94 protein-coding genes, 2 tRNA genes and 6 rRNA genes (2 of these 102 running past the window's edge) are annotated in these 115343 nt (G+C 48.3%); 35 read left to right on the top strand and 67 right to left on the bottom strand.

The genetic code is table 11. The features are described from left to right. Positions 1 to 326: the end of an ion channel gene (locus ACZ5DR_RS07130; RefSeq protein ID WP_377366680.1), read on the top strand. Its footprint begins 775 nt before the window's first position; the window shows 326 of its 1101 coding nt (coding positions 776–1101); its start codon lies beyond the left edge, outside the window; its stop codon occupies positions 324 to 326. Between the two features lie 58 nt (positions 327 to 384). On the opposite strand, the gene ACZ5DR_RS07125 is transcribed toward ACZ5DR_RS07130, so the two are convergent. The 11 genes from ACZ5DR_RS07125 to ACZ5DR_RS07075 form a co-directional block, all read right to left on the bottom strand. Further along, positions 385 to 636 (bottom strand): YfhL family 4Fe-4S dicluster ferredoxin, encoded by a 252-nt coding sequence (locus ACZ5DR_RS07125; RefSeq protein ID WP_377366682.1) that lies wholly within the window; start codon positions 634 to 636, stop codon positions 385 to 387. A 45-nt stretch (positions 637 to 681) separates the two neighbouring features. Beyond that, on the bottom strand, positions 682 to 1185 hold the full coding sequence (coaD, locus tag ACZ5DR_RS07120; protein WP_377366684.1) for a pantetheine-phosphate adenylyltransferase: 504 nt from the start codon (positions 1183 to 1185) through the stop codon (positions 682 to 684). A 131-nt stretch (positions 1186 to 1316) separates the two neighbouring features. Then, entirely contained in the window at positions 1317 to 1856 is a 540-nt protein-coding gene (locus ACZ5DR_RS07115) for a YggT family protein (RefSeq protein ID WP_377366686.1), read from the bottom strand. A gap of 2 nt (positions 1857 to 1858) precedes the next feature. Then, positions 1859 to 2677 (bottom strand): pyrroline-5-carboxylate reductase, encoded by an 819-nt coding sequence (gene proC, locus ACZ5DR_RS07110; protein ID WP_377366688.1) that lies wholly within the window; start codon positions 2675 to 2677, stop codon positions 1859 to 1861. A 39-nt stretch (positions 2678 to 2716) separates the two neighbouring features. After that, on the bottom strand, positions 2717 to 3406 hold the full coding sequence (locus ACZ5DR_RS07105) for a YggS family pyridoxal phosphate-dependent enzyme (RefSeq protein ID WP_377366690.1): 690 nt from the start codon (positions 3404 to 3406) through the stop codon (positions 2717 to 2719). Positions 3407 to 3421: 15 nt separating this feature from the next. After that, complete coding sequence (locus ACZ5DR_RS07100) at positions 3422 to 4528, bottom strand: diguanylate cyclase domain-containing protein (protein ID WP_377366692.1); 1107 nt, start codon at positions 4526 to 4528, stop codon at positions 3422 to 3424. A gap of 121 nt (positions 4529 to 4649) precedes the next feature. Next, complete coding sequence (locus ACZ5DR_RS07095; RefSeq protein ID WP_377366694.1) at positions 4650 to 5927, bottom strand: dihydroorotase; 1278 nt, start codon at positions 5925 to 5927, stop codon at positions 4650 to 4652. Between the two features lies 1 nt (position 5928). Next, entirely contained in the window at positions 5929 to 6927 is a 999-nt protein-coding gene (locus tag ACZ5DR_RS07090) for an aspartate carbamoyltransferase catalytic subunit (protein ID WP_377366696.1), read from the bottom strand. Between the two features lie 191 nt (positions 6928 to 7118). Next, entirely contained in the window at positions 7119 to 7616 is a 498-nt protein-coding gene (pyrR, locus tag ACZ5DR_RS07085; protein WP_377366698.1) for a bifunctional pyr operon transcriptional regulator/uracil phosphoribosyltransferase PyrR, read from the bottom strand. A gap of 28 nt (positions 7617 to 7644) precedes the next feature. Continuing rightward, positions 7645 to 8109: a Holliday junction resolvase RuvX gene (ruvX, locus tag ACZ5DR_RS07080; protein ID WP_377366700.1), complete on the bottom strand. Its 465-nt coding sequence runs from the start codon at positions 8107 to 8109 to the stop codon at positions 7645 to 7647. A gap of 2 nt (positions 8110 to 8111) precedes the next feature. Then, positions 8112 to 8678, bottom strand: coding sequence for a YqgE/AlgH family protein (locus ACZ5DR_RS07075; RefSeq protein WP_377366702.1), 567 nt, complete (start codon positions 8676 to 8678; stop codon positions 8112 to 8114). Between the two features lie 461 nt (positions 8679 to 9139). On the opposite strand from ACZ5DR_RS07075, the gene ACZ5DR_RS07070 reads away from it, so the two are divergent. Beyond that, complete coding sequence (locus ACZ5DR_RS07070) at positions 9140 to 9979, top strand: 2OG-Fe(II) oxygenase family protein (RefSeq protein WP_377366703.1); 840 nt, start codon at positions 9140 to 9142, stop codon at positions 9977 to 9979. Positions 9980 to 10031: 52 nt separating this feature from the next. Here ACZ5DR_RS07070 and ACZ5DR_RS07065 read toward each other — a convergent pair whose 3' ends face one another. Further along, entirely contained in the window at positions 10032 to 10790 is a 759-nt protein-coding gene (locus ACZ5DR_RS07065) for a TSUP family transporter (RefSeq protein ID WP_377366705.1), read from the bottom strand. A 116-nt stretch (positions 10791 to 10906) separates the two neighbouring features. Here ACZ5DR_RS07065 and ACZ5DR_RS07060 point away from each other — a divergent pair, with 116 nt between their 5' ends. From ACZ5DR_RS07060 to ACZ5DR_RS07050, 3 genes are all read left to right on the top strand, one after another. Then, positions 10907 to 11554, top strand: coding sequence for a DsbA family oxidoreductase (locus tag ACZ5DR_RS07060; protein ID WP_377366707.1), 648 nt, complete (start codon positions 10907 to 10909; stop codon positions 11552 to 11554). Between the two features lie 179 nt (positions 11555 to 11733). After that, positions 11734 to 12489 carry a substrate-binding periplasmic protein gene (locus tag ACZ5DR_RS07055; protein ID WP_377366709.1) on the top strand — a complete coding sequence of 252 codons (756 nt, stop codon included), beginning with the start codon at positions 11734 to 11736 and terminating at the stop codon, positions 12487 to 12489. Between the two features lie 30 nt (positions 12490 to 12519). Next, positions 12520 to 14559, top strand: a complete 2040-nt coding sequence (locus ACZ5DR_RS07050) for a putative bifunctional diguanylate cyclase/phosphodiesterase (RefSeq protein ID WP_377366711.1) — start codon at positions 12520 to 12522, stop codon at positions 14557 to 14559. Between the two features lie 23 nt (positions 14560 to 14582). Here the strand turns inward: ACZ5DR_RS07050 and ACZ5DR_RS07045 are convergent, their stop codons facing one another. Both ACZ5DR_RS07045 and ACZ5DR_RS07040 read right to left on the bottom strand, forming a co-directional pair. Beyond that, on the bottom strand, positions 14583 to 15002 hold the full coding sequence (locus tag ACZ5DR_RS07045) for a GNAT family N-acetyltransferase (protein WP_377366713.1): 420 nt from the start codon (positions 15000 to 15002) through the stop codon (positions 14583 to 14585). 118 nt (positions 15003 to 15120) lie between these two features. Continuing rightward, on the bottom strand, positions 15121 to 15909 hold the full coding sequence (locus ACZ5DR_RS07040) for a DODA-type extradiol aromatic ring-opening family dioxygenase (protein WP_377366715.1): 789 nt from the start codon (positions 15907 to 15909) through the stop codon (positions 15121 to 15123). Between the two features lie 441 nt (positions 15910 to 16350). Between ACZ5DR_RS07040 and ACZ5DR_RS07035 the strand changes: the two genes are divergently transcribed. After that, the gene (locus ACZ5DR_RS07035) at positions 16351 to 17853 is read left to right on the top strand and encodes an alanine/glycine:cation symporter family protein (RefSeq protein ID WP_377366717.1); all 1503 of its coding nucleotides are present in this window, start codon (positions 16351 to 16353) and stop codon (positions 17851 to 17853) included. Positions 17854 to 17938: 85 nt separating this feature from the next. Here the strand turns inward: ACZ5DR_RS07035 and ACZ5DR_RS07030 are convergent, their stop codons facing one another. After that, positions 17939 to 18505, bottom strand: a complete 567-nt coding sequence (locus tag ACZ5DR_RS07030) for an MSMEG_1061 family FMN-dependent PPOX-type flavoprotein (protein WP_377366719.1) — start codon at positions 18503 to 18505, stop codon at positions 17939 to 17941. A 127-nt stretch (positions 18506 to 18632) separates the two neighbouring features. Further along, entirely contained in the window at positions 18633 to 19622 is a 990-nt protein-coding gene (locus tag ACZ5DR_RS07025) for a helix-turn-helix domain-containing protein (protein ID WP_377366720.1), read from the bottom strand. 218 nt (positions 19623 to 19840) lie between these two features. On the opposite strand from ACZ5DR_RS07025, the gene ACZ5DR_RS07020 reads away from it, so the two are divergent. From ACZ5DR_RS07020 to eat, 3 genes are read left to right on the top strand one after another with little or no spacing between them, the layout of a single operon-like run. Continuing rightward, positions 19841 to 21250 carry an ethanolamine ammonia-lyase subunit EutB gene (locus tag ACZ5DR_RS07020; protein ID WP_377366722.1) on the top strand — a complete coding sequence of 470 codons (1410 nt, stop codon included), beginning with the start codon at positions 19841 to 19843 and terminating at the stop codon, positions 21248 to 21250. Between the two features lies 1 nt (position 21251). Continuing rightward, positions 21252 to 22091, top strand: coding sequence for an ethanolamine ammonia-lyase subunit EutC (eutC, locus tag ACZ5DR_RS07015; protein ID WP_377366724.1), 840 nt, complete (start codon positions 21252 to 21254; stop codon positions 22089 to 22091). 30 nt (positions 22092 to 22121) lie between these two features. Then, the gene (gene eat / locus ACZ5DR_RS07010) at positions 22122 to 23516 is read left to right on the top strand and encodes an ethanolamine permease (RefSeq protein WP_377366726.1); all 1395 of its coding nucleotides are present in this window, start codon (positions 22122 to 22124) and stop codon (positions 23514 to 23516) included. Positions 23517 to 23562: 46 nt separating this feature from the next. On the opposite strand, the gene ACZ5DR_RS07005 is transcribed toward eat, so the two are convergent. Both ACZ5DR_RS07005 and ACZ5DR_RS07000 read right to left on the bottom strand, forming a co-directional pair. Then, positions 23563 to 24519, bottom strand: a complete 957-nt coding sequence (locus tag ACZ5DR_RS07005) for a sterol desaturase family protein (RefSeq protein ID WP_464543885.1) — start codon at positions 24517 to 24519, stop codon at positions 23563 to 23565. 50 nt (positions 24520 to 24569) lie between these two features. Then, positions 24570 to 25940: a DUF4856 domain-containing protein gene (locus ACZ5DR_RS07000; protein WP_377366730.1), complete on the bottom strand. Its 1371-nt coding sequence runs from the start codon at positions 25938 to 25940 to the stop codon at positions 24570 to 24572. A 269-nt stretch (positions 25941 to 26209) separates the two neighbouring features. Here ACZ5DR_RS07000 and ACZ5DR_RS06995 point away from each other — a divergent pair, with 269 nt between their 5' ends. The 3 genes from ACZ5DR_RS06995 to ACZ5DR_RS06985 all read left to right on the top strand — a co-directional run bounded on the left by ACZ5DR_RS06995 (position 26210) and on the right by ACZ5DR_RS06985 (position 29209). Next, on the top strand, positions 26210 to 27286 hold the full coding sequence (locus ACZ5DR_RS06995) for a hypothetical protein (RefSeq protein ID WP_377366732.1): 1077 nt from the start codon (positions 26210 to 26212) through the stop codon (positions 27284 to 27286). Between the two features lie 431 nt (positions 27287 to 27717). Next, on the top strand, positions 27718 to 28773 hold the full coding sequence (locus tag ACZ5DR_RS06990; protein ID WP_377366734.1) for an OmpA family protein: 1056 nt from the start codon (positions 27718 to 27720) through the stop codon (positions 28771 to 28773). Between the two features lie 202 nt (positions 28774 to 28975). Continuing rightward, positions 28976 to 29209, top strand: coding sequence for a hypothetical protein (locus tag ACZ5DR_RS06985; protein ID WP_377366735.1), 234 nt, complete (start codon positions 28976 to 28978; stop codon positions 29207 to 29209). Between the two features lie 69 nt (positions 29210 to 29278). Here ACZ5DR_RS06985 and ACZ5DR_RS06980 read toward each other — a convergent pair whose 3' ends face one another. The 3 genes from ACZ5DR_RS06980 to rpmE all read right to left on the bottom strand — a co-directional run bounded on the left by ACZ5DR_RS06980 (position 29279) and on the right by rpmE (position 31684). Beyond that, entirely contained in the window at positions 29279 to 30547 is a 1269-nt protein-coding gene (locus ACZ5DR_RS06980; protein WP_377366737.1) for a malic enzyme-like NAD(P)-binding protein, read from the bottom strand. Between the two features lie 122 nt (positions 30548 to 30669). Further along, positions 30670 to 31452, bottom strand: a complete 783-nt coding sequence (locus ACZ5DR_RS06975; RefSeq protein WP_377366739.1) for a thermonuclease family protein — start codon at positions 31450 to 31452, stop codon at positions 30670 to 30672. A 16-nt stretch (positions 31453 to 31468) separates the two neighbouring features. Continuing rightward, positions 31469 to 31684, bottom strand: a complete 216-nt coding sequence (gene rpmE / locus ACZ5DR_RS06970) for a 50S ribosomal protein L31 (RefSeq protein WP_377366741.1) — start codon at positions 31682 to 31684, stop codon at positions 31469 to 31471. Between the two features lie 265 nt (positions 31685 to 31949). On the opposite strand from rpmE, the gene ACZ5DR_RS06965 reads away from it, so the two are divergent. The 6 genes from ACZ5DR_RS06965 (at position 31950) to ACZ5DR_RS06940 (ending at position 37905) form a co-directional block, all read left to right on the top strand. Then, positions 31950 to 34190, top strand: a complete 2241-nt coding sequence (locus tag ACZ5DR_RS06965) for a primosomal protein N' (RefSeq protein ID WP_377366743.1) — start codon at positions 31950 to 31952, stop codon at positions 34188 to 34190. 44 nt (positions 34191 to 34234) lie between these two features. Next, positions 34235 to 34864 carry an SPOR domain-containing protein gene (locus tag ACZ5DR_RS06960; protein ID WP_377366745.1) on the top strand — a complete coding sequence of 210 codons (630 nt, stop codon included), beginning with the start codon at positions 34235 to 34237 and terminating at the stop codon, positions 34862 to 34864. A gap of 89 nt (positions 34865 to 34953) precedes the next feature. After that, positions 34954 to 35505, top strand: coding sequence for an ATP-dependent protease subunit HslV (gene hslV / locus ACZ5DR_RS06955; protein WP_377366747.1), 552 nt, complete (start codon positions 34954 to 34956; stop codon positions 35503 to 35505). Between the two features lie 34 nt (positions 35506 to 35539). Then, on the top strand, positions 35540 to 36862 hold the full coding sequence (gene hslU / locus ACZ5DR_RS06950; protein ID WP_452600452.1) for an ATP-dependent protease ATPase subunit HslU: 1323 nt from the start codon (positions 35540 to 35542) through the stop codon (positions 36860 to 36862). A 23-nt stretch (positions 36863 to 36885) separates the two neighbouring features. Further along, complete coding sequence (locus ACZ5DR_RS06945; RefSeq protein WP_377366749.1) at positions 36886 to 37263, top strand: gamma-butyrobetaine hydroxylase family protein; 378 nt, start codon at positions 36886 to 36888, stop codon at positions 37261 to 37263. Positions 37264 to 37281: 18 nt separating this feature from the next. Beyond that, positions 37282 to 37905, top strand: coding sequence for a ubiquinone biosynthesis accessory factor UbiJ (locus ACZ5DR_RS06940; protein WP_377366751.1), 624 nt, complete (start codon positions 37282 to 37284; stop codon positions 37903 to 37905). A gap of 250 nt (positions 37906 to 38155) precedes the next feature. Here ACZ5DR_RS06940 and ACZ5DR_RS06935 read toward each other — a convergent pair whose 3' ends face one another. From ACZ5DR_RS06935 to ACZ5DR_RS06920, 4 genes are all read right to left on the bottom strand, one after another. Next, the gene (locus tag ACZ5DR_RS06935) at positions 38156 to 38311 is read right to left on the bottom strand and encodes a hypothetical protein (protein WP_377366753.1); all 156 of its coding nucleotides are present in this window, start codon (positions 38309 to 38311) and stop codon (positions 38156 to 38158) included. Positions 38312 to 38406: 95 nt separating this feature from the next. After that, positions 38407 to 41109, bottom strand: a complete 2703-nt coding sequence (locus ACZ5DR_RS06930; RefSeq protein ID WP_377366755.1) for a M16 family metallopeptidase — start codon at positions 41107 to 41109, stop codon at positions 38407 to 38409. A 163-nt stretch (positions 41110 to 41272) separates the two neighbouring features. Further along, positions 41273 to 43987 carry a M16 family metallopeptidase gene (locus ACZ5DR_RS06925; protein ID WP_377366756.1) on the bottom strand — a complete coding sequence of 905 codons (2715 nt, stop codon included), beginning with the start codon at positions 43985 to 43987 and terminating at the stop codon, positions 41273 to 41275. A 331-nt stretch (positions 43988 to 44318) separates the two neighbouring features. Beyond that, on the bottom strand, positions 44319 to 46823 hold the full coding sequence (locus ACZ5DR_RS06920; RefSeq protein WP_377366758.1) for a putative bifunctional diguanylate cyclase/phosphodiesterase: 2505 nt from the start codon (positions 46821 to 46823) through the stop codon (positions 44319 to 44321). A gap of 141 nt (positions 46824 to 46964) precedes the next feature. Here ACZ5DR_RS06920 and ACZ5DR_RS06915 point away from each other — a divergent pair, with 141 nt between their 5' ends. Continuing rightward, positions 46965 to 47768, top strand: a complete 804-nt coding sequence (locus ACZ5DR_RS06915) for a substrate-binding periplasmic protein (protein WP_377366760.1) — start codon at positions 46965 to 46967, stop codon at positions 47766 to 47768. Positions 47769 to 47831: 63 nt separating this feature from the next. On the opposite strand, the gene argS is transcribed toward ACZ5DR_RS06915, so the two are convergent. Together argS and ilvA are read right to left on the bottom strand one after the other, a co-directional pair. After that, entirely contained in the window at positions 47832 to 49565 is a 1734-nt protein-coding gene (gene argS, locus ACZ5DR_RS06910; protein ID WP_377366762.1) for an arginine--tRNA ligase, read from the bottom strand. Positions 49566 to 49667: 102 nt separating this feature from the next. Then, positions 49668 to 51173, bottom strand: a complete 1506-nt coding sequence (gene ilvA, locus ACZ5DR_RS06905; RefSeq protein ID WP_377366764.1) for a threonine ammonia-lyase, biosynthetic — start codon at positions 51171 to 51173, stop codon at positions 49668 to 49670. A gap of 256 nt (positions 51174 to 51429) precedes the next feature. On the opposite strand from ilvA, the gene rpiA reads away from it, so the two are divergent. Then, entirely contained in the window at positions 51430 to 52101 is a 672-nt protein-coding gene (gene rpiA, locus ACZ5DR_RS06900; protein ID WP_377366766.1) for a ribose-5-phosphate isomerase RpiA, read from the top strand. 373 nt (positions 52102 to 52474) lie between these two features. On the opposite strand, the gene ACZ5DR_RS06895 is transcribed toward rpiA, so the two are convergent. Continuing rightward, positions 52475 to 53434, bottom strand: coding sequence for a zinc transporter ZntB (locus ACZ5DR_RS06895; protein WP_377366768.1), 960 nt, complete (start codon positions 53432 to 53434; stop codon positions 52475 to 52477). 134 nt (positions 53435 to 53568) lie between these two features. Here ACZ5DR_RS06895 and ACZ5DR_RS06890 point away from each other — a divergent pair, with 134 nt between their 5' ends. Continuing rightward, a complete protein-coding gene (locus ACZ5DR_RS06890; RefSeq protein ID WP_377366770.1) occupies positions 53569 to 54531 on the top strand; it encodes a class 1 fructose-bisphosphatase in 963 nt (320 codons plus the stop codon). Between the two features lie 108 nt (positions 54532 to 54639). Further along, on the top strand, positions 54640 to 54942 hold the full coding sequence (locus ACZ5DR_RS06885; protein ID WP_377366772.1) for a TIGR03643 family protein: 303 nt from the start codon (positions 54640 to 54642) through the stop codon (positions 54940 to 54942). On the opposite strand, the gene ACZ5DR_RS06880 is transcribed toward ACZ5DR_RS06885, so the two are convergent. From ACZ5DR_RS06880 to ACZ5DR_RS06870, 3 genes are all read right to left on the bottom strand, one after another. Beyond that, a complete protein-coding gene (locus ACZ5DR_RS06880; RefSeq protein WP_377366774.1) occupies positions 54939 to 55199 on the bottom strand; it encodes a hypothetical protein in 261 nt (86 codons plus the stop codon). The two genes, ACZ5DR_RS06885 and ACZ5DR_RS06880, sit on opposite strands and share 4 nt — an antisense overlap. Before the next feature lie 67 nt (positions 55200 to 55266). Then, positions 55267 to 57849, bottom strand: coding sequence for a TRAP transporter permease (locus ACZ5DR_RS06875; protein ID WP_377366776.1), 2583 nt, complete (start codon positions 57847 to 57849; stop codon positions 55267 to 55269). A gap of 90 nt (positions 57850 to 57939) precedes the next feature. Next, the gene (locus tag ACZ5DR_RS06870; protein WP_377366778.1) at positions 57940 to 58908 is read right to left on the bottom strand and encodes a TAXI family TRAP transporter solute-binding subunit; all 969 of its coding nucleotides are present in this window, start codon (positions 58906 to 58908) and stop codon (positions 57940 to 57942) included. A 366-nt stretch (positions 58909 to 59274) separates the two neighbouring features. Here ACZ5DR_RS06870 and ACZ5DR_RS06865 point away from each other — a divergent pair, with 366 nt between their 5' ends. From ACZ5DR_RS06865 to ACZ5DR_RS06855, 3 genes are all read left to right on the top strand, one after another. Then, positions 59275 to 60963, top strand: coding sequence for a transporter substrate-binding domain-containing protein (locus ACZ5DR_RS06865; protein ID WP_377366780.1), 1689 nt, complete (start codon positions 59275 to 59277; stop codon positions 60961 to 60963). Positions 60964 to 61006: 43 nt separating this feature from the next. Then, entirely contained in the window at positions 61007 to 62410 is a 1404-nt protein-coding gene (locus ACZ5DR_RS06860; RefSeq protein WP_377366782.1) for a sigma-54-dependent transcriptional regulator, read from the top strand. A 135-nt stretch (positions 62411 to 62545) separates the two neighbouring features. Continuing rightward, positions 62546 to 62704, top strand: a complete 159-nt coding sequence (locus ACZ5DR_RS06855; RefSeq protein WP_115468900.1) for a YqaE/Pmp3 family membrane protein — start codon at positions 62546 to 62548, stop codon at positions 62702 to 62704. Positions 62705 to 63390: 686 nt separating this feature from the next. On the opposite strand, the gene rrf (ACZ5DR_RS06850) is transcribed toward ACZ5DR_RS06855, so the two are convergent. From rrf (ACZ5DR_RS06850) to guaB, 7 genes are all read right to left on the bottom strand, one after another. Continuing rightward, positions 63391 to 63505: ribosomal RNA gene (gene rrf / locus ACZ5DR_RS06850) — 5S ribosomal RNA — on the bottom strand. Positions 63506 to 63664: 159 nt separating this feature from the next. Further along, positions 63665 to 66551: ribosomal RNA gene (locus ACZ5DR_RS06845) — 23S ribosomal RNA — on the bottom strand. A gap of 340 nt (positions 66552 to 66891) precedes the next feature. Beyond that, positions 66892 to 68430, bottom strand: a 16S ribosomal RNA gene (locus tag ACZ5DR_RS06840). The 16S, 23S and 5S rRNA genes sit together here, the layout of an rRNA operon. Before the next feature lie 395 nt (positions 68431 to 68825). Then, on the bottom strand, positions 68826 to 69524 hold the full coding sequence (gene sfsA / locus ACZ5DR_RS06835) for a DNA/RNA nuclease SfsA (protein WP_377367984.1): 699 nt from the start codon (positions 69522 to 69524) through the stop codon (positions 68826 to 68828). A gap of 58 nt (positions 69525 to 69582) precedes the next feature. After that, entirely contained in the window at positions 69583 to 70707 is a 1125-nt protein-coding gene (locus tag ACZ5DR_RS06830) for a Wzz/FepE/Etk N-terminal domain-containing protein (RefSeq protein WP_377367986.1), read from the bottom strand. 445 nt (positions 70708 to 71152) lie between these two features. Beyond that, complete coding sequence (gene guaA, locus ACZ5DR_RS06825; RefSeq protein WP_377367988.1) at positions 71153 to 72730, bottom strand: glutamine-hydrolyzing GMP synthase; 1578 nt, start codon at positions 72728 to 72730, stop codon at positions 71153 to 71155. A 98-nt stretch (positions 72731 to 72828) separates the two neighbouring features. Further along, entirely contained in the window at positions 72829 to 74295 is a 1467-nt protein-coding gene (gene guaB, locus ACZ5DR_RS06820) for an IMP dehydrogenase (RefSeq protein ID WP_377367990.1), read from the bottom strand. A gap of 92 nt (positions 74296 to 74387) precedes the next feature. Here guaB and xseA point away from each other — a divergent pair, with 92 nt between their 5' ends. Both xseA and ACZ5DR_RS06810 read left to right on the top strand, forming a co-directional pair. Further along, the gene (xseA, locus tag ACZ5DR_RS06815; RefSeq protein WP_377367992.1) at positions 74388 to 75740 is read left to right on the top strand and encodes an exodeoxyribonuclease VII large subunit; all 1353 of its coding nucleotides are present in this window, start codon (positions 74388 to 74390) and stop codon (positions 75738 to 75740) included. A gap of 80 nt (positions 75741 to 75820) precedes the next feature. Continuing rightward, positions 75821 to 76708: an EamA family transporter gene (locus tag ACZ5DR_RS06810; RefSeq protein WP_377367994.1), complete on the top strand. Its 888-nt coding sequence runs from the start codon at positions 75821 to 75823 to the stop codon at positions 76706 to 76708. A 26-nt stretch (positions 76709 to 76734) separates the two neighbouring features. Here the strand turns inward: ACZ5DR_RS06810 and ACZ5DR_RS06805 are convergent, their stop codons facing one another. The 11 genes from ACZ5DR_RS06805 to ACZ5DR_RS06755 form a co-directional block, all read right to left on the bottom strand. Beyond that, a complete protein-coding gene (locus ACZ5DR_RS06805; RefSeq protein ID WP_377367996.1) occupies positions 76735 to 77937 on the bottom strand; it encodes an MFS transporter in 1203 nt (400 codons plus the stop codon). A gap of 42 nt (positions 77938 to 77979) precedes the next feature. Continuing rightward, a complete protein-coding gene (locus ACZ5DR_RS06800; protein ID WP_377367998.1) occupies positions 77980 to 78795 on the bottom strand; it encodes an ion transporter in 816 nt (271 codons plus the stop codon). Between the two features lie 152 nt (positions 78796 to 78947). Then, entirely contained in the window at positions 78948 to 79223 is a 276-nt protein-coding gene (locus ACZ5DR_RS06795) for a hypothetical protein (RefSeq protein WP_377368000.1), read from the bottom strand. A gap of 89 nt (positions 79224 to 79312) precedes the next feature. Next, the gene (locus tag ACZ5DR_RS06790) at positions 79313 to 79867 is read right to left on the bottom strand and encodes a mechanosensitive ion channel domain-containing protein (RefSeq protein WP_377368002.1); all 555 of its coding nucleotides are present in this window, start codon (positions 79865 to 79867) and stop codon (positions 79313 to 79315) included. Positions 79868 to 79904: 37 nt separating this feature from the next. Further along, entirely contained in the window at positions 79905 to 80792 is an 888-nt protein-coding gene (locus ACZ5DR_RS06785) for an AEC family transporter (protein WP_377368004.1), read from the bottom strand. A gap of 70 nt (positions 80793 to 80862) precedes the next feature. After that, complete coding sequence (locus tag ACZ5DR_RS06780) at positions 80863 to 81837, bottom strand: substrate-binding domain-containing protein (RefSeq protein WP_377368006.1); 975 nt, start codon at positions 81835 to 81837, stop codon at positions 80863 to 80865. Between the two features lie 37 nt (positions 81838 to 81874). Next, a complete protein-coding gene (locus tag ACZ5DR_RS06775) occupies positions 81875 to 82669 on the bottom strand; it encodes an ATP-binding cassette domain-containing protein (RefSeq protein ID WP_377368008.1) in 795 nt (264 codons plus the stop codon). Beyond that, the gene (locus ACZ5DR_RS06770; RefSeq protein WP_377368010.1) at positions 82669 to 83757 is read right to left on the bottom strand and encodes an ABC transporter permease; all 1089 of its coding nucleotides are present in this window, start codon (positions 83755 to 83757) and stop codon (positions 82669 to 82671) included. The genes ACZ5DR_RS06775 and ACZ5DR_RS06770 overlap by 1 nt, the downstream gene beginning before the upstream one ends. A gap of 94 nt (positions 83758 to 83851) precedes the next feature. Next, positions 83852 to 84871 carry a sugar ABC transporter substrate-binding protein gene (locus ACZ5DR_RS06765; protein WP_377368012.1) on the bottom strand — a complete coding sequence of 340 codons (1020 nt, stop codon included), beginning with the start codon at positions 84869 to 84871 and terminating at the stop codon, positions 83852 to 83854. Between the two features lie 141 nt (positions 84872 to 85012). Continuing rightward, complete coding sequence (locus ACZ5DR_RS06760) at positions 85013 to 87523, bottom strand: PAS-domain containing protein (protein WP_377368014.1); 2511 nt, start codon at positions 87521 to 87523, stop codon at positions 85013 to 85015. Then, positions 87511 to 88263: a response regulator gene (locus ACZ5DR_RS06755; RefSeq protein ID WP_377368016.1), complete on the bottom strand. Its 753-nt coding sequence runs from the start codon at positions 88261 to 88263 to the stop codon at positions 87511 to 87513. Before ACZ5DR_RS06755 ends, ACZ5DR_RS06760 begins: the two co-directional genes overlap by 13 nt. Positions 88264 to 88415: 152 nt before the next feature. Between ACZ5DR_RS06755 and hrpB the strand changes: the two genes are divergently transcribed. Beyond that, positions 88416 to 90881 (top strand): ATP-dependent helicase HrpB, encoded by a 2466-nt coding sequence (hrpB, locus tag ACZ5DR_RS06750; RefSeq protein WP_377368018.1) that lies wholly within the window; start codon positions 88416 to 88418, stop codon positions 90879 to 90881. Between the two features lie 13 nt (positions 90882 to 90894). Here the strand turns inward: hrpB and ACZ5DR_RS06745 are convergent, their stop codons facing one another. Next, positions 90895 to 91890 carry a phosphotransferase gene (locus tag ACZ5DR_RS06745; protein ID WP_377368020.1) on the bottom strand — a complete coding sequence of 332 codons (996 nt, stop codon included), beginning with the start codon at positions 91888 to 91890 and terminating at the stop codon, positions 90895 to 90897. A 177-nt stretch (positions 91891 to 92067) separates the two neighbouring features. Here ACZ5DR_RS06745 and ACZ5DR_RS06740 point away from each other — a divergent pair, with 177 nt between their 5' ends. The 3 genes from ACZ5DR_RS06740 to ACZ5DR_RS06730 all read left to right on the top strand — a co-directional run bounded on the left by ACZ5DR_RS06740 (position 92068) and on the right by ACZ5DR_RS06730 (position 94589). After that, entirely contained in the window at positions 92068 to 92958 is an 891-nt protein-coding gene (locus ACZ5DR_RS06740; protein WP_377368022.1) for a S8/S53 family peptidase, read from the top strand. Positions 92959 to 93036: 78 nt separating this feature from the next. Beyond that, on the top strand, positions 93037 to 93666 hold the full coding sequence (locus ACZ5DR_RS06735) for a LysE family translocator (protein WP_377368024.1): 630 nt from the start codon (positions 93037 to 93039) through the stop codon (positions 93664 to 93666). Between the two features lie 116 nt (positions 93667 to 93782). After that, positions 93783 to 94589, top strand: coding sequence for a flagellin N-terminal helical domain-containing protein (locus ACZ5DR_RS06730; protein ID WP_377368026.1), 807 nt, complete (start codon positions 93783 to 93785; stop codon positions 94587 to 94589). Positions 94590 to 95020: 431 nt separating this feature from the next. Here the strand turns inward: ACZ5DR_RS06730 and rrf (ACZ5DR_RS06725) are convergent. From rrf (ACZ5DR_RS06725) to murJ, 11 genes are all read right to left on the bottom strand, one after another. After that, positions 95021 to 95135, bottom strand: a 5S ribosomal RNA gene (gene rrf, locus ACZ5DR_RS06725). Positions 95136 to 95294: 159 nt separating this feature from the next. Then, positions 95295 to 98181, bottom strand: a 23S ribosomal RNA gene (locus tag ACZ5DR_RS06720). 316 nt (positions 98182 to 98497) lie between these two features. Then, positions 98498 to 98573: transfer RNA gene (locus ACZ5DR_RS06715), tRNA-Ala, on the bottom strand. Between the two features lie 118 nt (positions 98574 to 98691). Next, positions 98692 to 98768, bottom strand: a tRNA-Ile gene (locus ACZ5DR_RS06710). A 105-nt stretch (positions 98769 to 98873) separates the two neighbouring features. After that, positions 98874 to 100412: ribosomal RNA gene (locus ACZ5DR_RS06705) — 16S ribosomal RNA — on the bottom strand. 330 nt (positions 100413 to 100742) lie between these two features. After that, a complete protein-coding gene (ispH, locus tag ACZ5DR_RS06700; protein ID WP_377365709.1) occupies positions 100743 to 101696 on the bottom strand; it encodes a 4-hydroxy-3-methylbut-2-enyl diphosphate reductase in 954 nt (317 codons plus the stop codon). Next, the gene (locus ACZ5DR_RS06695; RefSeq protein WP_377365711.1) at positions 101696 to 102121 is read right to left on the bottom strand and encodes an FKBP-type peptidyl-prolyl cis-trans isomerase; all 426 of its coding nucleotides are present in this window, start codon (positions 102119 to 102121) and stop codon (positions 101696 to 101698) included. Before ACZ5DR_RS06695 ends, ispH begins: the two co-directional genes overlap by 1 nt. After that, on the bottom strand, positions 102118 to 102618 hold the full coding sequence (lspA, locus tag ACZ5DR_RS06690) for a signal peptidase II (protein ID WP_377365713.1): 501 nt from the start codon (positions 102616 to 102618) through the stop codon (positions 102118 to 102120). Before lspA ends, ACZ5DR_RS06695 begins: the two co-directional genes overlap by 4 nt. Before the next feature lie 5 nt (positions 102619 to 102623). Then, the gene (ileS, locus tag ACZ5DR_RS06685; RefSeq protein ID WP_377365715.1) at positions 102624 to 105446 is read right to left on the bottom strand and encodes an isoleucine--tRNA ligase; all 2823 of its coding nucleotides are present in this window, start codon (positions 105444 to 105446) and stop codon (positions 102624 to 102626) included. 31 nt (positions 105447 to 105477) lie between these two features. Then, positions 105478 to 106407 (bottom strand): bifunctional riboflavin kinase/FAD synthetase, encoded by a 930-nt coding sequence (gene ribF / locus ACZ5DR_RS06680; protein WP_377365717.1) that lies wholly within the window; start codon positions 106405 to 106407, stop codon positions 105478 to 105480. Positions 106408 to 106506: 99 nt separating this feature from the next. Continuing rightward, positions 106507 to 108066: a murein biosynthesis integral membrane protein MurJ gene (gene murJ, locus ACZ5DR_RS06675; RefSeq protein WP_377365718.1), complete on the bottom strand. Its 1560-nt coding sequence runs from the start codon at positions 108064 to 108066 to the stop codon at positions 106507 to 106509. Positions 108067 to 108291: 225 nt separating this feature from the next. Here murJ and rpsT point away from each other — a divergent pair, with 225 nt between their 5' ends. Next, complete coding sequence (gene rpsT / locus ACZ5DR_RS06670) at positions 108292 to 108555, top strand: 30S ribosomal protein S20 (protein ID WP_055462845.1); 264 nt, start codon at positions 108292 to 108294, stop codon at positions 108553 to 108555. Between the two features lie 48 nt (positions 108556 to 108603). Here rpsT and ACZ5DR_RS06665 read toward each other — a convergent pair whose 3' ends face one another. From ACZ5DR_RS06665 to rplU, 5 genes are all read right to left on the bottom strand, one after another. Continuing rightward, the gene (locus ACZ5DR_RS06665) at positions 108604 to 108966 is read right to left on the bottom strand and encodes a diacylglycerol kinase (RefSeq protein ID WP_377365721.1); all 363 of its coding nucleotides are present in this window, start codon (positions 108964 to 108966) and stop codon (positions 108604 to 108606) included. A gap of 17 nt (positions 108967 to 108983) precedes the next feature. Then, positions 108984 to 110108: a glutamate 5-kinase gene (proB, locus tag ACZ5DR_RS06660; protein WP_377365722.1), complete on the bottom strand. Its 1125-nt coding sequence runs from the start codon at positions 110106 to 110108 to the stop codon at positions 108984 to 108986. A gap of 22 nt (positions 110109 to 110130) precedes the next feature. Next, a complete protein-coding gene (cgtA, locus tag ACZ5DR_RS06655; RefSeq protein ID WP_377365724.1) occupies positions 110131 to 111321 on the bottom strand; it encodes an Obg family GTPase CgtA in 1191 nt (396 codons plus the stop codon). Positions 111322 to 111429: 108 nt separating this feature from the next. Then, the gene (gene rpmA / locus ACZ5DR_RS06650) at positions 111430 to 111687 is read right to left on the bottom strand and encodes a 50S ribosomal protein L27 (RefSeq protein WP_377365726.1); all 258 of its coding nucleotides are present in this window, start codon (positions 111685 to 111687) and stop codon (positions 111430 to 111432) included. A 32-nt stretch (positions 111688 to 111719) separates the two neighbouring features. Further along, on the bottom strand, positions 111720 to 112028 hold the full coding sequence (rplU, locus tag ACZ5DR_RS06645; protein WP_377365728.1) for a 50S ribosomal protein L21: 309 nt from the start codon (positions 112026 to 112028) through the stop codon (positions 111720 to 111722). A 282-nt stretch (positions 112029 to 112310) separates the two neighbouring features. On the opposite strand from rplU, the gene ACZ5DR_RS06640 reads away from it, so the two are divergent. After that, on the top strand, positions 112311 to 113300 hold the full coding sequence (locus ACZ5DR_RS06640) for a polyprenyl synthetase family protein (protein WP_377365729.1): 990 nt from the start codon (positions 112311 to 112313) through the stop codon (positions 113298 to 113300). On the opposite strand, the gene ACZ5DR_RS06635 is transcribed toward ACZ5DR_RS06640, so the two are convergent. Beyond that, on the bottom strand, positions 113284 to 114225 hold the full coding sequence (locus ACZ5DR_RS06635; RefSeq protein WP_377365731.1) for an alpha/beta fold hydrolase: 942 nt from the start codon (positions 114223 to 114225) through the stop codon (positions 113284 to 113286). The two genes, ACZ5DR_RS06640 and ACZ5DR_RS06635, sit on opposite strands and share 17 nt — an antisense overlap. A gap of 279 nt (positions 114226 to 114504) precedes the next feature. Between ACZ5DR_RS06635 and fabA the strand changes: the two genes are divergently transcribed. Both fabA and fabB read left to right on the top strand, forming a co-directional pair. Beyond that, positions 114505 to 115020, top strand: a complete 516-nt coding sequence (gene fabA / locus ACZ5DR_RS06630) for a 3-hydroxyacyl-[acyl-carrier-protein] dehydratase FabA (protein WP_377365733.1) — start codon at positions 114505 to 114507, stop codon at positions 115018 to 115020. 29 nt (positions 115021 to 115049) lie between these two features. Then, on the top strand, positions 115050 to 115343 hold the beginning of the coding sequence (fabB, locus tag ACZ5DR_RS06625; RefSeq protein ID WP_377365735.1) for a beta-ketoacyl-ACP synthase I. 921 nt of this gene lie beyond the right edge of the window; the window shows 294 of its 1215 coding nt (coding positions 1–294); the start codon lies at positions 115050 to 115052; the stop codon falls past the right edge of the window.

The following is a 115343-nucleotide window of genomic DNA, read 5'->3' as shown; positions in this document are numbered from 1 at the left end:
TTCGTCCGGTACGGGTCTACCCTGAAATGCTCGTTCGCTCTTTGATCGCCCCCGGCACAGAGCAGGTGCTTGAAGACCTGTTCCGCTACCAAGGGGATCACACGGTACGCATCAATGTCTCTTTGAGCAGCATTCGCTGGGCAGACGTGGTCACAACCCTGATCCAAAAAGACATTGGCACGGCCATTGGCTATGAGGACACTCAAGGTAAGATAGTGACACACCCAAGTTCTTTTGAACGAGTCAATATACAAGCCTTAATCGTGCTCATCGGTGAAGAACAAACCACCCCAACTCCTCTAGAAATCCAAAAGCTATTTAGCTAGCAGCCATAAAAAAAGCCAGAATTAAGATTCTGGCTTTTCATTTGGGAACGGATCAGGATTATAGCTGACCGGTTAGCACCAAGTATTTTTCCATCAGCTGCTCTTCAGATTCCTTATGGTTTGGATCCAAAGGAATACAGTCTACCGGACATACTTGCTGACACTGTGGTTCATCGTAATGACCAATACACTCTGTGCATTTGCTCGGGTCGATCACATAGATCTCTTCGCCTTGGCTGATGGCCTCATTTGGACACTCAGGCTCACACACATCGCAGTTAATGCACTCATCAGTAATGATTAGAGACATGGTTGCTCTCCTAAAAAATCTAATGCCAAACAGGCATTTATTAAATCAAGAACGCTTTGCTGCTGCCGCGGCTTTATAGTGTTCTGTTAGCACATCTTTCACCTTAGGATGGACAAACATTCCAAAGTCCCCTCCTAAAGAGGCTATCTCACGCACCAGCGTCGAAGAAATATAAGAATGCTTCTCGGATGGTGTTAAAAATAGACTTTCAACATCTGGCGCAATCACGCGGTTCATGTTCGCAAGCTGAAACTCGTATTCGAAATCTGATACCGCTCTCAGGCCACGGACGACCACTTGCCCATTCACGGAACGGGTAAACTCTGTCAATAAGTTATCAAAACCGACAACCTCAACATTCTCCAAGTGCCCTAAGATCTCCTTCGCCAACTGGATACGTACATCGTGAGCCAACGCAGGTCGCTTCTTTGGGCTGGCTGCCACAGCAACGATCACCTTTGGAAACAGTTTCGCTGCACGCTCCACAAGATCCGCATGACCATTGGTGATCGGGTCAAAGGTGCCAGGGTAAACTGCGATTGTACTCATAGCTCTAGTCCAATTTTTAGTATTAATTTGAAGAACCAGATGATTCTAGGCCTATCATTCGGCTGGGCATCATATAAGAATATTCAGTTCTTCTCAAATAAGCACCGCACATCCGCAATATTCACCACCATCTAGATGACAAATGGCTTAATAAACTGTTGCAATACCGAGATTCCTAAGAAGATGAAAATTGGCGATAGATCCAACCCACCTAGTGAGGGAATGACACGGTGACATGTACGGTACAAGGGCTCACAAACTTGGGCTACCAACATGGCACCTGGATGGCTCGCACCCGGCGCAACCCAACTTAGGATCACAGATATCAACATAGCCCAGAAGTACAAATCAAGGAAGTGATAAACCACACCTCCCAAGGTATAGATGGCATAACCTGCGGGTGCCAGTTGCGCCCCTGCAATGGTCACGACCGCTAACAAGGTGACAAATTGCACCGCTAAAGCCAGCACCACAGAGGCCGTATCCACACGGCCAATAGAAGGAATCACCTTACGCAACGGGCGCACTAGAGGAGATGTTGCTTTCACAACGGCCTGACTAATTGGATTATAAAAATCTGCACGACTTAGCTGTAATACTAAACGTAGCAAGACAATAAATAGGTATACATTACCCAGTGTTTTTACCACTAAAATCAAAGGATCGTTCATTTCTAAACCTTATATTGTTTGCCCAGCTCTTTAGAGCGGTTTGCACAGGCGTTAACCGCCGCAGTGATTAAGGATTCCACGCCTTGTTCTTCCAACGTCTCTAGGGCCGCCTGAGTGGTGCCATTGGGAGAGGTGATATTACGACGTAACTGAGCAATGTCTTCGTCAAGCTCCGTCACCATAGCTGCCGCACCTTTCATTGCTTGAGTCGCTAATTTACGACTGGTCGCAGCATCTAGGCCTTGGGCTTGCCCCGCCTCGATCATCACTTCTAATACTCGAAAAAAGTAGGCTGGTGCACTGCCAGATAAGGCTGTCACCGTATGCATGTGCTCTTCTTGTTCCACCCAAGCATGGCCACCAAAACTGTCAAACGCATCGGAGACCCATTGTTTCTGTTCTCCAGTGGTCTGTTCATTGGCGATTAGCCCTGACATCCCCACTCCAACTAACGATGGCGTATTAGGCATGGAACGTACAATTGCCACAGGCTTTTTCAGCCAGGCCGACAAAGCGGCAAGTTCTAGTCCAGCAGCCACTGAAATAAACAGCTGCTCATCACGCACCACATGGGCAATGCTGTCGATGACATCACGCATCATATGAGGCTTCACACAAAGAAACACCACATCCGCCTGCTCCACTGCCCACTCGTTATCAGCGGTCATGACTATGCCATATTGTGCCTCTAGGCTTTTATGCTTGTCGGGGTTGCGTGACGTACCAATGATGGATTCGCCCGCATAACCGCTAGCCCTTAAACCACCAATGATCGCAGATGCCATATTCCCAACACCCACAAAAGCTATTTTTAAACTCATTGTTCACCTATTTCGTTATGCTAAATACGTTGTCGCTTGTTAAGGGTAATTTCTGGCACCAAATATTGCCGTGCCCACTCGTACCATGGTGCTGCCTGAAGCAATAGCCGCCGCTAAATCCCCAGACATACCAATGGATAAAGTATCGATCTCCGGATGGTCTGTTTGTAAGGCTAAAAATGCTTGCTGCAAGGGCTCATACACAGCTATCTGAGAGGCTTCATCCGCTTGCGGTGCAGGGATTGCCATAAGACCACGCAAACGTAAATTGGGTAAACTCTGGACCAATTCAACCATATCGTCCAATTGTTCCAACAAAACCCCTGATTTCGAGCTCTCTCCACTGATATTGACCTGCACCAGTACATTGAGTGGCGCCATCTCTGCGGGACGTTGCTCACTCAAACGACGGGCTATCTTGTCTCGATCAATGGTATGCACCCAATCCATTGTTTCTGCGATCTGACGAGACTTATTGGACTGAATAGGACCAATAAAGTGCCATTCTATATGAGGCAAATGCGCCAGTTGTTGATGCTTTTCCACGGCCTCTTGCACATAGTTCTCACCAAATAGACGTTGGCCAGCTTGGTATGCTGTCTCAAGATCCGCAAGTGGTTTGGTCTTGCTCACCGCGAGTAAAGTCACCGCGCTTTCAGGGCGATCAAAACGGTGGCAATTATCAGCGATTTCTCGTTTAACTTGGGATAGATTATCGGCTATCGACACGTCTGCACCTCAACCTCAAAAACCATAAGCTTCATCTAAGCTCTTAACGAATTTGCCGTAATACTCTAAGCGGTAGCCAGTTTTCTCCGATACGGCTTCTGCCGCGGCACGGGAAGCCAGATACAAGCGGTTATAATTAGCTTGCTCAGGGTAGAATGACACACCGATCGACACACCGTCGTTCAAAGCGCCGATATGCTCTGGGTCTGCCTTAAGCAACGCATCTTCAAGCTTTTCTGCGATGATCTGCGCGTCGTCTAAATGCCCAATACGCATGGCCATGACAAACTCACTCTTACCCGATCGCGCCAACAAATCGTTATCCCGTAAGGTGCTGGTTAAGGTGTCAGAGAGGTGCTTCAATTCGTCACCATCAATCTCACGTTTGACAAATACAGTGACAAACACCAAACGCTGAAAGTAGCGTCTCGCATCACGAATCATCATTTCAATAGCGTTATCGAAAGCGTGGGGCTGTAGTAGGCCAGTCCCTTCATCGGTCATCTCTTGAAGCGTTTTATCTGTGATTTTGCGCAACAAAGAGGCTTCGATCCAATCATGGGCACTTTCCAGTACTTGCTCGATGGCCCAATGATAAAAAGGCTTTTCAGCGACATCTGAAATGTAATTAGAAAACAAAGCCATGGTCAGCCAATTACCGTCTTGGTCTGGCACACTGACTAAATGACAATCTTCTAAAAAGCATTCCTGAATGATCGAATGCCAACCCACCCAGTCAGAGCGGGTGGATACGCTTTTTTCGTAGCCGAACTTTCGCGAAGGGCTAGCAACAAAGGTTATAAGTGGAGTTGGAACACTGGACACTCGCCCAACCACATCGGACACGCCCCCTTGCCAATCCACATGATTGAGAATACGCCAGTTGGTAAGATCTTTATCACACCAGATTAAACAAGGGCGCACCATGTTGGGCAACAGATCCCGTACCTGCTGCACCAATAACTCCAAAAAAATAAGAGGTTTGGCACTGGTGGCAAGACTCTGAAGTAGTCGTTTGTCCGCTTTACGCATTTGCAGGAGAAAATCTCTCTGCTTGAGCGGTTCATTGACCACATTCATAGAGGATTCCATTCCTGACACAGGTTGATTGCTACTGTCCATTTAATACGACACCGATCGATAAAGGTTAGACAATTCTCTACAACTAAGAGACGCCTCAGTGAGGCGTCAATATGTACATATTACTCACTTTACCACAAATAGATGCGGTAAAGAGCCTAGGCTAACTCAAGGCATACACACGCTGACCAGAAATAAAGGTCTGCAAAACACGACCAGTGAGGGATTCCCCATCAAAGCCTGAATTGCGCCCCTTCGATTTCCGATTCGACTGATCCCAGGTCCAAGTTGCAGTACTGTCGAACAGGATAAAGTCCGCAAAACTACCCACAGCCAAAGACCCGGCCTCTAGACCAAAGCAGGCGGCAGGGCCAGTCGTCAGCGCAGTCAGTAGTTGACCTAGCTCGAGGTCGCCCTCATCCATTAAACGCAACGCCAATGGCAACAGGATTTCCACGTTTGCCATACCGGGTTCTGTCGCGGCAAAAGGGGCTACCTTCGCCATTTTTTCATGGGGTTGATGATCCGAACAGATGGCATTGATCGCCCCTGTCTTGATGCCTTCAATAAGCGTCAGACGGTCGTTCTCGGAACGCAAAGGCGGCAACACGTGAAACAGTCCATCAAACTCTTTCAATACTTCATCTGTCAGCAAAAGATTATGCAGTGCCACGTCACAAGTGACATCTAACCCTGATGCCTTAGCGTCGGCAATCATCTCAACGGACTTAGCACAAGAAAGACGGGCAAAGTGGGCACGTACACCGGTCTTCTCCACCAACAGCAAATCACGCATCAAGGCGATGGTTTCCGCTGTTTCTGGGATCCCCGCCAAGCCGTGCATGGTGGACATCACACCTTCGTGGGCACAGCCCCCATCGGACATGCTCTTGTCATCAGGATGGAAGACAACCAACAAGTCATGGGTTGCAGCATATTCTAGGGCACGGGACAGCACCCGGTTACTGGCGTAACTATTACGGTGGTTTGATAAAGCCACACAACCAGCATCCGTTAATGCCACCATGTTACTTAACTGCTCACCTTCCAGACCTTGAGTAATGGCACCGATTGGGAACACATTAGCCATCCCCGCATCATCCGCCTTGTCTTGAATCAAGGCCGCGACTGCTGGTGTATCTACTATTGGTTTGGTATTGGGTGGGCAAATCAATGTGGTAACACCACCCGACACCGCTGCACGACCTTCTGAGGCAATGGAACCTTTCTGGGTGTAACCTGGCTCACGCAAGGCGACTGCCGCGTCAACTAAGCCAGGTAATACCCACTGGCCAGTGGCATCGATGACTTCCGCATCATCAAAACCAAGGGGCGCTTCCCCAATGGCTACAATACGATGATCCTCTACAAACAGATCAACCACGGCATCGAGGTTTTGGCTTGGGTCGATGACACGACCATTACTAATACGAAGTTTCATGTTAGCCCTCACCTTCTTGTGCCTGTTGTTCTTGCACTTGACCACTCATGGCCATGGACATCACGGCCATACGCACGGCAATGCCATTAGTCACCTGGTTTAGAATGACAGAACGCTCACCGTCTGCCACTTCAGAGGAAATTTCGACCCCACGGTTAATCGGCCCAGGATGCATCACAATCGCATCAGGTTTGGCCCAAGATAGGGTTTCTTCTGTCAGACCATATAAGCGATAAAACTCGCTCTCACTGGGCAATAGAGCACCAGCCATACGCTCTTTTTGTAAACGCAGCATGACCACCACATCCACATCATCAAGACCGGCCTTTAAGTCATGACAAATGGTCGCCCCAAGTTCCTTAAAGTACTCTGGCACTAGGGTTTTAGGGCCCACCAATCGTACTTCTTCAACGCCAAGGGTTTTCAATGCATGCAGCTCTGAGCGCGCGACTCGTGAATGCAAAACATCTCCCACAATAGCGACTTTTAACCCCTCAAAATGCCCCTTGTGTCGACGAATGGTCAACATATCTAACATGGCTTGAGTTGGGTGAGAGTGACGACCGTCACCGGCATTAATAATGGCCACATTTGGAGAGCAATGCTCAGCGATAAAATGTGGTGCCCCGCTGTCTTGGTGACGCACAACAAACATATCACTTTGCATGGCTTCAAGGTTTTGCAGGGTATCCAGTAAGGACTCGCCTTTAGAGGTCGCCGACGTAGCGATATTGAGGTTAATCACATCGGCAGACAATCGCTTAGCGGCCAATTCAAAGGTAGTTCGGGTTCGGGTGGAGTTTTCAAAGAAGAGATTTACAACAGTCTTGCCCCGTAACAAAGGGACTTTTTTAACTGACTGCTCGCCCATGGATAGGAACGACTCGGCTCTATCGAGTATCTCTGTCAGAATATCTTTACTTAAGCCATCCAACGTCAGGAAATGCTTTAGTTGACCTTGTTCGTTTAGCTGTAACGCCCTGGGGTCAGATCGCATCATAGTTTGCTTTCCTCAATCACTATGTATGATAGGAAAATGCCCGGCGCAGAGGGTATCCACGTCCGGGCATCGGTGGCACTGACAGGCCAGCTTGGCATTCAACATCGCCAACTGTTATGTATCAGCGAACCACTGTATCCAAGTACTAATTGTCGTATGTGCTGTCACAAAAATAAAGCAAAACAACTAATTTAGTCGGTTTCCACCAAAGAAACCGCCAAGGGCGCAGGCCCTGATAGTTTAATACGTTGATTGGCGTTAAGGGTTAAGGCCTCACCAATGATGTCAGCACGAATTGGCAACTCGCGATTATTCAAGTCAAACAAGATGGCCAGAGTAATACTGGCGGGACGGCCAAAGTCGAAGATCTCATTCATCGCGGCACGAATCGTGCGCCCAGACATGAGCACATCATCCACCAGAATCACATGACGGTCTTCCAAAGCGGGCAAGAGGGTCTGGCCGACTTTGGGATTCAATCCCGCGCGGGTAAAGTCATCTCGATAAAAGGTAATGTCTAAGGTCGCTAACGGCTCGGAGGTTGGCACAGCATCAATCAACTCATTTGCCACCCAAACTCCTCCAGAATGGATTCCAACCACAATCGGGTCTTCAATGTTCTTTTGCTGACAGTAATCAGCTATTTGCTGTTTCATGGCGGACAGCGCTTTGTCTAGATCCAACTTCATGTTCGACTGTTACCTTCTAGTCAATTGCTTAAGACGTGAATTGCTCAGCAAACCACGACTCTAAAATCATTTGAGCGGCCAAACCATCGACGGAATTCTCTTTGAAATTACGGTGGCCACCTTGGGCGATCACTTGTCCTTTGGCTTCATAGGACGATAGCCGCTCATCCATCATATGGTATGGGCGGTTGTAGCGTCCATGGAGGCGTTTGGCAAATTTGCGTGCACGCTGACACATCTCATTTTCCGTGCCATCCATGTTCAGTGGTAACCCCACCACAAAGGCGTCAGGTTGCCATTCTTCTACTATTTTGGCGATCACATCCCAATTAGGAATCCCCTCATTCGCTTTGATAGGGTTCAACGGTCGACCTTGGCGGGTGACGCCTTGCCCTACGGCGACGCCAATTCGGGTCGTACCAAAATCAAACCCCAATACGGTGATGGCCGTATTGGGGTTCTCGTTCATTTCATTTGATGACGCATCGGTCATATTTAAGCGTGTCCTATGTCCGGCGATAAAAGACTCATATCCAGCCCTAGGACTTTTGTTGCTGCGGTAAACTGCATGTCACTAGGAGTATTAAATAATACGTCTAAATCCGCCTCGCATACCAGCCAATCGTTATTGGCAATTTCTTTTTCTAGCTGCCCTTCGTCCCAACCCGCGCAACCTAGCGTAATTAAAAACTGCTCTGGACCATCCCCCGCAGCAATGTGTTCTAGGGTTTCCAAAGAGGCCGATAAGCAGACCTCATCGGTAACTTTCAGGGTGTTGCCCCAGTATTTATCATGAGAGTGCAAAATAAACCCCCGCTCAGACTCTACTGGCCCGCCCACATAAATAGGCTCTGAGGTCAGTTTAGGAGCCTCCACAGGCATCCCGAGGTGGTCAGCCAATTCAGCAAAATCAATACTCGAAGGACGATTAATGATGACGCCCATCGCCCCAGTTTCCGTATGTTCGCAAAGATAGACAACTGTGTGCTCGAAGTTTGGATCGTTCAAATGTGGCATAGAGATCAAGAAGTGATGTTTCAACGATTGAAATGATGTAGTCATAACGTAACGCCCTCTATTTGAGATCGACGCAGGAGCTCGCGCCCGAATTCCTCGATTTGTACTAAACTAAAAAAATAAACCTTAAATCGAGGAGCTTATCTGCCAGTATAGGCTAAGTGCCTGATTTGCCTAGCTCGAATAACAAATTTTCTGAATTCCTGTTCATTTTGTAAGAATTTATCAAAACATTGCACATCTTGTACCAATCGGTCAATTTTCGTTAAAATGAAAACCTATTTATCTATTCGCGTTTTAGGACATTATTTTGATTACCGCCCTTAGCCAACATACTACTTCCCATACGGAAGCTTGGCGCCAGCTGCACCCTGGCGAAGCGGTAGACCTGCGTTATTTTTTTCACAGCGGTTGGTCTTCTTAGGACTGTAGCCATTCAACTTTTTTAATTACCAGACTAGGCTTGAGCCATAGTCGTTTTAAGATTTGCTACAGGAATATTGATCATGATTTTAGAAGCCGTTGATTTTCAAAGCCCAACAGCCGCCCAAGACTTCGTTAAATCCTTAAGAGAAACTGGCTTCGGGGTTCTTAAAAACCACCCGATTCGTCAGCAACTGGTGTCTGACATTTACGCCGAATGGCAAACCTTCTTCGATAGCGATACCAAATTTGATTACCGCTATAACGTGGGCACCCAAGACGGGTTCTTCCCAGCGGATGTGTCTGAAACTGCCAAAGGCCACTCAAAGAAAGACATTAAAGAGTATTTTCACTACTACCCTTGGGGACAATGTCCAGAGCAGCACAAAGCCAAACTGGCGCAATACTACAGTGAAGCCAATACACTGGCGGAACAGCTACTGGGTTGGATTGAAACACATACTCCAGCAGATATTGCCCAGCATTACTCTCAACCGCTCTCCGGTATGATTGAAAACAGTGATCAAACCCTGCTGCGAGTACTCCATTACCCACCACTTAAAGGCGACGAGGAACTTGGCGCTATCCGTGCGGGTGCTCATGAAGATATTAATTTAATCACTATCTTACCGGCAGCCAATGAACCTGGACTGCAGGTGAAATCAAAAGATGGCACCTGGCTGGACGTACCCTGCGATTTCGGTAACTTGATTGTTAACATTGGCGATATGCTGCAAGAAGCCTCTGGGGGCTATTTCCCATCCACTTCCCACCGAGTGATTAACCCAGATGGTACCGACAAGACTAAATCACGCATTTCCTTACCCCTGTTCCTGCACCCACGTCCAGATGTGGTGCTGTCGGAACGCCATACGGCTGGCTCCTATCTGCGTGAGCGCCTCATTGAACTGGGTGTGATTTAAGGTTTAATCATTCAACTGAGCATAAAAAATGGGAGCGATAAGCTCCCATTTTTTATGCAGACGTGAACGCCCGAATCAACAACCCCATACCGGACAGTATTAACATGGCCATGGCCATTCTTTTCACCAACACGGGTTGGATCAAGTTAATCAGGTACTTCCGTGACAGCACTGTGACCCCCAATACCACCGGAGCCCCTATCACGGTTGCGATTAACATGGACGAGGTGACCGATCCACTTACAACCATGGTCGTGGTGCGAAACCCTGCCAAAGCAATAAAAATGGACAGCAAGGTTGCACGGATCACAACCAAAGGCACAGGCTGGCGATACATCAAATATGAAATTGGCGGTCCCGCGGTAGAAAATAAACCACTCAATACCCCCGCAAACCCGCCACACAAGGCAAAATGCCATTTGGGGGAAGCTTCGTTTCTGGGTTCCGGACGTAATAGACTGCTGAGACACACCAGAATCATGGTAATGCCCAATAACCCCTGAAGAAGATTGATCGCATTAGCTCCTAGATGATCAAGTAAATACAATCCAAACCAGACCATGGGCAGTGCGGTTACCAGAAACACCCCCATGGCTTTAAAATGAGCTTGTCGCCAGACGCCTCCATACAAGCCTGATAAGCCATTTAACAAGCTTAACAAACTTGCGATAAAGGCTAATTCAGCGATCGACAACAGCTCAAGAGCACCGCCAATCCCCATTACAATCAAACCAAAACCAAACCCCGTGACCGTCTGAATATAGGCCCCTAGAGCCACAATGACGATCAATCCCAGCCAAATGAGTTCCATACTGCGCCTTAGGAAAATGTGCATATAAAAGAATAACGGCGCTTACGGCCTATCCTAAACTTGAAATATCTTAACCTAATCCCATCACAGGCTAATCAACCATTTGAGGCAAAACCATGCAAAAGTCTATTGATATTCAATTTGTGTCCGACGTCATGTGTCCATGGTGTGTGGTCGGATTAGGCAACCTTAACAAAGCACTCACTTCTCTAAACGACGTCAAAGTTGACCTCACCTTTAGACCCTTCGAGCTCAATCCCAACATGCCTCAGGAAGGGCAAAATCTTGGAGAGCACCTTGCTGAGAAATATGGTGTCACCCCAGCCCAATCCAAACAGAACCGGGAGATGATTCAAGCCCGGGGCAAGGCCGTGGACTTTGACTTCAACTTTCAGGAAGACTCACGCATGTGGAATTCTTTTGATGCCCATCGTCTACTGCATTGGGCAGAAATTGAAGGCTGCCAAGAAGCCCTCAAAAAAGCCCTATTCAAAGCCCATTTCACCGACAACCGAAATGTCTCGGATCATCAGGTGCTGATCGACATCGCCGGAGATATTGGCCTTGACCAAGAGGTCACTAAGGGGATTCTCGCCAGCGACGAGTTTGCCGAAGAAGTACGTCAATTAGAGCAACTTTGGCAACGCAGTGGCATTACCTCTGTACCAACGGTCATCATCAATAACCAATATGCCATCTCGGGTGGCCAACCACCGGAAGTGTTTTTACAGGCCCTCGAAGAAGTGCTCAATCAACCGGAATAAGCCCCGCCCTTTTGCCCATACACTGATCCAAGTAAGGTTCAGATTATGGGCAATCACGTCTTTGTAAAGCTGCACATAAAACACTCAAAACACCCCCTATACTCCTTATTTCATGGTATATTTAGCATGCGAATGAACATTTTTTGCTAATTTCAACATTTTTCCAAGGAGACCACTTAGTGTTATTGAGACGTGCCGCCCAACTGCTCTTAACTCTGCCCCTTTTACTGCTGGGCAGCGGCGCTACCTTCGCTGATATAAAAACAGTGCAACTGCATGTTGTCGATTTCCCCCCTTACATTATCGTGCCTGATACTCAAGACGGCATCACTGGTATGGATATCGACATTGTACAGGCGGCTTTTGCTGCAGCAGATCTGGATGTTCATTTCTCTTCAACGCCATGGAAGCGCATTATCAAATCCATGGAACGAGGCACAATTCTCGGCACAGTGTCCTGCTCGCGACGTCCTGAGCGCCTTGAATACATGTTGTTTAGTGACGAGGTGACATCCACCAACCGAGTAGCGGTAAGCCGATCTGAAGTCGATACTAGCGCCATTCAAACCCTTGATGACTTACAAAACTTTAGCGTGGTTTCCATCGAAGGCTGGGGCATGGAGCAACAACTTACCGCAGAAAACATTCCCCATGAGACGACATCCACTTACGAAGGCGCTATGATGGCTATGCGCTATCGCAACATAGACATACTTTATGCCGCTGAGTACCCATCACTCTATTATGCAAGAAAGCTTGGCATTCACCGTGACATCAAAATCACGCCGATACGTACAGAGCCAGTCACACCGCTTTACTTGTGCATGAGTAAGACATACCCAGACTCACGGGCAATAATGGATCGCTTTAATGCTGGTTTGCGGCAAATTAAGCAAGACGGAACCTACCAAGCCATACGCGCAAAATATTTATAGCAGTAGATTGCAAGGTAGGGAGGCCAAAGCTTGAAGCTCAGACATCGAATTGCATATCAACAAGCGCGCATCATTCTTTTCTCAGCGTTCATCATCGGCGGTCTCTCAGCGATCGCGCAATTTTATGTGGATATGACAGCGGTTCGCAGCCAGCAAATCGCTAGCATCCAACAATCGATCACCCTATACCAACCGAATATCCAGCGCGCCGTGTATAACCTAGACACTGATTTAGCCAAAAGCCTGGCCAAATTAATGGCTGATGACCCCTTATTTCATTCGGCGACCATCTATGATGATTTTGGTGATCTAATGGCAGTAGGGTTTGATAGCGCCACACCACCCGCCACGACTTGGGTAAATGCTATGAGTTTTCGACTCTTAGATATCCCTAAGAAATACCAACAGCCTCTCAACATTGAAAACAATAGCGCAACCCAAGCCTTATTAGTGGTCACCCTAGATACTAATAGGGTCGCTCAAGGGCTCGCCAATCGTGCTCTTACCCTTAGTATTTCAGGGTTCATTGCCACCATCTTACTCAGTGGCGTGCTCTTTATCGTGTTTTACCACTTTTTCTCTAAGCCCATTCAGAGGACGTCCCAATGGGTTGCCCAACTGGATCACCCCGATGCAGACCTCACACCGCCTTATGTACGTCATGACGAACTTGGCGACCTTGTTTTCAACGTACAAGATATCTGGCACAAAAAAGACGACGCAGCTAAACAAGTACAGTCCTTAGCCTATTACGACCCCTTAACCAAGTTAGCTAACCGTCGCATGCTAACGGAACAGCTAGACAGAGCCATTGAAGAAGTCAAACAGGCCCAGAAAACGGGAGTGGTCATGTACCTTGACCTTGACCGTTTCAAAACGATCAATGATTCGCTGGGCCATCACATTGGCGACCGTCTGTTAATAGAAATCGCCAAACGTCTCGGGACGTTAGTCGGACCTCAAGCTCAGTGTGCAAGATTTGGCGGGGATGAATTTGTCCTGCTACTGCCCAGTTTAGACAGTCAAGAGGAAGCGGTTTCTAACGCCATCGCACTCGCACAGAACATCATAGAGACCATAGGTGCCCCAGCACGGATTGGACGCAACACTATCCATTGCTCCACCAGCATTGGATTAACCATCTTCCCTCAACATGCGGATAACAGTAGCAACGTGCTGCGCCGTGCCGATACGGCCTTGTACCGTGTCAAAGATGCTGGGCGCAATGGCTACCAGTTTTATGACGAAAGTATGCAAAAAGAAGCCAAAGCAAGATGGGAGATTGAAGCCGGACTGCACCGTGCGGTGGCACTCAATCAGCTGCAAATTTGGCTACAACCGCAAGTAAACTCCCAACACAAGATCACTGGGGCAGAGGTATTACTGCGCTGGCAACATCCACAAAAAGGCCTAGTTCCGCCCATGGAATTTATTTCTGTTGCAGAGGAATCAGGTCAGATCAATGCGCTTGAGGAGTGGGTACTTACTGCTACGATAGAGCTTTTAAATACTTGGCAAAAACAAGGTTTACCCAGCAGCTTTAAACGATTGTCCATTAATATAAGTCCTGCTCACTTCATGCAAGCAGACTTTGTCGAACGTATGCTTCAGATACTAAAGAAACGCCACCCTGGAGCAGTGCAGATCGAATTTGAGATTACTGAAAGTCTGCTCATTCACAACTTCATCAATGCCTCCAAAACAATGAATACCCTGCAAGAACACGGTATTTCATTTGCTATTGATGATTTCGGCACTGGGTATTCCTCCCTGCGCTACTTGACCCAGCTCCCCCTAGACATACTTAAAATTGACCGCTCATTTATCCAGCAAATGGAGCATAGCGAAAGTGATGCAGCCATCGTTGACGTGATTATGACTACTGCCAACAAACTTGGCTTGGCCGTTATCGCGGAAGGGGTCGAAACTCATGCCCAAGAGCAACTTTTAGCGGAGCGGGATTGTCAGCTCTATCAAGGCTTCTATTTTTCTAAGCCTCAATTCCATGAGCAGTTTTATCAGCTATTGATCGGCCAAGATGGTCACATTGAGCCACCCAGCTCTAGCTGATCCGTTTCGCATCTATCCTATGACTAAGCATTAAAATGTTGCGACATACGAAAGTAAGGAATATCCCCTTTAAAGAAACGCTCCCCTTCTGCAACAAAACCAAATCGACCATAGAAGCTCATAGCACTCTCTCGAGCATCTAACCAAAGATAATGAATGTCTGCAGAGCGCACTCTTTCTATCAATGCTTCAAGCATCTGACTACCAATTCCTCGCCCTTGAAATTCTGACAAGGTAGCAAACTTCCGTAGGCGTGCCTCCCCGTCATGAATGTATAGAGAAACAACACAGACCAAGCGTCCATCCACCTTCACACCAAAGTGCTTAGCGTAGTCATCCCCCTCAACCTGACAGAAGGACATCGGCTGATCGGGCCAAAGTACCTGATGACGAACCGGCAAAACTTCATCGGCAGAAACACTGACTATTTCATATCGAATCATGGGTCACCTCATTATGAGTCACTTAGTAATACGACTCGTGTCAGGTAAATAGTTCAAATAAAAAAGCCCCCGTAGTCGCACCACGGGGGCAATTCTGAAAGGAGACTTAAAAAAGTAATCACCAAATAAAGTGACGAGCCTTAACATTCAATGCAGTGAAAGCAATCGACTTACCTGGCCCTTGCGCTGCCCCGTGACAGACAATCAATGGCACCAAGTGCTCTTCTCGGGGGTGACAGTAACGACCACCTTCCGCCAAAGACCATTGACTCCAACGCAGCTTCGCTTCGCTAATATTTATATCCACACCCGTCACAGTCTCATCAAGCCACACCTGAAAGGCGTCAGCAGAGACCTTTTTTTCTGGGGCTTGTGGATTAAAGAAAGCACGCATGTTGTGGAAACTAAAACCCGAACCTATCAACAATGCGTCTTCTGGCAACACTTGGGAAAGGTGCTCCCCTAGTTGCCAATGCTTCTCTGGACTCAGAGAACTGTCTAAAGACAACTGCAACACAGGGATGTTGGCATCCGGGTACATCAGCATCAGCGGAATGAACATGCCATGATCAAAACCACGGGACTCATTAAGACGAATATGGGTTCCCAAATCCTCCATTTTATCTGCTATGGCGCGCGCCAACTCAGGTGCCCCAGGAGCAGGGTATTGCAAATGATAGGACGCCTCAGGGAAGCCATAATAGTCATAAATTAAATCAGGATTTGCGGCGGCAGTTAACTCAAAGCCAGAAGTTTCCCAATGGGCGCTAACCATCACAATCACAGAAGGCTGCTTAGGCAGATCATTGGTCAAAGCCTGCATTGTTTGCACCAATTCTTTGTGGCCTGGGTCACCTAAGATAGGCATAGGGCCACCACCATGGGATACAAATGCGATAGAAGACATACTTTACTCCTTCCCGATACGGGGAAATCTGGTTAGGTCTGTGACCCGATGAGCAAATAGTAAGACCTTTCTAAATCGCAATAAATACACACAAATAGAATTCATTATTCACTCAAATGAAACAATAAAACTAACTCAACCGAACCCCCTAGTTAGCTCGCAGCCAGTGACTTTTTTAAAACATTTCGAATAGTGCTATATGAATCAAATGTAGCACCAGATAGCGCCAATATTAATCAGCTAACAAAATGTTCCTTTATGGTGCATCGTGTTAAATTCGGATACTTAAATTTACACAAGTTATGACCAGTGTGTCGGATTTCTTGCACATTTCATTTCCTATAATGAATGAGACCTTCCCTGCACACGCTCGCCCGCAACGTGTAAAGCACGACAACAATTACAAAAGCTCAAAGAGCCTCACAACGGAGAACCCTAACTATGCAATCATTCATTGATTTCTTAAACGGAATCATCTGGAGCCCTGCGCTCATCTATCTATGCCTTGGAGCAGGCCTGTTCTACTCCATCCTAACGCGCTTCGCTCAAGTGCGTCATTTTAAAGAAATGTGGTCTTTGTTATTTAATTCCACGCCTTCTGAAAAAGGCATTTCCTCTTTCCAAGCACTGGCCGTGTCCCTTTCTGGCCGTGTTGGTACAGGTAACATCGCAGGTGTTGCAGCGGCCATCGGTTTTGGTGGTCCAGGTGCCGTATTCTGGATGTGGGTTGTAGCGTTTCTAGGTGCGAGCACGGCTTACGCTGAATCCACTCTAGGTCAAATCTACAAAGAGAGCGACGGTGGCCAGTACCGCGGTGGCCCTGCTTACTATTTTGAAAAAGGCCTACGTATGAAGTGGCTAGGGGTATTGTTTGCCCTAGCGTCTATCCTAGCCTGTGGTATTTTCCTTCCTGGTATCCAAGCTAACTCTGTGGGTAATGCTGTAGCGCAGGTATTTGGCCAAGGCGACATCATCAACACTACTTTTGGCTCAGTGGGTACGACTAAGTTAGTGGCACTAGCCGTCATCCTAGTCGTCCTTGCGTTCATCATTTTTGGTGGTATTAAGCGCATCGCTAACTTCACCCAAATCATAGTGCCATTCATGGCGATGGGCTACATCATCATGGCCTTGATCGTTGTGTTCCTTAACATCGACCAAGTTCCTGGCATTTTCGGTTTGATTATTTCTGACGCCTTCTCTGCACAAGCTGGATTCGGTGCGGCCATTGGTTGGGGTGTGAAACGTGGTGTTTACTCTAACGAAGCAGGCCAAGGTACAGGCCCTCACGCCGCTGCCGCTGCTGAAGTAGAACACCCTGCCCAGCAAGGTCTCGTTCAAGCCTTCTCTGTTTACGTAGACACGCTTTTTGTATGTACTGCCACAGCGCTGATGATCCTGATCACGCAGCAGTACAATGTTCAAGGCACTCTGCCTGACGGTCAATTCATCGTGCAAAACATTGCACCTGACGTCATTATTGCCTCTCCAGCCTTCACTCAAATGGCACTGCAGAGCATCTTTGGTGGCTTTGGTTCTGCCTTCGTTGGTATTGCACTGTTCTTCTTTGCCTTCACCACGATCTTGGCGTACTACTACATCGCTGAAACCAACGTGGCTTACCTTCGTCGCGCGCTAAACGTTAAAGTTTCTCTGACGTTGGTTAAACTATTAATCATGTTCATGGTGGCTTACGGTACAGTAAATACCGCAGGTTACATCTGGAACCTAGGTGACGTAGGCGTAGGCTTGATGGCTTGGTTGAATATCGTTGGCATCATCGCCATCTTCTTCATGGCTCGTCCAACGATGAAAGCCCTGAAAGATTACGAAGATCAAAAAGCCGCTGGCGTCGAAGAATACACCTTTGATCCAAAAGCATTGGGTATCAAGGGTGCTGATTTCTGGGAAAAACGCCTAGAGAAAAAGCGTAACGGTCAATAAGATCTAACCCAGACCTTAATGGGTCAGACATATAAAAAAGCCGCTTGGGGAAACCCAAGCGGCTTTTTTCATTATCGTTTTAACCTTATTCTAAGGTGTCTAAACCTAACTGATCTTTAATGATTTGCCCCAGGTTCGGCAGAAAATCACGGTCAGTAAAGGTCTCTGCCGACCATAAATCCGCCACCAACATGGCCTTAGGGCAATGGAAAAACAGCGCATCAATGGCCACTTTTACGACGATTTTAGGGCGCTTATTGCCCTCCATGCATAGATCCAATAAGGCGTCATCATCATGGAGACTCGCGGTGCCACGCAGGCGCACAATCTCATTGATCCCCGGCACAATAAACAACATACCGATTTCGGGAGTAAACAGAATATTTCGCAAGGTATCGATACGGTTATTACCCGGCAAATCACCAAACACTATGTGCTTATCATCCAAAATTTTGATGAAGCCCGCCTGACCACCCCGTGGAGACACATCCAAATGCCCCGATTCACCCCGACTCGTCACCAAGGCGAAGCGGCAGTGCTCAATAAACTTCGTCGTGTGTTGCTCCAAGGCAGGGATGTCTTTTTTCAACACAATGGGGTGAGGTGTTTTATAGAACTGCTGAAGCTGGTCCAGCGTGGTGATTTGACTCATAGAAAGGGCTCTTAGTGATAGCAGCTCATATTTGTATTTGAGACGCATTATTAATAGATAACTGAAGGCTATTCTATTGGGCAAGAGGCGAATACACAACTAAGAGACTGAGAAGTTTCACAGCCCATTAACGAGCAAGGTTGGCAGCAAAGGCGCCGTTCAACTCCAAGGTTTCAGATGGACGCTCACCAAATAGCTGGCGATAGTCTTTTGCAAATTGACTCATATGCCAGAATCCCCATTGGGCGGCAATATCAGAGATACTGGCGCTTTGCGAGGCACTGATCAAAGCCCTTCTGACACCATTAAGACGAGATGTTCGTAGATATTGGATGGGGCTAATGCCAATAATACTTTCAAAGGCATATTGCAGAGTGCGACGACTGACGTTCGCCACTTCACACAAATCCGTCACCGTCATGGGGGTATCGGGATTCTCTAGAATAAAACTACGGGCTCTATCCACCACCGCTTTGCGGTGATGATAACTTTGAGTTTGCGCAGGCTCAGGCGTTTCCGCTTGCAATACTTCTAGTAAGGCCATCATAACCAAATCATGGGACATGCGATTAGTGGTGACATGGCCACTGGGGTTGCCCAATAGGCGCTCTAACAGAAAACGCACGTCCTTCAGGGTTTGCTCAGGCAATGCCAAGCGCCCGTGCTCCGTTAGCTCGGACCAATTTAAGGTCATCCCATGAATGTTCGCCATGCGCAACAAGGTTTCCTGTTGCACCACCATGCCAAATAGGTCGTAGGATTCCGGAGTAGTAAGCTGAAACTCACAATCCCCCGGGCGACACATGATGTTATTCGTTCGTACGGACAAGCCATTAATGCGACAGGGTTCTTGCTTATCAAGGGGAATCCCAAGCCAGACAGATTCCGGCCAAACAATGCATTTTTGTTGCAATGCCTGGCTGGTACTTTCTTTGAAAACCTGCAGGTCCTCAAACGGCAGCTCAATGATACTGCCACGGAACTCGCCACGACTGGTCTGATCGTATTCTTGACGCCAATTGGTCAAATTTGCCGCATGCAAATCCGCATCAGACGCTTCTTTGTACGTGAGGGAAACGCCCTGAATTGGTGCATTAGCAGTTTGTTGAACGGACATTTAAAGACTCCGAATATCAAATTCGCGCAAATCAAATCGCACACCTCACACTAAGCGATTGATTTATATGCATTAATTATTATTGCCAAATTTCGATAACACTGTGTATCGAACATTTATAACAATGTAACGGTTAATGGGAATAAACCCCAGCAAATCTTGTGCCGTGACCCACAATGTCACCAAAAAGGCCTGAAACAACCGTCGGAACCGCTCCTATGACAAAAACGCAATACCAGTTTCACCACACTATGGGCGAACGTACATTTGGTTTTAAAAACCTTGCTGACCTGATGGCTAAAGCCACGCCTGCTCGCTCTGGTGACCGCCTTGCTGGGGTCGCCGCAGACACGGCGGAAGAGCGTGCCGTTGCCCAGATGACACTGGCGGATGTCCCGTTAAAACAATTCCTCGAAGACCTACTGATCCCCTACGAGGATGATGAAATCACTCGTATGATCATAGACGATCATGACAAAATTGCCTTTGCTCCCATTTCTCACCTGACGGTAGGTGGCTTTCGCGATTGGTTGCTCAGTGATTTAGCCACCCCGAGCGTACTGCAAAGTATCCGTCCAGGTGTTACACCGGAAATGGCGGCAGCGGTTAGCAAAATCATGCGAAATCAAGACCTGATCCTTGTGGCGAAAAAGTGCCATGTTAAAACAGCGTTTCGTAACACCATAGGCCTACCGGGCCACCTTTCTACTCGCTTGCAACCAAACCATCCAACTGATGATTTAACTGGTATTGCCGCCAGTATTTTAGACGGTCTCATGTATGCCAATGGCGACGCAGTTATCGGCATCAATCCAGCGACAGATAACGTTGCCCAAGCCTGCCGCTTGATGAAGATGATGGACGAAGTCATTCAGCACTATGAGATTCCGACCCAATCTTGCGTTTTGACCCACGTGACCAACACAATCGAATGCATCGAACAAGGCGCCCCCGTGGATCTCGTGTTTCAATCCATTGGAGGCACCCAAGCGACCAACGACAGTTTTGGCTTCAACTTAGCGACGCTAGCGGAAGCCCAAGCGGCGGCCTTGTCCCTTAACCGTGGCACCGTTGGCAACAACGTGATGTATTTCGAAACCGGCCAAGGCAGCTCCTTATCTGCCAATGCTCACCACAATGTCGACCAACAAACCTGTGAAGCAAGAGCCTATGCAGTGGCTCGTAAATTTGACCCACTGCTCGTTAACACAGTGGTCGGCTTTATCGGCCCTGAGTATTTATTCAATGGTAAAGAGATTACCCGTGCAGGCCTTGAAGACCATTTCTGCGCAAAATTATTGGGACTGCCCATGGGCTGTGACGTGTGTTACACCAACCACGCCCAAGCCGATCAAAACGACATGGATAACCTGATGACCTTGCTGGCTGTGGCGGGATGCACCTTCATCATGGGCATACCGGGCTCCGACGACATCATGCTCAACTACCAAACCACCTCGTTCCATGATGCCATGTACGTACGACAAGCTTTAGGACTGGCCCCTTCACCAGAATTTGACCGTTGGCTGAAACAAGCCCAGATCCTAAGCGATGACCAGTTTACGCTGAATCATAAAATCCCCCGTGCTTTTGAGCATTCCCTAAACCGATTGCTGGGGGACAACTGATATGAAGCGTATTTTTCCAACCCATCCAACCGATGAACCCGTTATTGATAACGCTTGGGATCGATTACGCTCCTTTACTGATGCCCGCATCGGGTTAGGACGTGCGGGGGTCAGCGTACCAACGCGCCACTTACTAGCGTTTCAATTGGCCCATGCCCAAGCAATCGATGCAGTGCACTCTCCACTCAATGTCGAGGGGTTACTCGAGACGCTGACCGCACAAGATTGGTGTCCAGCGGGACAACCACTACGTTTGCATAGCCAAGCCGAGCATAGAGACATGTATTTGCAGCGTCCTGACTATGGTCGTGTATTAAATGAAGCCTCCCAGCAAACCCTAAAAGATCACAATGGCCCAGCCTATGACTTGGCCATTGTCATCGTCGATGGTTTATCTGCACTGGCCATTGAAGAGAATACTTTACCCTTTTTATCCAAGTTGATTCCGGCGCTAACTGACGCGCCAGAACCTTGGTCTATCGCTCCATTGTGTGTGGTGGAGCAAGGTCGTGTCGCCATTGGCGACCACGTAGGTGAGTTACTCAACGCCCGTTGCGTCATTGTGTTGGTTGGGGAACGTCCGGGCCTGAGCTCCCCAGACAGTATGGGGTTATACCTTACTTGGGGGCCGAAAAAAGGCCTCACCGACGCCTACCGTAATTGTATTTCTAACATTCGATTTGCGGGTCTGAACCACCAAGACGCTAGCCGCAAAGCTTTCTACTTACTGAGCGAAGCGAGGACTAAAAAATTGTCAGGGGTGCAGTTAAAAGACCGCACAGACGACTCCGTGCTAGAGCACGACAACCATAACGAAAACTTTTTGATATCACATAACTAACTAAAAAATATCAACTCAAGGGGAACTCCAATGGCAGATCAACTCGATCAGGAATATTTGGCGAAACGCCAATTAAAACGCGGTACCGCAGGCTGGCTTTTGTTAGCTGGGCTCGGTGTCTCATATGTTATCTCAGGCGACTTCGCTGGCTGGAACTTCGGTATCGGTGAAGCGGGCTGGGGCGGTTTTGCAATCGCTGCCGTACTCATGGGCCTTATGTACCTTACGTTAGTACTGTCCCTCGCCGAAATGTCAGCGTCTATCCCAGCAGCGGGGGGCGGTTACAGCTTTGCTCGACAAGCAATGGGACCTGTGGGTGGTTACATGACGGGCTTGGCGGTATTAATTGAATATGCTCTCGCACCAGCAGCCATAGTAATCTTCATTGGCTCAGCCGTGGAAGAACTGCTTGGGTTCAATGGCCCAGTGGTTTACGCCCTATTCTATCTGGTGTTTATCGGTATCCACTTAGCAGGTGTCGGTGAAGCCCTCAAAGTCATGATGGTGATTTCAGGCCTAGCAGTGGTTGCTATTCTAGGTACCGCGGTTGCTTTGATTGGTGATTTCGATGCTTCGCGTCTATTCGACATTGCGCCAACTGATGCTGCGGGCGCATCCGAATTCATGCCATTTGGTTGGTACGGTGTATGGGCGGCTTTGCCATTCGCCATGTGGTTGTTCCTAGCGGTTGAAGGTGTCCCTCTGGCGGCAGAAGAAGCGAAAAACCCAGCGAAAGATGTGCCAAAAGGCATTATCGGCGCCATGATCTTCCTACTGTTTACAGCCGTGCTTGTGGTCTTCTTGCTGGCAGGTGTGACCGGTGCTGAAGCCATTGGTAGCAGTGCTGTGCCGCTAGTTGATGCCTTGAACGTGGCCGGTAAGCCAGTGCTTGCAACCACAGTCAACGTACTTGCCCTAGCGGGTTTGGTGGCGTCTTTCTTCTCCATCATCTATGGCTACAGCCGTTTGGTCTTTGCCTTGTCCCGCGCAGGTTACTTGCCAAAAGGCCTGTCTGTTACGAACGAACGTAAAGTACCTGCCCGCGCGCTGATCGTACCTGGTGTCTTTGGTTTCCTAGCGTCTCTAACAGGTGAAGGCGACCTTATGCTTGGTATGGCCGTAGTAGGTGCTACCGTATCTTACGCATTGATGGCCTTGAGCCACATCCTATTGCGCGTGAAGCAGCCAGATATGGAACGTCCTTACAAAACCCCTGGTGGTGTAGTGACGTCTAGTATTGCATTGGTACTGTCATTGGTGGCGCTCACGGGTGTTTATGCCTACGACCCACGTGCTTTCATGTACACACTGGCACTGTTCGTGATTGGCGCTGCTTACTTCTTCTTGTACAGCCGTAGCCGCTTGGTTGCCAAAACACCGGAAGAAGAGTTCAACATGTTAGCCGCAGCAGAAGCAGAGTTATAAGCTCAAGTCCTGTGAACTAACGGAACTTATAAATGCCCTACGCACCCTAAATGCGTGGGGCATTTTTAGGTTTTCGAGGCGGTAAATGGCTCAAGATGCTACGACGGGCACGTTTCAACAAAGTCTCAATGGGATACCACCATTGCCCCCACACACTCTTTTGATCAATGATTTGCCCCGTCCCGTACTGCAACGCTTGGTCATCGTCTCCTGGCACCCAACTGCCAAACAAACGGTCCCAGATGGCTAAGGTCACACCAAAGTTACGATCATAATGAATCCGCGCCTTAGAGTGATGAATCTGATGCTGTGCAGGGGAAATAAACCAACGCTCAACGACTGCTCCAAAACTCAAAACCACTTGTGAGTGCCGTAGATTCGCTCCGAGCAGGTTAAAAATGAAGGTCGTCCCCAACACCCCAAAGATCTGCCACAGACTCACTTGATTTGGAAACAGCACCACAAACAAGCTGACAACCACACTTTGTGTTCCAAGAGAGCGTAAAAAAAAGATCCCTCCTTCTACTGGGTGCGTTCGAAATACCGTAAACGGAGTCAGCACAGTGGCGCTATGATGCACTTGGTGAAATAGCCACAAGGTAGGTACCTTGTGTAATAACCAATGAGTAAAGAAACGAGAGAAGTCATCCAATAGAAAATAGCTCAAAGAAAAGAGCCCAATCACCACTGGGGTAGGCCAACCCAACGCTAAGTCCCCCAAACCTATGGATTGCCAGAAAAAATACAGCCAGCTGACCCACGCCATGTGAGTCAGGGCTTTTGGAATCACCAGTGCAAGCACTAAGCGATTGATCAACCACAAACCAAAATCCGTTCGTGATGAAGGGTGCAGCCAAATCCTCGGTGATAAAAGCGGTCCAAGCCGGCGCAAGCCATTGCGGCCATAGCGCCAAGTGAACAACCCACAGGCAACCATCAATGCTGACACCAGATATAGCCAGGACACACGTTTTTGCATATCCAATAGGGACGAGCCTGCCATAGCAAGCTCCCCCGTTAACCATACCCAATAAGTGTCTAGCATGGAGTGATTTAGTCGTTTTCAGCGCTGTGAGACGCAGAGTTCAACTGTTTAAGCACGTTACTCATGCCGCCAGTTTTATCTTTCTGCTTACCTTCCAAAGCAAAGCTTTGTGCCAGTAAGTTTTGAACCTTAAGCATGTTCAGTTTGTATTCTTGCATGGTGCCGACATTGCTTTGAATAAAGCCGCCTTTACCATCCAATGCAACCACTTGAGCACCACCGAATACCACTGGGCTAAAGCCAATCAAACGGTCTAAGTCCGATTGTGTTTTACCTAGGTCACGGCCTGCTGCTTCTAGCGCTAAGGCGAAGCCTTTTAACTCACCCCAATGCTTCACATAGTTACGGTAGGCTTTAGTGACGTCCCCATGGGCTTCTTCAATGATGGCAATTTTCTCTAGGTCCTCATAGACGCTACCAGCATATTTGAAGGCTGCTTCAGCAATCACCTGCTGCCAAGCGGTAGCAATTGTCGCGGCATAGGCTTTTAATTCTGCACGTTGCGCATCCGTCAGGGCTTCGCCTTTGGCATCACTGATTAACTGACGACCATCCACAAAGGCTTGCATAATGGTATGGAAGTAATTTGTGCCAGCACTCGCATCGGTCCCTGCAGCATAGTAAGCATGGGCGTATGCCATCTCAGATTTCAAATCCACAACGCCATCACCATTTGCATCCGCTTTAGCAAACACACTTGGATCTCGCTTAGTGATTTGCACCACTTCTTTCGCTGTCAAAGATAGACCATTAGCAGGGGCTCCAAAGTAACCAAACGCTTCGTCCCAAACATGTTCTTTACCTGTGTAGGCAGTGCCATCTTTGTAAGGCGCATTGTTAGGGTGTTGGTCTGCTTCTAGCTTCTCTTCTAGATAATGGTTCACAGCTTTGTTGTAAAACACAGCCCCCATGGCAAACTTAGACACCAATTGTGTGTAGTCGTAGCCATTAACAGGGTCATATCCGTTTTTGCTTTGACTCGCAGCAGCCACAAGCTGCTCCAACAGCTCTTGACCCGTTGGATTGCCCGGCCAACCCGTGATTACGCCATCATAAGCACTAGAGAGTAAATCTTTACCAGAGGACAACTCATCGATTGTGGATTGTTTGATGGCAAAACCTTCTTTAGACGCTGGGTCGAGAATTGCCAAGTCACTTACGCCACCTTTTAGGTAATGCTGCATTTGCTCAGTATCGCCACTGGAGACAGCCTTTTTAAGACTATTATGTAGCGCATGACGTGCAATCTGCCCCCCATAAGAGACCGAACTCGTCTCGGAGCCGTCATACCCCTTAAGAGTGATACCAAATTCATAAGGTTGCGCTGCCATCGCACTGGCAGAACAGGCTACTAACATACTCACAATCGTTTTTTTCATATTATTGTCCTTAGTAGGTTTTAAAAACGGTTGACCAAATCAACTACATTAGGTTTTGCTAATATGAAAGTTATCAATCTTAATAACCATTATCAATATTGATTTTAGTATTAGGTTATTACCTAACTCCTTATAACCTTTTGAATCACACATACATCGTGAAAAAACATTCATTTTATAGGCCGACTAGCCCATAAAAAGCTTTCCTTAACGCTAAAAAAAACTAATATCAAACTCTCTTTGACGCCCTCTGAGCGGGAACTTGCAACATGCTAAATCCAGAATTTACAGATCTACTTAAACGCCTCATTCGCGCGCCATCCGTAGTGGGTGCGGAACACTCTTTCTTTCGCGTATTACAACGTGAGTTAGAAGAGCGCGGAGCAAAGGTAACATGGTACGAAGGCGTACTCGTTGCCCAAGGGACGAACCCTTTCAGCGCCATGTTTTCTGCTCACATTGATCGCCATGGTTTAGTCTGTACCGGCCCCAATGAATTTCAGTATGCGGCGTTTGTCTCCGCAAACCGCACCGACTTACTCAATAACTCAGTGTCCGAACAGCTTATGAATAAGGTCACCGAGCGCTTCAACCAAGAGCGTGTCTATGCTTATGAGCCTTGGTCTGGGGTGTATCGTTGTAAAGGGGTAATCGAAAACGGCTATATTTGTGAATTCCGTAACAACCTTATTTTTGAAGTGAGTGGACTAGAAGCGGTCGATGCTGGAACTCCAGTGGCTTTTGAGGACAGTCTCACGACACGCAATGGCCGTCTTGAAGGACAGTTGGATAACGTCATCACCGCCGCAGCCCTGGTACACCTATTTAGCCTAGGTTTTAAAGGCACCGCATTTTTCACCGCTCAAGAAGAGTCCGGTAAAAGCTGGCGCTACCTGTTGGAATGGTTCCGCCGCTTTGGTGGCACCACAAACCGTCTATTTGTGGTGGATACCAGCCCCTTCCCTGACGAAGAAGCGGCCAACGAACAATTACTGGTACTGCGTGAAAAGGACGCCAACGCCAGTTTCAATGCTGACAGCACGGCGCTTCTACAAAATTTATGCCTAGAACGTGGCTTATCATTCCTTTATAAAGATCACTATGTAGAAGCACAAAATGAGAAGCTGATTGCCAAAGGGCAAACACCCCATTCTCTGGGCAGTACGGAGCTTGGTCGCATCATCGCCGCCTCCAATGGCTTAGTGGATGGCACCACGATTCAAATTCCGACCACTGGGTATCACACCATGCATGAGTCAGCGTCTATCGAGTCGGTAGAAGCCTTTTTAACCGTCCTCAAAGCCGTGGCACATCTACCAGAAGCGGAGCCAGAGATACATTACTAGATTATTTAGGCAAGGCATCGGTTACTTCGATGCCTTTTTTCTCAATTTTCTCCATCCCAACAGGTTTGGACCGTCAATCCACCTTCTTATCTCATGACACAATTGTAAAGACGCATAGCCAATCTTAAGGAAAAGACGCAGCGACGCTGCCTAGGATGGGTATTTCTCTGCAAAGTTAGCTCACAATTGTCTCTGTAAAAATTTCTTGTGCAAAAGTGGTGTAATCACCACCCCTGCTTTACCTACCTAAACAGCCCTTTTCCCTAGGAGCTTTGTGTAAGAAACCACTCCTCTGTAAAGGCCATGTCAACAAACGCCAAACACCTCTCAAGCCCCACAATTCCTACATTTTTTGTGTCAACACACGCTGAAAAAAAGTGCGGTAAGCTGATCTCAACTTGAATGACACGTTCCAACTAAGGAGAGAAAACATGTCTAAGCTATTCAATAAAAACGCCGTGTTCAGCAGCATCTTAGCCGCTACAGCTGTTGCTACAGCTGCTCATGCAGCACAGCCACAAGCAGGTTTCACAGTAACGCCTAATATTGGCTACACCAACACTGATGGTGATCGAAATATCAACGATGACAGCACCTACGGCATTGGATTGGGTTACCAATTCGACAGTCCATGGGCCATCGAGTTTAACTACCTGAATGCAGACAGTGAGCTGAGTAATGGTCAAGACGTAGATGCTGATCAATACCGCTTAGACGGTCTATACCATTTCGTCAACGAATCTAACTTCACACCTTATGTGGCAGCAGGTTTGGGCGCTACAAACTACAGTGACAACGTAGATGGCGATGGCAACACCCAGTTTAATGCGGGTGGTGGTATTAAATACGCCATGACAAACAACCTAGCACTTCGTGCAGATTACCGTGTTTTGGAAGACCTAGAAGATGATTACACCGATCAAGTGGCGACACTTGGCTTACAAATGACCTTTGGTGGAAGTGACAAGAGCGCAACACAAGTCGTAGCCACCAATGACACAGAGATCACTCAAGTTGAAGAAGAACCAGTTCAAGAAGTGGTAGAGCCCACTCCTGAGCCAGTCATAACTCAAATCGAACCTGAGCCTGAGCCAGAGCCAGTACAACCAACTCGTACGGTCTTGCCATACAATGTTGAGTTCGCTTTTGATTCAGCAGCCGTTAGCCAATCAAGCTACCCAGAGATCCAAGAGATCGCTGCTCACTTGAACGCTCACCCTGATCAAATCGCTCAAATTCAAGGTTACTCAGATGGCACAGGTAAGCCTGAATACAATCTTGAGTTGTCAGAAAAACGCGCCAAGTCTGTTGCAGACGTTCTAGTAGAAGACTTTGGCATCAGCTCTGATCGCATTGAGACAATCGGTTACGGTGAGCAAAACCCATTAGTAGCTAACACAACTCAAGAAAACCGTGCCCTAAACCGTCGTGTAACGACAGTAGTGTTCGGCACTCGAGACGACTTTGAAATGTTGACAGCTCGATAAACCAATACACACTCAGTTGGTTCCTTTAAGCCAGAGCTCCTGCTCTGGCTTTTTTTGTTCGTAGCTCACCAGTAACGTTCCTAGTATGTGATGAAAGCGTTAGCTCAGGTTTAGCTTTTGCAAAGTCTGCCTACAATGCGTAAAACCAGAAGCCTGAGGTCATATTTTTCATTAGATTAGCTCTACAACAAAGGAGAGATCTATGAAATCAATTATCACCCCTAGATTGTTTACGGTACGCACGCCACTCATGAGTGCGATGATGGTTTCCGTATTACTATTATCAGGATGTTCAGTTCATAAAGTCGCTGGGGAGATCGCCGGTGTGGACGTTGAAGCCAGCCGTGGTGATAAAGACAATGACCATCATGCACACAGCTCTTCAGGTAATGGTGGCTTCTGCCCACCAGGCCACCGCAAAAAAGGCAGCTGCTAATTGCTACAAATAAAAAAAGGCGATGTGCTTAACACATCGCCTTTTTTATACCTGTTTATTAAGAGCTGATTAGGCTTCGAAACGACTTAGGTCTTGAAGTGGGTAGAAGTCTGGGTATGGAAGAGACGCCACACCAGAATCCACAGCCGCTTTTGCTACCGCTGCTGAGACTTCTGTAAGCAAACGTGCATCCATTGGCTTAGGTAGAATGTACTCTTTGCCAAACTCTAGTGCAGCGCCGCCGTATGCGTTGATAACGTCCTGCGGAGCAGGCTCTTTCGCTAGATCTTTCAACGCGTGAACCGCAGCCACTTTCATCTCTTCGTTGATCTTAGTTGCTCGAACATCTAACGCGCCACGGAAGATGAATGGGAAGCCCAGTACGTTGTTTACTTGGTTCGGGTAGTCAGAACGACCAGTAGCCATGATCAAGTCAGAGCGGGCAGCCAGTGCCGCTTCTGGGTTGATCTCAGGATCAGGGTTTGAACAAGCGAAGACAACAGGGTTAGCCGCCATCTTGTTTAGCTGATCAACCGTCAATAGATCTGGACCAGATACACCGATGAATACGTCTGCGCCATCGATTGCGTCGTCAAGGTTACGAGCGTCTGTGTCGATAGCAAATGTTGCTTTGTATTCGTTTAGGTCATCACGACCAGAGTGAATCACACCCTTACGGTCAAGAACAAAGATGTTTTCGCGTTTCGCGCCACAGGCAATGATTAGGTTCATACACGCTGTCGCAGCGGCACCGGCACCTAAACAAACGATTTTCGCTTCTTCAATGGCTTTGCCTTGAAGCTCTAGAGCGTTCAGAAGACCTGCCGCCGTTACGATCGCTGTACCGTGCTGGTCATCGTGGAATACTGGAATAGAACAACGCTCGATCAACTGACGTTCGATTTCAAAACACTCAGGCGCTTTAATATCTTCCAAGTTGATGCCGCCGTATGTGTTGGCGATGCGTGCCACAGTGTCAATGAAGGCTTCTGGGCTTTCTGCTTCTACTTCAACGTCTACAGAGTTTACGCCAGCGAAACGCTTGAACAGTACGCCTTTACCTTCCATTACTGGCTTAGATGCCAATGGACCAATGTTGCCTAGGCCAAGTACTGCAGAACCGTCAGAAATAACTGCCACTAGGTTACCTTTACCTGTGTAGCGGTAAGCGGTTTCAGGATCTTTTGCAATCTCACGGCATGGCTCAGCAACGCCTGGGCTGTAGGCCAATGACAAATCGCGAGAAGTCGCTGTTGGCTTGCTGATCGTGATGTTTAATTTGCCTGGTACCGGTTTCTCATGGTACTCAAGGGCGGCTTTCATTAAATCTTCTGCCATTTTTATATTCCGTCTATTTAGTATTTAGTGTTGTTCGTTGCTTATGCAGCATATGGCACCTAGTTCAACAATCAGATCGGTAAACGCTCTTTGGTTGATAAGGGCCTTTATAATAGTAGTTATCAGTGTCGTCGTTGCGACGGGTCAATTCTACGTAAGTCTAACGGATGTTTCACCGTTAAAACGTTCGATTTGAAGCGATCGCTCTTACGATTCTTACGTTGATACTGCCAACCACGCACTTCCACAGCTTCTCCTTGGAGAAAAAATACCTCTTTTTCGGTCCAAAGATGTTCTGCTGAAGGGGGCAAATTGATCACCAGATCCCATTCGGTTTCTAGCCACCAGCCTCCTCGATTGTGAGTGACAGAGGTAATGATAGGTCGTGCTACCGTAAAGCCAGCTTGTGGCTGCCATGACGGTGGATGTTGCCATACCCCTCGCTGCGCGACGCGCGCTTCTTGCTCTGCTTGATCAAAGCAGTCCTGATATTTCAGGTTAGGGGGTATCGCGATCCGATACCCCAGTCCGTCCGATAGTAACTGACTTGATATCGAGGCTCGATCTTTCGTAAATAAATAATACAACTTGCGACCATAATGGTCTTCATCTTCCTGCGCAGCTTGCCAATACACGACGTTATCAGGAATCAATGCCATCAAACGCTCTTTGGCTGCGACAGCAAAGGCTTCATGCTTACCATGCTGATGATCTAGCTCTGGTGTGTTCACGCCAATCAAACGAATCTTGCGTCCGTCTTTTAGGTGTACCGTATCACCATCTACAACACGACTCACCGTGCCTGGGAAGATATCGCCTTGTGCCAAGCACATGGCTTGTCCCAAGGCTGGCAGGCATAAAAAAAGCGCCAAGCTGAGGGCTTGACGCTTTTTTAAAATACTCATGCGTTCAATCCACCAATTACTTAGTAGAACGACGAGCTCCGAAACGCTTCTTAAAGCGATCAACACGACCACCAGTATCAAGCATTTTTTGCTGACCTGTGTAGAACGGGTGGCACTGGCTACATACGTCGATGTGTAGGTCGTTGCCTAGAGTCGAATTAAGAGAAAGAGTGTTACCGCAAGTACAAGTTGCAGTCACTTTAGAGTAGTTTGGGTGGATATCTTTTTGCATCGTTTTTTACCTTAAGGTTGGTGTGCCGCCACTTGGTCAACGCTTTTGCCAAGCACCGCACGATTCGTTGTACATCAATTGTACAGTGGTACCAAGAGCCGCGTATTTTAGGGGGCAAAGCACCATTCGGCAACCCCTTTTACGATATTTTCACTGACTGGGAGGCCACGAAAAGTTCACATTTTCTTGAGTGAGTAACGTACACTTACGTTATATACTGTGGACATTAATTTTTTCGCTGAAAAATCAAGGTATTAGTCTTTCAATGCAAGATACGTTACTGACCAAACAGCCGTACGTAAAAGTGGCACTCAATGTGCCGCTACGAGCAACGTTTGACTATAAAATCCCCAAAGCCTTGGCCTACCGCCATGAAATCTACCCGGGAATGCGGGTGAAAGTGCCGTTTGGTTCCGGCAACCGACAGACAGTCGGGCTAGTGATTGAGACCTCCGACCAGAGCGATTTCCCAGATCAACAGATCAAATCCCTAACAGCTTTGCTAGACGACAGTCCTATTATCGATAAAGCTTTATTTGACCTGTGCGCATGGGCGGCACGGTATTATCACCACCCTATTGGGGAAGTTTTTTTTCACGCATTACCCACTAGCTTGCGTAAAGGTGAAAGCGCTGACTTTCGAAGCGAAACTTGGTGGTTTGCCACAGCAGAAGGTCTGGCCACCGAGCTAGAGTCTTTGAAACGTGCCACACAACAAAAAGCGTTTTTAGAAGCCTTACAACAACATGCTAGTCACGGTCTAAGCCCCCATTTAATTTCCATATTGGAATTGAATGCTTCGGTAGCAAAAGCCTTAGAAAAAAAGGGCTTGGCTCGAAGTGAACAACGGGCCTTTAAACAAGCTCGTGAGACCCATGCTCACCAAAAGCAAGTACCTCCGACGCTCAACAATGAGCAAGCTGCCGCCACAAAAGCCCTACTGGCTATGCGCGATGAGTTCGGCGTTGCCCTTCTGGATGGTATTACTGGCAGTGGTAAGACCGAGGTGTTTTTACGTGTCATAGAAGCCATGCTCAAAGACGATAAGCAAGTGTTGGTGATGGTCCCCGAGATTGGCCTGACACCACAAACATTGCGCCGCTTTGAAAGCCGCTTCAACACGGATATAGTGCTGATGCACTCCAACATGACGGATAGGGAACGCCTAGATGCTTGGTTAATGGTTGAAAAAGGCGATGCCAAGATCATCATCGGCACTCGCTCAGCGGTTTTCATCCCAACATTAGATTTGGGGTTAATCATCATTGATGAAGAGCACGACGCCTCCTACAAGCAACACGAAGGCTTCCGTTACCATGCTCGAGACTTGGCTATCAAACGCGCCCAAGGCTTAAATATTCCTGTATTACTTGCCTCGGCGACCCCTTCTTACGAAAGCTTGGCAAATGCTCTACAAAAGCGCTTTTCATGGCTAAAGCTGCGCCAACGAGCCGGTGAGGCCGAACTCCCAGTCATGGAACGTATCGACCTGCGCGGTCAATCCTTACAACAGGGGTTCAGCGAATTAACACTGGAGCGCATGAAGCAGACCCTTGAACGCAAAGAGCAAGTACTGGTGTTTCTCAATCGTCGTGGTTATGCCCCCACACTCATGTGCCATCAATGTGGCTGGATTGCGGATTGCGACAACTGTGACGCCAACTTAACCGTCCATAAACGCGCCAACAAGCTCCACTGTCACCATTGTGACAGCCAGAAAGCCCTGATCCATACCTGTCCTGAATGCCACAGCGAGGAGCTGTTTACCGTGGGGGAAGGCACTGAACAGGTCGAAGGTGTATTGAATCAGTTCTTTAAGAATACGCCCATTTTGCGCATTGACAGAGACAGTACCCAACGCAAATCAGCCCTGACCCAGATCACCCAAAAAATCCACGAACACGATCAGGCCATCTTGGTCGGCACCCAAATGTTAGCCAAAGGGCATCACTTCCCCAACGTCACCCTAGTGGTCATAATGGACGCGGATGTGGGACTCTTTTCATCGGATTTTCGTGGCATGGAACGCACCGCCCAATTGATCACCCAAGTGTCTGGTCGTGCCGGTCGTGCGGCTAAACGCGGCCATGTGCTGCTTCAAACCTATCACCCCGAACACCCTGCCATCGAGTGCCTATGTAATCAGGGTTATGAAGCCTTTGCTATGGACGGATTACGGGAACGTCAGCAGCTTTCAATGCCACCGTTTTGTCACCAGGTCATTATTCGCGCAGAATCGGCCCAAGAACAGCAAGCCATGGGCTTATTGATGCAATTACGTAATGAATTATCCGTAGGGGTATCAGGCGACATGCAAATGATTGGCCCCTATGCCGCCATCATTGTGCGCAAGGCAGGTCAACACAGAGCTTTACTGTGTATAAAAGGCTCCCAGCGCGCCCAATTACATCAATGTATCGCTATGGCCGCCCAATGGCTTGAACAAAACACGAAAAATCAGAGGATTCGCTTTGCTATCGACGTGGATCCGCTGGAAACTTTTTAACTCTCTGCGCATAATGGGCGCACCCAACACACAATGATTTTAAGATGTTAAATTTAATGTTAATGGCCGCCAAAGGCAGCCGCCCTCGTAAAGGCGCTACTCGTAAAGCTCCACCCCCACCAAAACGCCGTGTACCTTGGTGGATGTGGTTAGTTGTGCCTGCTCTGGTTGCAGCATTTGTCTTCGTGTTGGTGAAAATCTCATCGGTTCAGCCAACGCCAAAAGCCACCTCCGCTCCGGTAGTGGCCCCTAAACCAAAACCGGTTGAACCCAAACCCACAGCACCCAAACCAGCGCCCACAAAAGAAACAACCAAAGCGCCAGCAGAAAACCGCAGGGATACCTTTGAGTTTTACCAACTGCTACAAGACAGTGAAGTAGACACCAGCCATGTGGATGCCTACCACTACACGCCCCGTGGGGAGCAAGACTTTTACTATATGGTGCAAGCGGCCTCTTTCCGCTCCAATGAAGACGCAGATCGACTGCGTGCCCAGCTGATACTTTCTGGTCTGGAAGCTTCCATTCGAGAAACCACTGGCAGCAATGGTCAGCCTTGGTACCGTGTGGTAGTGGGTCCTTTTGAAACCCGCTCCGCAGAAAACCGCGCCCAAGACAAACTGGTGGATATGGGCATCGAGTCCTACACCTACAAAGTAAAAAAAGAGCAATAACCTGCCAAGCGCTTCCAATCCCCATGGCAAGCGCTTGAAATCCCTTATCGAACCCCCATTTTGGTTAGTAATCGAATTTGGAGTAAACCATGACTACGATTCTAACCGTACGCAAAGATAACCAAGTCGTCGTTGGCGGCGATGGACAAGTTTCACTGGGCAACACTGTCATGAAAGGCAATGCTCGCAAGGTACGTCGACTTTACCGTGGCGAAGTGGTGGCAGGCTTTGCTGGCGGCACAGCCGACGCTTTTACCCTGTTTGAACGTTTTGAAGGTCAGCTTGAAAAACACCAAGGTCACCTGGTCCGAGCAGCCGTAGATTTAGCAAAAGACTGGCGCTCCGATAAAGCCCTACGCAAACTGGAAGCCATGCTGATTGTTGCCAACAAAGACAGCACTCTCATCATCACAGGGACTGGCGATGTGGTTGAACCACAGCACGGTGCACTGGCCATTGGCTCCGGTGGCAACTACGCCGAAGCGGCAGCACGCGCCCTGATCGACAACACCGACCTGAGTGCAAAAGACATTGTTGAAAAGAGTTTAAACATTGCGGCTGATATTTGTGTCTTCACCAACCACAACCTGACGATCGAAACCATTACCATTGATCCTCAGCTTGAAGACAAAACCGCCTAGCCTGTTAACCGGACAAGATTTAAGAGATGGCATTATGAGCAACATGACTCCCAGAGAAACCGTCAACGCCTTAGACCAACACATTGTCGGCCAACAAAGCGCCAAACGCGCAGTGGCCATCGCCCTGCGTAACCGCTGGCGTCGTATGCAGCTGCCAGACGACATGCGTGCGGAAGTGACACCAAAGAACATCCTCATGATCGGCCCCACTGGTGTCGGTAAAACTGAAATCGCACGCCGCCTAGCGAAACTTTCTAACGCACCATTCATCAAGATCGAAGCCACTAAGTTCACCGAAGTGGGCTATGTGGGTCGTGACGTGGATTCGATCATTCGCGACCTTGTAGAAATCTCTATCAAGATGTTCCGCGAGCAAGAAACCGAGCGCATGAAGCACAAGGCAGAAGACGCCGCAGAAGACCGCATCCTAGATGCACTGCTGCCCCCTGCTCGTGGCTTTGAAGAAGATTCAGCGAGCAATAGCACTCGCCAAAGCTTCCGTAAGAAGTTGCGAGAAGGCCAGCTAGACGACAAAGAAATCGACATCGAAGTGTCCGACTCCCCGGCTGGCGTAGAGATCATGACCCCACCGGGCATGGAAGAAATGACCAGCCAACTGCAGAGCCTGTTTTCTAACATGGGCGGCGACCGTAAGAAAAAGCGCAAGCTGACCGTCAAAGAAGCCCTGCGCCAAGTACGCGACGAAGAAGCAGCCAAACTAGTAAACGAAGACGAACTCAAAGCCCGAGCCGTAGAAGCAGTTGAGCAACACGGTATTGTCTTCCTAGACGAGATCGATAAGGTTGCTAAAAGTGGTGATCGCTCCAGTGGCGAAGTGTCTCGCGAAGGGGTACAACGAGATCTATTACCTCTGATCGAAGGCTGCACCGTCAACACCAAGTACGGCATGATCCGCACCGATCACATCTTGTTTATCGCATCTGGTGCATTCCACCTGTCTAAACCTTCGGACCTAATCCCTGAGTTGCAAGGTCGTTTACCGATTCGTGTGGAGTTGAACGCCCTAACGGTTGAAGACTTCAAACAGATCCTAACAGAGCCTAGCGCGTCCTTGACCAAGCAATACGTGGCGTTGGCGAAGACAGAGAACATTAACCTAAACTTCACAGATGAAGGTATCACCCGTATTGCGGAGATTGCCTGCCAAGTAAACGAGCGCACAGAAAACATCGGTGCTCGCCGCTTACACACAGTGCTTGAGCGCTTACTAGAGGAAGTGTCCTACTCCGCTAGTGACATGCCAGACGGTCAGCAAGTGGACATCACTGCAGCCTACGTGGATGAGCAACTAGGCGAAGTGGCTGAAAACGAAGACCTAAGCCAATACATCCTTTAACCTAACGTTAGCAGAGACGCACCATGGCAACGCCAACTAAAATTCACTACCACAAGCAATCCCGTGAACTGGAGTTGGCTTTTGCCGATGGTTCCGCGTACCGCCTTAGTGCCGAGTATCTGCGTGTTCACTCCCCTTCCGCTGAAGTTCGTGGACACGGAGCACAAATGCCGATTCTGCAACACGGCAAGCGCCATGTCACCATTCTAAACATCGAAGGCGCAGGCAATTACGCCCTTAAAATCACCTTCGATGACGGTCACGACACTGGCCTCTACAGCTGGGATTACCTTTATAACCTTGGTAAAAACCACGATGAGTTATGGCAAATGTACCTTGATCGGCTTGCACGAGAAGGCCAAAGCCGCGACACTTCTGTGATTCAAATACATCAAGTCTAACCAGCAACAGGACACACTATGTCATCCATAAGTTTAGCGGCCCTAGGTGCCATCGAAACCGCGGTCAACTATGCCCTTAAACAAGATGAACCGTCCCAACGCCAACTCACCAAGCTGGCTGGGCAACGTATTTTTCTGGAAGTGGATGACTTTAACTTGATCCTGAAAATCCATGTCTTGGACGAAGGGATTATGCTTGATCGCCCGGATCATATGGACGAAGAAGAGCTCGACGCCAAACTGGACACCCATGTAAAAGGTCCAAGCAGTGCTTACCGCAAGCTACTGGAAGGGGATGGCTTCTTTGATGGCGACCTGCGCATCCGAGGTAATGCCCAAGCTCTGATGACACTTCACAAGGTAATGCAAAACTTTGAATTAGATTGGGAAGGCATCCTTGCGGATCATATTGGCGACTTACCTGCGGCCAGCTTGGCACGCCTACTGCGCAAGCAATGGTCTGTTACCAAAGAGATCAGCACCAACGCCCGCATACATCTCGTCAACTACCTACAGTCCAACAGCGACCTACTGCCAAGCAAAATTGAATTTGACCATTTTGTGGATGAGGCTGAGCGTTTAGGCATGCAGCTCGAGCGTTTTGAAGCCAAGTTAAAACAGGTAGAACGCAAGCGCCACTGATTTCTTCAAGCTAGACAAAGCAAGTGCTCTTAGTTTAGAAGAAGCGTCTGCGACTTACTGAGAGCCACTAAGTCAGGAAAATAGCTTCTCTTCCATATTCTATTATTAAAAACATATCTAACCTCAAAAATTATGATATAGCGTTTTTATTTTTGAACTAGAGGCTTTATCTCACCACCTACAGCCATCATACAGGAACCGTGATTAACGAGGTAACACATCCTAATTCAGCTATATCAAGCTCTCTCATTTATCTCACCCATCTATCAAAAATTTCATAAAAACCTAAAAAGCCTAAAAAATCTATAACGAAACTTACTAACACCCCTCCAACAACCCCTCCTATAACAATTCTTAATAGAGTTTTTAAAACTGCTTTTAAAAAAACACTTACTTCAATCTTCAAGGTAACCCCCAAGATAAAACCTATATCTTCATTAAAAAACAGACCAGTCAAAGCGGGGCTGTTTGTGTATGAAGATCTTGTTGCGAATGGCTTGGTTAACTAGGGTCTACTATGACTTCCACGAGTTGATCCGAGTTTAAGTATTTTAGGGCGGCTTGTTTCACATCCCCTAGGGTCACCTTAGCCAATTTTTCATTGTGGCGAGTCCAATTCTCTGTAGTGGTTCCGTAATACAATTGTCTTGCCATTAAATTCAGCACCCCCTGCTCTGTTTCAATGGATTTTTGACGACGGCTGAGCAAGCTATTCTTGGCCAGATCCAACTCTCTCTGGGATACGCCTAATCGTGCCAGACGATCCATTTCAGCTTTGATCGTGTCTGCATAATGCGTACCTTGCCCGATGGGAAAGTCACCATAGACATCGATATACGCCTGGTCCCCATGACGGAGAATATACAAATAACTGCCAACCCCGTAAGACAATTGCCTTTCCTCACGAATTCTATTGAAAAGTCTTGATGACAAAGGGTTGCTTCCTAATATGTTCTCCATTATCTGTACCGCTGGGTAATTTGAGTCTTGGGTAGACATGGGGAAATTCACCCGGCTGATATAGTATCCGGCCGCTTCACCGCCTTTGATCACCTTACGTACTGGTTCCAGTTCTTGATGCGAGCTGACGATTGGCTGATACTCCGACTGACTCATCCAACTGCCGAACAAGGTATTAAGAATGTCCTTTATGTGTTCAGGGTCAAAGTTACCCGTGAGTGCCACTTCCCCATACTGTGCGCCATAGAAAGACTGATAGAAATTCTTAACCTCTTCTAATGTTAGGGGCTCAAGCAAAGCTAGATAGTCACTGGGGGCCAAATTACGACGGGGGTCATAAGTGGCATAATCTTGCTGGATATATTGCAATAGAGCATTTGCGGCGAGTTCCGATGGATGATTAATGGGGCGTTTCCAGAGCTGCACTTGCTGACGTTTGATAAACTCAAACTCTCTCTCAGGAAAGACCGGTTCTTTTAAAACCTCTGCTATCAATTCCAGCAGTTCATCAAGGTTTTGCGCTGGCCCTGCAAAATCCACTGCTAGCCGAGAACCTTGAGAGGTCATCGTGAGACGGCTCTCTAAACGATTTAATTTATCCACCACTTCCTGATAAGTGTGATCTTGCGTCCCGCGGAGCAACAACATAGATGTGATATCGTGCACCGCCTGAGTGCCTTCCATACTCTCTAGAGTGCCAAAACGCAGGTTCATCCTACCTTGAACCAAATCTTTGCTATCTGGCATGGAACGCAGTGCTACCTTCATGCCGTTGTGTAATTGATCCCGCTGTATCGTGCGCTCTAATTCCTGCGCCTTTGTCTCCAGTACCGCCACATCAAATGGTTCAACGGGTGTATTTTCATCCACCTCAGGCTCAAATTCATTGGCTTCCATTTCTGTTTGGCCTGGGACCATTACACGTTCCGGAGAGGTGTTACCTTGTTTAGCCAAGAGCTTCCCTACAATTGGTTTTTTGTCAGAAAACAAAGAAGCATAATGACGCTGCACTTCCTCTGGGGTCAGTTGTTGAATCCGTTCTTCTATAAGAAATCCTTCGCTCCAATCACCTAACGGAACCATTTCCGCGAGCATGTCAGAGAGATTCGAAGAGTCTCTTAAAACAGCATTAAGTGAAGTGCGATAGTTGGTTTTTGCGCGCTCTAACGCCTCCTGTGATACTGGGGAAGTAAGTAATTCAGAGAACTGCGCCAAAAGGTCTTCTTCTACAGCTTGTCGAGACTGCTCAGAATAAAGGACAGCACCCATTATAAACTGACCACCCCATGCAAACGTCATAGGGTGAGCATAGGCAGCGAGGGCGCTACCTTCCATCACAAGAGTTTGATAGAGGCGCCCATGGGGTTCTCCTGCTAGCAGGTCTTCAATCAAAGCTAAAGAGGCAAAACGCTCATCCCCAAAAGGAGGTAACTCAAAGTTGATAGTCAAAGAGTCAAAATCCCCTTGATTCAGTTCGAACGAGGTAGCCACATTTTTTGCTGGTATATAGTCGATACTAGGAACAATGTCTTTAGGGTTTTTTATCCCAGAGAAATGACGATCAATCAACTCAAGTACTCTAGGCTTTTCAAAGCCACCAGTCAGTATCATCACTGCGTTATCAGGTCGATAGTGCAGTCGATGAAACGCATTCATATCCTCTACTGTCACCGATTTCAGTGCTTCGTATTCCCCAATCACATCACGCCCATAGAGCTTATCTCCCCAGGCGGCCGCCAGCATTTCTCTGACTAAAACAGTCAATGGATCGTTGTCGGCATGGGCCATTTCTTGACGCACTATTTCCAATTCAGAGATTAATTCTGGCTTAGAAAAGTGCGGCACAGACATCCGTTCCGCTTCAAGTTTTAATAAAAAGTCGAGTTTTTTGTAATCCGAACTTAGCTCTGCTGTATAGCGTACGCGATCAAAACTGGTGCTGGCATTAAAATAAATACCCTGCTCAACTATCCCTTCTGACAGCTCCGCTGTGGTGCGCTTTTGCGTTCCCTTGAACATCATATGTTCATGAAGATGCGCTAGACCTGGAGCATCGTCTGGGTCATATAAGCTCCCAGACAGGTACACTAGATCAAAATGAATGAGTTGCTGGCTATTATCCGGAGCCAAAATAATCGTTAGGCCGTTATCTAATCGATATTCATCGATATGATGTAAGCTTTTAACGAATTGAGGGGAAGCTTTCACCTGTACAGAGATAAAAGCGAATAAGATAAAAGTCATATACCGAAGCATCCATGCCTCCTTTAGATGAACAAAAACTATTTCAGTTTAAGCCAACAACTCCAGACACCATTTGCCATGACCCGTACAGGGATTTTTAAACAAACAGCCCAGTCAAAGCTAAGCTGTTTGATTAGAGGGGATCTTGTTACGAGTGGCTTGGTTAACTAGGGTCCACGATGATTTCCACGAGCTGCTCCGAGTTTAAGTATTTTAGGGCGGCTTGTTTCACATCCCCTAGGGTCACCTTAACCAATTTTTCATTGTGGCGAGTCCAATTCTCTGTAGTGGTTCCGTAATACAATTGTCTTGCCATTAAATTCACCACCCCCTGCTCTGTTTCAATGGATTTTTGACGACGGCTGAGCAAACTATTCTTGGCCAGATCCAACTCTCTCTGGGACACCCCTGCTCGGGTCAATCGATCCATTTCTGCTTTGACCGTGTCTGCATAGCGCCCCCCCTGCCCGATAGGAAAGTCCCCATAAACATTGATGTAGGCCTGATCTCCAGTATAAGGAACCCGTAAGCTACTACGCACGCCGTATGCCAGTTGCTCTTGTTGACGAATCCTATGGGCCAGTCGTGAGGACAAAGGGTTGTGGCCTAGAATGTCTTCCATTATCTGTACCGCTGGGTACTCTGAGTCTTGAGTAGACATGGGGAAATTCACTCGGCTGATATAGTATCCGGCCGTCTCTCCGCCTTTAATCACCTTGCGCACTGGCTCCAGTTCTTGGTGCGAGCTGACGATTGGCTCATACTCCGACTGACTCATCCAACTGCCAAACAAGGTATTCAGGGTGCCCTTTAAGTGCTCAGGATCAAAGTTACCTGTGAGTGCCACTTCCCCATACTGAGCGCCATAGGAGGACTGATAAAAATTCTTAACCTCTTCCAACGTTAGGGGCTCTAGCAAAGCTAAATAGTCACTGGGAGGCAAATTACGACGGGGGTCATAAGTGCTATAATCTTGCTGGCTATATTGCAAGAGAGCATTTACAGCGAGTTCCGATGGATGAGTAATGGGGCGTTGCCAGAGCTGCACTTGCTGACGTTTGATAAACTCAAACTCTCTCTCAGGGAAGGCCGGTTCTTTTAAAACCTCTGCTATCAATTCCAGCAGTTCATCAAGGTTTTGCGCCGGACTCGCAAAATCCACTACCAGCCGAGACCCTTGAGAGGTCATCTCTAAACTGCTCTCTAAACGATTTAGCTTATCCACCACTTCTTGATAAGTGTGATCTTGCGTCCCACGGATCAACAACATAGATGTGATATCACGCACCGCCTGAGTACCTTCCATACTCTCTAAAGTACCAAAACGCAGATTCATCCTGCCGCGGACTAAATCTTTGCTATCTGGCATGGGACGTAGCGCTACTTTCATGCCGTTGTGTAATTGATCCCGTTGTATCGTGCGCTCTACTTCCTGCGCCTTTGTCTCCAGTACCGCCACATCAAACGGTTCAACAGGTGTATTTTCATCCACCTCAGGCTCAAAGTCGTTGACCTCCAGTTCGGTTTGGCTCGGAGCCATTACGAGAGCTGGGGACGAGCCCCCCTGCTGAGGAAAAAGATGACCCACGATGGGTTGTTTCCCAGCGAAAAGGGAAAAATAGTGACGTTGCAGGTCTTCCGGCGTTAAATTTTGAATCACCTCTTCGAGGCGCATGGACGCTTCCCAATCCCCAAAAGGAACTGTCTCTGCCAACATATCCGACAAACTCGCAGGCTCTGTGAAAACAGCTTTTATCAAGGCTTGGCGATTGGTTTGCACCCGCTCTAGCTCTTGCTGTGACACCGGAGTGGTGAGCAGCTGGGTAAACTGCTCAAGAAGGTCTTCCTGTACGGTTTGACGAGACTGATCAGGATACGGCATGGCCCCCATCATAAATTGCCCGCCCCACTTAAAAGGCATAGGCGCAGCATAGACAGTCAGAGCCATACCTTCCATGACTTGGGACTGATATAGGCGCCCATGGGGCTCCCCTGCCAATAAGTCGCCAATGAGTGCCAAAGACGCAAAGCGCTCTCCTTTCGCAGGCGGTAACTCAAAGCTGATGTTTAAAATGTCATAGTCCCCCTGATGGACTTCGAAAGTACTGCCTTGCTCATTGGCAGGGACGTACTCCACCACAGGGATGCTAGCCTTAGGGCGTTCAATGGCTGCAAAGTGGCGGGCTATCGACTCCAGCACTCTGTGCTTTTCAAAACCACCTGTGAGCACAAGTACCGCATTGTCAGGGCGATAATAATGGCGATGGAACGCCTGCATATCTTCAGGCGTCACTGACCTCAAGGCCTCATATTCGCCAATAACAGATCGTCCATAAAGCTTATTTCCCCAGGCTGCCTCCATCATTTTTTTGAATAATATGGTCGAGGCGTCATTTTCTGATTGGGCAATTTCTTGACGTACGACCTCTAATTCAGAGGCGAGATCTGACTCCGTAAAGTTCGGCATCGCCATACGTTCGGCTTCAAGCTCTAGTAGGTAATCAAGGGACTGATAATTCGAGCTGAGGGTGGCCGTATAGCGCACTCGGTCATAGCTGGTGGAGGCATTAAACTGAATACCCCGCTCTTGTAGTCCCTGTAAAAGCTCCTCTTTGGTACGCTTTTGTGTCCCTTTGAACATCATATGCTCATGAAAATGCGCCAGACCTGGCAGCGCCTCAGGATCGGACAAACTGCCTGAGAGATAGACCAAATCAAGATGAATAATTTGTTTGCTTTCATCAGGGGCTAAGAGAATCGTCAAGCCGTTGTTTAACCGATATTCATCGATATTATGCAAGCTCTTAACGAATTGCGGGGAAGCCTTTACCTGCACTGAGAGAAAGACCGCTAAAACAAGAACCAAATAGCGAAGCATCCATGCCTCCTTTAGATTAACGAATAAACCAATCCCGGTTTAACCCAACGTCCTTATGATGTTTCTCTATCATCGATAGACTGGAGCCTAAGTGCCTCTAGAATCACAGCAAACGTGGCACTAATATTGGGATATTTGAACAGGACGAAAAGAACGCAAGGAGGATGATTGCACGCTAAGGATTTGAACAGCGCATAGGGGAAATCCGCAAAAATTTCAGTTGGGTAATCCATCACTCTTATGAGCCTGACATCCTGTCAATGGAAGCACCTTAGCAATAGCCTAACGGGTTAGCAATGATTTTCATTTGGTTTCACTTTAAATCACGTCTTCACTGGGCCTTGCTCAGTCCCTTGTGCTGGGCATGTTTGATTAACCAAGTTTCTAAAGCCTCTGCGGGCATAGGGTGTGCAAAACCATACCCCTGCAGAAAATCGCATCCATGTTGCACCAAGTACTGAGCTTGCTGCTGTGTCTCAACCCCTTCAGCGATCACATGCATATTAAGCCCCTTTGCCATGGCAATGGTGGCGCTGACAATACATTCGTCAGATTCAATCTCGCCAATCCCTTTTACAAAAGACTGATCAATTTTCAGGTAATTAGCCTCCAGCTCTCTTAAGTAACTCAAGGAACAATACCCAGTGCCGAAATCATCCACCGCAATTTTTATCTGGTGCGCACGCAAAGTAGCGAGATTACGGGTCAGTTGAGCAGAACGCACCATTAAAGTGGTTTCCGTAAATTCCACCGCAACACGGCTCGAAGGAATGTCGTAGTATTCCATCAATTGGATCAATTCTAGCGCCACATCTGAACTGGATAATTGTACCGCTGACAAGTTGATGGACAGCTCCCCTACATAGACTCCTCGATGTAGCCAGTCTGCCATCTGCACCAAAGCAGATTCCATTACCCAGCGTCCAAGCTCCACGATCTGACCACTGTCTTCCAAAATAGGAATAAACTCTGCAGGCGACAGCCACTCCCCTTGCCGTTGCCAACGTAATAACACTTCTACACCACTGATAGATTGCTGCGCCCCTTCCAATTGAGGCTGGTAATACAACATCAGTTGCTTAGGATCCTGAAGAGCTTCCTCAACATATTGTTGAATCGCAACACGTCGCTGCATTCGCTCGTCCATGGTTTCATCAAAGAAGCGGTAGGTGTTTTTCCCTGCATGTTTGGCCCGGTACATGGCTAGATCCGCTTGTCGTAGCAGAGATGACGCATCAATACAGTCAATATCAGACATGGCAACCCCGACACTGCAGCTCACCGCGAAGGTAGTACCTTTAAACTCAAACGGAGTGGCTAGGGCCGAAACAATGTTCTTTGCTAAGGAATGAATCTGAGCCTCACTGCCCACTGGATGAAGGAATAAAGCAAATTCATCCCCACCCAACCGCGACAGTAGGGTTTCATCGGGCATCAGTCGACTCAGGGTATTGGCCACCCGCTTAAGCAGAACATCTCCCGCCTCATGTCCAAGGGTATCGTTAATGTCTTTGAAGCGATCTAAGTCTATAAACAACAGAGCGATCTGTCCGTGCTGGCGATCAACTACCCGATCTTCAAGACACTGCTCAAAGTAACGACGGTTGGTAAGCCCTGTCAGGTCATCATGGCGTGCCATATAGAGCACTTGCTGCTCCACTTCTTTACGTGCCGTGACATCCTCATGAACAGCGATAAAGTGGGTAATGTCTCCCTTATTATCTAAAATAGGGGTTACCGTTTGTTCCACCGTGATGAACTGACCACTTTTGTGGCGATTGACCAACTCATTGCGCCAGTTTTGGCCATTAGAAATGGTTTGCCAAAGCTGGGTAAAAAAAGGTTTGTCATGGAAACCTGAGTTTAAAATCCGCGGAGTGCGATGACGCACCTCGGCAAGACGATATCCTGTCAGCGTAGTAAAAGCCTCATTCACCCACTCAATACGCCCTTTTGGGTCAGTAATAAAGATGGCATTCGCCGCACTGCGAATTGCCATACTCAGTAAGTGATTATCCCCTTGCACCTTGTCCCTGTGATGCTTGAACATCAAATACATGGCGAGCATCATGAACAGCAAAATCGCTAACACAGAAAAAATGCTACGCACGAGCCGGGCATCATGGAGCCAATTGTCTAACGCATCTTGGTTATAAGATCGAATGGATATAATTAACGGATAAAAGGAGGCTCCCCGATAACTTTCAAGATACTCTCCCTGAGTATCATGGGATCGTAACTCGCCCCATGAGCGCTCAAGTAGCCGTTCTCTCAGCACGGGAGACATATTAGCGTCCCCTTCTCCAACAACCTTCTCACCGCTGAACAAGTACAAGGCCACCTGTCGCTGATTATTAGACACTGCCTGAAACAAACCTGTGTAATAGTTCAAATTCACCGAACCAATCACATAACCTGCGATCTCATTTTGGATACGATAAGGTACACAAATAGGCCAATAAGTTAACCCTTGAATATCGGCTGAGTCCCCCCAAAAACGTCCCGACTGGGCGGGTAAAAACAGCACCTCTGTATTGGATAAACGACGCGTACAAGCTCCGGCCTCATCTAACGGCACAATATCAATGTAACGTAGCTGGGGCATACCGCGTAAAAAGCGGCTTTTAATCGTATCCAGTGTGGCGGAGCGCTCTCCTGCATTCTCCGCGATGGTTTCCAGTGCACCGATCACTGCTTGGACAGAACGCACGGTAGAGTCTTCCAAGGCAAACGCTAAGGACGAGCTGGTTTCTGACTGCTCAGCCAAGGCCCGTTCATGGCCCCGCTCAAGCATCTTTTGTAAGCCCACCGCCATCATGAGTATCACCAGTAACATAGCGATCACCATAACAGTTCGGGGGAAAGCAAAATTAGTAAGTCGTATCAGCAAAATTCTTAACCTAGATCAGTTCGCCATTTATAAAACTCGGCATAATAAGCGTAGCTTATCGTTTAACGGATAATGGAGTGTTGACATATGTCGGTAAGAACCACAGGAAAGACTTTATTTTTGGGGCTCCTCTTGCTAGTGGGCAGCCTCTCTTTTGCAGGAGAAAGCCCCACATTAAAAAGGATCTTCGAGCGCGGGGCCGTTAATGTTTGCATCTGGCCGGACTATTTCTCCATCACCTACCTTAGTCCCCGCACCCAGCAACTGGAAGGGATCGACATTGACCTAAGCAAAGCCCTAGCGGCAGATTTAGGGGTAGAGGTGCACTACGTCATGACCCACTTTGGCCGCTTTATGGGGGATTTAGAAAGCCAGCAATGCGATGTGGCCATGTTTGGTGTAGGCGATACGGCGGCAAGACGGGAACGCGTACAGTTCACCCAGCCTTATCTTGCCAGCAATATGTACGCTGTCGCGACCATTCACCACCCATTTATAAAAAGCTGGAAAGACATCGATCAAAAAGGGGTCATCGTTTGCGTGCAGCAAGGCACCTACATGGAAAACGCCATGCGCAAAAGCCTCAAACACGCCACGCTTACCACGGTACTGAAACCCAACGAACGTGAAGTCGAAGTACTCTCCGGTCGCGCAGACGTATTCATCACCGATTACCCCTATGGTCAGAAAATGATTAATATCTACGACTGGGCTGCTTTGCTCCCCCCACCGGGTAAAACGGAACAGTTTGAATACGCTTATGCAGTGGCGAAAGGCGATGATATTTGGCTAGAGCGTATGGATGCCTTCGTCAAAGACATCAAGCAGGATGGCCGCTTAGCCAACGCTGCTGAGCGCCATCATTTGACCCCCATAATGATCACAGATTAAGCCCATAAAAAAGCCCGATCATGGCAACATGATCGGGCTTTTTAAACGCGATATTCCGCTGGTTTACATACGCTCTAGCGTTTCGATGCCGAGTAGTTCTAAACCTTGCTTCAAAGTAGAAGCCGTATTCAGCGCCAACTGCAAGCGGCTGAACTTCAGCTCGTCTTCCGCATTCAAAATCGGGCAAGCCTCGTAGAAGCTCATAAAAATGCCCGCAAGCTCGTACAAGTAAGCACACAAGAAATGTGGCATACCGTCGTTGATCACCTGCTGGATGGCTTCTTCAAACTGGCAAAGCTTCACCGCCAAGGCGCGCTCTTGATCTTCAACCACTTTAATCTCAGCTTTAAAGTTTGCTACGTCCATCTCTGAACGGCGCACAATGCTGGCAACACGAGAGTATGCGTACAACAAGTAAGGCGCTGTGTTGCCTTCAAAGCTCAACATGTTGTCCCAGTTGAACACATAATCGGAGGTACGGTTTTTCGACAAGTCTGCATACTTAACCGAAGCCACACCGACCACACGGCCAATGTTGCGCTGCTCTTCTTCGGACATGTCTGGATTCTTAGAAGCCACCAATTGGAAGGCACGCTCTTGCGCTTCTTCAAGCAAGGCAGAAAGCTTCGCCACACCACCAGAACGGGTTTTAAATGGCTTACCATCGCTACCCATCACGGTGCCAAAGGGCATGTGCTCAAGGCTGGTGTCTGGTTTCACAAAGCCTGCTTTGCGAGACAAGGTAAACATCTGCTGGAAGTGCAAGGATTGACGAGCATCCACAAAGTACAGCACGCGGTCTGCACCTAAAGTGCCCTGACGGTAACGCAATGCTGCAAGGTCAGTGGTGGCGTAAAGGAAACCGCCGCCGGTTTTCTGCACAATGATCGGCGTGATGTCGCCGTCTTTATTGGCAAATTCTTCTAGGAAGACACACTTAGCGCCTTGGTCATCTTTGATCAGACCTTGTGCGTCCAAATCTTTGATAACATTTGGTAAGTCTTCGTTGTAGGCACTTTCTGGCATCACATCTTTACGGGCCAGAGACACCCCTAACATTTGGTAAGTCTCTTCACAGTGCTGCAAAGAAACTTCGATGAATTCATTCCAAAGCTTCAAGCACTCCGCATCGCCAGACTGCAAGGAAACCACTAACTCACGGGCACGTACAGAAAAGGCTTCGTCTTCGTCAAAGCAGATCTTGGCTTCACGGTAAAAAGACTCTAGATCCGACAATGCCATGCTGATTTCAGAATTTTGAGAACGCAGACGCTCCATGTAGGCCAGCAACATGCCGAACTGAGTACCCCAGTCGCCTACGTGGTTTTGACGAACCACTTTATGACCTAGAAACTCAAGGGTACGCACCACCGCATCACCGATCACAGTAGAGCGTAAATGACCCACGTGCATTTCTTTGGCAAGGTTTGGACCAGAGTAGTCCACCACCACCGTTTGAGGGTCTGCCACCACAGCCACATCCAAACGATCACTGTCACGAAGATCCGCTAACGTGGCACCTAGCCATTCATTTTTCAAAAAGATGTTAATAAAACCTGGGCCAGCAATTTCGACTTTCTCAGCCACATCCGAGACATCCAGTTGCTCCAAGACCTTAGCTGCGAACTCACGAGGGTTAGTGCCGATCTTTTTAGCCGCCCCCATAATGCCATTTGCTTGGTAGTCACCGAATTGAACTTTTGCCGACTGACGCACGAGTGCAGGTGCATCCTCAGACGCGCCCGCTGCGACCATAGCCGCTTGGATACGCTGATTTAATAACGTTTGAATATTCACAGAAAACCCATAATCAGAATCATACAACCCTCTGGCAAGAGGCTCGCCAGAGGGTTGTAAGGTTATTTGAAGTTGACGCTATGATAACCGATTTTAGCCTATTTAGCGAAAAAACAGCTTACACGCAGGGTTATCATTTTCGTCTTGGTATGGGTAGCCCAATTCGTCCAGATAACGGGTCACATCCGTTTCCTCTCCCACCGCTTGTAGTCCGACTAACACTCGGCCGTAGGCATCACCGTGGTTACGGTAATGGAACATGGAAATATTCCATTGGCCACCAAGGGTGTTCAAGAATTTCAACAGGGCTCCAGGGCGCTCCGGGAATTCAAAACTGTACAGCAGCTCGCCCTTTTCACTGCGCAAGTGACCGCCAATCATATGACGCACGTGCACTTTGGACGTTTCGTCATCTGTCAGGTCAACGATCTCGTAGTCCTTAAGATCCTGCATCAACTCTTCACGGCTGTGCGGCGAACCGCCAAGAGCAACCCCCACAAAGATCACCGCTTCTTTCTCGTCGCTGTAACGGTAGTTGAACTCGGTAATAGAACGGCCTACCAACGCCTGACAGAAATCTTTAAAACTGCCTGGAGACTCAGGAATGCGTACCGCAAAAATCGCTTCGCGTTTTTCACCTAACTCCGCCCGCTCAGATACGTGACGAAGACGGTCGAAGTTAACGTTCGCACCAGAGTTAATCGCAACCAAACGCTGACCTTGGGCATTTTCTCGCTCAATGTACTTTTTCAGACCCGCTAAGGCACAGGCCCCTGCTGGCTCTGTGATCGCACGGGTATCGTCGTAAATGTCTTTGATGGCGGCACACATTTCGTCGGTACTTACCGTAATCACCTCATCCACGCACTCTTTAGCGATTTCAAAGGTGTTTTTACCAATCTCAGCAACCGCTACCCCTTCCGCAAAGATACCCACTTGCGCCAAGCGCGTAGGCTTGCCAGTCTCCAGAGCGACTTTTAGACAAGCCGCATCGGTAGGCTCAACACCGATAATTTTGATCTCTGGACGCAGGTATTTGATGTAAGCTGCAACCCCAGCGATCAGACCACCGCCACCTACAGGGATAAAGACAGCATCGATGTCCCCTTCGATCTGACGCAACAACTCCATACCAATGGTGCCTTGTCCAGCGATGGTATCTAAGTCATCAAACGGGTGAACATACACTTGGCCCGTTTGCGCCATGATTTCTTGGGACTTGGCAAACGCTGCATCAAAGGCATCCCCCGCCAACACCACTTCCGCGCCACGGGCACGTACGGCGTTTACTTTCACGTCTGGCGTGGTCTCAGGCATCACGATCGTCGCTTTAATGCCTAGCTTCTTCGCAGCCAACGCCAAACCTTGAGCATGGTTGCCTGCAGACGCCGCGATCACACCCTTCGCACGTTCTTCTGCAGACAACTGAATAATCTTGTTGTACGCCCCACGAATCTTAAACGAGAACACAGGCTGTAAATCTTCTCGCTTCAAAATAATGTCGTTACCCAAGCGCTCAGACAATTGTGTGGCTCGGGAAACGGGTGTTTCTACGGCAACGTCATAGACGGGTGCCTGTAGAATTTTCTTAATGATTGTGTGGGGCATAGTCATTCCTGCTTAATTCTCCGCAAAGAGACGCCGTTTAGCCGCGGCGTTAGTTGTATTACTCGGCCAAAAAATGAATCAGCAATATACTCCTTCCACCGACCATGAGCAAAGCTTGAGGCGGGATTTGAACGGTTTTTACCCGAACAGCGCAACTTCATCCCACAGGGGTAACAATGGCCAAATTAACTGACTATAATGACCCCGCCTCCGGGCAACACTATTACTCTCATAACAAACCACAGGTTTACCCAGCATGACGCAAGACGAATTAAAACAAGCAGTCGCTGAAGCCGCCGTTGAGCACATCCTTCCGCTTTTAGAAGAAGACACCATTGTTGGTGTTGGTACGGGCTCAACCGCCAACAAATTCATTGATGAACTGGCCAAGCATAAACACCTTTTTGATGGCACAGTTGCCAGCTCTGAAGCCTCTGCTGAGCGCTTAAAAGGCCATGGCATCCCAGTCTATGACTTGAACTCTGTAAGCAGCATTCGCGTCTATGTGGACGGCGCCGACGAGTCCAATGATCAACTGCATTTGATCAAAGGTGGCGGTGCAGCCTTGACCCGCGAAAAAATCGTGGCGGCCTGTTCAGAAGAGTTTGTGTGTATTGCAGACGAGTCTAAGCTAGTAAAAGTACTTGGGGACTTCCCTCTACCAGTAGAAGTTATCCCCATGTCTCGCAGCTACGTAGCCCGTGAATTGGTTAAACTTGGGGGCGATCCTGTGTACCGTGAAGGCGTAGTGACAGACAACGGTTGTCACATCCTAGACGTATACAACCTTGAAATCGTGGACCCAGTGACGTTGGAAAACCAAATCAACAGCATCGTTGGTGTGGTCACAAACGGCCTATTCGCTGCCCGCCCTGCCAACGTTTTGCTACTAGGCACCCAATCCGGTGTAAAAACCATCAAAGCCTAGCTTTAATGCACGGTGATTGACTGGGTTGAGCCCCGATTCGTTTTGCGCTCCACGAACACGTTCAAGAGATCGCTTCAAACGAATCGGAACTCAACTCCAAAAATGTGCTTCCAGTGCTAGACCGTCCAAATATTGCTCTGCTGCCTTATCTGGATAGGACTCAACGTTATTTTCCAGTGACTTCTAGAGCTTGCTCGTGGAACGGAAAGTAATTGTTAAGTCCTAGCCACCTATTTCTTTGTACAGCCTTATCAGGCTAAGCTCGATGTTATTTTTCAGCGACTTCTAGAGCTTGCTCGTAGAGCGGAAAATAATTATCGAGACTTAGCCAACTGCAAAGACAACAAATACTCAAACTAGCTAACGACGAAAGCTAGAACCAGCGACTCTTACGCATGATGACGTACTGGGCCAAGCCCATCAGCACTAAGACACCCACGAAAATCCAAAAGGCACTGCCATTTTCAACCCCCGGCAAACCGCCAACGTTGATACCAAATAAACCCGTCAAAAAGCCCAACGGCATGAAAATCCCCGAAAGGATCGAAAGCACATACATACGGGCATTCATCTTCTCTGCCTGATGGTTCGCGAACTCCTCTTGCATCAACAAGCAACGTTCTCGCAGGGATTCTAAGGCTTCCACGTAGCGAGTAATGTCGTTGGCAGACTCCTGGATGTCCGCCAGCTGATCTTTGGTCATCCAGTTTTGCACTTCGTTTGGCAAGCGAGCGATGGCCTCTTTTTGTGGCACAAGGAAACGACGCAGACGCACGGTTTGCAAACGGCGCTCCACCAGCACAGCACGTTGTTCTGGCATGACTTGCTCACTCATTTGCTCTTCTAGGTCCGCTAGGGTGTCTTCCAACGTATCAATGACCCCAGCCATGCGGCCAGTCAATGTATGAGTCAGAGTGGTAACCAAGTCGGCGATGTTTTCAGCACCTTCTTTTTGGTCAAGACGCTGCACTTGATCCACCACAGATAGCAACTTACGACGGCGAGTAGTGATCACAAAATTGGGCGTGATCCACATGCGCAAGGCCACCATGTCTGAGGGGTCTGAGTCCGGGTTTAGGTTCACTCCTCGAAGAATGACCAACACTCCCTGCCCCATCTTCACTGTACGGGGGCGAGTTTCATCTGCAAACAACTCGTCCACTGCGGTTTCAGGAATGCTGTCAATATTATCCAACCAAGCACGGCCGTCATCTGAGGTGCAGTCCATGTGAACCCAGTGGGAACCTTCCGTTGGAATGTCCGTTGGCAGGGTCGATAAACGCTCTGCGCCGCCCTTTCCATCCAGCTTTAGGTAATGCAGTAAATAATCCATAGTGCTCTCTTCTTTTACTTTTGAACCCCTGAGTGGTTCATATTTATCCGTTTTTTGACAACAGTTGGCTGACGGAACCCTGCGGCGATGGCATAATTTAATCAGAACGAACTTATAAAAAAGGATCCCATGCTATGCAAAGCCTCTCTCAGTTCTTAGCGTCTGGCTCAACTTCCGCATCATTGCAGGAACTCTTGTCTGTCACAACACAAACCTGCATCGAAATTTCTAGCGCTCTGAAAAAAGGCTCCCTAGCCGGTATTCTTGGCATGGCGGGCAATGAAAACGTTCAAGGGGAAGAGCAGAAAAAGCTCGATGTCATCTCCAACAACATGCTAAAAAGCGCTCTGTTTGCCTCACCAACCGTTCGCGCCATTGCTTCCGAAGAAGAAGACGATATTGTCCCAGCCAATACGGATGGTGAGTACTTGATCGCCTTCGACCCATTGGATGGTTCTTCTAATATCGACATCAACTCCATGGTTGGCACCATTTTTTCAGTGTATCGCCAAACCGGTACTGAGCCAGCAACAGAAGCCGATTTTCTACAGCCAGGTAAAAACCAAGTGGCGGCAGGCTATGTGTTATACGGCCCATCAACCATGTTGGTTTTCTCTACTGGCGATGGTGTCAACATGTTTACCTTAGACGTTGATAAGGGCGAATTCATCTTGACCCAAGCCAACGTACAAGTTGCGCCAGAAACCCAAGAGTTCGCCATCAATATGTCAAACCAGCGTTTCTGGTCTGACGCCATGCAAAGCTATGTAACAGATTTGGTGGCTGGCAAAGAAGGCCCCCGTGAAAAGAACTTTAACATGCGCTGGGTGGCGGCTATGGTGGGTGATGTACACCGTATCCTGTGCCGAGGTGGTATCTTCATTTATCCATGGGACAAGAAAGACCCAAGCAAACCGGGCAAACTGCGTCTCATGTACGAAGCCAACCCTATGGGTATGCTGTTAGAACAAGCAGGCGGTAAAGCCTTTACACACTCTGAGCGCATCCTGGATATCCAACCGGAAGGCATTCACCAACGCGTAGCCGTAGTCTTAGGCGCTGCTAACGAAGTGGACACCTGCTTAAGCTACAAATAATTGTCTAGCTAGACTGATAAAAAGCCGCTTATGCGGCTTTTTTTATAGATCCACCGCGCTGTCTTAGTCGTAACACCAGACACCTAACCGCTGGAAGCCTACGTTACTATGAGCACATCCTCAGACACTCTATTGAACAGCCATCAAGATGAACACCTATCACGTATTATCGAAATGGCCTGGGAAGATCGAACGCCCTTCGAAGCAATCCAAAGAGAATATGGCTTAGCGGAAAAAGAAGTCATTTCTTTGATGCGTACAACCTTGAAACCAAACAGCTTTCGCAACTGGCGAGCACGGGTCTCTGGTCGAAGCAGCAAACATGAAAAACTTCGCTACGAAGGCATTGATAGAGGCTATGCGCCTGCACAATACAAACCTAATCACGGTTTAAAACCACGCCAACGTTAACCGTAAACATCCACAATGAACAGATCTTGGTTAGAGCGGATGCGCCGAATGGACGCCAGATGGGTTTTACCATTTAACTCCAACATGACGCTGGCAGCCATTTCCGACACCTTGGCTAAATTAGTCAGCATGCTGGATTTAGACGCATAGGCTTTCAGCATAGAAAAATGCTCTGAGAACGCAACGGGCTGCGCATTGGAATAGCTGCCCATATTTCGACCCGCTTCATCAAAGATAAAGGTTTGCACAATATTCACATCACCCTCCAAACTCATATGGCATAAAAAAACCGAGGCCAAAGGCCTCGGTTAAACGCTGCGTAGACTATTGCGCAGCTCGCTTTTTCTGGCGTCGAATGATCCACAACACCAGCAGGAACGCAGGAACGAAGAACCACTCTTTAGCAGGTCGATCGTTCTCAACATCAAACCCTGTCACTTCCCAATCAAAATCCAGTTTCATTTGTTCAGCGACACCGCCAAACGCTAGATTATCGATGTACAAGCGACCATCTTCGTCACGTAATTCTAGGCCTGCACCCTCGTACAAACGACTCCCTGCATCGCCGGTTGCCGCCAAAGGCAAACTCACTGTGGTTTCGATCCAGCGGCCGTCTAGGTTTTCACCTTCTACCGCCAAACGTACATTCTCCATGTTTGGATGCTCTTCGATGTAGGACATCAACTGAGAACCAGCGTAGTGTTCATGGGGAGGCGTGATCTGATCGAGCCAGAAACCTGGGCGGAACAAGGTAAATGCCACCAGCAATAGCACGGCACTTTCCCAATGTTTACTGCGGGCAAAGAAGTACCCCTGAGTCGCCGCCGCGAAGATCAACATGGCAGCCAAGGCCACAAAGAACACGATAATGCCCTGCCACCAAGTCACATCGATCAACAACAGATCCGTATTAAAGATGAATAAGAAGGGTAACAGTGCCGTACGCATGGAATAGAAGAACGCCGTAAAACCTGTCTTAATCGGATCACCACCCGACACGGCAGCCGCCGCAAAAGATGCAAGACCCACAGGCGGTGTCACATCGGCCATGATGCCGAAATAAAACACAAACATATGAATAGCGATCATAGGCACAATCAGGCCAGATTGTGCCCCAAGCTCCACGACGACACTGGCCATCAAAGACGACACAACAATGTAGTTCGCTGTGGTGGGAAGTCCCATCCCCAAGATCAAGGAGATCAACGCCACCATCAACAGCATCACTATCAAGATGCCCCCTGACAGCAACTCAACGAACTCCGCCATGACTTGACCGACACCCGTCAAGGTCACTGTGCCCACGATAATACCCGCGGTCGCCGTGGCGACACCGATACCAATCATGTTGCGAGCACCGGTAATCAAACCTTCTATCAGATCCCAAGCACCCTGCTGCCATTGGTCTTTGATGTTTTGCTGGGAACGGAACCACGCCTTGAGCGGTTTTTGCGTGACCAAAATAAAGGCCATCAACATACTCGCCCAAAACGCCGACAAACCGGGAGATTTGCGTTCGACCATTAGGAACCAGATCAACACAATCAGAGGAACTAGGTAGTACAGGCCAGCGCGATAAATGTCTGCAAACACAGGCAACTTAACAATGGCCCCTTCGGTGGTTTCCATGTCCAAGTCTTTGCTCTTCGCCGACACATATAGAAGACCGATATAGCCACCGACCACAAGCGCCAGCAAACCAATGTTTGACCAGTCTCCTAGCACCCACTTGATACCCAAAACGAAGTAATACAATGCTCCGGCTAAGATCATCATGCTCGACAATATGATGCCACTGCGTAGGATCGCAATTTTCCAAGGACGGGCAGGTGTCACGCGGGGCAAGCCACGCATGTCGGCTTTTAACGCTTCCAAATGCACAATATACAATAGGGCAATGTATGAAATCGTGGCAGGCAAAAAGGCGTGTTTTACGACCTCAATATAGGGAATGCCTACGTACTCAACCATCAAGAAAGCAACCGCCCCCATCACTGGCGGCATGATCACGCCATTGACCGAAGACGACACTTCTACCGCACCGGCTTTCTCAGGGCTAAAGCCCACCTTCTTCATCAAAGGAATGGTGAAGGTTCCTGTGGTCACCACATTGGCGATGGACGAACCGGAAATCAGACCCGTCATAGCAGAAGACAATACCGCCGCTTTCGCTGGGCCGCCGCGCATGTGCCCAAGTAAGGCAAACGCTACTTGAATAAAGTAGTTACCGGCTCCCGCTTGGTTCAGCAAGGCACCAAACAAAACGAATAAGAATACAAAGCCTGACGATACCCCTAGGGCGATACCAAACACACCTTCCGTGGTCAGCCACATATGGGTCATGGCTTTTTCAAAAGAAGCACCTTTCCAACGCAAAATCTCAGGCAACCAAGAAGAGTCGCCAAAGAACACATACAAGAGGAAGAAAATGGCCACCATCATCAACGGTGGTCCTAAAGAACGACGAGCCGCTTCCAAAGTCAGCAATAAACCGGCTCCAGCCACCACAAGATCTAGGGTCGTTGGCAAGCCTGGACGCATAGCCAGTTCGTCGTTAAATAAAAATAAATACGCCGCACAAAACGCTCCCACTAAGGCAAAGGCATAATCCAGCCATGGGATTCTATGGGCAGGGCTACCACTGAAGGCAGGGAAAGCTAGGAAAGCAAGACTCACGGCAAAGGCAAGGTGTAAAGCGCGAGACTGGGTGTCATTTAAAAAGCCAAAACCAAATTGAGATGGCAAAGGTGAGCCAATCCATAGCTGAAACAAAGACCAACACAGAGGTAATAGAAACAGCAACGCAAGCGCTATACGGCCCGTGGGAGCGCGTTTTCCGGTATCCGCTTCGGCTACCATTTCGTCCAGCTTATCGGTATCCAGTGTTTGAGAGGTATGGGTCGACATAAGCGTATCCAAACAAATTTAAAGGAGTAAAAGCGCCAACGGACGTTGGCGCTTTTTATGAGCAAACTGCGTGTGATTAAGGGTTAGGGATTACTTAATCAAACCTTGCTCGCGGTAGTATTTCTCAGCACCAGGGTGCAAAGGCGCTACCAAAGAAGAGTGCACCATTTCTACTGGCTGAAGCGGTGCAAACGCAGGGTGAAGACGCTTGAAAGACCCAAAGTTCTCAAACACAGCCTTGGTCATTTCGTATACCACTTTGTCTGAAACGTTCGCAGACGTCACGATGGTTGCTTTCGGGCCGAATGTCACAACGTCATTTGGGTTGCCGTTGTACATGCCACCTGGAATCACTGCCTGAGAGAATTCAGAGTGTTTTTTCTGTACATTCAAAGACGTTTCATCCGTTAGAGGAATCATGCGCACATCACAAGTGGTCGTCGCTTCTTGTGCAGAACCGTTTGGCAGACCTGCTACGAAGATTGTCACATCGAACTTGTCATCACATAGGGCTTGAGCCATTTCTGAAGACTTAAGCTCAGCAGCGAACGCGAAGTTATCCGTGGTCCAACCTTTCTCAGACATCAGTAGTTCCATCATAGAACGGTTACCTGAGCCTGGGTTGCCGATGTTCACACGTTTGCCTTCCAAGTCATCAAAAGACTGAATGCCGGAATCCGCACGAGCCATTAGGTGAATCGGCTCTGGGTGCAAAGAGAAGACAGAACGAAGCTCTGGGAATGGGTTGTCTTGGAACTGACCTTTACCAGCCAAAGCAGCCGCTTGAACGTCAGACTGAGCCACACCGAATTCAAGCTCACCAGCGCGAATGCTGTTCACGTTGTAACCAGAACCGCCCGTAGATTCTACAGAACAACGAATTCCGTGTTCTTTACGGTCTTTGTTCAGCATACGACAGATAGAACCACCTGCTGGGTAGTAAACCCCTGTTACACCGCCAGTACCGATGGATACGAATTGTGATTCAGCCGCCATAGCAAAAGTAGAAGTGGCTGCAAACGCAGAAACAAGTGCTGTTTTAAGCAGTGCGTTTTTCATTGAGAATTCCTCGTAATGTCATTTTTTTGTTATAAAATCGTCAAAAACGAGGTGAATATGGCAAGTATGGTGCCAACCACCATAAAACCAATATAAAACATTGATTTTAAAAGAAAATATTTAATTAAAATGGTCTTTTTCAAGGCCCGAATACCTATAACTTTTGTTATAGGCCTCCCGGTTAAATCCTCGCATTCATAAGCCAAGGGTAGATTCTTCGGGGATTCTGAGAGGGGTTATAACGTTTTTTATATTTATAACAAAAGTTATAGAGCACTTTTCAGACCTAAAAACTCATGACTTCTCTTTCCTTTTAAGAGCCGCTAAGATGCCTGTTCTTCTGATTTTTGTAGATTATTTGTACAGATGAAACACCCTTTGCTCTGGCTATTGCTCTCTTTACTGGTGACCCAATCCGCATGGTCCATTGAACGCCCTGGACCTAACGGACAAGGCCAGCAAAAGCGAGTGGTTCACATTGCCGCCGACTATAACTACCCCCCTTATGAATTTACCGATGAAGAAGGTAATCCGGCGGGATACAATGTTGAACTCAGTTATGCCATTGCTGAAATCATGGGGTTTCAGATCGATCTCACCATGACCGATTGGAAGAGCGCTTATGCGGGCTTATTGGACGGAACCTATGACGTACTGCAAGGTATCGCCCATTCAGAGGATCGAGCGAAGCTGATCAAATTCTCTTCCCCGCACTCAATCGTCAACCAATCTCTTTTTGCTCGAAAAGACGGTCCCAAGGTGGACGACATCAGTGAAATATCTGGCCATGAGGTCCTGGTTCAAAATGCCAGCATCATGCACGAATACCTTAAACAAAAAGTCCCGGATGCGATCATCATACCGGTGCCAACCCACTCTGATGCCCTGCGCTTACTGGCGGCGGGTAAATACGATTTCGCTCTCACGGCTAATCTACCTAGCCTTTATCTGAGTAAAGAGCTGGGACTGAGTAATATCGAACCGATTGCTCGACCCGTTGCTGGCCAGCGTTTAGGTTATGGTGCCTTACCGAAGCATGAAGACCTGATCGCACTGTTTAGCGAAGGCTTAGCCATTCTCAAAAACACTGGCCGTCAGCAGGAAATCTACGACAAATGGCTCGGCACTCTAGATGGTCCAAAAGTACAGTGGAAGAAGCTCGGTCAGTACGCCTTTTATACCATCCTGATTTTGCTATTCGTGCTGGGTGGCATCATGATTTGGAACGCCATGCTGAGAAAGGAAGTAGAAAAGCGCTCCCGACAACTTAAAGCCCATCAAGAGCAACTTATCCAAGCAGATAAGATGGCTTCCCTAGGGGTTCTCGTCTCAGGTGTGGCCCATGAGATCAACAACCCAACCGGATTACTCATGTTGAACTTACCGTTACTCAAATCCGCTTGGGAAGACGCTCTACCCTATTTAGACAAATTGGCTGAGGAAGACCCAGACCTCACCATTGGCGGTTTTCCGTATACAAGAATAAAGGGCGAAATACCTTACCTGTTAGAAGAGATGCAGCATAGTACCGACCGTATTCGTAATATCGTCAATGACTTGAAAGACTTTGCCCGTGAGCAGCCGGATGAAGTGGCCCACGAAGTGGATCTCAACGTGGTGGTCGCCACAGCTGTTCGACTGGTGGACAAATCCATACGCACCGCCACCGACCATTTTGAGCTGCATTTAGACCAGCGTATGCCGACTGTATTGGGCAGCTCACAGCGAATCGAACAGGTGATCATTAACCTAATATTGAACGCCTGTGACGCCTTAGAGTCAAAAGACGATCAACTGCACGTCTCTACCCTAATCAGCCATGATCGAAAAGAAGCCATAATCGCCATTGAGGACACAGGCTGTGGTATTCCCGCGGAGGTATTACCTCGCCTGACCGATCCTTTTTACACCACCAAACGTGAAAGAGGTGGTACAGGACTAGGACTCTCCGTATCAGCAGGTATCATTAAGGCACTTCAAGGCAGACTGTCATTTGATTCCGTAGAAGGTGAAGGAACCACTGTAACCGTGACATTTCCCTTACTCACCAAATGATGTGTAACATGCCCACTAGGGCATTCCCACTGAGGGCTATAAATTGAAACAGACGCTATACCCACAATTTCAACTGCTTCTAGTGGATGACGAACCCTCATTTTTGAGAAGCATGTCTCTCACCCTTGAGCGTTACGGGCTAAATAATCTAATCACCTGTGCTGACCCAAGACAGGTGCAAAACATCATGGCAGAAGAAACCATTGGCTTAGTGCTGTTGGACCTCACCATGCCCGTCCTATCTGGACAAGAGTTACTTACTTGGCTCAACGAGGAATACCCTGATGTCTGTGTCATCATCTTCAGTGGTATCAACCAAGTGGATGCCGCAGTGGATTGCGTCAAACGTGGTGCCTTTGACTATATCGTTAAAACCACAGATCAAGAACAAATCCTAGAAGCCATCAAGCGTGCCATCCACACCCAAGAGCTGAGCCTTGAAAACCAAGCTCTGCGTGCACAGCTATTGTCCCAAGACCTTGATCAAGCAGATTGCTTCACCGACTTTATTACCGCTGATCCCAAAATGATGTCTACCTTCCGCTACTTGGAGTCCATTTCCAGTAGCAATCAGCCTGTCCTTATAACCGGAGAAAGTGGTGTCGGCAAAGAACTGATCGCCGGAGCCATACATGAACTAAGTGGACGCAACGGCCCTCTAGTGACAGTGAATGTGGCAGGTCTAGATGACAATATCTTTTCTGACACCTTATTTGGCCATGCTAAAGGTGCGTTTACTGGCGCGGATAAAGTTCGTTCAGGATTGGTTGAAAGCGCAGCTGGCGGGACATTATTCTTAGATGAGATCGGCGACCTAAGCCCAACGTCCCAAATCAAACTGCTCCGCCTACTTCAAGAAGGCGAATACTACCCTATTGGTAGTGATCGCCCTAAACGCATCCAAGCTCGAGTGATTGTCGCTACCCATCAGGACTTAGTAGCACAGCAGCAGGAAGGAAACTTCCGTAAAGACCTCTATTATCGTCTACGTACTCACATGGTGAGAATCCCGCCCCTGAGAGAGCGCCTAAACGACTTACCACTGCTGATCGATCACTTTGTTCGCTCAGCATCAGAAGAGCTACAACGGCCTCCTGTGAGCGTACCCGCTATGTTAATAACCCAACTGCAAGGTTATGAATTTCCGGGTAATGTGCGAGAACTACGGGCGCTTATATTTGACGCGGTGAGCCAAAGTGACGAAGAAGAGCTCAGCCTAAAACCGTTTCAGTCATTAATCGGCCCCCCAAAAGCGGAGCTCACCAAACAAAAGCTCTCATTCCCAGCGGATGAACCACTTCCCACTCTAACCCAGTTAAACAAACTACTGGTTGAAGAAGCCATGGGACGAGCCAATCACAACCAATCCTTAGCAGCACGCATGCTCGGCATATCACAGCCAGCACTGAGCAAACGTATCAAGAATATGAAAGAAGAAAGCGAGTAACAGACACTCTTGGCAGCAATGGGCAAAAAATGTCGTGATAGGGTGTAAACCCCAACTAGTCCCTTGAATAAACCCTACTTAAAAGCCATTGTTAATTCACGCAGCGATCATTCATTGCTTAAGAGGATAAACGATATGGATTTAATTCGGATTTTATTTTCCGTTCTGTTACCGCCACTTGGAGTCTTTTTACAAGTCGGTATTGGTGGTGCATTTTGGTTAAACATCTTGCTTACCATCCTAGGTTACATCCCAGGCATTATCCACGCGGTTTGGGTGATCGCCCGCCGTTAGAGAGTCCGTACTCCTTTGTGACATTGCTTTATAGACGTTACAACGCACTGTAAAGCATCACACAACAGAAGCTACGCTTTCATGATTTGAGTTCCTTAGTTATTCAGCCTAGCCCAATGCTAGGCTTTTTTTTGCCTCAAAAAAATTTGTGAATAACCACAAGGTTTATCAACAACTTAAAACAAAATGAGACGTCACTGGGATAGAACTAAAACTGTGGATAATCACAGAGCTAAGAGCCTTTGTACCCTTCTGATTAAGAATCTGACCTCTTTTGCTATAGAAGTAGATTCACACGCTGAGCCCCTTTTAAAGGGGAAGGCTAGGATGGGGTTCGGATTCGTAGGGGTCAAATCCCTATACTATTGGGGATTACCTGAAACTGATCTACGTAAAGGGATCTGACCCCTTTATAGAAGCGTACTCACGCACTGAGGTCTCATGTCCCTTCTCCATTTTAACGGGAAGGCTAGGATGGGGTTAATCTGCCTCGTCATTAATGTAAACGACCTACAATGATCTGACGCTGCGCGTCATCCCCTGCGGGCATCCTTCGGATGTCTGCCACTGGCTCCTTCGGAGCATGGTGTCATCACATGGATCCATTGTAGTGGACAGACAGGTGACGTGATTCAAAACGAAAAAACCCCGCCCTGCTTCGCAGGACGGGGTTCTTTTCATTTGAAGCTTGACGACGACCTACTCTCACATGGGATCTCCCACACTACCATCGGCGATGGCGCTTTTCACTTCTGAGTTCGGGATGGGATCAGGTGGTTCAACGCCTCTATGATCGTCAAGCAAACTGGTATGCGTTTACCGCAAATTCGTTAACTTGAGTCTTCAACAATTAGACTTTTTTGAAACAGTCGATAACCAAGCATTCAAACCGGCTTATCGTAAATTCTTTGTAGTTCACTCTGTTTTCTTCAGAGCTTAGCAAAACCACTTTGGTGTTATATGGTCAAGCCTCACGAGCAATTAGTATTGGTTAGCTCAACGCCTCACAACGCTTACACACCCAACCTATCAACGTCCTAGTCTCGAACGGCTCTTTAGGGTACTTAAAGTACCAGTGAGATCTTATCTTGAGGGAGGCTTCCCGCTTAGATGCTTTCAGCGGTTATCCCGTCCGAACGTAGCTACCCGGCAATGCCACTGGCGTGACAACCGGAACACCAGAGGTTCGTCCACTCCGGTCCTCTCGTACTAGGAGCAGCTCCTCTCAAATCTCAAACGTCCACGGCAGATAGGGACCGAACTGTCTCACGACGTTCTAAACCCAGCTCGCGTACCACTTTAAATGGCGAACAGCCATACCCTTGGGACCGGCTTCAGCCCCAGGATGTGATGAGCCGACATCGAGGTGCCAAACACCGCCGTCGATGTGAACTCTTGGGCGGTATCAGCCTGTTATCCCCGGAGTACCTTTTATCCGTTGAGCGATGGCCCTTCCATACAGAACCACCGGATCACTAAGACCTACTTTCGTACCTGCTCGACGTGTCTGTCTCGCAGTTAAGCGCGCTTTTGCCTTTACACTCTATGCATGATTTCCGACCATGCTGAGCGCACCTTCGTGCTCCTCCGTTACTCTTTGGGAGGAGACCGCCCCAGTCAAACTACCCACCACACAGTGTCCTCGATCCGGATAACGGATCTGAGTTAGAACCTCAAACATACCAGGGTGGTATTTCAAGATTGGCTCCATGCAAACTGGCGTCTGCACTTCAAAGCCTCCCACCTATCCTACACAAGTAGGTTCAAAGTTCACTGTGAAGCTATAGTAAAGGTTCACGGGGTCTTTCCGTCTAGCCGCGGATACACAGCATCTTCACTGCGATTTCAATTTCACTGAGTCTCGGGTGGAGACAGTGTGGCCATCGTTACGCCATTCGTGCAGGTCGGAACTTACCCGACAAGGAATTTCGCTACCTTAGGACCGTTATAGTTACGGCCGCCGTTTACTTGGGCTTCGATCAAGAGCTTCGCTTACGCTAACCCCATCAATTAACCTTCAAGCACCGGGCAGGCGTCACACCCTATACGTCCACTTTCGTGTTTGCAGAGTGCTGTGTTTTTAATAAACAGTCGCAGCCACCTGGTATCTTCGACCGATCAGAGCTTACGGAGTAAATCCTTCACCCTAACCGGCGCACCTTCTCCCGAAGTTACGGTGCCATTTTGCCTAGTTCCTTCACCCGAGTTCTCTCAAGCGCCTTGGTATTCTCTACCTGACCACCTGTGTCGGTTTGGGGTACGGTCAATGTATATCTGAAGCTTAGAAGTTTTTCCTGGAAGCATGGCATCAACCACTTCACCCAAAAGAGGGCTCGTCATCAACTCTCGGCCTTAAGTACCCGGATTTGCCTAAGTACTCAGCCTACCATCTTAAACACGGACAACCATCGCCGTGCTGGCCTAGCCTTCTCCGTCTCTCCATCGCAATATACATCGGTACGGGAATATTAACCCGTTTCCCATCGACTACGCTTTTCAGCCTCGCCTTAGGGGCCGACTCACCCTGCCCTGATTAGCATGGGACAGGAACCCTTGGTCTTCCGGCGAGGGAGGTTTTCACTCCCTTTATCGTTACTCATGTCAACATTCGCACTTCTGATACCTCCAGCCTGCTTTACAGCTTGACCTTCAACGGCTTACAGAACGCTCCTCTACCGCTTACACTAAAGTGTAAACCCGTAGCTTCGGTGTACAGTTTGAGCCCCGTTATATCTTCCGCGCAGGCCGACTCGACTAGTGAGCTATTACGCTTTCTTTAAAGGATGGCTGCTTCTAAGCCAACCTCCTAGCTGTCTAAGCCTTCCCACATCGTTTCCCACTTAACTGTAACTTTGGGACCTTAGCTGACGGTCTGGGTTGTTTCCCTTTTCACGACGGACGTTAGCACCCGCCGTGTGTCTCCCGCGCTCATACTCATTGGTATTCGGAGTTTGCATGGGGTTGGTAAGTCGGGATGACCCCCTAGCCCAAACAGTGCTCTACCCCCAATGGCAATACGCGAGGCGCTACCTAAATAGCTTTCGAGGAGAACCAGCTATCTCCGAGCTTGATTAGCCTTTCACTCCAATCCACAAGTCATCCCCGGACTTTTCAACGTACGTGGGTTCGGTCCTCCAGTTAGTGTTACCCAACCTTCAACCTGCTCATGGATAGATCGCCCGGTTTCGGGTCTAATGCTAGAAACTGAACGCCCTATTAAGACTCGGTTTCCCTACGCCTCCCCTAAACGGTTAAGCTTGCTACTAACATTAAGTCGTTGACCCATTATACAAAAGGTACGCAGTCACCGAACTAAGTCGGCTCCCACTGCTTGTACGTACACGGTTTCAGGTTCTATTTCACTCCCCTCACTGGGGTTCTTTTCGCCTTTCCCTCACGGTACTGGTTCACTATCGGTCAGTCAGGAGTATTTAGCCTTGGAGGATGGTCCCCCCATATTCAAACAGGATAACACGTGTCCCGTCTTACTCGATTTCATTGATAAGGCGTTTTCGTATACGGGGCTATCACCCACTATGGCGGCACTTTCCAGAGCCTTCTACTAACACCAAATCAACTTAAGGGCTAATCCCCGTTCGCTCGCCGCTACTAAGGGAATCTCGGTTGATTTCTTTTCCTCCGGGTACTTAGATGTTTCAGTTCCCCGGGTTCGCCTCGTTAAGCTATGTATTCACTTAACGATACCCGCAAGCGGGTGGGTTTCCCCATTCGGACATGTTCGGATCAAAGCTTGTTTATCAACTCCCCGAACCTTTTCGCAGATTACCACGTCCTTCATCGCCTCTGACTGCCAAGGCATCCACCGTGCACGCTTGGTCACTTGACCATATAACCCAAAATAGTTTTTTATCTAACCTAAGTTAGTCGCTATTTTGAACTACATACCAACGCCGCTTTTGTTCGGCACTGGATTTACGATCATAGAATCTCACATGGGTTAGATGTGGATTCCACCGGTTTGACGCTTGATTATCGTCTATTTCAAAAAGTCTAAATTGTTAAAGAGCAAGTTTAGTGCAAAGCACTAAGTCAGATGCTTGGATGATTGAATCATTCAAACCTCTTGCTTAGGACTCTGTCCAAACTCTAAAAGATAGATACTTACTATGAAGAACTCATAGTCATCAGATAATTTGTGTGAACGCTCACCAGAGCTTCATATCGTTTAAGGAGGTGATCCAGCCCCAGGTTCCCCTAGGGCTACCTTGTTACGACTTCACCCCAGTCATTGACCACTCCGTGGTAACCGCCATCCCGAAGGTTAAGCTAGCTACTTCTGGAGCAATCAACTCCCATGGTGTGACGGGCGGTGTGTACAAGGCCCGGGAACGTATTCACCGTGACATTCTGATTCACGATTACTAGCGATTCCGACTTCATGGAGTCGAGTTGCAGACTCCAATCCGGACTACGACGTACTTTTTGGGATTCGCTTACTCTCGCAAGTTCGCTGCCCTCTGTATACGCCATTGTAGCACGTGTGTAGCCCTACTCGTAAGGGCCATGATGACTTGACGTCGTCCCCACCTTCCTCCGGTTTGTCACCGGCAGTCTCCTTAGAGTTCCCACCCGAAGTGCTGGCAAATAAGGATAAGGGTTGCGCTCGTTACGGGACTTAACCCAACATTTCACAACACGAGCTGACGACAGCCATGCAGCACCTGTCTCAGTGTTCCCGAAGGCACCAATCCATCTCTGGAAAGTTCACTGGATGTCAAGAGTAGGTAAGGTTCTTCGCGTTGCTTCGAATTAAACCACATGCTCCACCGCTTGTGCGGGCCCCCGTCAATTCATTTGAGTTTTAACCTTGCGGCCGTACTCCCCAGGCGGTCTACTTATCGCGTTAGCTGCGCCACTAAAGAAATAAATCCCCAACGGCTAGTAGACATCGTTTACGGCGTGGACTACCAGGGTATCTAATCCTGTTTGCTCCCCACGCTTTCGCACCTCAGTGTCAGTATCGGTCCAGGGTGTCGCCTTCGCCACTGATGTTCCTTCCTATATCTACGCATTTCACCGCTACACAGGAAATTCCACACCCCTCTACCGTACTCTAGCCTGCCAGTATCGGGTGCAATTCCAAGGTTGAGCCCTGGGATTTCACATCCGACTTAACAAACCACCTACGCGCGCTTTACGCCCAGTAATTCCGATTAACGCTTGCACCCTCTGTATTACCGCGGCTGCTGGCACAGAGTTAGCCGGTGCTTCTTCTGGAGTTAACGTCAAAATATACCGGTATTAACGGCACACCCTTCCTCACTCCTGAAAGTGCTTTACAACCCTAAGGCCTTCTTCACACACGCGGCATGGCTGGATCAGGGTTCCCCCCATTGTCCAATATTCCCCACTGCTGCCTCCCGTAGGAGTCTGGGCCGTGTCTCAGTCCCAGTGTGGCTGATCATCCTCTCAGACCAGCTAGAGATCGTCGCCTTGGTGAGCCTTTACCCCACCAACTAGCTAATCTCACGCAGGCTCATCTAATAGCGAAAGGTCCGAAGATCCCCTCCTTTCCCCCGTAGGGCGTATGCGGTATTAGCATGCGTTTCCACATGTTGTCCCCCACTACTAGGCAGATTCCTACGCGTTACTCACCCGTCCGCCGCTCGACGCCTGATAGCAAGCTATCATCGTTTCCGCTCGACTTGCATGTGTTAAGCCTGCCGCCAGCGTTCAATCTGAGCCATGATCAAACTCTTCAGTTTAAAAGTTTGCTCAAACTCACAAATCACATCTGACTTTAACTATATTCTTCAACCCTAAGATTAAAGAACGTAAAGCGAATTGACGTGTTCACTCGTTTAAGACTTCAAATCTTTTGACCTTAAAAAGGTCTGCTGAAGTCTCCAGCGAGCGCCCACACAAATTATCTGATTATCTATTTTAAAGAGCGATGACACTTTAGCGTTTCGTTTGATTCGCTTTGCAGTCCGTGGTGGCCTGCCGTGTCAGTGGGTGCGTATAATACGCATCAGAATTTTGAGCGCAAGGACTTTTTTAAAATAACGTAAAATAATTTTGAAACAGCAAAACATTGCTCAAAGTTTCACCAAAATCAGTTGTTTTAGGCTGTTTTTGGTGAATTATTAGGCGATAACAACTAGCGCACAGGTATTGGAGTGGTGACTTCCATAGTCTCTTTGGTAATGGCCACCTGATAAGCGATTACCTCAACGCCTTTTTCTAACACTTCATAGAAGGCGTCGGTATATTTAGGGTCGATATGACGTGCGGGGGAGACAGTTTGAATACCCGTATGACTTACACAAAAGAACAATACCGCCCGATGCCCTTCCTCTACCATTTTGGCTAACTCGTAAAGATGCTTTCTGCCACGGTCTGTGACTGCATCTGGAAAGTAGCCCAACCCATCTTCTTCTAATAAGGTGACGTTTTTCACTTCTACATAGCACTTGGTGCCATCACTTTTTGTCAGCAGCCAATCAATTCGGCTTTTCTCACCATATTTTACTTCCGCTTTTTGCTCGATATAGCCTGTTAATTCAGCAACTATACCGTTCGCAATAGCCTCTCCTACCAACTTGTTTGGGTAACCCGTATTGATACACGCTAAATATTCTTGATCAACTTCAACCAACTCCCATGTGTACGCTAATTTTCGCTTGGGGTTATCACTTTTAGACAACCACACTCGTGCATTATCTTGTTGGCAACGCTTCATGGATCCGGTATTCGGACAATGGGCAGTGACGACTTCTCCGTCCGACAATTGGACATCCGCCAAAAAGCGCTTGTAACGCTTAATCAAGCGCCCTTCAATTAGATTTTGTATGTGCATGCACCCTCATCAATATATAAGCGCCAAAAAGCTAAGCTCCTGGCGCTTTGTAATTCGATTAACAACTTTTTCGCTCTTGGTGATTACGGTAAGCCGCTCGAATAAGTACAAAGAAAATACCTATCATCCCACCAAACACCAATGACACTATGAGTACTAATAATGCTTTCTTCGAACTAGCAACATCTAATAAGTACAGTCGGTAGTTCACCCATTGCGACGCATCATCAGTAGATACTGACTCTAACGCTCGAGCAATCTGCTCGGTCGTCATGTCTGACTGCAATTCGAAAACGCGTCTCTTAGTCTTGATATATTCATCACTTTGGGAATAGCGGTCTTCACTGCTACGAGCCTTGAGTAACTCAATTTCCTTCTCTATGGCAGCATATCCACGTAAATAAAGCGGTGTTTCCGTTGCCTGTACACTCACCTCTACTCCTGAATTTGAGGAGGCATTATTTGAATGACTCAAACGACTGGTTTCATAGCCTAATTCCCGAGCAATGGCAGCTTGCTCACGTAGATACACCAAGCGCCTTTCCAGTTCCAAGTCGATTTGATTTTCGACCGAGGCTAATTTCTGCTTTTCATTTTCTAGCTGCCGTTCGATACGAGCATCCACAGCCCCAGCAAAACGCTCCACTTGCGAAAATGAAGAGGCTCGAACATTCGCAAGTACTTGGCTCAAAACCTCCTCTAATATGACCCTAGCTTCATGTTCGTCACTCCACTCAAACTGTATACCCCAGGTTGCCTCATTGTCGGCAGGAGCAACAATTTGAAATTGTTTCGCCAACTTGATGGCCAGCTCCTCTTGCTCTTCGGGTGTACCTTTGAATGCTTTATATTCAGCACTATGTTGGATTACCGTTTGAATAAGCTCTTCATAATCCCGAAATTCTGTCACAAACTCATCAAATACATTGTCGGGGGTAAACACCAAGCTGGCACCATTAACTTTCATTTGCTCGTTGATAGGGATGTATTGATAGAAGACTTCAGTTCGCCCTTTATCTATTGATAGGGATCCCGATATTTGGGTTGGTGCAAACAGCACGTACATAACACCAAAAAGTCCACTAATGATGGTAACTAGAAGCACCATCCATTTACCTGACCAAATAGACTCTACAAGATCGAACAAATCGATCTCATCATCTTGGGGTTTTACATTTTCCATTTTCTATCCTTATAACCAGCCAACACTGTTTTAACGTCACTGTTCAACATCCTATTGAAAAACCAAACATAAAACCAATCAGCTCAATAACTTAACGAAGACCCTATAGCAACAGGCTCATATTTGAGCACCACACTAAGTACCGAGCGCGACTTTACCATGGTTAAAATACTCTATTTTGCCCCCCTTTTATATTTTACTGTTCTTGACCCTCTAATAACCTTTTAAGCCGCTTTGTTTACCCTGTGCTGAAGTAACTGATGCAAAGCATCTAGGCTCATCTTGGCAGAGGAGCTAGATTGCACCAGAAAACCCATAGGATACGATGGCTACGCCATCCCAACTGAGTAAGCAGATCAGACTTAATAAAAACAAAAAAGCCCGCTAGATAGCGGGCTTTAGAGTGTTTATTGCTGTTCAGTGCAAGGTGTTACCTAACGCTGAATTATTCCCACTCAATAGTAGCAGGTGGCTTAGACGACACGTCGTAAGTCACGCGAGAGATGTGCTCGATTTCGTTGATGATACGACCAGACACTTTCTCTAGTAGATCGTATGGAAGGTGAGCCCAACGAGCCGTCATGAAGTCGATGGTTTCTACTGCACGCAGTGCAACCACGTATTCGTAACGTCGGCCATCGCCTACAACACCTACTGATTTAACCGGTAGGAATACCGCGAAGGCTTGGCTTGTTTTTTCGTACCAGCCTGCATTGCGTAGCTCTTCGATGAAGATGGCATCGGCACGACGTAGGATGTCTGCGTAGTCTTTCTTCACTTCGCCGAGGATACGTACACCTAAGCCTGGTCCTGGGAATGGGTGACGGTAGACCATGTCGTATGGAAGACCTAGCTCCAAACCAAGCTTACGTACTTCGTCTTTAAACAGTTCACGCAATGGTTCAACCAGTTGCATCTTCATGTCTTCTGGCAAGCCACCCACGTTGTGGTGAGACTTAATCACATGCGCACCACCAGTTTTAGACGCAGCGGACTCAATCACGTCTGGGTAGATAGTACCTTGTGCTAGGAACTCTACTTCCGTCAGTTTTGCTGCTTCTTCGTCGAATACTTCGATGAAGGTGTTACCAATGATCTTACGTTTCTTCTCTGGATCCGCTTCGCCACCTAGCTTGCCAAGGAACAGGTCTTCAGCGTCTACACGGATCACGTTAACGCCCATGTTCTCTTTGAACATAGCCATCACTTGATCACCTTCGTTTAGACGAAGCAAGCCATTATCAACGAATACACAGGTCAGCTGAGTGCCAATCGCTTTGTGAAGCAAAGCTGCTACAACAGAAGAATCCACACCACCAGACAAGGCAAGTAGCACTTTTTTGTCGCCCACTTGCTCTTTCATGCGGTCGATCGCATCTTGTGCAATGTTTGCAGGCGTCCACAAGGTCTCACAACCACAGATGTCTACGATGAAACGAGACAAGATGCGGCCACCTTGTTTTGTGTGCGTTACTTCTGGGTGGAATTGAACACCGTAGAATTTTTTCGCTTCGTTTGCCATTGCTGCGATTGGACAGCTGTCGGTAGAAGCCATCAAGGCAAAGCCTTCAGGCATCTCAACTACTTTGTCGCCGTGGCTCATCCACACATCAAGTAACGTTACACCGTTGTTTGCTACGTGATCTTCGATGCCGTCTAGCAAAGAGTAGTTACCTAGGTTGCGAATTTGTGCATAGCCAAACTCACGCAATTCAGATCCTTGAACTTTACCGCCCATTTGCTCGGCCATGGTTTGCATGCCGTAGCAAATACCCAATACAGGCACACCAAGCGTGAATACGATTTCTGGTGCACGAGGTGAACCTTCTTCAGTAACAGACTCAGGTCCGCCCGCAAGGATGATACCTTTCGGGGCAAAATCTAGGATTTCCTGCTCTTCCATGTCGAATGCACGGATTTCACAGAAAACACCGATTTCACGAACACGACGAGCAATTAGCTGTGTGTACTGTGAACCAAAATCAAGAATAAGAATTTTATGAGCGTGGATATCTTGCGACATTTTTAGCTAGTCCTTCGCTCCCAACTTTTAGGAGCTATTCAAAAAAAAAAGAAGATGGGGCGCAATACGCCCCATCTTGGTTTTTATCCTATCAACGCTTAACCAACGTGATAGTTTGGCGCCTCTTTCGTAATCGTTACGTCATGGACGTGACTTTCACGCATACCAGCACCGGTAATTTGAGAGAATTGCGTTTTAGTACGCATCGTCTCGATATCAGCAGAGCCAGTATAACCCATTGAAGAGCGAACACCGCCCATTAATTGGTGAACAACGGCTGCCATTGGCCCTTTAGAAGGAACACGACCTTCAATACCTTCTGGAACAAGCTTCTCAACACTGCTGGAGTCTTGGAAGTAGCGATCAGATGAACCTTGGGATTGAGACATAGCACCCAAAGAACCCATACCGCGGTACGCTTTGAATGAACGACCTTGGAACAAGACTACTTCACCAGGTGCTTCATCCGTACCGGCCAATAGACCGCCAACCATGATCACACTGGCACCTGCTGCAATGGCTTTTGCAATGTCACCAGAGAAGCGAATACCGCCGTCTGCGATCACAGGAATGTTACGTTCATTCATCACTGCAGCAACGTTTGCAACAGCACTGATTTGTGGCACACCCACACCCGCAATAATACGAGTGGTACAGATAGAGCCTGGGCCGATACCAACTTTAACGCCGTCAGCGCCCGCATCCGCTAGGGCAATCGCTGCTTCCGCTGTCGCAATGTTGCCACCGATAACTTGTACTTGTGGGAAGTTTTCTTTCACCCAACGTACACGATCAATCACGCCTTTTGAATGACCGTGAGCTGTATCTACAACGATCACGTCCACACCTGCATCAGCCAATGCTTTTACGCGATCTGGTGTGTCAGCGCCCGTACCAACAGCTGCACCTACACGTAGGCTACCGTTTTCGTCTTTACAGGCGTGTGGGAAAGTTTGTGCTTTATTGATGTCAGTTACTGTCACCATGCCGCGTAATTCAAACTGCTCGTTCACAACCAGCACTTTCTCAATGCGGTGTTCGTGCAGTAGCTTACGGATAGAGCCGCTAGAAGCGCCCTCTAGGACAGTTACCAAACGCTCTTTTGGCGTCATGATGTCAGCAACCGTTTTATCGAAGTCTTTGATAAAACGAACGTCACGGCTGGTCACGATACCAACTAGGTCTTTACCTTCAACAACAGGTACGCCTGAAATGTTGTGAGCCGCTGTCAAATCCATTAATTCGCGAACAGTCGCAGAAGGATGGATCGTAACAGGGTCTTTAACGATACCACTTTCGAACTTTTTCACACGGCGTACTTCTGCAGCCTGTTGTTCGATCGTTAGGTTTTTGTGGATAATACCAATGCCGCCTTCCTGAGCAAGAGCAATCGCCATACGATGCTCTGTCACCGTATCCATGGCAGAAGAAACAAGTGGTAGATTTAGTTCAATGTCTTTAGTGATGCGAGTTTTAAGGCTAACATCCTTAGGTAGAACTTCAGAATAGCCGGGGATAAGCAATACGTCGTCAAACGTTAAAGCTTGTTGCGCAATTCGTAACATAATAGGGAATTTCCAATGCCAACTGGGTTTCAAGATGGCAAGTAATTCTACTCCAACATTATGAATCGGTAAATCAAAACCACGAGACATTGATGAAAAAATTTACAACTTTGCACAGTTCAGAACCTACTTTTAGTGTCTCAGAATTAAACCGACAAATTCAGCAGTTACTCGAAGCCAGTTTACCTTGGATTATGGTGGAGGGAGAGATCTCAAATTTAGCCAAACCTGGCTCAGGTCATTGGTATTTTTCCCTCAAAGACGATCGTGCGCAAATCCGTTGCGCCATGTTCAAAGGCAAAAATGTAGCCGTTAAGTTTAAGCCAAAAGACGGCGACCTTGTTCGCCTACGTGCACGGGTCACGTTTTACGGCGCGCGGGGGGACTGCCAGCTGGTCGTAGAAGGCATGGAAGCGGCAGGTGAAGGCGCACTGCAAGCGGCATTTGAGCGTCTTAAATTGCAAATGCAGGCAGAAGGGCTGTTTGATCCGGCCCATAAAAAGCCACTTCCCCCTCGGCCTGAGCGCGTTGCCATTGTGACTTCGGCAAAAGGTGCTGCCGTGCGAGATATGGTCATTGCGTTTAAACGTCGCTTCCCCTTAACCGAGCTCACCATTCTGCCGACCCTAGTACAGGGGGAAGGTGCGGCCGCCAATATTCGCAGACAGCTGGAACGAGCCGATGTAAGTGGCCATTTTGACGCCATCATCGTAGGGCGTGGTGGCGGCTCACTAGAGGACCTTTGGAGTTTTAACGATGAAGCCTTAGCTAGGTCTATTTTCAACGCCAAGACCCCCATCGTTTCTGCGGTCGGTCATGAAGTGGATTTTACTATTGCGGATTTCGTGGCAGACGTGCGAGCAGCCACGCCCACCGCGGCGGCTGAATTATTAAGCCCAGATGTAAAAAATCTTACCCAGCAGATTACACATTTTGAGCACCTCTTTACGCGCCGCTTTGAACAAACCCTGCAACAGAATCAACAACGTTTAGACTTTTTGGTGCGACGTATTCGCCATCCGAAAGAGCGGATCGAACAACAACAGAACCGTCTTAACCAAACGAAAGACGGCTTAGCCAAAGCCATTCAGCAACAACTGGCCCAGGGAAGCATTCGCTCAGAACACCTTTCTCAGAGACTAACCAGCGCCTCCCCAGCCAAACACATTGTCACCAAACAAGAGCGTATCCAAGCGCTCGAATCACGCCTTAAACAGGCACTAAGTTATGGCGTGTCACGTAAGCAAGATCGTTTTGCCAGCCTGGTGGAAAAACTCAACTTAGTCAGTCCATTAAATACCCTGTCACGGGGGTATGCCATCGCCAGCCACGGCAAGACGGTGATCCGCTCAACCCAAGATGTCAGCAAAAATGATCAGATCCAAGTGCGTGTGCAAGATGGCATCTTAGAGTGTGAGGTGACTGACACCAAATCCTTATCATAGGGGCTCGAGTATTCCTTGCTTTTTACTGAAGCAAGGCGTTACATAACCTACCCCGCTCGACATTTGAAAAGGATCTTCCCGTGACACCGAAAGACTTAGCCCTTGGACTCGCCATCATCTTTGCATGGGGGTTTAACTTCGTCGTTATTCGCTGGGGGCTCGATGATATGAGCCCAATGATGTTGGGGGGTGCGCGGTTTTTAATCTTAGCGCTTGTAGGTTCCTTCTTTTTCAAACGCCCGAACACACCACTAAAATGGTGTATCTTATATGCACTCTCCCTCAACTTCGGACAATTTGCCCTATTGTTCAGCGCCATGACGTTTGGCATGCCTGCGGGATTGGCCTCATTGGTGCTGCAATCCCAAGCGATTTTCACCCTAATCTTTTCCGTTATGCTGCTTAAAGAATACGTACGCCCATACCAGATACTCGCTATCGGCGTTGCATCTGCTGGGTTGGGGGTTATCGGCGCAGCAGGTGAAGACACTACCATGACAGTACTTGGCTTTGCCTTGACGCTTGCGGCTGCATCGAGCTGGGCCCTAGGAAACATCACCACTAAAGCCATCATTCAAAAGGGCTACGACGCTAACTTGAGCTTAATTGTTTGGAGTTGTTGGATCGCGCCCATTCCGTTTTTCATCTGTGCTTACTTTGTTGATGGCCCCGCCAGCATGTGGTCGGACATCGTCCATATGAACCTGAAAACATTGGCCACATTAGCCTACTTATCCGTCTTTGCCACCTTGGCTGGGTACGGTTTATGGAGTTACTTAATGTCTCGCTACTCAGCAGGAACCGTTGCTCCTTTGTCATTAGGAGTTCCCGTGGTGGGACTGACCTCTTCAGCCATTGTGCTGGGGGAGCAAATCACCTATCAGCAGTGGGTGGGCATCGCCATCGTCTTGCTTGGCTTAATGATGAATACTTTTGGCGGACGCCTTCTGCGTCAAAGTCGCGCTTAATTCGTAGCTGGCCCATTCGCCTAGGTTTATGTGAGCGAGTGGGCGGCCCCTTCCTTAGTTTGAAGATCAGAGAAAGGTGGCCGTTGATTGAGCCTTTCCGTTGCCCAGAACAAAACCAATGCAAACGCCAGCAGAATATAAGGCAGAGCAGCAAAGGAGACATGTTTGAGAGCCAAGCCCATGGCTGGTGGCACTAAGGTGTTTCCCACATACGCCGTGGCCATAGACAAGCCTATAATCGCCTGAGAGGCTCCTTTTCCGAAACGGACAGGGGTCAAATGAAGGGTATTCGGAAACACTGGGGCACAGCCAAAGCCAATAAACAACAACCCCATATTGGCCACCCAACTTTGCACCGGCAGAGCCAACAAGACTGCGCCGGAGACCATCAAGATCGCACCGATGCGAATCATGATGACTTCTGAGAAACGTTGCGCCACAGCGCCACAGACAAATCGTCCCGCCGTAATGCCACCATAATAGATCGCCACCCAAAGAGCCGCTTGGGAAGCAAGTGTGCCCCGTTCTTGAATCAGAAAGCTGGCAGACCAAAGCCCGGCGCCCAGCTCCACAGAGCAATAGCAAAAAAACACCAACAGCTGTAAGGAAACCCCTTGCATGGCTAATGCTTGGCGATTAGACACCACAGGGGTCACATGACTGCCGGAGTCTTCTAGTGAGCGCCCAGCTACCTTCCAGAGAGGCAACGCGCACAATAAGACAACCACTAATACCCATTGTACGCTAGCGATCACCCAGTACCCCTGACGCCAGCCGCCTTCTAAGGCAATATAATTGGCCATAATTAACGGGCCAGCGGTCGCGCCAACACCCCAAAAGGAATGCAAATAGTTCATGTGTTTAGCGCGATAGTGAAGCGCCACAAAGTTATTCAACGCCGAATCTACTGACCCTGCCCCTAGCCCCAAAGGTACGGCCAAGCACAGTAACGCCCAAGCTAACTGACTGGTCGCAAATCCAACTAATGCTAACGCTGTCAACGATACGCTGACCGCCACAATAGGCCCAATACCAAACCGGCGAATAAGGCTCACCGTCATCAAACTGGAGACAACCGTGCCTAAGCTAACCACCAAAGCAATGAGGCCCGCATACTCCACTGACGCCTGCACGTCTTGGCGCATCACGGGCCAAGCGGACCCAAGCACAGCATCAGGCAAACCTAGACTGATAAAGGCCAAATAGATAATGACGAGCAACAGCAACATATCCCTACCTCTGTTTAATCGAGCGCCTTATTAAACGACGTCTTATTTGCGATCCAACTTATCACTCAAGGCTTGCACCTGCTCTTGTAACTGGGCAATTTGATTCACCAAAGCCTCATGATGGTCTTCTTGACTTTGCTGTTCTTCGATCATGGTTTCGCGGCTCATAACCTCAAGCACGACACCCACCATCATGTTTAGGAAAATAAACGCGGTCAGAAAGATGAAAATGACGTAGTAAACCCAGCTCAGAGGATACACTTCCATGGTCTCATACATGACATCTGTCCAATCCTCAAAGGTCGCAATTCGGAACAAGGTCAACATTGAAATAGCGATATCGCCCCATAAGTCATTGTTTACATGACCAAAGAAGATAGACCCTGCGGCACCGAAAATATAGAACAGGATAAACATCAAAAGAGCGATGTACCCCATCTTTGGGATGGCCTTCATCAGAGCCGTAATCAGCATTCGCAAGTCTGGAATAATGGACACCAAACGTAATACTCTTAACACGCGTAATAAGCGCGCCACCAGCACCATATCGGTATTAGAAATTGGCACCAAGCTGCCGATGACAATCACGGTATCGAAGATATTCCAGGGGTCTTTAAAGAAGCGTGCTTTATTTTCATGGGTAATAAAGCGCAAGCTAATTTCTAATAAAAAGAAGACCGTTATAAAGCTGTCTAAATAATTGATCACAAGCTCTGCGGAGTAAGGCAAAGGATAGGTTTTTGCCCCAACTGTTAATGCCGCAATGATGATGATACTGATGATAAAACTTTGGAACCAAACACTGCGTTCAACGCGCTTAATATGGTCGAACCAAGTTTGTGATCGTGCTGTTGTCATTACCGTTTGTCTCTCTAAAAAGCTCTAAAATAGAGCGAAGTGTAGAGTGAGACACCGAGGAAGAAAAGACATTCCCAATAAACGCCGGGCTAAGTGTGCCGGCAGCGTCATAAGAGAGACGTAAATACAAAGAAAACAAACAAAAGCTCAGCTTAGCTGCGCTTTACACGAACCACCTTCATCACTTCGACGGAGATGCCCGCCACTTGCTCTTCACCTGGGTAATAGGTGAGATTAACACGAGCGCCACGTAAAGAACGGTACTTGCCTTGGCGTTTAAATCGAAACGGCACATCATAGCCTTCGATCATTAGGGTGTGTAATACCCAGTCTTCTTGGGGACGCTGGACATGGGATTTCACTTTGAGGGCATCGCTGTGCACTAAGCCTGCGTGCTTAGCGATGAGAGCATCGGGATTGGATTTCATCACTCTCTCCTGTTGGGCTTTAAGAATGCTTTTTTCAAAAGCGGGATCTTCTATTATGCCACAAGCCCAACCGGTTGAGTAAATTTTGATCAATTTTTACTTGTTTCGCCTTCCGGCTCCGCTTTTTCAACCAAGTTTGAATGGCGTTCTGCTTCGCTTTTATCGTGGTAGCAAATCACCGCTTTTTGCAGGATGAGACTATTTGGGTAGGTCACCGTATCACCACTTAAACGAGTAATAATCACATGGAATGTCGAGATCTCATGGATTTGGCCAAGCACTTCTTCGTCCTTATCCACCACCTTGATCCAATCCCCCACCCGGTACGGGAAGCTGAAAAAGATAATCAAGCTAGCAGTAATGTTGCTCAAAATAGACCACTGGGCAAACAAGGCTACACCCACCACCGCAAACACTGACGAAAAGAATACCGCCAGCTGACCGTAGCCCACCCCTAACACCACACAAAGCAATAGGATAAAGACCGCGGTCAGGCCAAGATTGAGCATCTTGGTGACAACGCTGACCCGCAATTCATTCGCCGAGCGGCGTACACCAATCGCTTGAATGGTAGAGGACACAATGCGCGTGACAATGATGTACCCAAGGATTAAGAGCAATACCAAGCCAAACTGAACGAGCATTTTTAACGCCCCTTAAAAGAGATCTGTTGATTAAATTTTACAGAACAAAATATAGAGCAAGTGGGATACAAAGTAACGACATCAAATTCCCTAGTAACACCATTGCGGCCACTTTTTGCGGCTCTTGTTGAAACACTTCCGCCAACATGTAATTCAAGATAGCAGGTGGCAAACACGCAAAGATGATCAAATAGCCAAACCAGTCTTCCCGAATACCAACCGTCCAGTAATACACATAAGCAGCGATTACGCCACTTAACGGGCTCACAAGGCCACTAATCACCCCCATGCGCCATTGGCCAAAATCCACATCCGTCATGCGAACCCCTAATGCAAACAACATCAAGGGAATGGATATCTGCCCTAACATATCCACGCTGGTGCCAATGGCTTGAGGCATGTGCCAACCTTGCCAACTCCAAAGCACACCGAACGCCGTGGACAAGATAATCGGCATTTTCAGCAAACTCATGAGGCGAGTCTTAGGGTTCAGCATGTAAGTCCCTAAGGTAAAATGTAGCAAGTTCTCCGTCAGAAACAGCACCACGGCAATCGGCAAGGCAGCCTCACCAAAAGCAAGCACCATCAGCGGGATGCCTAAGTTACCACTGTTATTAAACATCATCGGCGGCACAAAGGTTTTGAACTCATAGCCTAATAGTTTGGCAATGGGCCATGCGATCAAGCCCGAACCCAGCACTACAAACGCTGAAGCCGCCACCAAAGGTAAATAAGCTTGAATCTGAAAATCCTTGGCTGCCATAACCGAAAAAATCAGTGCCGGTATGAAGACACTCATATTAATACGGTTGGCAATGGTCATGTCGGTTGGCCTAACTCGAGCGTAGAAGAAGCCAATTAACACAATGACGAAAAGCGGGAAAACGGTATTGAAAATCTGCTGGAAAAGGTGGGTGGTGTCCATGCTGGTTCCTTAAGAGTAGGCCAATAGATTACCAGCTTTCTCCTAGAGTCCAACGGAATGCGTTATATTTTCAAGGTTGGGAGGATTTGGTGGCCAACTGGGCAGGGATAAGAATAAACCGCTGACGAATTTCCTCACCATTTAGCAAGGCGATGCCCATCTCAACAGCCGTCTCCGCCATCAAACTAGGTCGCTGAACAGCGGTGGCGATCCATACATTAGGTTGTTGAATGGTATCAATGGCGAAGTTTGAACCATCCACAGACGCCAGTAAAAACTCCTCTCGACCAGCCTGCTCTGCAGCCATCAGAGCGCCATAAGCAGTAGGATCATTGATGGCGAACACGGCATCTAGATGGTCATATTCCTCCATCAGGTACACCATAGCTTCCATCCCCCCTTCTTGACTGCCCGTACCGTTAAGACGGTCACTCAGTAGGGTAATATTGGGATAACGATTGATGGCAGATTTGCATCCTGCCACCCGCTCTAATACAGAAGACACTGACACACCATTGATAATGACAAACTGACCTTTGTAGCCGATTTCCTTTGCCAATCGCTCACAAGCCACCACACCCGCTTGTACATTATCCGTGGTAATGGTCGCATCGGCACCCTGGGCGTTCACATCGACAGCAATCACCTTAATGCCTGCCCGCTGAGCCCGCGCCACCACAGGTGCTATTTTATACTCATCGGTGGCCGTCAAGATGATCAGGTCCACCTGACGCTCGATAAACTCGTTTAGTTGACGCATTTGGCGCTTTAAATCATAGGCATCGGAACGCACTACCACTTCGACCGGATGCCCTTGATTCAATTCATTTGCCCGACGGGTGACCGAATCAACCAATTCCACAAAAAAGGGGTTACCCAAGTCCGCCACACTCATCCCAATGGAACGCAGTGGCGGCTCATGAGGTTCATCAGCCCGAGCCGAACTAGACGTGACCAGTACTCCCATAACAACCCAGACCCAAACCCCATGTTGAAGCAGGTTACTCAGGCTTTTCAGCCCTTGCTGTATGGATTGCATTGTCATGGACTTCCCTCGGTTTATTTCTTGCTAGAGGCCAACTTTACGCAGCCTCAGAGTTGCCGTCTACTTCCATGGCTCCCGTCATGATGGCAACCGCCTCAGACATGGTATGGGAGCTTGGGGTGATGGTCGCAGCACACTTCCCTAATCGATGAATGTGAATACGATCCGCCACCTCAAATACATGGGGCATGTTATGACTGATCAAGATGATCGGCAGACCACGGTCACGTACTTCCTTGATCAAGTTTAATACTCGACGAGACTCTTTGACACCCAGAGCAGCAGTCGGTTCGTCCATGATCACAACCTTGCTACCAAACAAGGCTGAGCGTGCCACAGCTACCCCTTGACGCTGACCGCCAGAAAGAGACTCCACCGCCTGAGAGATGTTTTGAATCGTCATCAAACCCAACTCTTTCATCTTGGCTTGAGCCCGTTCTTCCATAGCTTTTTTGTCCAGCATCCGAAAGACAGAGCCCAGAATACCTGGCTTGCGCAATTCACGCCCTAGAAACAAATTGTCCGCAATGTTCAGAGCTGGTGACACCGCTAGGTTCTGATACACGGTTTCAATGCCCTGCTCACGGGCTTCCATAGGTGAATTAAAGTGCACGGGCTTACCGTCTAGCAAGATTTCCCCTTCATCGGGTACTAGGGCTCCTGACAAGGCTTTAATTAACGAAGACTTACCTGCGCCGTTATCCCCAATGACCGCCAAGATTTCGCCTGGGTAAAGGGTCAAATCCGCGTGATCAATGGCCGTCACACTGCCGTAGCGTTTCACCAAATTACGCGCTTGTAGAACTGGTTGTTGATCGTATTGTGCAGTCATTATGCGGTCCCCTTACGAATCCACTGGTCTACGCCAACGGCCACTATGATTAAAATCCCCACGGTGAACTCTTGCCAAAGTACATCAACCCCTGCAAGTGCCAAACCATTCCGGAATACCCCAACGACCAAGGCGCCAATCAAGGTGCCATAAATGGAGCCTCGCCCACCAAATAAACTACAACCTCCGATCACCACAGCCGTGATACTGTCCAAGTTAGTGGTGTAGCCCGCTTGAGGGCTTACAGAACCGATACGGCCGATCAAAACCCAAGCACCTATGGCGCACACAACACCCGCCAAGACATACACAGACAATAGAATACGGTCTGTACGGATACCCGCTAGTTTTGCCGCTGCAGGATCATCCCCCGTGGCGTACACATGCCGCCCCCAAGCCGTCCAGTTCAAGGCATACCAGATGACGAAAAACAGCGCTAACATCAACAGGGAGCCATAGGTCAGCCGCGCGCCAAAAAAGGTGACGGTTTCCCCTAACCACTGCAGCAGAGGTGCATTGTTAGCAATCTCTTGGGAACGAATCGTCTCGCTTTTGGAATACCAAAGGTTTAGAGCGAAAAACACGTTCCAAGACCCTAACGTGGCAATAAAAGGAGGCAATTTAAAGCGTGTAATCAAGGTACCATTGACTAAGCCCGCCAATGCCCCCACACCAATGCCGATCAGCAACGCCAGCCAGGCTTCAAAGCCATGATCAATGGCCATACGTCCCATCACCACAGATGCCAGTACCATGATGGCCCCCACGGACAAGTCGATCCCCGCGGTGAGTATGATCAATGTCTGCGCCACACCAATGACCCCAATGATGGTCACCTGTTGCAGAACCAGAGATAAGTTAAAAGGATGTAAGAAACGGTCTCCAACCAACAGACTAAAGCCAATGATGGCGAAAACCAGCACAATGGTTGGTGCTGCGACCGGGTACTTATGAAGAAATTTCTGAAAACGGGTTAGCAAGCTGTCATGGTTTTCGAAATTCGCTACATAGCTACCACTGCCAGCCTGATCAGCAATTTTATCGTGATCTAATACCGGTGCAGACGGTTTAGGGTTAGCAGAACTCATAAGAAAAACTCCAAGCAGAAAACACACCGCTGGGGATGACCCGCCAGCGGTGTCAGGCAAGTGCGCCTAAAGAGAAGAAACAACCACTAAAGGGTTAGCCCCAACACATAGACAGACCTGTTTTAGAGGTCACGGAATTCACACCGGAAGCCGGCTCATCTGTAATCAACTGCACGCCTGTGTCGTAAAAATCTAGGCCGCTAGATGCACTGGGACGAGTACCAGACTTGGCGAACTCAACAATGGCACTAACGCCTTCAGACGCCATTTTTAGAGGGAACTGCATAGAGGTAGCACCGATCACACCGTCCTGAATGTTACGTACACCCGGACAACCGCCATCCACGGAGACGATCAGCACGTCTTTTTCCATGCCGAAGGATTTCAATGCTTCATACGCGCCAGCCGCCGCAGGCTCATTAATGGTGTAGACCAAGTTCACACCTGGATCTTTTTGTAGGAGGTTTTCCATGGCACGACGACCGCCCTCTTCAGAGCCTTGAGTTACGTCGTTACCAACAATACGAGAATCTGTTTCGTCACCCATTTGATTAGGGTCGTTTAGGTCAATACCGAAGCCTTTCAAGAAACCTTGGTTGCGGGCAACGTCTACCGTAATTTGACTGGTACTTAGATCCAACAAAGCGATTTTTGCATCATCCGCTTTATCACCCATTTTCGCTTTCGCCCACATACCGATCATTTCGCCCGCTTTGAAGTTATCCGTGGCGAAGGTCATGTCAGCAGCACTCGCTGGGGAAAGAGGGGTATCTAGCGCAATCACCAATAGACCTGCTTCACGCGCTTTTTCGATAGTAGGCACTATGCCTGCGGTATCACTTGGGGTAATCAAGATGCCTTTCGCCCCGGATGCGATCAGGTTTTCAATGGCTTGCACTTGGGTTTCGTTGTCACCGTCGTAGCGACCGGCGAAGGTACGCAACTCAACACCCAGCTCAGCCGCCTTTTCTTGGGCGCCTTCTTTCATTTTAACGAAGAAAGGGTTGGTGTTGGTTTTAGTGATTAAACCAATGATAGGGGTTTCTGCCATGGCCGCAGTAGATAAAGCGCCAGCAGCAACAAGACAAGCAAGTTTACGGTAGTTAAATTTCATGAGAACGACTCCAATATTGTTTTTATTCTCGGCTTATGCCGTTGAAACAGTCAGTCACCGCTGTTTCTCATTGGACTATCGTCTACGAAAACTAACGAAAAATTTCAGCGTTTTAAAAAGCGTTGAAATATTTGTAATAATTCATCGCTGGATGTGTATAACGCTCTGTAACTCATTGATCGTAAATGGTTTAGAAAGAATTAAATCGTCGTTTTTTAATTCGTAATCTTGTGTTAACGCCTGTATTGGTAAGCCAGACATGAGCAAGACTTGCCCCGTCCAGTCAGGAGTTTGCTTTAATTGATGGGCCAGCGCCACGCCATTTAACTCACCGGCTAAGTTCACATCACTCATAATAAGATCCGGTTGAAACAAACGCCCAAAAGCTTCAAGCACGGCTTCCGCCCGATCAAAAACCTGTACTGTGCAGCCAAGTTTTTGCAGTTGCTCCTGCATCACTTGGCAGACTTCTGGATCGTCTTCTACCAGCCAAATCACTGGGTCTTCTGGCAATAACACAGTCGGCAAGTTTTCTAGCTTAGCAGGGCGATCTGTCACACTCGGGGACGCCATCAAAGGCAAGAACAAACAAACCTTGGTCCACAGTCCTTCTTCCGAAGTGACTCTAATCTCTCCACCACTTTGCTTTACGAAACCGTAAATCATGCTGAGCCCCAAACCACTGCCCTTACCCACAGGTTTGGTGGTAAAAAACGGCTCAAATATACGTCCGAGTACCTCTTCCGAAATCCCTAGCCCCGTGTCCTCAACCTTGATTCGAATACTTGGAATAGTGGTATCAGGCAGTGTGGTCACCTTGGTAGAAAAACTCAATACGCCTCCCCGAGACATGGCTGCCGCACTGTTGAGGGAAAGGTTTAATAAAGCATTCTCGAGCTGAGAGGGGTCGATCAAGCAATAATGTGTTGGGCAATTAAGATCCACCGCCACTTGAATGTGATTCCCGACGCTGTACTCCACCAAATCCAGCATACCTTCAATCAGATCATCCACATGGGTAGGCTCAGGGAAAAGCTGCTGACGCCGACTGAAGGCTAGTAAGCGATGAACTAGGCTGCTGCTCTTTTCGGCCACTGCCAAGGCGCGCTCCACATAACGCGCTTGGTCTGAGGTTTTCGGCTCGGAATCGGACAACATTTGTAAGTTGCCCATGATGGCCGCCAATAGGTTGTTAAAATCGTGCGCCACACCGCCAGTAAGCTGCCCTAAGACCTCCATTTTTTGCGCTTGGCGTAACTGGCTTTCGACACTTTTACGTTCCGTCAGATCCGTATACAAGGTCACAAACCCCCCATCCGGCATGGGTTTAGAGCGAAACTCAACGATCTTTCCAGAGTCAAAATGCCGCTCGAAGCTTTGAATACGGTGATGGCGAGAGGCATTAATTTCATCCATCTGCACCAGCTGGTTTTCCATGTTTAGGTTCTTATGGGAGCTTTGGGTGATGAGCTTTTGCACTTCCTGAATCGACATGCCGTGGCGTAATTGATCAGACTGAATGTTAAACATGTCCTCGTAGCCTTGGTTCCAAGCGATTAGGAGCCCCTGTTCGGAGAAGACACTTAAACCGTCATTCATGTTATCAAAAGTGGTTTCCAGCAGACGCTTTTGCTCGGTTAACTCCGCCGACACCTCAATACGACGGATGGCATCTCGACGAAACACTTCAAAGGCATTCGCTAAGGTACCAATTTCATCATTTCGTCTAACCTGTGGATTACGGGAATCCACTTGCCCGAGGGATAACTCTTCCATGTCATGGGTCACGGCTTCCAGGTCCCGAGTCATACGGCGACTGGAGAGGTATAAAAAGCTCAAACCAATGATCAAGAAAAGGGAAATCCCCATCAGCCATAATTGACCGTTTTTGACCACCTCTCCTACCTTACTGCGCTGGCGAGACACTTGCTTTTGTAAAGCGCCAACAAACTCACTCACTTGGCTACTCAGCTGCTCTGATTTGGCTCTCAAGGAGATAAGTAGATAATTCTTACGGGATTGAATGTCGTTTAGCCGCTGCTGTGCTTGCAAAAGGGATTGGGCAATCTGCTTTACTTCTGGGTCGGACTCCAACAGCTGTAATTCACCCACCAGTTGCAATGAGACCTTGCCCGGCTCCTCTATTAAGCCTAATAACCACTTTAACGCCTGACGCTCTGATATTGAGCGACTCCCAACCTTTGGCTCAAGAATTTGTCGAATCGAAAATTGCTGGGCAAGGCTATCCTCCCGTATGTATAACTCCTCATGAACCAAAGTGACCAGCTCTGCTAAGGTGCTATCTAAACTGGCTAGACGCTCTTCAATTTGACCACGGAATTGTTCGTCTTTGAGATTATCCGCTACGCTACGCAAATCACTGATGCGCCGATTAAGGCGCTCTGACTCTGTTTGCAACTGAAAGGGGCGTGCGGAACCCGCTGTGTAAGGGGCCGTTGCCACAAGCTGGGCAACGTTCTCCGCTAGGGTTAATGCGGTGCTGATTTCGGGTAGGGTCTGAGCCTCGAACTCCGATAAAGAGGCTTCACTAATGCGCATGGATTGCCAGCCGATGACCACCATGAAAATCGCCACCATACAGATGGCTAAAATGACGAGGCTGGCTTTTTGGCGGATGCTTACTTGGCGCATCCGCCCACACTCTTGGTAACAGGGCCTTGAAATAAGTAACCCAAGCCACGTTGGGTTTTGATAAATTGCGGCGCTTTGGGATTGGCTTCCAGTTTGCGGCGTAAGCGTAAAATCAACACATCCACGGTACGGTCAAACACTTCCGTTTCTAACCCCCGACTCATATCGATAATCTGCTCACGGGTGAGCACTCTATCGGGGCGCGTGGCGAGGGTTTCCAGCAAGGAAAACTCTCCTAAGGTCAGGATGATCTCTTCCCCTTGAGCATTTCTAAGCTGACGGGAGGTGAGATCAAGCGTCCAAGTCCCAAACTGCAAACATTCATGGTCAGAGCTAATCACCTGTGCTGCAGGCGCTTGGCGCATGCTACGTCGTAACAAAGCATGAATGCGAGCAGTAAGCTCTCTTAGGTTAAAAGGCTTCATCATGTAATCATCTGCTGCCAGCTCCAGCCCTAAGATCCGATCGGTCTCATCGCCTTTACCCGTGAGCATCATAATTGGCATGTCTTCAAAGCGAGCGCGAACATCACGTGCTAACTGCAAGCCATCTTCTTCCTGCAGGTACAAATCCATCAACACCAGATCGATGTTCGTCTCTTCCAAGCAACGCCACATGTTTGCACCGTTATCGGCGCTTACGGTTTGATATCCTTTCTGCACTAAGGCATCACATAACAAGTCTCGAATGTCAGGCTCGTCATCGACGATTAACAAGGTCTTCTTACCCAGTTCGTTCATGCCGTACTCTATCCTTTTATTTTTTATTTAGCAGATTAAGACTCGACTAAATAAGCTTTATCATGGCTATGTTAATGAGGTATTAACATAGCCTGTCTCCTGAATTCCAAAGGAATTACCGTTATCATAGGGTATTGCTTTAGGAACTCCGTATGACGTTAGCTTTACCTATTTATTCTATCTTACCTGCACTCCAGTCTCAGTTGGCCCAGCAACATGAGGCCATCTTAGAAGCCGCCCCCGGAGCAGGTAAAACCACCGCAGTCCCACTAGCGTTTTTAGATGCAGCTTGGTTAGGTCAACGCAAAATCATCATGCTGGAGCCTCGCCGACTAGCGGCCAAATCCGCCGCCAAACGCCTTGCCGACCAATTAGGGGAACCTTTAGGCCAAAGGGTCGGCTATCAGATCCGACAAGAAGGCAGACAAAGCCACTCCACTCAAATACTAGTCGTGACGGAGGGAATTCTCACCCGCATGTTGCAGGAAGATCCCAGCCTAGACGATGTAGCCTTAATCATTTTTGATGAATTCCACGAACGCAATCTGCACTCTGATCTTGCCTTCGCTCTGAGCCTACAAGCGCGAGAACTGTTTCGTGAAGAGGATCCCCTCAAATTGCTGGTGATGTCCGCCACCCTCGACAGCGAACGGTTAACGCAATTATTACATTGTGACCCCCTTGTCTGCGAAGGTCGACAGTTTCCCATCGAATTTCGCTACAACAACCTAGTACTGAAGCAAACAGACATCCCACAACAGGTGGCCAAGCAAATTCGCGCGGCCCTGCAGACAGACTCCGGCTCTATTTTAGTATTCCTGCCGGGTCAACGAGAGATCCACAAAGTTCGAGACATGCTGGATGGCACCTTAATGGAGTCGGTACAGCTGCTCACACTATACGGAGATATGACCCTATCCGAGCAAGAGCAAGTGATTGCTCCGGCGCCAGAAGGCCAACGCAAGGTCGTGCTAGCGACCAATATTGCCCAGACCAGCTTAACCATCGACGGCATTCAAGTCGTCATTGATTCGGGATTATCTCGGGAAGCGCGTTTTGATGCCAAAACCGCTACCACCCGCTTACACACCCGTCGTGCTTCCCAAGCAGAAACCACCCAACGAGCAGGGCGAGCTGGACGTTTACAAGCTGGCGTCTGTTATCGCTGGTGGTCTCAGGAGCAACAATACCGCTTGAGTGCCCACAATGCCCCCCAGATTGAGCTCGAAGATCTGAGTCAATTACTTATGGACGTGGCTAGCTGGGGAGTACAAACCCGTGAAGAACTGGATTGGATCAGCCCACCACCAGATGCCCATTGGCAACAAGCCAAAGACCTTTTAACCCAACTAGAGATTTTAGCTCCCGCAGAACACCTTGCTTTAACGGCTCTAGGGGAATCCCTTGCACAAATCCCCTTACCGCCACGTTTGGCTCGGCTACTTATGGCAGGAAGCCAGCTAGGTAACAATCAAGCAGCCTTGGCAGCAGCGGCGTTATTGTACGAAGGCTCCCCTAAATCCCTGTCTGAATCCGATCTTACAGGAGCCATTGCATGGGCAGCCAAGGGTCGAACCTGGGAAAGAACCTTAGCAGGTCTAGCAAAACATCTACCTCCAACACAGACATCAGCGTCCAATTCTCTTGCCCAATGCTTAGCAATGGCTTTCCCTGACCGTATCGCCATGAGACAAAGACAGCAGGGTAATGAGACGGTATTTAAGCTAAGTAATGGACGGCAAGCCCTGCTCCCAAATCATGACACTAATGCCCCCCATGAGTTTTTAATCGCTCTGGAACTAGGAGGCCATGCAGACCGTGACGCCGATTACTTGTACCTCACCCATCCTATTTCACTAGCGGAAATAGAACAGGCTTTAGCCAATCAGCTAAACCTGATTGAGCGATGTGAATGGGATAAGAGCAATGGTGGCCTAATGGGCGCAATGGAAACTTGGTTAGGCAAGTTACTGCTAAAACAAGAGCCCATTGCCGAACTACCCGACGATGCCGTGACCATGGCGACCTGTGCTTACATTCGCAAACAAGGCTTGCAGGTCTTAAATTGGGATGATCAGAGTCTGGCTCTAAGGGCGCGTATTGCCTTTGCCCACAAACACCTGGACCCAACTTTACCTGATGCCTCAGATCACTGCTTACTAGAGACATTAGAAGATTGGCTAGGGCCCTTTTTAACAGGCGTTAAACGGATTCAACAATTAGAAAAATTACCTCTTCAAGAGCCTCTTATGGCGCTTTTAGACTGGCCACAACAGCAGCTTCTTAATCGCCTGCCTATTCGAATCCCGGTAGCGTCAGGGTCTCAGATCAAGGTGGACTATCAAGGTGACCAAGCGGTCATCCGTGTAAAATTACAAGAGATGTTTGGAGAAATTCAAAGCCCTACAATTGCAGGACAAACCGTTAAAATAGAGCTGCTGTCTCCTGCCCAACGACCGCTGGCAGTGACAATGGATTTGGCGTTCTTCTGGCGCGAAGCATACCCAGACGTGCGCAAGGAAATGCGTGGCCGATATCCAAAACATCCCTGGCCAGAAGACCCTTTAACTGCCGTAGCAACGGCTAAGACAAATCGTGCCCTTAGAGACAGTGAGTAACCACTCACTCTCTTTACTTACACCTTAAATAATCGACACCCTTTTGTGCGAGCCGCTCACTGAAATGAGTGTTTTTGTGATGGGTTGGACTCCAGCCTAAGATAAAACGATGGAAGTCTGCCCAAGCCACAGGAAATAAGCGGTACCATTCTTGGGCCACCGACTCCGCCAAATCAGGGGACTCGCCCCTGGCAACGATACAGCGCGATAACTCACTGAAATACACATCCAACAAGTAATCCAAGTACTCAGCAAGCAGCTGCTCACTTAAACAACTCCCTAAGAAATACGCCACATCTTGCGAGCCAATACCACGTCCCACATATTGAAAATCCACCGCTGCTACCGCCTGAGCGTCTTCACTAAAACAGAAGTTCGCCACCTTGGCATCCCCATGAACCAGAGTCTGGTAAGTGGCACTTGCTAAGGCATGATCCAACGCTGAAGCAGCTTCTTTAGAGGGGCTATCGGCCATGGCCTGCCATTCATTTGGGCGAGTCGACAAGTGCCAATAGGTGCCTCTAGGCCAAAGTCCTTCTGGCCAGTCTTGAGAGACTTCAAGGGTCAAAAATCGGCCATGAAAACACGCTAACCAATGCAGCACCGTAGTCACTTGCTCAAGGGACAACTGCCCCATACGTCTGGAAAAACCAGCTTCATCCAAATCTTCCAGTAACAGATACAAGGTCTCCTCTTTTTCCCAGCTGCCTAGTCGCTTCGCCACTCGATCTCTTTCATCACACAGTTGAGACCAATGCTGATACCAGTGGTTTTCAACCTTGTAAGAAGTCACTTTACGCTGATGAGACAGGTCAGACTGCCAACCTCTCGGGTGAGCCTGTATGTCTCGCCAGTTAATGGATTTGAGAATAACCGAAAAGCTTTCAGAACCCCGCTTCACTTGATATCGAGCAATCTGCCCGTAACCACTCCATAAGGACTGTAATACCCCCTGAAGGACGACCGAATCCCCTTGCAAAGCCCCCTTAATAAATAACTCTGGTTCCAAACCGTCACCCCAACTTTCAAAAAACCTTAACGTATGCGTCACAAAAAATTCATCAAAATAGTTTGGAGAAATTCCTATTTCTCACCAAACCTTAAATAAGACACCGCTAACCACGAATGGACCTGTCGCCTCTGTAGGACACCAATCTATGGCGTTACCACACTTGGAGGGCACAACATGCTGCGTTATTTCACCCTATTCGTTTGCTTACTCAGTTGGAACCTCCATGCTGAGGAAAAACAACCTCTGTATTACATTGCGATCATTGATCGATTCTACCCACCTATGGAGGGATTTCTATCAGAGGAAGACAAAGTCCAACATACAGGACTCTATGGACTCCTCGACATCGATAATGATCGTCAAAAAGAAGCCTTTTATCATGGGGACATCGTTCAACTGATCGCCAGTGACCCTAGCTTTGTTTTCCTACGTTATCCTTTAGCGGGTCAGCAAAGCCCCATGCAGGAGATATTAAATGCCTTGACCAGTATTAACGATCGCTTTGCCGCCACTCCCATTGATGCTTTGATCCTCTCATGGGAATCCTCCACTCTAATGAGTGCCTTTAATGAACCCCTAGTGCGGGAGCATCGAGAACAGTACATCCAAATGATTCAGCAATGGGGGCAAGAGTTTCCAAGCTGGCAAGAAACCTATCTCGTCATAAGAGCCCTTGAACAACTCACCCAACAAGGTGCCACCGTGTACACCATCTCTGGCAACAGCGGCCCAAGAACGATCAATACCCTTTCCTTTGCTGACGGTGTCACGACCGTGGGTGCAGCAGAGGAAGAGCTCAATTACTTCATCACTGACAACGCCTTTGTGGACGTGTATGAGCAAGCGGCGTATCACCTCAAACGAGTCGATGATGCCACGGGGATGCCGGTCGGCTATGACATTACAGGAAATGGTTGCCAAGACATCCCCATTGAGGCACTAAGCAGTCATAGCTACGACGCCTTACCGAGTGCGCTCTGGCCTCCAATCAAAGGCAGCTCTTTTGCTGCTCCCATGGCATTAAAAAAAGCGCTACTGCGGGACCCCGTGCACTGTCGTTCATAAGGTTCGACAGTACATCGAGGGTTGGTTACACTCGATCATTCCCGAGCCGACAATTACTCACTTTCAAGGAGAGCGGAGATGGATTTTTTCCAAGGCCTTATTTTAATCAGCACAGTGCACTTATTGGCTGCTGCGTCTCCAGGACCAGACTTTGTTTTAATATCACAACAGTCCCTTAAAAATGGCCGTAAAGCCGGTTTACTCTGCAGTCTGGGCATTACCCTAGGGTTGTCCGTACACATTATCTATTCTAGCCTTGGCTTAGCCGCTGTCATCGCCAGCTCAGAAACACTATTGTGGGCCATTAAAATCCTTGGGGGAGGCTATCTTTGCTACCTTGGGTACAAAGGCATTCGAGCAAAAGCTTCGAACCAAGCAGATGACATGCAAGTCGCCAACATCCCAACCTATTCAACTAGCAAGAGCATTGGTGTTGGCTTCCTATGTAACGCCTTAAACCCCAAAGCACCGGTGTACTTTGTTGCCCTATTTACCTTGGTCATTTCACCAGACTTACCACTGTATCAATTGGCCGCCTATGGCCTATGGATGATGATGATTCAAATGACTTGGTTCTCTACAGTCGTCATGCTGTTGTCTGCACCAAAAGTCAGAGCCAAATTTAACGCCATAGGACACTGGATCGACCGTATCTTAGGTGGAGCCATGATTGCCCTAGGATTAAAAGTATTGCTGACTCGAAACTAAGTCACACCCCACAGCAGGAAAACACTCCTGCTGTGATATCACTTCCCGCCATTCCCTTCTAAATTTAACGTCTATACTGAAAGGTCTAAGTTCCATTACGTTTACGAGGCCTTTCCATGAGTATTTCAATTAATGGCAGTAACTATGTAAATAGTTCGGCGACACAATCCTCCGCCAGCAGCCAAGACAGCCTAAGCAGTGGAAAGCGGATTAACAGTGCCGCTGACGATGCCGCAGGGCTTCAAATCTCCAACCGTCTTACTAGCCAGATTGACGGCAATGGACAAGCCATTGCAAACAGCATCACTGGGGTATCCGTTACTCAAATCGCTCAAGGTAGCCTCGAATCCATTACCAACGACCTGAATTCACTCAGAGAGCTCGCCATACAAGCGGGTAATGGCGCCTACAGCGCCGCAGATAGAGACGCCTTACAAGACCAAGCAAACCAACTACTGGAAAACATTCAAAGTACGCTTGGTTCCACCACCTTCGGCGGGCAGGAATTACTGACCCAAGACGGAGCTATCGACTTTCAAGTGGGAGCAGATGCTAATAACACACTAGGTGTCAGAACAGCGGACTTAAATGACACCTTTACCAGTGCTGGTCTAACCTCGTTTGATATTACGGACGTAAGCAGCCTTGATGATGCCATCGCTGCGGTGGATCAAAGCATTGAAAGTATTGGAGCTCTCAATGCAGAGTATGGTGCAACTCAAAATGCATTCAGCGCACGAGTAGATAATTTACTCAACGGACAAGTGAACGAATCCAGCGCCCGCTCCCGTATCGAAGACGCTGACATTGCGGGAGTGGTAAGCAGCCAAGTCGTCACAGATATCCTGGAACGATCTTCTATCGCCGTACAAGCCCAAGCGAATGCTGATGCAAACAGAGCCCTTAACCTACTCGGCAGCTAAAAATAGATGTGCATGCAGCCATCTCATGTCCCTTCTCCATTTTTACGGGAAGGCTAGGATGGGGTTCGGATTCGTAGGGGTCAAATCCCTATACTATTGGGGATTGCCTGAAACTGATGTACGTAAAGGGATCTGACCCCTTTATAGAAGCGTACTCACGCACTGAGGTCTCAGGTTCCTTCCCCTTTCTAAGGGGAAGGCTAGGATGGGGTTAATCTGCCTCGTCATTAATGTAAACGACCTACAATGATCTGACGCTGCGCGTCATCCGCTGCGGGCATCCTTCGGATGTCTGCCACTGGCTCCTTCGGAGCATGGTGTCATCTCACGTCCCTTCCCCTTTTCAAGGGGAAGGTTAGGATGGGGTTAATCACTTTTTAAACAAGCACAAAAAAGCCCTGACCATTACTGATCAGGGCTTCGTATTTGAAGCTTGACGACGACCTACTCTCACATGGGATCTCCCACACTACCATCGGCGATGGCGCTTTTCACTTCTGAGTTCGGGATGGGATCAGGTGGTTCAACGCCTCTATGATCGTCAAGCAAACTGGTATGCGTTTACCGCAAATTCGTTAACTTGAGTCTTCAACAATTAGACTTTTTTGAAACAGTCGATAACCAAGCATTCAAACCGGCTTATCGTAAATTCTTTGTAGTTCACTCTGTTTTCTTCAGAGCTTAGCAAAACCACTTTGGTGTTATATGGTCAAGCCTCACGAGCAATTAGTATTGGTTAGCTCAACGCCTCACAACGCTTACACACCCAACCTATCAACGTCCTAGTCTCGAACGGCTCTTTAGGGTACTTAAAGTACCAGTGAGATCTTATCTTGAGGGAGGCTTCCCGCTTAGATGCTTTCAGCGGTTATCCCGTCCGAACGTAGCTACCCGGCAATGCCACTGGCGTGACAACCGGAACACCAGAGGTTCGTCCACTCCGGTCCTCTCGTACTAGGAGCAGCTCCTCTCAAATCTCAAACGTCCACGGCAGATAGGGACCGAACTGTCTCACGACGTTCTAAACCCAGCTCGCGTACCACTTTAAATGGCGAACAGCCATACCCTTGGGACCGGCTTCAGCCCCAGGATGTGATGAGCCGACATCGAGGTGCCAAACACCGCCGTCGATGTGAACTCTTGGGCGGTATCAGCCTGTTATCCCCGGAGTACCTTTTATCCGTTGAGCGATGGCCCTTCCATACAGAACCACCGGATCACTAAGACCTACTTTCGTACCTGCTCGACGTGTCTGTCTCGCAGTTAAGCGCGCTTTTGCCTTTACACTCTATGCATGATTTCCGACCATGCTGAGCGCACCTTCGTGCTCCTCCGTTACTCTTTGGGAGGAGACCGCCCCAGTCAAACTACCCACCACACAGTGTCCTCGATCCGGATAACGGATCTGAGTTAGAACCTCAAACATACCAGGGTGGTATTTCAAGATTGGCTCCATGCAAACTGGCGTCTGCACTTCAAAGCCTCCCACCTATCCTACACAAGTAGGTTCAAAGTTCACTGTGAAGCTATAGTAAAGGTTCACGGGGTCTTTCCGTCTAGCCGCGGATACACAGCATCTTCACTGCGATTTCAATTTCACTGAGTCTCGGGTGGAGACAGTGTGGCCATCGTTACGCCATTCGTGCAGGTCGGAACTTACCCGACAAGGAATTTCGCTACCTTAGGACCGTTATAGTTACGGCCGCCGTTTACTTGGGCTTCGATCAAGAGCTTCGCTTACGCTAACCCCATCAATTAACCTTCAAGCACCGGGCAGGCGTCACACCCTATACGTCCACTTTCGTGTTTGCAGAGTGCTGTGTTTTTAATAAACAGTCGCAGCCACCTGGTATCTTCGACCGATCAGAGCTTACGGAGTAAATCCTTCACCCTAACCGGCGCACCTTCTCCCGAAGTTACGGTGCCATTTTGCCTAGTTCCTTCACCCGAGTTCTCTCAAGCGCCTTGGTATTCTCTACCTGACCACCTGTGTCGGTTTGGGGTACGGTCAATGTATATCTGAAGCTTAGAAGTTTTTCCTGGAAGCATGGCATCAACCACTTCACCCAAAAGAGGGCTCGTCATCAACTCTCGGCCTTAAGTACCCGGATTTGCCTAAGTACTCAGCCTACCATCTTAAACACGGACAACCATCGCCGTGCTGGCCTAGCCTTCTCCGTCTCTCCATCGCAATATACATCGGTACGGGAATATTAACCCGTTTCCCATCGACTACGCTTTTCAGCCTCGCCTTAGGGGCCGACTCACCCTGCCCTGATTAGCATGGGACAGGAACCCTTGGTCTTCCGGCGAGGGAGGTTTTCACTCCCTTTATCGTTACTCATGTCAACATTCGCACTTCTGATACCTCCAGCCTGCTTTACAGCTTGACCTTCAACGGCTTACAGAACGCTCCTCTACCGCTTACACTAAAGTGTAAACCCGTAGCTTCGGTGTACAGTTTGAGCCCCGTTATATCTTCCGCGCAGGCCGACTCGACTAGTGAGCTATTACGCTTTCTTTAAAGGATGGCTGCTTCTAAGCCAACCTCCTAGCTGTCTAAGCCTTCCCACATCGTTTCCCACTTAACTGTAACTTTGGGACCTTAGCTGACGGTCTGGGTTGTTTCCCTTTTCACGACGGACGTTAGCACCCGCCGTGTGTCTCCCGCGCTCATACTCATTGGTATTCGGAGTTTGCATGGGGTTGGTAAGTCGGGATGACCCCCTAGCCCAAACAGTGCTCTACCCCCAATGGCAATACGCGAGGCGCTACCTAAATAGCTTTCGAGGAGAACCAGCTATCTCCGAGCTTGATTAGCCTTTCACTCCAATCCACAAGTCATCCCCGGACTTTTCAACGTACGTGGGTTCGGTCCTCCAGTTAGTGTTACCCAACCTTCAACCTGCTCATGGATAGATCGCCCGGTTTCGGGTCTAATGCTAGAAACTGAACGCCCTATTAAGACTCGGTTTCCCTACGCCTCCCCTAAACGGTTAAGCTTGCTACTAACATTAAGTCGTTGACCCATTATACAAAAGGTACGCAGTCACCGAACTAAGTCGGCTCCCACTGCTTGTACGTACACGGTTTCAGGTTCTATTTCACTCCCCTCACTGGGGTTCTTTTCGCCTTTCCCTCACGGTACTGGTTCACTATCGGTCAGTCAGGAGTATTTAGCCTTGGAGGATGGTCCCCCCATATTCAAACAGGATAACACGTGTCCCGTCTTACTCGATTTCATTGATAAGGCGTTTTCGTATACGGGGCTATCACCCACTATGGCGGCACTTTCCAGAGCCTTCTACTAACACCAAATCAACTTAAGGGCTAATCCCCGTTCGCTCGCCGCTACTAAGGGAATCTCGGTTGATTTCTTTTCCTCCGGGTACTTAGATGTTTCAGTTCCCCGGGTTCGCCTCGTTAAGCTATGTATTCACTTAACGATACCCGCAAGCGGGTGGGTTTCCCCATTCGGACATGTTCGGATCAAAGCTTGTTTATCAACTCCCCGAACCTTTTCGCAGATTACCACGTCCTTCATCGCCTCTGACTGCCAAGGCATCCACCGTGCACGCTTGGTCACTTGACCATATAACCCAAAATAGTTTTTTATCTAACCTAAGTTAGTCGCTATTTTGAACTACATACCAACGCTGCTTTTGTTCAGCACTGGATTTACGATCATAGAATCTCACATGGGTTAGATGTGGATTCCACCGGTTTGACGCTTGATTATCGTCTATTTCAAAAAGTCTAAATTGTTAAAGAGCAAGTTTAGTGCAAAGCACTAAGTCAGAGACTAGGAAGTTTCAGTCGACATCGATGTAAGACTTACTGTCTCTCGATTGACTGTCCAAGCATCTTGCTTAAGGCTTTGTGTGTTGTGTCATGTACCACTTGGGAAGTGGTGGAGCTATGCGGGATCGAACCGCAGACCTCCTGCGTGCAAAGCAGGCGCTCTCCCAGCTGAGCTATAGCCCCATATATTCTAAATCTAAGTATTAAAACTTATTAGATCACCAAAATTTCAAGAACAAGGCTTTAAGTTTGACGTTTAGCCTGCTAAACGAGAACTTAAATAACGCTGTTATTGGGATTTTGGTGGGTCTGGGCCGATTTGAACGGCCGACCTCACCCTTATCAGGGGTGCGCTCTAACCAACTGAGCTACAGACCCAAAACAACTGTCTGCATCCAAATTCAAATCTGAATCAGACGACAACACTCTAAACTACAGACATCAGATAATTTGTGTGAACGCTCACCAGAGCTTCATATCGTTTAAGGAGGTGATCCAGCCCCAGGTTCCCCTAGGGCTACCTTGTTACGACTTCACCCCAGTCATTGACCACTCCGTGGTAACCGCCATCCCGAAGGTTAAGCTAGCTACTTCTGGAGCAATCAACTCCCATGGTGTGACGGGCGGTGTGTACAAGGCCCGGGAACGTATTCACCGTGACATTCTGATTCACGATTACTAGCGATTCCGACTTCATGGAGTCGAGTTGCAGACTCCAATCCGGACTACGACGTACTTTTTGGGATTCGCTTACTCTCGCAAGTTCGCTGCCCTCTGTATACGCCATTGTAGCACGTGTGTAGCCCTACTCGTAAGGGCCATGATGACTTGACGTCGTCCCCACCTTCCTCCGGTTTGTCACCGGCAGTCTCCTTAGAGTTCCCACCCGAAGTGCTGGCAAATAAGGATAAGGGTTGCGCTCGTTACGGGACTTAACCCAACATTTCACAACACGAGCTGACGACAGCCATGCAGCACCTGTCTCAGTGTTCCCGAAGGCACCAATCCATCTCTGGAAAGTTCACTGGATGTCAAGAGTAGGTAAGGTTCTTCGCGTTGCTTCGAATTAAACCACATGCTCCACCGCTTGTGCGGGCCCCCGTCAATTCATTTGAGTTTTAACCTTGCGGCCGTACTCCCCAGGCGGTCTACTTATCGCGTTAGCTGCGCCACTAAAGAAATAAATCCCCAACGGCTAGTAGACATCGTTTACGGCGTGGACTACCAGGGTATCTAATCCTGTTTGCTCCCCACGCTTTCGCACCTCAGTGTCAGTATCGGTCCAGGGTGTCGCCTTCGCCACTGATGTTCCTTCCTATATCTACGCATTTCACCGCTACACAGGAAATTCCACACCCCTCTACCGTACTCTAGCCTGCCAGTATCGGGTGCAATTCCAAGGTTGAGCCCTGGGATTTCACATCCGACTTAACAAACCACCTACGCGCGCTTTACGCCCAGTAATTCCGATTAACGCTTGCACCCTCTGTATTACCGCGGCTGCTGGCACAGAGTTAGCCGGTGCTTCTTCTGGAGTTAACGTCAAAATATACCGGTATTAACGGCACACCCTTCCTCACTCCTGAAAGTGCTTTACAACCCTAAGGCCTTCTTCACACACGCGGCATGGCTGGATCAGGGTTCCCCCCATTGTCCAATATTCCCCACTGCTGCCTCCCGTAGGAGTCTGGGCCGTGTCTCAGTCCCAGTGTGGCTGATCATCCTCTCAGACCAGCTAGAGATCGTCGCCTTGGTGAGCCTTTACCCCACCAACTAGCTAATCTCACGCAGGCTCATCTAATAGCGAAAGGTCCGAAGATCCCCTCCTTTCCCCCGTAGGGCGTATGCGGTATTAGCATGCGTTTCCACATGTTGTCCCCCACTACTAGGCAGATTCCTACGCGTTACTCACCCGTCCGCCGCTCGACGCCTGATAGCAAGCTATCATCGTTTCCGCTCGACTTGCATGTGTTAAGCCTGCCGCCAGCGTTCAATCTGAGCCATGATCAAACTCTTCAGTTTAAAAGTTTGCTCAAACTCACAAATCACATCTGACTTTAACTATATTCTTCAACCCTAAGATTAAAGAACGTAAAGCGAATTGACGTGTTCACTCGTTTAAGACTTCAAATCTTTTGACCTTAAAAAGGTCTGCTGAAGTCTCCAGCGAGCGCCCACACAAATTATCTGATTATCTATTTTAAAGAGCGTTGCTGACTTAGTTTGTTTGGCTAGCTGCTTCGTTGTTTTGAAGCGCTGCCCGTGTCAGCGAGGGCGTATATTAAGGATCTACAGATTTAGTGCAAGTACTTTTTCAAAAAAGTTTAAAAAAATTCCTTCAAACTGCAAAAACTAACTGACTTCAATAATGCGAAGCTCTTTCGGCATTGAAAATGAGATGTTTTCTTCACGCCCATCAAGCTCTTGGGGCGCTTCACCACCTTCTTGCTTCAAACGCTCAATCACTTCATTAACAAGAACTTCAGGAGCCGAAGCGCCCGCAGTAATACCAATGGAGCCAATACTTTCTAACCACTCCGCTTTTACCTCCGACGCATTGTCGATCAGGTAGGCTTTTGTCCCCATGCGCTCAGACAGCTCACGCAAACGATTGGAGTTAGAACTGTTCACAGACCCAACGACTAAAACAAGGTCACATTCTTGTGCCAATGTTTTTACTGCATCTTGTCGGTTTTGAGTGGCGTAGCAGATGTCGTCCTTTTTAGGGCCCTGAATCAGTGGAAAGTGCTGACGCAATGCATCGATTACGACAGAGGTATCATCCATTGATAACGTTGTTTGGGTCACAAAGGCCAAACGACTTGGATCATCAACTTTTAACTTAGCCACATCCGCTGGGGTCTCGACTAGGTAGATCGCTCCGCCTTTTGAAGCGTCATATTGTCCCATAGTGCCTTCTACTTCGGGATGGCCATCGTGACCAATGAGCACACATTCCATGCCATCTCGAGAGTAGCGTACAACTTCCATATGCACTTTGGTAACTAATGGGCAGGTAGCATCGAAGACTTTTAAACCTCGTCGGTCCGCTTCGGCACGAACTGCTTGAGAAACACCATGTGCACTGAAGATCACAATGTGGTCATCAGGAACTTGATCAAGTTCGTCAACAAATACGGCTCCGCGCTCTTTAAGAGACTCTACAACGAATTTGTTGTGAACCACTTCATGGCGCACATAGATAGGTGCTTCAAAGATATCAAGACAACGATTTACGATTTCAATCGCACGATCAACCCCAGCACAAAATCCACGCGGGTTCGCCAGTTGAATAGAAAACGACATTACGCCTCCTCTACCGCGATGATTTTCACGCGGTAGGATAATGTATGGCCTGCAAGTGGATGATTAAAATCCACCTCAACTTGGGTATCGCCGATGGTTTTGATCACACCTGGCAATTCATTTTTAGCGGAATCAGCAAAGGATACGACCATGCCTTCCTCTAGGTCCATTGAGAATGAACTACGCGGAAGTGTCTGGACATTACTTGGGTTATGGGCGCCGAACGCTTTTTCAGGCGCCATTTTGAAGTTCGCCTCTTCGCCCACCTCTAAACCAAGCAACACAGCCTCGAAATCCGGCAATAAACTCCCATCACCAAAGACAAACTGAGCAGGCTTAGCGTCAAAATTGGAATCCACTATCTGTCCGTCTTCCAACGCCAATTCGAAATGCAATGTAATCCGGCTTTGCTCGTTAATACTCATTCTGTCTTACCTTTTGGGTCCTTAAACAAGAGCCCTTCCACTAACATTAAAATCACACCTATGGTAATCGCACTGTCTGCCACGTTAAACGCAGGAAAATACCAGGTGGATTGCCAATGTATTTGTAAAAAATCAATCACATGGCCATAGGCCAATCGGTCGTGTAGGTTACCAATGGCTCCCGCCATAATCAGCGTCAAAGACAAGGCTTCGAGCTTCTTAGTATGGCCGATGTTCGCTAAACGCCAACTGATACCAACTACGACACCCAACGCAATCAAGGAAAAGAACCAACGTTGCCATCCACCAGCTTGAGCAAGAAAACTAAATGCCGCGCCCGTGTTGTAACGTAAGGTCAAATCAAAGAAGGGCAGGATAGAGATTTCCTGCCCGTAGTGTAAGTTCGCCTCAATAGCCTGCTTGGTGATCCAATCTAAGGCATAAAGAGCGATTGCCAGCGCCCACCAGCGCTGGACTCGTTTCAACATCACTGACATAAGCATTATGCGTAGTGACGCTCTTCGCCCTCACCTTCCGGCAAGTTCGAAATGCATCGATCACACAATTCAGGGTGCGCTTCACGCTTACCGACTTCTTCACGGTGGTGCCAGCAACGGGCACATTTATTGTGCTCTGTAACTTTTACAACAACCTTCAAGCCTTCTAGCTCAGACGCTACGGCATCAGCCGGCGCTTCTGCTAAAGGTGCGACTTTTGCTTCTGAAGAAATCAGCACAAAACGCAGCTCTTCACCCAATTTGGCAAGGGTTTCTTCCAACTTGGCATCACAGTAAAGAGTGATTTCTGCGCTTAAGCTGGCTTTGATCTTGCCATCTTTACGTGCCGCTTCTAATACTTTGTTTGTTGCCATCTTGGCATCAAGTACCTGTTTCCAGAAATCACGACCAAGGGCCTCATCACCACTTAGTTCAAATAGACCTTCATACCAAGTATCAAGGAATACTGACTCCGAATGTTCACCTGGTAGAGCTTGCCAAATTTCATCCGCGGTAAAGCTTAAGATTGGCGAGATCCAACGAGTGAATGCTTCTGCAATATGATACAGAGCCGTTTGCGCTGAACGACGTGCTAAGCTGTCTTCTTGCGTGGTGTATTGGCGGTCTTTGATGACATCCAAGTAGAAGCCACCCAAGTCCAGAGAACAGAAGTTCTGGATTTTCTGCACCACAGAGTGGAACTGGTACTCGTTGTAAGCTTCGTCAATTTCTTTTTGCAACTGTGCCGCACGATCAACAATCCAGCGATCTAAGGCGATCATGTTTTCTGGCGCCACCAAATCTGTTGCTGGGTTGAAACCACTTAGGTTTGCCAACATGAAACGAGCAGTGTTACGGATACGACGGTAACCGTCTGCCACACGCTTCAAAATCTCGTCAGAGACGGTCATTTCACCAGTGTAATCTGTTGCCGCCACCCAAAGGCGAATGATGTCTGCACCTAGGGTTTCCATCACTTTTTGTGGTGATACGACGTTGCCAAGGGACTTGGACATCTTACGACCATCACCATCAACCGTGAAACCGTGCGTCAGCACGCCTTTATAAGGCGGTACACCACGGATTGCGATAGAGGTTTTCAAAGACGACTGGAACCAACCACGATGCTGGTCTGAACCTTCAAGGTAAAGATCTGCTGGGAAGCTTAGTTCGTCACGTTGATCGATGACTGAGTAATGGGTCACACCAGAATCGAACCACACATCTAAGGTGTCAGTAACTTTACTGTACTTATCTGCATCATCACCTAGTAACTCTGCAGCCTCTAGATCGAACCATGCATCCATACCTTCTTTTTCGATACGCAGGGCAACTTCTTCGATCAAACGAGGCGTTTCTGGGTGAAGCTCTTGAGTTTCTTTATTGATGAACAAAGCAATTGGCACACCCCAAGTACGCTGACGCGATACACACCAGTCTGGGCTGTTGTTCAACATGCCTTCCATGCGGTTTTGGCCCCATGCAGGTGTCCACTTAACCCCTTTGACCGCTTCTTTGGCGTCATCCAAAAGACCTTTTTCATCCATACTTACGAACCATTGAGGCGTCGCACGGAAAATCAAAGGTGTTTTAGTACGCCAGCAATGTGGGTAGCTGTGGAAGATCTTAGATTGGAATACTAGGGCGTTATTACGACCTAGGGCTTCCAGCACAGCATCGTCTACCTTGTAGACATGCATGCCTGCAAACTCGCCGGCAGCATCCGAATAAACGCCGTTATCTTGAACTAGGTTAATGGTGCCGATTCCGTTTGCACGACCAACGTTGAAGTCATCCACACCATGATCAGGTGCCGTATGCACACAGCCCGTACCCGCTTCAGCGGTTACGTGCTCACCCAATAGAACAGGGATATCACGCTCCATAAATGGATGATTCAACACAACACCCGCTAGGTCTGCGCCCACAGCGCGACCAACGATACGATACTCTTCGTGACCGTAGCGTTGCATGATGCCTTCGACCATGTCTTCAGCGAACACTAGACGCTCTTTACCTGCTCCCATATCCACTTCAACTAACGCATAGTTGAACTCAGGATGGATAGACACTGCCTGACTTGCAGGCAGTGTCCAAGGGGTTGTGGTCCAGATCACAACCGACACCTTGCCTTCGCCTGTTACATCAGAAAATTTGCCAAGGAAAGCGGCTTCATCTTGTGGTGCGTAGCGTACGTCTAACGACAAAGACGTTTTGTCTTGGTATTCCACTTCCGCTTCTGCCAAAGCAGATCCACCGACCACACTCCAGTAAACAGGCTTAAAGCCTTTCACTAGGTGGCCATTTTCAGCGATCTTGCCCAGCGCGCGGACAATGTTTGCTTCCGTTACAAAATTCATGGTGAGGTATGGGTTTTCCCAATCTCCCATCACGCCAAGACGGATAAAGTCTTTCTTCTGCTCTTCAATCTGCGTGTAGGCGTATTCACGGCATTTAGCGCGGAATTCTTTAAACGATACTTTATCGCCCGCTTTACCGATCATCTGCTCAACTTTGTGCTCGATGGGCAAACCATGACAGTCCCAGCCAGGAATGTAAGGCGCATCGTAGCCACTAACGGTCTTAGATTTAACAATAATGTCTTTGAGGATTTTGTTAACCGCGTGTCCAATGTGAATGCTGCCGTTGGCATATGGAGGGCCATCATGAAGAATAAAGGACTTACGACCTTTACTCGCTTCTCGTACTTTGTTGTACAAGTCCATATCTTGCCAGCGCTTAAGCATCGCTGGTTCACGTTTTGCCAAGTCGCCGCGCATAGGAAAGGCGGTTTCTGGCAAATTCAGCGTTGATTTATATTCACTCATGGTTTTTCGATTTATCCTCAAAGATCATCGGTCATGGATTAGAGAAAAAGCGAAGCGCTTCTTCTTTGTCACATTGAATCTGTTTTTCTAACTCTTCCAAGCCATTCATTTTGCGCTCGGGTCGAATAAAGTGGCGAAAGGTGACTTCAATATATTGATCGTACAAATCGCCCGTAAAATTAAATAAGTGCACCTCTAAAATAGGTGTTTTACCTTCAACGGTTGGGCGCACTCCAATATTTGCAACACCTTCATAAAGCTGGCCATTCACAGGCACCGTCACCGCATACACACCAGACAGTGCTGGGGCTGTACCTTTCAGATACACATTCGCCGTTGGGAACCCGAGTCTACGAGCTAACTTCTGCCCACCCACAACGCGGCCACTCATGGTAATTGCATGACCAAGGGCTGCTTCAGCGGACACCATATCACCCTGCTGGAGATGCTGTCGCACCAAGGTACTGCTGATACGCAAACCTTCCACATTCAGAATCGATGACGTGTTCTCCACATCGAAGCCATGCATAGCGCCAAATTTTTCTAAATAATGAAAGTCGCCGTGGCGGTCACATCCAAAACGGAAGTCATCACCCACCACTAAGTGTTTCACACCTAGACCGTCATGCAGTACCTGCTGACAAAAGGCATTCGCGTCCAAATTGCGCAAACGGTTATTGAAAGGAACACACAGAACATAATCGATGCCCTGTTCCTGAAGCAAAACCACCTTATCACGTAAACGAGACAAACGACCTGGGGCATTTTGCGGTGCAAAGAACTCTCGTGGCTGAGGCTCAAAAATCATAATGCCTGCCGGCGCCTGATAACGCTCAGCAAGAGCTTTCACTCGATTAAGAATCGCTTGATGGCCTAGATGCACCCCATCAAAGTTACCAATCGTGAGCACACCAAATTTGTGCCTTGCTTGGATATTATGAATACCCCTAACCAGTTCCATACCACTCCGTACCGGCAACTGTTTCGTCTACCGCTGAAAAAATAACCGCGATTATATAGCAGTCCCCTTCGCAAAGGTAGGGATCTGCTCATCTCAACGTCAATCCTCTACCCTTAAATGGCGCACCCTTAAGCCAGACGCCATTAAGCCGAGCCCATAGACAGCCACACCCACCACTACCAGTAACAACATATGCTGCACACGCAGCCAATCGGAGAGGTCCGTCCATTCAATTCCACGTGAACTGTAAAACCATAACCAAACACCTAAACAGGCAACACCTACCAAGAGTACTCGCAATAACACCCACCATTGTCTTGAAAACACATGGTAGCCATCTCGACGCAACCCCCACCACAACAATCCAGCGTTAAGCGCAGCAGAGAGACTTGTCGCGAGAGCCAGCCCCACATGCCCTAGGGGCCAGACCAAAATCAGGTTAAAGACCATATTGGCCACCATAGCGATGATGCCCACCTTCACCGGCGTTTTTGTGTCTTGGCGGGCGTAGTAACCTGGAGCCAACACCTTTATCAACATCATAAACACCAAACCTAGGGAATAGGCCTGCAGACTTCTAGCCGCCATCTCCACATCACCAACGGTCAACTCTCCGCGATAGAAGATGGTCGCAATCAAAGGCTTCGCCAACACAAACAAGGCAATAGAAGATGGAATCGCGATTAACAAAAGTACCCGCAACCCCCAATCCAAGGTATCAGCAAAGCGCTGACCTTTTTCTCCCGCAAAGCTTCTAGACAAGGACGGCAAGATCACCGTACTGATAGCAATCGCAAAAATCCCCAGAGGCAACTCGTACAAACGATCCGATAAATACAACCAAGTGATGCTGCCAGTCTCTAGAAAAGACGCCAGCACTGTGTCCAACAACAAATTAATCTGACTTACCGACACGCCAAACAAGGCAGGCCCCATCAACAACAAAATGCGCCTCACACCAGGATGAGAGAACCCAAAAGTCGGCCTAGGCAATAACTTAAGACGTGCCAAAAACGGCACTTGAAAGAGCAACTGAATCAAACCAGCAAAAAACACGCCCCAAGCGACCGCCAATTCAGCCTGCCCAGCAGTACGAGCAAATCCTAGAGTTGCCACCAACAAAGAGATGTTTAGAAAGATAGGTGTAATAGCAGGCACACCGTATTCCCCATGGGAATTTAGAATCCCTCCAGCCAAAGCCGTCAAAGAAATAAACAACAGGTATGGAAACGTCACCGTCAGCAAGGTTGCCGACAACTCAGACTGAGCCGCATTGTCTGCAAACCCCGGAGCGAACACAAACACCACCCAAGGTGCCGCCGCCATAAACACTGCGGTAACTAACAAAAGCACCAGCGCCAAAGAGCCAGTTACCGCCGCCACAAGTTCACGAACAGCATCGTGCCCATGATTCACTCGATAATCACTTAAAACCGGAACAAACGCTTGAGCAAAGGCCCCCTCAGCAAACAAACGTCGAAAAAAGTTCGGAATTTTAAACGCCACATAAAAAGCATCCGCACTCGCACTGGCACCTAATACGTAAGCCAAAGCCGAATCTCGCGCCAGACCAAGGATACGCGACAGGAAGGTACACACTGAAACCAGAAGCCCAGAGCGTAAAAGTGAACGAGGTTTAACCGATGGAGTGTTGGACATAACATCATGATCTAGCGAAAAATTTGGCCAAGAATAGCATTTCAATTCATAGCAAACAGCTTAAAATTACACTATCCCCCACTAATAATCTGTGTTTTGGGGTTGTAGCAATGCTAAAAACTGGTAAAATCCGCCGCGAGATTTTCAAGTTAAACTTGACATTCACAAGCGACGCAGCAACCCGTTGTGCCGTTTTAATTATAGAAATATTGAAGGAGCCAGACTGTGGCAAACTCCGCCGGTTCAAAAAAACGTGCGCGCCAGGCGATCAAGCGTCGCGCTCATAACGGTAGCCTGCGCTCTATGGTGCGCACATACTTGAAAAAAGTAGATGCAGCTATTGAAGCAGGAAACCAAGAAGAAGCTCAAGCAGCATACTCTGTTGCAGTGTCTAAACTAGACAAAGCAGCTGACAAAGGCCTATACCACAAAAACAAAGCAGCTCGTCATAAGAGCCGCTTGAATGCTAAAATCAAAGCATTGGCCTAATCCCATAAAAAAACCGGCGCTAGCCGGTTTTTTTATGCCTAGAATTTACTAGCCAAACAGTAAGAACAACCACACCACCGCAGCCAACCCAAGTGTTAGCATCACTGCCGCAGAGCCTAGATCCTTCGCCCTTCCTGATAACTCGTGTTTTTCATCACTAATACGATCAACAATGGCTTCGATACTAGAGTTAATGGTTTCCACCACCAACACCAACCCTACCACAAAGATCATTAAAGCCTTCTCAAGGGCCGTATCACCCAGCCAAAGCGCCAAAGGCAGCGCCACAACAAACAACCAGACCTCTTGACGGAATGCCGCCTCATGCTGCCACTCAGCCTTAATACCTTGCACCGAGTAGCGCATCGCATGCATCACACGAATCAAACCAATCTTTCCAGGTTTTGCCATGACGAGCCCATTTCCCCTTAAATAATCACCAAGTCGTCGCGATGAATCAGCTCAGGCTCACCTTCATATCCTAAAATCGCTCCACGCTCGGAGGAAGGCTTACCTAACAACTTCAAGGTTTCCGCGATGCTATAGTTCACTAGACCACGAGCCACAAGCCGCCCCTGCAAGTCGACACACAACACCATATCACCACGGGAGAAAGTGCCTTCTGCATCCTTCACGCCAACCGGCAACAAGCTAGTACCCGACTCACGTAAAGCATTGACCGCCCCATCATCTAAGATCAAGGCACCACGACTCTTAAGATGTCCTGCTAGCCACTGTTTACGAGCAGCCAAGCGACCGTGCTCAGGCTGTAACCAGGTACCAATTCGCTCACCCAATGACACTCGAACAATCACTTGCTCAACACGACCAGAAGCGATCACCGTATCGGCACCAGAGCGCGCTGCTAAGCGCGCCGCGCGCACCTTAGTCAACATACCACCGCTACCTAGAACACCAGCACCACCGCTGGCCATAGCATCCAAACTCTCATCGCTGGCAGAAGCATGCTCGATCAATGTTGCATCTTTATGATCACGTGGGTTTTTGTCGAATAAACCTTGCTGATCCGTCAGGATAATCAAAGCATCCGCTTCCACTAAATTGGCCACCAAAGCCCCTAACGTATCATTGTCACCAAAGCGAATCTCATCCGTCACCACCGTATCGTTTTCATTAACGATCGGCACAGCGCCAAGACTTAACAGAGTACGCAGGGACGAACGGGCATTGAGATAACGACGACGGTTAGATAAATCCTCATGGGTCAAAAGAATCTGAGCAGTCACCAAACCATGGTCTTCAAAGTGAGTTTCGTAGATGCCAACCAACTCCATTTGACCCACCGCAGCGGCCGCCTGAAGCTCGTTGACTTGTGTCGGTCGAGATGAAAAACCTAGGCGCTTCATACCAGCAGCAATGGAGCCAGAAGACACCAAAACCACCTCTTTACCTTGTGCACGCAGCTCTGCGATTTGAGCAACCCACTGCCCAATTCGCGCCACATCTAAACCCTGACCATCATTGGTCAACAAAGCACTGCCTATTTTCACAACCACGCGTTGCGCAGTTGCGATCTTCTCTCTCGTTTCCATCTACTGCTTATCTCACTAAGGGTTAACGAACGTACTCTACGTCCACATCGTAATCATCGTCATCGAAATCATCATCGTCGTCTTGAGCAGACTTACGACGGCTGGCGCGCAGTTCGCGAATACGCTCGCGCCCTTCTTCATCAATCAAATCACGGATTGCACGCTCTTCAGCAGCGGCGTCAGGGTCTTCCAATAGCAACTCACGCTTCTCATCTAACGCTGTCATGAGGTCTAGACAAAGCACCTCCGTGCCTTCGCCAGAGATTGCAGAGATGCGGTAAGTTTTGCCTTCCCAGCCCAAAGCATCAATCACGCTCTGACAACGAGCTTCACGCTCGTCTTCTGGCACCATGTCCAACTTATTCAACACCAGCCAACGGTCACGCTTCTCAGCCAAGGTTGGCGAGAATTCGCGCAATTCGTTCACAGCAATAACAGCCGCTTCGGCAGGAGTCGTTTCATCCCAAGGTGCCATATCAACGATGTGCAACAAAATACGGTTACGCACCAAGTGCTTGAGGAATCGAATCCCTAAGCCAGCACCTTCTGCCGCTCCTTCGATGATTCCCGGAATGTCAGCAATTACAAAACTTTGGTGTTTCTTAACCTTCACCACACCTAGGTTCGGCACCAAGGTCGTAAACGGGTAATCCGCCACTTTAGGCTTCGCAGAGGACACTGAACGAATAAACGTCGACTTACCCGCATTTGGCAAACCCAGCAGACCCACGTCCGCTAATACTTTCATTTCCAGTTTCAGGTTACGCTCTTCACCAACAGTGCCTTTTGTGGTTTGTCGAGGCGCACGGTTGGTACTGGATTTAAAGCGCGTATTTCCTAGACCTTTGTGACCGCCTTGAGCCACTTTTAAACGCTCACCCACAGCCACCAAGTCACCTAACGTTTCGCCGGTGTCTTCATCAATAACCGTGGTGCCTACTGGCACTTTAATCTCTAAATCTGGCGCTTTCGAGCCAGTCATGTCACGGCCCATACCGCCTTGGCCATTTTCCGCGATGTACTTTTTAGTAAAGCGGAAATCGATCAGGGTATTCAGGGACTCATCCGCCACTAGAAATACACTACCGCCATCACCACCATCACCGCCGTCAGGACCACCTTTGGCAACAAACTTCTCTCGCCAGAAGCTTAAAGCGCCATTACCACCTTTACCTGCGCGAACGTAAATCGTGGCTTCATCAACAAATTTCACAAAATCACCTCTTAGGTGCGTTATCAGGGTTCAATTTCCCTGATTATAGAATTTTTCCAAAAAAAAAGCCCCGCATTGCGGAGCTCTTTTTGATAATTCGCTTAGCGATTAGGCAGCTACGACAGAAACTGTACGACGCTTGAATTTACCTTTCACTTCGAATTTCACTTGACCTTCAGCAACTGCGAATAGAGTGTGGTCTTTACCAACACGTACGCCTTCACCTGCGTGGAATTCAGTACCACGCTGACGAACTAGAATGTTGCCTGGTACAACAACTTGGCCGCCAAAGCGTTTAACACCTAAGCGTTTCGACTGACTGTCGCGACCGTTTTTAGTACTACCACCAGCTTTTTTGTGAGCCATGATTTACTCCTAACTTTTGAATCTTTAAACGCTTAGTTGATACCAGTGATTTTCACTTCCGTGAACCACTGACGGTGACCTTGACGTTTCATAGAGTGCTTACGACGACGGAATTTCAAGATTTTCACCTTGTCACCACGGCCGTGGGCAACAACTTCAGCTGTTACTTTAGCGCCTTCAACAACAGGTGCGCCAACTTTTACGTCGTCGCCGTTGCTAACAAGAAGAACATCGTTGAACTCAACAGCGTTACCAGCTTCAACAGCTAGTTTTTCTACTTTAAGAGTTTGACCTTCTTGTACGCGGTATTGCTTACCGCCGGTTTTAATCACTGCAAACATGTTTATCTCCAAATAGATCTGCCCGGCTACTGGATTGTATTTGACCTACTTCTAGTGGCTAATAAATGTAAATCTTATCAAAGACTTACATCCGACCATATGATAGGGAGCAAAATATGGGCAAATCGGACGCCGAATTGTACAAAACGAAGCCAGTAAAAACAAGCGCATTCCGCTTTAGTAAGGGATTTTTACGGTTTTAACTTGACCCACTATGGGAGCTTACCTAGCATGTTCGCCAGCTGCTGTTCAGCTTACTGATTTTTTAGCTTCGGAAGTTCCATGCAACCTACTCGAATTCATGATGTGGTGGCCGACGAGTTTGGCCAAGTAAATGACTATATTCTCTCGCAACTTAAAAGCGAAATCCCTCTGATAGAGCAAATCGGCTATTACATCATCAGTAACGGCGGCAAGCGATTACGCCCTCTGATGGTTCTCTTGGCGGCCCGAGCGGCACAACCCAGCTCACAACTGACAGAGACAGCCTTAAGTAACGCTGTCAAAATGGCCTCTATTATAGAGTTCATCCACACTGCGACACTGCTGCACGATGATGTTGTGGATGAATCCGATATGCGTCGCGGCAAAAAAACCGCCAATGAAGAATGGGGCAATGCTCCAAGTGTATTAGTAGGCGACTTTCTCTACACTCGCGCCTTTCAAATCATGGTGAACGTAGGAAGTTTCCGCTGCATGGAAATTCTGTCTGGCACCACTAACATCATTTCCGAAGGGGAAGTGCAACAGCTTATTAACTGCGGCGACCCAGATACTACGGAAGCAAGCTACATCAAGGTCATTCAATACAAAACCGCTAAGCTATTCGAAGGCGCCGCTTTGTGTGGTGCCGTTGTAGCGGAAGCCGACAATACGGCCCAAGAAGCATTACGCCAATACGGTATGTATGTCGGCACAGCATTCCAGCTGATTGATGACGTCATGGACTATGTTTCTACAGCAGAAGAAATGGGTAAAAGCGTGGGCGATGACTTAGCGGAAGGAAAACCGACTCTGCCGCTCATTTACACCATGCAGCACGGCACAGATGACGCCAGAGCCCGTGTGCGCTCAGCGATTGAAACAGGCGGCCTTGAAAATCTAGACGCTATTCTCGAGGATGTAAGAGCGTGCGGAGCAATCGAGTACACTGAGGCGGAAGCACGCAAACAATCAGAGTTGGCCATCGAAGCCATCTCAGTGCTTGCAGACTCCCCTTACAAAACAGCTTTAATCGACTTGGCAAACGCTGCCATTAACCGTCGTAATTAATAATAAAATCGGCATTGCTCTCTTGAGCAATGCCGTCCTTCCCGTGATCCATAATTCCACGCACCAGTTTTGCTGTCTGTTCTGGGAATTGTTGCATAAAGCAATGCCCCCCCTTCACTTCAACCAAGTGCACATTAGGATTAATGCGATTAATCAGCTGATAAGATTCACGGAAGGTGTCATAGGTATCGGTGCCCCACAGAATATAGGTCGGCGTTGTCACCTTTTTTAACGTACTCCACAGTCGCCTAGGGGCAGAACCAAACACCGCGGCCTCAAGCCAAGTAGGACAATTCAATACCCTTTGTCCGTTATCGTCATCATGCGTGGAATACTCGACATAGTCTCGTAGACCTTGATCCTCCCACCCCTTAAAGGTGCCGCGCCCTTTAAGGGAGTTAAAAGCCTCTTCTGCGCTTGCCCATGAATCACGACGCCGCTCTGTTTGTCGAACTAATGGCAGCTTATGGCGCATGCCAGACATGCGCACACCTCGCAAAATCCAAATCATCCGAGGCGGGTATAGGGCTGGATCCAAGAGGATATTATAGCGGAACAATGAGGGATCCTTAGCACTCATCAGCAACGTCATACAGCCACCGAAGCTATGCCCCATACCAATTAAGGAGCCCAAGGGATGATGCTCTCTCAAGCGCGTCAGAGATTCATGGAAGCGTGCTGCTGAGCCATTCCAACCCACAAACTCAGGGCCAGCTGGCGACAAACCATGTCCCGCCGCATCTTGTAGCAACAGATTTTCGTCCTGAATCAGCTTTTCCAGCATCCCCTCGTAGGTCCGTACCGCAAAGCCATTACCATGGAGAAAATGCACCGTGTTTGGAATGTTTTCCTGTTGGTGTAAATGATATGAGAGTAAGCAATCGGAGGTTTCCGAGAGACCTTGATGAAATGAAAAACGGCTCAAAACCTTCCCCTCTAGATGCAACGCAATAATTTCTGACGACCCATTAGGTTGCACGAGATTTCAAAACAGCGGAAGGTTCAAATGTAAATTTTCAGTATTGTTTACCTAAATGAACAAAAAAACCGCACTTTTCGCGACTCATAATTGGTTTTTTTCCGCCCAAACATTCATATTGAGGTCTCGAACCGATATAATCCTCTGGATTTTTATACTGCTAACTGGACCACACGTTTCACTCCTTTAGAGCACTAAAGCGAGGGCGGTGGAAATAGGACTATAATGACTACAGCTTCATCGTTTGAAAAAGACGAACTTCTAAAGTGCGGATACGGAGAAATGTTCGGCGCAGGAAATGCTCAGCTTCCTGTGGGCAACATGCTTATGATTGACCGAATCACGAAAATTTCCACCGAAGGCGGAGAATTCGGAAAAGGTGAGATCATCGCTGAACTTGATATCACTCCAGACCTTTGGTTTTTCGAGTGTCACTTCCCTGGCGACCCGGTAATGCCTGGCTGTCTTGGCCTAGACGCAATGTGGCAACTTGTTGGCTTCTTCCTTGGTTGGAAAGGCAACAAAGGCCGCGGACGCGCTTTGGGTTCTGGCGAAGTGAAATTCACCGGTCAAATTCTTCCTACTGCTAAGAAAGTGACGTTCCGTATCGACCTAAAACGCGTCATCGAACGTAAGCTTGTAATGGGCATTGCAGACGGAAGTGTTTCTGTTGACGGCCGCGAGATTTACACAGCGAAAGACCTACGCGTAGGTCTATTCACTTCAACAGATAACTTCTAATAGATATAGAGTATAAGAGGCACATTAATATGCGTCGTGTAGTGGTAACTGGTTTAGGCATTGTTAGCTGTCTTGGCAATGACAAACAAACTGTTCTCGAATCTCTTCGCGAAGGCCGTTCTGGTATTCGTTTCGCTGAAGATTACAAAGAAAAAGGCTTCCGCAGCCATGTGTGTGGTCGTATCGATCTAGACGATAGTGTGATTGATCGTAAAGTTCGCCGTTTCATGGGTGACGCTGCGACTTACGCATACGTGTCTATGCAGCAAGCCATCGAAGATTCAGGCCTAAGCGAAGAGCAAGTCTCTAACATCCGCACTGGT

Source organism: Marinomonas vaga (genome assembly GCF_055388305.1).
Note: the sequence above shows the minus strand (reverse complement) of the source record. Positions and strands in the feature narration are given on the sequence as shown.

What these genes read in the sequence shown, in the direction of transcription:
- ACZ5DR_RS07125 (WP_377366682.1), bottom strand. Translation starts at nt 636, where the DNA reads ATGTCTCTAATCATTACTGATGAGTGCATTAACTGCGATGTGTGTGAG.
- coaD (WP_377366684.1), bottom strand. Translation starts at nt 1,185, where the DNA reads ATGAGTACAATCGCAGTTTACCCTGGCACCTTTGACCCGATCACCAAT.
- ACZ5DR_RS07115 (WP_377366686.1), bottom strand. Translation starts at nt 1,856, where the DNA reads ATGAACGATCCTTTGATTTTAGTGGTAAAAACACTGGGTAATGTATAC.
- proC (WP_377366688.1), bottom strand. Translation starts at nt 2,677, where the DNA reads ATGAGTTTAAAAATAGCTTTTGTGGGTGTTGGGAATATGGCATCTGCG.
- ACZ5DR_RS07100 (WP_377366692.1), bottom strand. Translation starts at nt 4,528, where the DNA reads ATGGACAGTAGCAATCAACCTGTGTCAGGAATGGAATCCTCTATGAAT.
- ACZ5DR_RS07095 (WP_377366694.1), bottom strand. Translation starts at nt 5,927, where the DNA reads ATGAAACTTCGTATTAGTAATGGTCGTGTCATCGACCCAAGCCAAAAC.
- ACZ5DR_RS07090 (WP_377366696.1), bottom strand. Translation starts at nt 6,927, where the DNA reads ATGATGCGATCTGACCCCAGGGCGTTACAGCTAAACGAACAAGGTCAA.
- pyrR (WP_377366698.1), bottom strand. Translation starts at nt 7,616, where the DNA reads ATGAAGTTGGATCTAGACAAAGCGCTGTCCGCCATGAAACAGCAAATA.
- ruvX (WP_377366700.1), bottom strand. Translation starts at nt 8,109, where the DNA reads ATGACCGATGCGTCATCAAATGAAATGAACGAGAACCCCAATACGGCC.
- ACZ5DR_RS07075 (WP_377366702.1), bottom strand. Translation starts at nt 8,678, where the DNA reads ATGACTACATCATTTCAATCGTTGAAACATCACTTCTTGATCTCTATG.
- ACZ5DR_RS07070 (WP_377366703.1), top strand. Translation starts at nt 9,140, where the DNA reads ATGATTTTAGAAGCCGTTGATTTTCAAAGCCCAACAGCCGCCCAAGAC.
- ACZ5DR_RS07065 (WP_377366705.1), bottom strand. Translation starts at nt 10,790, where the DNA reads ATGGAACTCATTTGGCTGGGATTGATCGTCATTGTGGCTCTAGGGGCC.
- ACZ5DR_RS07060 (WP_377366707.1), top strand. Translation starts at nt 10,907, where the DNA reads ATGCAAAAGTCTATTGATATTCAATTTGTGTCCGACGTCATGTGTCCA.
- ACZ5DR_RS07045 (WP_377366713.1), bottom strand. Translation starts at nt 15,002, where the DNA reads ATGATTCGATATGAAATAGTCAGTGTTTCTGCCGATGAAGTTTTGCCG.
- ACZ5DR_RS07040 (WP_377366715.1), bottom strand. Translation starts at nt 15,909, where the DNA reads ATGTCTTCTATCGCATTTGTATCCCATGGTGGTGGCCCTATGCCTATC.
- ACZ5DR_RS07035 (WP_377366717.1), top strand. Translation starts at nt 16,351, where the DNA reads ATGCAATCATTCATTGATTTCTTAAACGGAATCATCTGGAGCCCTGCG.
- ACZ5DR_RS07030 (WP_377366719.1), bottom strand. Translation starts at nt 18,505, where the DNA reads ATGAGTCAAATCACCACGCTGGACCAGCTTCAGCAGTTCTATAAAACA.
- ACZ5DR_RS07025 (WP_377366720.1), bottom strand. Translation starts at nt 19,622, where the DNA reads ATGTCCGTTCAACAAACTGCTAATGCACCAATTCAGGGCGTTTCCCTC.
- ACZ5DR_RS07020 (WP_377366722.1), top strand. Translation starts at nt 19,841, where the DNA reads ATGACAAAAACGCAATACCAGTTTCACCACACTATGGGCGAACGTACA.
- eutC (WP_377366724.1), top strand. Translation starts at nt 21,252, where the DNA reads ATGAAGCGTATTTTTCCAACCCATCCAACCGATGAACCCGTTATTGAT.
- eat (WP_377366726.1), top strand. Translation starts at nt 22,122, where the DNA reads ATGGCAGATCAACTCGATCAGGAATATTTGGCGAAACGCCAATTAAAA.
- ACZ5DR_RS07005 (WP_464543885.1), bottom strand. Translation starts at nt 24,519, where the DNA reads ATGGCAGGCTCGTCCCTATTGGATATGCAAAAACGTGTGTCCTGGCTA.
- ACZ5DR_RS07000 (WP_377366730.1), bottom strand. Translation starts at nt 25,940, where the DNA reads ATGAAAAAAACGATTGTGAGTATGTTAGTAGCCTGTTCTGCCAGTGCG.
- ACZ5DR_RS06995 (WP_377366732.1), top strand. Translation starts at nt 26,210, where the DNA reads ATGCTAAATCCAGAATTTACAGATCTACTTAAACGCCTCATTCGCGCG.
- ACZ5DR_RS06990 (WP_377366734.1), top strand. Translation starts at nt 27,718, where the DNA reads ATGTCTAAGCTATTCAATAAAAACGCCGTGTTCAGCAGCATCTTAGCC.
- ACZ5DR_RS06985 (WP_377366735.1), top strand. Translation starts at nt 28,976, where the DNA reads ATGAAATCAATTATCACCCCTAGATTGTTTACGGTACGCACGCCACTC.
- ACZ5DR_RS06980 (WP_377366737.1), bottom strand. Translation starts at nt 30,547, where the DNA reads ATGGCAGAAGATTTAATGAAAGCCGCCCTTGAGTACCATGAGAAACCG.
- ACZ5DR_RS06975 (WP_377366739.1), bottom strand. Translation starts at nt 31,452, where the DNA reads ATGAGTATTTTAAAAAAGCGTCAAGCCCTCAGCTTGGCGCTTTTTTTA.
- rpmE (WP_377366741.1), bottom strand. Translation starts at nt 31,684, where the DNA reads ATGCAAAAAGATATCCACCCAAACTACTCTAAAGTGACTGCAACTTGT.
- ACZ5DR_RS06965 (WP_377366743.1), top strand. Translation starts at nt 31,950, where the DNA reads ATGCAAGATACGTTACTGACCAAACAGCCGTACGTAAAAGTGGCACTC.
- ACZ5DR_RS06960 (WP_377366745.1), top strand. Translation starts at nt 34,235, where the DNA reads ATGTTAAATTTAATGTTAATGGCCGCCAAAGGCAGCCGCCCTCGTAAA.
- hslV (WP_377366747.1), top strand. Translation starts at nt 34,954, where the DNA reads ATGACTACGATTCTAACCGTACGCAAAGATAACCAAGTCGTCGTTGGC.
- hslU (WP_452600452.1), top strand. Translation starts at nt 35,540, where the DNA reads ATGAGCAACATGACTCCCAGAGAAACCGTCAACGCCTTAGACCAACAC.
- ACZ5DR_RS06945 (WP_377366749.1), top strand. Translation starts at nt 36,886, where the DNA reads ATGGCAACGCCAACTAAAATTCACTACCACAAGCAATCCCGTGAACTG.
- ACZ5DR_RS06940 (WP_377366751.1), top strand. Translation starts at nt 37,282, where the DNA reads ATGTCATCCATAAGTTTAGCGGCCCTAGGTGCCATCGAAACCGCGGTC.
- ACZ5DR_RS06930 (WP_377366755.1), bottom strand. Translation starts at nt 41,109, where the DNA reads ATGACTTTTATCTTATTCGCTTTTATCTCTGTACAGGTGAAAGCTTCC.
- ACZ5DR_RS06925 (WP_377366756.1), bottom strand. Translation starts at nt 43,987, where the DNA reads ATGCTTCGCTATTTGGTTCTTGTTTTAGCGGTCTTTCTCTCAGTGCAG.
- ACZ5DR_RS06920 (WP_377366758.1), bottom strand. Translation starts at nt 46,823, where the DNA reads ATGTTACTGGTGATACTCATGATGGCGGTGGGCTTACAAAAGATGCTT.
- ACZ5DR_RS06915 (WP_377366760.1), top strand. Translation starts at nt 46,965, where the DNA reads ATGTCGGTAAGAACCACAGGAAAGACTTTATTTTTGGGGCTCCTCTTG.
- ilvA (WP_377366764.1), bottom strand. Translation starts at nt 51,173, where the DNA reads ATGCCCCACACAATCATTAAGAAAATTCTACAGGCACCCGTCTATGAC.
- rpiA (WP_377366766.1), top strand. Translation starts at nt 51,430, where the DNA reads ATGACGCAAGACGAATTAAAACAAGCAGTCGCTGAAGCCGCCGTTGAG.
- ACZ5DR_RS06895 (WP_377366768.1), bottom strand. Translation starts at nt 53,434, where the DNA reads ATGGATTATTTACTGCATTACCTAAAGCTGGATGGAAAGGGCGGCGCA.
- ACZ5DR_RS06890 (WP_377366770.1), top strand. Translation starts at nt 53,569, where the DNA reads ATGCAAAGCCTCTCTCAGTTCTTAGCGTCTGGCTCAACTTCCGCATCA.
- ACZ5DR_RS06885 (WP_377366772.1), top strand. Translation starts at nt 54,640, where the DNA reads ATGAGCACATCCTCAGACACTCTATTGAACAGCCATCAAGATGAACAC.
- ACZ5DR_RS06875 (WP_377366776.1), bottom strand. Translation starts at nt 57,849, where the DNA reads ATGTCGACCCATACCTCTCAAACACTGGATACCGATAAGCTGGACGAA.
- ACZ5DR_RS06870 (WP_377366778.1), bottom strand. Translation starts at nt 58,908, where the DNA reads ATGAAAAACGCACTGCTTAAAACAGCACTTGTTTCTGCGTTTGCAGCC.
- ACZ5DR_RS06865 (WP_377366780.1), top strand. Translation starts at nt 59,275, where the DNA reads ATGAAACACCCTTTGCTCTGGCTATTGCTCTCTTTACTGGTGACCCAA.
- ACZ5DR_RS06855 (WP_115468900.1), top strand. Translation starts at nt 62,546, where the DNA reads ATGGATTTAATTCGGATTTTATTTTCCGTTCTGTTACCGCCACTTGGA.
- sfsA (WP_377367984.1), bottom strand. Translation starts at nt 69,524, where the DNA reads ATGCACATACAAAATCTAATTGAAGGGCGCTTGATTAAGCGTTACAAG.
- ACZ5DR_RS06830 (WP_377367986.1), bottom strand. Translation starts at nt 70,707, where the DNA reads ATGGAAAATGTAAAACCCCAAGATGATGAGATCGATTTGTTCGATCTT.
- guaA (WP_377367988.1), bottom strand. Translation starts at nt 72,730, where the DNA reads ATGTCGCAAGATATCCACGCTCATAAAATTCTTATTCTTGATTTTGGT.
- guaB (WP_377367990.1), bottom strand. Translation starts at nt 74,295, where the DNA reads ATGTTACGAATTGCGCAACAAGCTTTAACGTTTGACGACGTATTGCTT.
- xseA (WP_377367992.1), top strand. Translation starts at nt 74,388, where the DNA reads ATGAAAAAATTTACAACTTTGCACAGTTCAGAACCTACTTTTAGTGTC.
- ACZ5DR_RS06805 (WP_377367996.1), bottom strand. Translation starts at nt 77,937, where the DNA reads ATGTTGCTGTTGCTCGTCATTATCTATTTGGCCTTTATCAGTCTAGGT.
- ACZ5DR_RS06800 (WP_377367998.1), bottom strand. Translation starts at nt 78,795, where the DNA reads ATGACAACAGCACGATCACAAACTTGGTTCGACCATATTAAGCGCGTT.
- ACZ5DR_RS06795 (WP_377368000.1), bottom strand. Translation starts at nt 79,223, where the DNA reads ATGAAATCCAATCCCGATGCTCTCATCGCTAAGCACGCAGGCTTAGTG.
- ACZ5DR_RS06790 (WP_377368002.1), bottom strand. Translation starts at nt 79,867, where the DNA reads ATGCTCGTTCAGTTTGGCTTGGTATTGCTCTTAATCCTTGGGTACATC.
- ACZ5DR_RS06785 (WP_377368004.1), bottom strand. Translation starts at nt 80,792, where the DNA reads ATGGACACCACCCACCTTTTCCAGCAGATTTTCAATACCGTTTTCCCG.
- ACZ5DR_RS06780 (WP_377368006.1), bottom strand. Translation starts at nt 81,837, where the DNA reads ATGACAATGCAATCCATACAGCAAGGGCTGAAAAGCCTGAGTAACCTG.
- ACZ5DR_RS06775 (WP_377368008.1), bottom strand. Translation starts at nt 82,669, where the DNA reads ATGACTGCACAATACGATCAACAACCAGTTCTACAAGCGCGTAATTTG.
- ACZ5DR_RS06770 (WP_377368010.1), bottom strand. Translation starts at nt 83,757, where the DNA reads ATGAGTTCTGCTAACCCTAAACCGTCTGCACCGGTATTAGATCACGAT.
- ACZ5DR_RS06765 (WP_377368012.1), bottom strand. Translation starts at nt 84,871, where the DNA reads ATGAAATTTAACTACCGTAAACTTGCTTGTCTTGTTGCTGCTGGCGCT.
- ACZ5DR_RS06760 (WP_377368014.1), bottom strand. Translation starts at nt 87,523, where the DNA reads ATGCGCCAAGTAAGCATCCGCCAAAAAGCCAGCCTCGTCATTTTAGCC.
- ACZ5DR_RS06755 (WP_377368016.1), bottom strand. Translation starts at nt 88,263, where the DNA reads ATGAACGAACTGGGTAAGAAGACCTTGTTAATCGTCGATGACGAGCCT.
- hrpB (WP_377368018.1), top strand. Translation starts at nt 88,416, where the DNA reads ATGACGTTAGCTTTACCTATTTATTCTATCTTACCTGCACTCCAGTCT.
- ACZ5DR_RS06740 (WP_377368022.1), top strand. Translation starts at nt 92,068, where the DNA reads ATGCTGCGTTATTTCACCCTATTCGTTTGCTTACTCAGTTGGAACCTC.
- ACZ5DR_RS06735 (WP_377368024.1), top strand. Translation starts at nt 93,037, where the DNA reads ATGGATTTTTTCCAAGGCCTTATTTTAATCAGCACAGTGCACTTATTG.
- ACZ5DR_RS06730 (WP_377368026.1), top strand. Translation starts at nt 93,783, where the DNA reads ATGAGTATTTCAATTAATGGCAGTAACTATGTAAATAGTTCGGCGACA.
- ispH (WP_377365709.1), bottom strand. Translation starts at nt 101,696, where the DNA reads ATGTCGTTTTCTATTCAACTGGCGAACCCGCGTGGATTTTGTGCTGGG.
- ACZ5DR_RS06695 (WP_377365711.1), bottom strand. Translation starts at nt 102,121, where the DNA reads ATGAGTATTAACGAGCAAAGCCGGATTACATTGCATTTCGAATTGGCG.
- lspA (WP_377365713.1), bottom strand. Translation starts at nt 102,618, where the DNA reads ATGTCAGTGATGTTGAAACGAGTCCAGCGCTGGTGGGCGCTGGCAATC.
- ileS (WP_377365715.1), bottom strand. Translation starts at nt 105,446, where the DNA reads ATGAGTGAATATAAATCAACGCTGAATTTGCCAGAAACCGCCTTTCCT.
- ribF (WP_377365717.1), bottom strand. Translation starts at nt 106,407, where the DNA reads ATGGAACTGGTTAGGGGTATTCATAATATCCAAGCAAGGCACAAATTT.
- murJ (WP_377365718.1), bottom strand. Translation starts at nt 108,066, where the DNA reads ATGTCCAACACTCCATCGGTTAAACCTCGTTCACTTTTACGCTCTGGG.
- ACZ5DR_RS06665 (WP_377365721.1), bottom strand. Translation starts at nt 108,966, where the DNA reads ATGGCAAAACCTGGAAAGATTGGTTTGATTCGTGTGATGCATGCGATG.
- proB (WP_377365722.1), bottom strand. Translation starts at nt 110,108, where the DNA reads ATGGAAACGAGAGAGAAGATCGCAACTGCGCAACGCGTGGTTGTGAAA.
- rpmA (WP_377365726.1), bottom strand. Translation starts at nt 111,687, where the DNA reads ATGGCTCACAAAAAAGCTGGTGGTAGTACTAAAAACGGTCGCGACAGT.
- rplU (WP_377365728.1), bottom strand. Translation starts at nt 112,028, where the DNA reads ATGTTTGCAGTGATTAAAACCGGCGGTAAGCAATACCGCGTACAAGAA.
- ACZ5DR_RS06640 (WP_377365729.1), top strand. Translation starts at nt 112,311, where the DNA reads ATGCAACCTACTCGAATTCATGATGTGGTGGCCGACGAGTTTGGCCAA.
- fabA (WP_377365733.1), top strand. Translation starts at nt 114,505, where the DNA reads ATGACTACAGCTTCATCGTTTGAAAAAGACGAACTTCTAAAGTGCGGA.